Annotated in this window: 96 protein-coding genes and 9 pseudogenes (1 of these 105 only partly in view); 33 read left to right on the top strand and 72 right to left on the bottom strand. The window is 62.5% G+C overall.

Features of this window, described 5'->3' with window-relative positions; all coding sequences use genetic code 11:
* From DCG74_RS15615 to DCG74_RS15605, 3 genes are all read left to right on the top strand, one after another.
* On the top strand, positions 1–654 hold the 3' portion of the coding sequence (locus tag DCG74_RS15615; protein ID WP_172783852.1) for a M20/M25/M40 family metallo-hydrolase. Its footprint begins 540 nt before the window's first position; 654 of the gene's 1,194 nt are visible here — the last part of the coding sequence; the start codon falls outside the window, past its left edge; its stop codon occupies positions 652–654.
* A 149-nt stretch (positions 655–803) separates the two neighbouring features.
* Positions 804–1,889, top strand: a complete 1,086-nt coding sequence (locus DCG74_RS15610; protein WP_172783851.1) for a mandelate racemase/muconate lactonizing enzyme family protein — start codon at positions 804–806, stop codon at positions 1,887–1,889.
* A 243-nt stretch (positions 1,890–2,132) separates the two neighbouring features.
* Complete coding sequence (locus DCG74_RS15605) at positions 2,133–3,281, top strand: amidohydrolase (protein WP_172783850.1); 1,149 nt, start codon at positions 2,133–2,135, stop codon at positions 3,279–3,281.
* Position 3,282: 1 nt separating this feature from the next.
* Here the strand turns inward: DCG74_RS15605 and DCG74_RS15600 are convergent, their stop codons facing one another.
* Positions 3,283–3,498 (bottom strand): hypothetical protein, encoded by a 216-nt coding sequence (locus DCG74_RS15600; protein ID WP_172783849.1) that lies wholly within the window; start codon positions 3,496–3,498, stop codon positions 3,283–3,285.
* Positions 3,499–3,588: 90 nt separating this feature from the next.
* Here DCG74_RS15600 and DCG74_RS15595 point away from each other — a divergent pair, with 90 nt between their 5' ends.
* Entirely contained in the window at positions 3,589–4,311 is a 723-nt protein-coding gene (locus tag DCG74_RS15595) for a DUF72 domain-containing protein (RefSeq protein WP_172783848.1), read from the top strand.
* Between the two features lie 2 nt (positions 4,312–4,313).
* Here the strand turns inward: DCG74_RS15595 and DCG74_RS15590 are convergent, their stop codons facing one another.
* Positions 4,314–5,501 carry a CaiB/BaiF CoA-transferase family protein gene (locus DCG74_RS15590; protein WP_172783847.1) on the bottom strand — a complete coding sequence of 396 codons (1,188 nt, stop codon included), beginning with the start codon at positions 5,499–5,501 and terminating at the stop codon, positions 4,314–4,316.
* A 165-nt stretch (positions 5,502–5,666) separates the two neighbouring features.
* Between DCG74_RS15590 and DCG74_RS15585 the strand changes: the two genes are divergently transcribed.
* Positions 5,667–6,554, top strand: a complete 888-nt coding sequence (locus DCG74_RS15585; protein WP_172783846.1) for a VOC family protein — start codon at positions 5,667–5,669, stop codon at positions 6,552–6,554.
* A gap of 28 nt (positions 6,555–6,582) precedes the next feature.
* On the opposite strand, the gene DCG74_RS15580 is transcribed toward DCG74_RS15585, so the two are convergent.
* Genes DCG74_RS15580 through DCG74_RS15555 form a run of 6 tightly spaced genes read right to left on the bottom strand, consistent with a single transcriptional unit; the run spans position 6,583 to position 12,448 of the window.
* The gene (locus DCG74_RS15580; protein WP_172783845.1) at positions 6,583–7,632 is read right to left on the bottom strand and encodes a LacI family DNA-binding transcriptional regulator; all 1,050 of its coding nucleotides are present in this window, start codon (positions 7,630–7,632) and stop codon (positions 6,583–6,585) included.
* Entirely contained in the window at positions 7,629–8,273 is a 645-nt protein-coding gene (locus DCG74_RS15575) for a ThuA domain-containing protein (protein WP_172783844.1), read from the bottom strand. The genes DCG74_RS15580 and DCG74_RS15575 overlap by 4 nt, the downstream gene beginning before the upstream one ends.
* A gap of 10 nt (positions 8,274–8,283) precedes the next feature.
* Positions 8,284–9,381 (bottom strand): Gfo/Idh/MocA family protein, encoded by a 1,098-nt coding sequence (locus DCG74_RS15570; protein ID WP_172783843.1) that lies wholly within the window; start codon positions 9,379–9,381, stop codon positions 8,284–8,286.
* A 19-nt stretch (positions 9,382–9,400) separates the two neighbouring features.
* Positions 9,401–10,246, bottom strand: coding sequence for a carbohydrate ABC transporter permease (locus DCG74_RS15565; protein ID WP_172783842.1), 846 nt, complete (start codon positions 10,244–10,246; stop codon positions 9,401–9,403).
* Positions 10,239–11,180, bottom strand: a complete 942-nt coding sequence (locus tag DCG74_RS15560) for a carbohydrate ABC transporter permease (RefSeq protein ID WP_172783841.1) — start codon at positions 11,178–11,180, stop codon at positions 10,239–10,241. Before DCG74_RS15560 ends, DCG74_RS15565 begins: the two co-directional genes overlap by 8 nt.
* 2 nt (positions 11,181–11,182) lie before the next feature.
* Complete coding sequence (locus tag DCG74_RS15555) at positions 11,183–12,448, bottom strand: extracellular solute-binding protein (RefSeq protein WP_172783840.1); 1,266 nt, start codon at positions 12,446–12,448, stop codon at positions 11,183–11,185.
* Between the two features lie 164 nt (positions 12,449–12,612).
* Here DCG74_RS15555 and DCG74_RS15550 point away from each other — a divergent pair, with 164 nt between their 5' ends.
* The 3 genes from DCG74_RS15550 to DCG74_RS15540 all read left to right on the top strand — a co-directional run bounded on the left by DCG74_RS15550 (position 12,613) and on the right by DCG74_RS15540 (position 14,491).
* Positions 12,613–13,371 (top strand): SDR family NAD(P)-dependent oxidoreductase, encoded by a 759-nt coding sequence (locus DCG74_RS15550; RefSeq protein WP_172783839.1) that lies wholly within the window; start codon positions 12,613–12,615, stop codon positions 13,369–13,371.
* 495 nt (positions 13,372–13,866) lie between these two features.
* Positions 13,867–14,145, top strand: a complete 279-nt coding sequence (locus DCG74_RS15545) for a hypothetical protein (RefSeq protein ID WP_172783838.1) — start codon at positions 13,867–13,869, stop codon at positions 14,143–14,145.
* A gap of 109 nt (positions 14,146–14,254) precedes the next feature.
* The gene (locus DCG74_RS15540; RefSeq protein WP_172783831.1) at positions 14,255–14,491 is read left to right on the top strand and encodes a hypothetical protein; all 237 of its coding nucleotides are present in this window, start codon (positions 14,255–14,257) and stop codon (positions 14,489–14,491) included.
* Positions 14,492–15,770: 1,279 nt separating this feature from the next.
* On the opposite strand, the gene DCG74_RS15535 is transcribed toward DCG74_RS15540, so the two are convergent.
* Positions 15,771–16,601, bottom strand: a complete 831-nt coding sequence (locus tag DCG74_RS15535; protein ID WP_172783837.1) for a hypothetical protein — start codon at positions 16,599–16,601, stop codon at positions 15,771–15,773.
* 147 nt (positions 16,602–16,748) lie between these two features.
* Here DCG74_RS15535 and DCG74_RS15530 point away from each other — a divergent pair, with 147 nt between their 5' ends.
* Both DCG74_RS15530 and DCG74_RS15525 read left to right on the top strand, forming a co-directional pair.
* Positions 16,749–17,282, top strand: a complete 534-nt coding sequence (locus DCG74_RS15530) for an AbiJ-NTD4 domain-containing protein (protein ID WP_246708737.1) — start codon at positions 16,749–16,751, stop codon at positions 17,280–17,282.
* 13 nt (positions 17,283–17,295) lie between these two features.
* Entirely contained in the window at positions 17,296–17,790 is a 495-nt protein-coding gene (locus tag DCG74_RS15525) for a hypothetical protein (RefSeq protein WP_257187576.1), read from the top strand.
* Between the two features lie 429 nt (positions 17,791–18,219).
* Here DCG74_RS15525 and DCG74_RS15520 read toward each other — a convergent pair whose 3' ends face one another.
* Entirely contained in the window at positions 18,220–19,206 is a 987-nt protein-coding gene (locus DCG74_RS15520) for a GTP pyrophosphokinase family protein (RefSeq protein ID WP_172783836.1), read from the bottom strand.
* Complete coding sequence (locus tag DCG74_RS15515; RefSeq protein ID WP_172783835.1) at positions 19,203–20,267, bottom strand: nucleoid-associated protein; 1,065 nt, start codon at positions 20,265–20,267, stop codon at positions 19,203–19,205. Before DCG74_RS15515 ends, DCG74_RS15520 begins: the two co-directional genes overlap by 4 nt.
* A gap of 288 nt (positions 20,268–20,555) precedes the next feature.
* Here DCG74_RS15515 and DCG74_RS15510 point away from each other — a divergent pair, with 288 nt between their 5' ends.
* Positions 20,556–21,077, top strand: coding sequence for an RNA ligase family protein (locus DCG74_RS15510; RefSeq protein ID WP_306558277.1), 522 nt, complete (start codon positions 20,556–20,558; stop codon positions 21,075–21,077).
* A gap of 104 nt (positions 21,078–21,181) precedes the next feature.
* Here the strand turns inward: DCG74_RS15510 and DCG74_RS15505 are convergent, their stop codons facing one another.
* The 6 genes from DCG74_RS15505 to DCG74_RS15480 form a co-directional block, all read right to left on the bottom strand.
* Positions 21,182–21,574, bottom strand: coding sequence for a BLUF domain-containing protein (locus tag DCG74_RS15505; RefSeq protein WP_172783834.1), 393 nt, complete (start codon positions 21,572–21,574; stop codon positions 21,182–21,184).
* Between the two features lie 8 nt (positions 21,575–21,582).
* Positions 21,583–21,756 (bottom strand): hypothetical protein, encoded by a 174-nt coding sequence (locus tag DCG74_RS15500; protein WP_172783833.1) that lies wholly within the window; start codon positions 21,754–21,756, stop codon positions 21,583–21,585.
* Positions 21,757–22,811: 1,055 nt separating this feature from the next.
* Positions 22,812–23,243: a DUF2934 domain-containing protein gene (locus DCG74_RS15495; protein WP_257187575.1), complete on the bottom strand. Its 432-nt coding sequence runs from the start codon at positions 23,241–23,243 to the stop codon at positions 22,812–22,814.
* Positions 23,234–23,419: a hypothetical protein gene (locus DCG74_RS15490; protein ID WP_172789536.1), complete on the bottom strand. Its 186-nt coding sequence runs from the start codon at positions 23,417–23,419 to the stop codon at positions 23,234–23,236. The genes DCG74_RS15495 and DCG74_RS15490 overlap by 10 nt, the downstream gene beginning before the upstream one ends.
* Positions 23,416–23,577: a DUF2934 domain-containing protein gene (locus tag DCG74_RS15485; protein ID WP_081493716.1), complete on the bottom strand. Its 162-nt coding sequence runs from the start codon at positions 23,575–23,577 to the stop codon at positions 23,416–23,418. The genes DCG74_RS15490 and DCG74_RS15485 overlap by 4 nt, the downstream gene beginning before the upstream one ends.
* Positions 23,578–23,888: 311 nt before the next feature.
* Positions 23,889–25,067, bottom strand: a complete 1,179-nt coding sequence (locus DCG74_RS15480) for an acyl-CoA dehydrogenase family protein (RefSeq protein WP_172789535.1) — start codon at positions 25,065–25,067, stop codon at positions 23,889–23,891.
* Between the two features lie 321 nt (positions 25,068–25,388).
* On the opposite strand from DCG74_RS15480, the gene DCG74_RS15475 reads away from it, so the two are divergent.
* Positions 25,389–25,904, top strand: a complete 516-nt coding sequence (locus DCG74_RS15475; RefSeq protein ID WP_172789534.1) for a MarR family winged helix-turn-helix transcriptional regulator — start codon at positions 25,389–25,391, stop codon at positions 25,902–25,904.
* Between the two features lie 3 nt (positions 25,905–25,907).
* On the opposite strand, the gene DCG74_RS15470 is transcribed toward DCG74_RS15475, so the two are convergent.
* Genes DCG74_RS15470 through DCG74_RS15440 form a run of 7 tightly spaced genes read right to left on the bottom strand, consistent with a single transcriptional unit; the run spans position 25,908 to position 33,287 of the window.
* Positions 25,908–27,533, bottom strand: a complete 1,626-nt coding sequence (locus DCG74_RS15470) for an ATP-dependent acyl-CoA ligase (RefSeq protein ID WP_246709105.1) — start codon at positions 27,531–27,533, stop codon at positions 25,908–25,910.
* A gap of 39 nt (positions 27,534–27,572) precedes the next feature.
* On the bottom strand, positions 27,573–28,730 hold the full coding sequence (locus DCG74_RS15465; RefSeq protein ID WP_172789532.1) for an ABC transporter substrate-binding protein: 1,158 nt from the start codon (positions 28,728–28,730) through the stop codon (positions 27,573–27,575).
* A 55-nt stretch (positions 28,731–28,785) separates the two neighbouring features.
* Positions 28,786–29,568, bottom strand: coding sequence for a cyclase family protein (locus DCG74_RS15460; RefSeq protein ID WP_172789531.1), 783 nt, complete (start codon positions 29,566–29,568; stop codon positions 28,786–28,788).
* Between the two features lie 35 nt (positions 29,569–29,603).
* Positions 29,604–30,845, bottom strand: coding sequence for an SDR family NAD(P)-dependent oxidoreductase (locus tag DCG74_RS15455; RefSeq protein ID WP_172789530.1), 1,242 nt, complete (start codon positions 30,843–30,845; stop codon positions 29,604–29,606).
* Positions 30,842–32,020 (bottom strand): thiolase family protein, encoded by a 1,179-nt coding sequence (locus DCG74_RS15450; RefSeq protein WP_210268580.1) that lies wholly within the window; start codon positions 32,018–32,020, stop codon positions 30,842–30,844. The genes DCG74_RS15455 and DCG74_RS15450 overlap by 4 nt, the downstream gene beginning before the upstream one ends.
* Positions 32,021–32,045: 25 nt before the next feature.
* Entirely contained in the window at positions 32,046–32,474 is a 429-nt protein-coding gene (locus DCG74_RS15445) for an organic hydroperoxide resistance protein (RefSeq protein WP_172789529.1), read from the bottom strand.
* Positions 32,475–32,504: 30 nt separating this feature from the next.
* Positions 32,505–33,287 (bottom strand): aspartate/glutamate racemase family protein, encoded by a 783-nt coding sequence (locus DCG74_RS15440; RefSeq protein WP_172789528.1) that lies wholly within the window; start codon positions 33,285–33,287, stop codon positions 32,505–32,507.
* Positions 33,288–33,822: 535 nt separating this feature from the next.
* On the opposite strand from DCG74_RS15440, the gene DCG74_RS15435 reads away from it, so the two are divergent.
* The 4 genes from DCG74_RS15435 to DCG74_RS15420 are packed head-to-tail and all read left to right on the top strand — an operon-like array spanning position 33,823 to position 38,528.
* Positions 33,823–34,971, top strand: coding sequence for an ABC transporter substrate-binding protein (locus tag DCG74_RS15435; RefSeq protein ID WP_172789527.1), 1,149 nt, complete (start codon positions 33,823–33,825; stop codon positions 34,969–34,971).
* Between the two features lie 37 nt (positions 34,972–35,008).
* Entirely contained in the window at positions 35,009–36,052 is a 1,044-nt protein-coding gene (locus DCG74_RS15430; RefSeq protein WP_172789526.1) for a branched-chain amino acid ABC transporter permease, read from the top strand.
* Positions 36,049–37,818, top strand: coding sequence for an ATP-binding cassette domain-containing protein (locus DCG74_RS15425; RefSeq protein WP_172789525.1), 1,770 nt, complete (start codon positions 36,049–36,051; stop codon positions 37,816–37,818). The genes DCG74_RS15430 and DCG74_RS15425 overlap by 4 nt, the downstream gene beginning before the upstream one ends.
* Entirely contained in the window at positions 37,815–38,528 is a 714-nt protein-coding gene (locus DCG74_RS15420; protein ID WP_172789524.1) for an ABC transporter ATP-binding protein, read from the top strand. Before DCG74_RS15425 ends, DCG74_RS15420 begins: the two co-directional genes overlap by 4 nt.
* Before the next feature lie 318 nt (positions 38,529–38,846).
* On the opposite strand, the gene DCG74_RS15415 is transcribed toward DCG74_RS15420, so the two are convergent.
* The 5 genes from DCG74_RS15415 to DCG74_RS15395 form a co-directional block, all read right to left on the bottom strand.
* On the bottom strand, positions 38,847–39,818 hold the full coding sequence (locus tag DCG74_RS15415; RefSeq protein WP_172789523.1) for an ABC transporter substrate-binding protein: 972 nt from the start codon (positions 39,816–39,818) through the stop codon (positions 38,847–38,849).
* A gap of 224 nt (positions 39,819–40,042) precedes the next feature.
* On the bottom strand, positions 40,043–41,020 hold the full coding sequence (locus DCG74_RS15410) for an ABC transporter substrate-binding protein (RefSeq protein ID WP_172789522.1): 978 nt from the start codon (positions 41,018–41,020) through the stop codon (positions 40,043–40,045).
* 509 nt (positions 41,021–41,529) lie between these two features.
* Complete coding sequence (locus DCG74_RS15405; RefSeq protein ID WP_172789521.1) at positions 41,530–43,077, bottom strand: winged helix-turn-helix domain-containing tetratricopeptide repeat protein; 1,548 nt, start codon at positions 43,075–43,077, stop codon at positions 41,530–41,532.
* 242 nt (positions 43,078–43,319) lie between these two features.
* Positions 43,320–44,660 carry an adenylate/guanylate cyclase domain-containing protein gene (locus tag DCG74_RS15400; protein WP_036046399.1) on the bottom strand — a complete coding sequence of 447 codons (1,341 nt, stop codon included), beginning with the start codon at positions 44,658–44,660 and terminating at the stop codon, positions 43,320–43,322.
* 602 nt (positions 44,661–45,262) lie between these two features.
* Complete coding sequence (locus DCG74_RS15395; protein WP_257187574.1) at positions 45,263–47,059, bottom strand: vanadium-dependent haloperoxidase; 1,797 nt, start codon at positions 47,057–47,059, stop codon at positions 45,263–45,265.
* A gap of 761 nt (positions 47,060–47,820) precedes the next feature.
* On the opposite strand from DCG74_RS15395, the gene DCG74_RS15390 reads away from it, so the two are divergent.
* Positions 47,821–48,240, top strand: a complete 420-nt coding sequence (locus DCG74_RS15390) for a hypothetical protein (protein ID WP_257187573.1) — start codon at positions 47,821–47,823, stop codon at positions 48,238–48,240.
* A 413-nt stretch (positions 48,241–48,653) separates the two neighbouring features.
* Positions 48,654–49,175, top strand: a complete 522-nt coding sequence (locus DCG74_RS15385) for a Cache 3/Cache 2 fusion domain-containing protein (RefSeq protein WP_246709063.1) — start codon at positions 48,654–48,656, stop codon at positions 49,173–49,175.
* Between the two features lie 269 nt (positions 49,176–49,444).
* Here DCG74_RS15385 and DCG74_RS15380 read toward each other — a convergent pair whose 3' ends face one another.
* From DCG74_RS15380 to DCG74_RS15360, 5 genes are all read right to left on the bottom strand, one after another.
* Entirely contained in the window at positions 49,445–50,428 is a 984-nt protein-coding gene (locus DCG74_RS15380; RefSeq protein ID WP_172789287.1) for an ABC transporter substrate-binding protein, read from the bottom strand.
* 322 nt (positions 50,429–50,750) lie between these two features.
* Positions 50,751–51,452 (bottom strand): hypothetical protein, encoded by a 702-nt coding sequence (locus DCG74_RS15375; protein WP_172789286.1) that lies wholly within the window; start codon positions 51,450–51,452, stop codon positions 50,751–50,753.
* Entirely contained in the window at positions 51,449–51,886 is a 438-nt protein-coding gene (locus DCG74_RS15370; protein WP_172789285.1) for a thioesterase family protein, read from the bottom strand. The genes DCG74_RS15375 and DCG74_RS15370 overlap by 4 nt, the downstream gene beginning before the upstream one ends.
* The gene (locus DCG74_RS15365) at positions 51,886–52,794 is read right to left on the bottom strand and encodes a fumarylacetoacetate hydrolase family protein (protein WP_172789284.1); all 909 of its coding nucleotides are present in this window, start codon (positions 52,792–52,794) and stop codon (positions 51,886–51,888) included. The genes DCG74_RS15370 and DCG74_RS15365 overlap by 1 nt, the downstream gene beginning before the upstream one ends.
* Positions 52,795–52,837: 43 nt before the next feature.
* Positions 52,838–53,944, bottom strand: a complete 1,107-nt coding sequence (locus DCG74_RS15360; protein WP_172789283.1) for a cupin domain-containing protein — start codon at positions 53,942–53,944, stop codon at positions 52,838–52,840.
* A gap of 147 nt (positions 53,945–54,091) precedes the next feature.
* Between DCG74_RS15360 and DCG74_RS15355 the strand changes: the two genes are divergently transcribed.
* The 4 genes from DCG74_RS15355 (at position 54,092) to DCG74_RS15340 (ending at position 58,970) form a co-directional block, all read left to right on the top strand.
* Positions 54,092–56,251, top strand: coding sequence for an indolepyruvate ferredoxin oxidoreductase subunit alpha (locus DCG74_RS15355; protein WP_172789282.1), 2,160 nt, complete (start codon positions 54,092–54,094; stop codon positions 56,249–56,251).
* Between the two features lie 24 nt (positions 56,252–56,275).
* Entirely contained in the window at positions 56,276–57,841 is a 1,566-nt protein-coding gene (locus tag DCG74_RS15350; RefSeq protein ID WP_172789281.1) for an indolepyruvate oxidoreductase subunit beta family protein, read from the top strand.
* 155 nt (positions 57,842–57,996) lie between these two features.
* Positions 57,997–58,488, top strand: coding sequence for a MarR family winged helix-turn-helix transcriptional regulator (locus DCG74_RS15345; protein WP_172789280.1), 492 nt, complete (start codon positions 57,997–57,999; stop codon positions 58,486–58,488).
* Positions 58,488–58,970 carry a MarR family winged helix-turn-helix transcriptional regulator gene (locus tag DCG74_RS15340; RefSeq protein ID WP_172789279.1) on the top strand — a complete coding sequence of 161 codons (483 nt, stop codon included), beginning with the start codon at positions 58,488–58,490 and terminating at the stop codon, positions 58,968–58,970. Before DCG74_RS15345 ends, DCG74_RS15340 begins: the two co-directional genes overlap by 1 nt.
* Positions 58,971–59,014: 44 nt before the next feature.
* Here DCG74_RS15340 and DCG74_RS15335 read toward each other — a convergent pair whose 3' ends face one another.
* The 6 genes from DCG74_RS15335 to DCG74_RS15310 all read right to left on the bottom strand — a co-directional run bounded on the left by DCG74_RS15335 (position 59,015) and on the right by DCG74_RS15310 (position 64,886).
* Positions 59,015–59,743, bottom strand: a complete 729-nt coding sequence (locus DCG74_RS15335; protein WP_172789278.1) for an SDR family NAD(P)-dependent oxidoreductase — start codon at positions 59,741–59,743, stop codon at positions 59,015–59,017.
* Between the two features lie 22 nt (positions 59,744–59,765).
* Entirely contained in the window at positions 59,766–61,382 is a 1,617-nt protein-coding gene (locus DCG74_RS15330; RefSeq protein ID WP_172789277.1) for an ATP-dependent acyl-CoA ligase, read from the bottom strand.
* A 7-nt stretch (positions 61,383–61,389) separates the two neighbouring features.
* Positions 61,390–61,866 (bottom strand): aromatic-ring-hydroxylating dioxygenase subunit beta, encoded by a 477-nt coding sequence (locus DCG74_RS15325; RefSeq protein ID WP_172789276.1) that lies wholly within the window; start codon positions 61,864–61,866, stop codon positions 61,390–61,392.
* A complete protein-coding gene (locus DCG74_RS15320) occupies positions 61,863–63,203 on the bottom strand; it encodes a Rieske 2Fe-2S domain-containing protein (RefSeq protein ID WP_172789275.1) in 1,341 nt (446 codons plus the stop codon). Before DCG74_RS15320 ends, DCG74_RS15325 begins: the two co-directional genes overlap by 4 nt.
* 19 nt (positions 63,204–63,222) lie before the next feature.
* Positions 63,223–64,173, bottom strand: coding sequence for a PDR/VanB family oxidoreductase (locus DCG74_RS15315; RefSeq protein WP_172789274.1), 951 nt, complete (start codon positions 64,171–64,173; stop codon positions 63,223–63,225).
* Positions 64,174–64,280: 107 nt separating this feature from the next.
* Positions 64,281–64,886 carry a flavin reductase family protein gene (locus tag DCG74_RS15310; RefSeq protein WP_306558276.1) on the bottom strand — a complete coding sequence of 202 codons (606 nt, stop codon included), beginning with the start codon at positions 64,884–64,886 and terminating at the stop codon, positions 64,281–64,283.
* A 154-nt stretch (positions 64,887–65,040) separates the two neighbouring features.
* Here DCG74_RS15310 and DCG74_RS15305 point away from each other — a divergent pair, with 154 nt between their 5' ends.
* Complete coding sequence (locus tag DCG74_RS15305) at positions 65,041–65,916, top strand: IclR family transcriptional regulator (protein ID WP_172789272.1); 876 nt, start codon at positions 65,041–65,043, stop codon at positions 65,914–65,916.
* 78 nt (positions 65,917–65,994) lie between these two features.
* Here the strand turns inward: DCG74_RS15305 and DCG74_RS15300 are convergent, their stop codons facing one another.
* A complete protein-coding gene (locus DCG74_RS15300; protein ID WP_172789271.1) occupies positions 65,995–67,419 on the bottom strand; it encodes a DHA2 family efflux MFS transporter permease subunit in 1,425 nt (474 codons plus the stop codon).
* 175 nt (positions 67,420–67,594) lie between these two features.
* Between DCG74_RS15300 and DCG74_RS15295 the strand changes: the two genes are divergently transcribed.
* Positions 67,595–67,903: a hypothetical protein gene (locus tag DCG74_RS15295; protein WP_172789270.1), complete on the top strand. Its 309-nt coding sequence runs from the start codon at positions 67,595–67,597 to the stop codon at positions 67,901–67,903.
* Between the two features lie 16 nt (positions 67,904–67,919).
* Positions 67,920–68,831 carry a sigma-70 family RNA polymerase sigma factor gene (locus tag DCG74_RS15290; RefSeq protein WP_373569529.1) on the top strand — a complete coding sequence of 304 codons (912 nt, stop codon included), beginning with the start codon at positions 67,920–67,922 and terminating at the stop codon, positions 68,829–68,831.
* Positions 68,832–68,931: 100 nt separating this feature from the next.
* Here DCG74_RS15290 and DCG74_RS15285 read toward each other — a convergent pair whose 3' ends face one another.
* The 11 genes and pseudogenes from DCG74_RS15285 to DCG74_RS15230 all read right to left on the bottom strand — a co-directional run bounded on the left by DCG74_RS15285 (position 68,932) and on the right by DCG74_RS15230 (position 85,032).
* Positions 68,932–70,107 (bottom strand): Gfo/Idh/MocA family protein, encoded by a 1,176-nt coding sequence (locus tag DCG74_RS15285; RefSeq protein ID WP_172789269.1) that lies wholly within the window; start codon positions 70,105–70,107, stop codon positions 68,932–68,934.
* Between the two features lie 14 nt (positions 70,108–70,121).
* Complete coding sequence (locus DCG74_RS15280) at positions 70,122–71,177, bottom strand: sugar phosphate isomerase/epimerase (protein ID WP_172789268.1); 1,056 nt, start codon at positions 71,175–71,177, stop codon at positions 70,122–70,124.
* Between the two features lie 291 nt (positions 71,178–71,468).
* Positions 71,469–72,798, bottom strand: a pseudogene (locus DCG74_RS38835) (MFS transporter).
* A 75-nt stretch (positions 72,799–72,873) separates the two neighbouring features.
* Positions 72,874–73,680 (bottom strand): enoyl-CoA hydratase/isomerase family protein, encoded by an 807-nt coding sequence (locus DCG74_RS15265; protein WP_172789267.1) that lies wholly within the window; start codon positions 73,678–73,680, stop codon positions 72,874–72,876.
* A 30-nt stretch (positions 73,681–73,710) separates the two neighbouring features.
* Positions 73,711–75,255, bottom strand: coding sequence for an AMP-binding protein (locus tag DCG74_RS15260; protein WP_172789266.1), 1,545 nt, complete (start codon positions 75,253–75,255; stop codon positions 73,711–73,713).
* The gene (locus DCG74_RS15255; RefSeq protein ID WP_172789265.1) at positions 75,248–75,766 is read right to left on the bottom strand and encodes a (2Fe-2S)-binding protein; all 519 of its coding nucleotides are present in this window, start codon (positions 75,764–75,766) and stop codon (positions 75,248–75,250) included. The genes DCG74_RS15260 and DCG74_RS15255 overlap by 8 nt, the downstream gene beginning before the upstream one ends.
* Positions 75,763–76,578 carry a xanthine dehydrogenase family protein subunit M gene (locus DCG74_RS15250; RefSeq protein ID WP_172789264.1) on the bottom strand — a complete coding sequence of 272 codons (816 nt, stop codon included), beginning with the start codon at positions 76,576–76,578 and terminating at the stop codon, positions 75,763–75,765. Before DCG74_RS15250 ends, DCG74_RS15255 begins: the two co-directional genes overlap by 4 nt.
* Positions 76,575–79,577, bottom strand: a complete 3,003-nt coding sequence (locus DCG74_RS15245) for a molybdopterin cofactor-binding domain-containing protein (RefSeq protein ID WP_172789263.1) — start codon at positions 79,575–79,577, stop codon at positions 76,575–76,577. The genes DCG74_RS15250 and DCG74_RS15245 overlap by 4 nt, the downstream gene beginning before the upstream one ends.
* Before the next feature lie 143 nt (positions 79,578–79,720).
* Positions 79,721–80,560, bottom strand: a complete 840-nt coding sequence (locus DCG74_RS15240) for an AraC family transcriptional regulator (protein ID WP_172789262.1) — start codon at positions 80,558–80,560, stop codon at positions 79,721–79,723.
* Between the two features lie 234 nt (positions 80,561–80,794).
* Entirely contained in the window at positions 80,795–83,899 is a 3,105-nt protein-coding gene (locus tag DCG74_RS15235; protein ID WP_172789261.1) for an efflux RND transporter permease subunit, read from the bottom strand.
* The gene (locus DCG74_RS15230; protein ID WP_246709061.1) at positions 83,896–85,032 is read right to left on the bottom strand and encodes an efflux RND transporter periplasmic adaptor subunit; all 1,137 of its coding nucleotides are present in this window, start codon (positions 85,030–85,032) and stop codon (positions 83,896–83,898) included. Before DCG74_RS15230 ends, DCG74_RS15235 begins: the two co-directional genes overlap by 4 nt.
* A 208-nt stretch (positions 85,033–85,240) precedes the next feature.
* Between DCG74_RS15230 and DCG74_RS15225 the strand changes: the two genes are divergently transcribed.
* Positions 85,241–85,969: a response regulator gene (locus DCG74_RS15225; RefSeq protein ID WP_172789260.1), complete on the top strand. Its 729-nt coding sequence runs from the start codon at positions 85,241–85,243 to the stop codon at positions 85,967–85,969.
* On the top strand, positions 85,966–87,216 hold the full coding sequence (locus DCG74_RS15220) for a HAMP domain-containing sensor histidine kinase (RefSeq protein WP_257187572.1): 1,251 nt from the start codon (positions 85,966–85,968) through the stop codon (positions 87,214–87,216). Before DCG74_RS15225 ends, DCG74_RS15220 begins: the two co-directional genes overlap by 4 nt.
* A gap of 31 nt (positions 87,217–87,247) precedes the next feature.
* On the opposite strand, the gene DCG74_RS15215 is transcribed toward DCG74_RS15220, so the two are convergent.
* Complete coding sequence (locus DCG74_RS15215; protein ID WP_257187571.1) at positions 87,248–88,612, bottom strand: patatin-like phospholipase family protein; 1,365 nt, start codon at positions 88,610–88,612, stop codon at positions 87,248–87,250.
* Complete coding sequence (locus DCG74_RS15210; RefSeq protein WP_172789259.1) at positions 88,612–89,511, bottom strand: DUF3313 domain-containing protein; 900 nt, start codon at positions 89,509–89,511, stop codon at positions 88,612–88,614. The genes DCG74_RS15215 and DCG74_RS15210 overlap by 1 nt, the downstream gene beginning before the upstream one ends.
* A gap of 188 nt (positions 89,512–89,699) precedes the next feature.
* On the opposite strand from DCG74_RS15210, the gene DCG74_RS15205 reads away from it, so the two are divergent.
* Positions 89,700–90,422: a response regulator transcription factor gene (locus DCG74_RS15205; RefSeq protein ID WP_172789258.1), complete on the top strand. Its 723-nt coding sequence runs from the start codon at positions 89,700–89,702 to the stop codon at positions 90,420–90,422.
* 57 nt (positions 90,423–90,479) lie between these two features.
* Here DCG74_RS15205 and DCG74_RS15200 read toward each other — a convergent pair whose 3' ends face one another.
* The 5 genes from DCG74_RS15200 to DCG74_RS15180 form a co-directional block, all read right to left on the bottom strand.
* Entirely contained in the window at positions 90,480–90,971 is a 492-nt protein-coding gene (locus DCG74_RS15200; protein ID WP_257187570.1) for a hypothetical protein, read from the bottom strand.
* A 502-nt stretch (positions 90,972–91,473) separates the two neighbouring features.
* A complete protein-coding gene (locus DCG74_RS15195) occupies positions 91,474–91,782 on the bottom strand; it encodes a hypothetical protein (RefSeq protein ID WP_172789257.1) in 309 nt (102 codons plus the stop codon).
* 208 nt (positions 91,783–91,990) lie between these two features.
* Entirely contained in the window at positions 91,991–94,111 is a 2,121-nt protein-coding gene (mdoH, locus tag DCG74_RS15190; RefSeq protein ID WP_172789256.1) for a glucans biosynthesis glucosyltransferase MdoH, read from the bottom strand.
* Positions 94,099–95,604 carry a glucan biosynthesis protein G gene (locus tag DCG74_RS15185; RefSeq protein WP_172789255.1) on the bottom strand — a complete coding sequence of 502 codons (1,506 nt, stop codon included), beginning with the start codon at positions 95,602–95,604 and terminating at the stop codon, positions 94,099–94,101. The genes mdoH and DCG74_RS15185 overlap by 13 nt, the downstream gene beginning before the upstream one ends.
* A 299-nt stretch (positions 95,605–95,903) precedes the next feature.
* A complete protein-coding gene (locus DCG74_RS15180; RefSeq protein ID WP_172789254.1) occupies positions 95,904–98,096 on the bottom strand; it encodes a tetratricopeptide repeat protein in 2,193 nt (730 codons plus the stop codon).
* A 709-nt stretch (positions 98,097–98,805) separates the two neighbouring features.
* Here DCG74_RS15180 and DCG74_RS15175 point away from each other — a divergent pair.
* Complete coding sequence (locus DCG74_RS15175; protein ID WP_172789670.1) at positions 98,806–100,329, top strand: AbiV family abortive infection protein; 1,524 nt, start codon at positions 98,806–98,808, stop codon at positions 100,327–100,329.
* A gap of 93 nt (positions 100,330–100,422) precedes the next feature.
* Here DCG74_RS15175 and DCG74_RS15170 read toward each other — a convergent pair whose 3' ends face one another.
* The gene (locus DCG74_RS15170) at positions 100,423–100,824 is read right to left on the bottom strand and encodes a VOC family protein (protein WP_172789671.1); all 402 of its coding nucleotides are present in this window, start codon (positions 100,822–100,824) and stop codon (positions 100,423–100,425) included.
* 662 nt (positions 100,825–101,486) lie between these two features.
* Here DCG74_RS15170 and DCG74_RS15165 point away from each other — a divergent pair.
* Together DCG74_RS15165 and DCG74_RS15160 are read left to right on the top strand one after the other, a co-directional pair.
* Positions 101,487–101,960 carry a hypothetical protein gene (locus DCG74_RS15165; protein ID WP_246709128.1) on the top strand — a complete coding sequence of 158 codons (474 nt, stop codon included), beginning with the start codon at positions 101,487–101,489 and terminating at the stop codon, positions 101,958–101,960.
* 1,470 nt (positions 101,961–103,430) lie between these two features.
* Positions 103,431–104,334: pseudogene (locus tag DCG74_RS15160) on the top strand (TauD/TfdA dioxygenase family protein).
* Positions 104,335–104,522: 188 nt separating this feature from the next.
* Here DCG74_RS15160 and DCG74_RS15155 read toward each other — a convergent pair.
* The 8 genes and pseudogenes from DCG74_RS15155 to DCG74_RS15120 form a co-directional block, all read right to left on the bottom strand.
* Positions 104,523–104,753, bottom strand: a complete 231-nt coding sequence (locus DCG74_RS15155; RefSeq protein ID WP_172789672.1) for a DUF2274 domain-containing protein — start codon at positions 104,751–104,753, stop codon at positions 104,523–104,525.
* Positions 104,754–104,757: 4 nt separating this feature from the next.
* A pseudogene (locus tag DCG74_RS15150) lies at positions 104,758–105,968 on the bottom strand (TrbI/VirB10 family protein).
* Positions 105,965–106,992: pseudogene (gene trbG, locus DCG74_RS15145) on the bottom strand (P-type conjugative transfer protein TrbG). Before trbG ends, DCG74_RS15150 begins: the two co-directional pseudogenes overlap by 4 nt.
* Positions 106,989–107,671 (bottom strand): annotated as a pseudogene (trbF, locus tag DCG74_RS15140) (conjugal transfer protein TrbF). The pseudogenes trbG and trbF overlap by 4 nt, the downstream one beginning before the upstream one ends.
* 92 nt (positions 107,672–107,763) lie before the next feature.
* Positions 107,764–108,984, bottom strand: a complete 1,221-nt coding sequence (gene trbL / locus DCG74_RS15135) for a P-type conjugative transfer protein TrbL (protein ID WP_172789673.1) — start codon at positions 108,982–108,984, stop codon at positions 107,764–107,766.
* The gene (trbK-alt, locus tag DCG74_RS15130) at positions 108,981–109,331 is read right to left on the bottom strand and encodes a putative entry exclusion protein TrbK-alt (RefSeq protein WP_306558283.1); all 351 of its coding nucleotides are present in this window, start codon (positions 109,329–109,331) and stop codon (positions 108,981–108,983) included. The genes trbL and trbK-alt overlap by 4 nt, the downstream gene beginning before the upstream one ends.
* A 20-nt stretch (positions 109,332–109,351) precedes the next feature.
* Positions 109,352–110,083, bottom strand: a complete 732-nt coding sequence (gene trbJ / locus DCG74_RS15125) for a P-type conjugative transfer protein TrbJ (RefSeq protein ID WP_172789675.1) — start codon at positions 110,081–110,083, stop codon at positions 109,352–109,354.
* Positions 110,080–111,473, bottom strand: a pseudogene (locus tag DCG74_RS15120) (conjugal transfer protein TrbE); the annotation flags it as partial. The pseudogene DCG74_RS15120 and the gene trbJ, both read right to left, overlap by 4 nt.
* Before the next feature lie 55 nt (positions 111,474–111,528).
* Between DCG74_RS15120 and DCG74_RS15115 the strand changes: the two are divergent.
* Positions 111,529–111,681 (top strand): hypothetical protein, encoded by a 153-nt coding sequence (locus tag DCG74_RS15115; protein ID WP_257187616.1) that lies wholly within the window; start codon positions 111,529–111,531, stop codon positions 111,679–111,681.
* Positions 111,682–111,702: 21 nt separating this feature from the next.
* On the opposite strand, the pseudogene DCG74_RS15110 reads toward DCG74_RS15115, so the two are convergent.
* A pseudogene (locus tag DCG74_RS15110) lies at positions 111,703–111,972 on the bottom strand (transposase); the annotation flags it as partial.
* A gap of 394 nt (positions 111,973–112,366) precedes the next feature.
* Between DCG74_RS15110 and DCG74_RS15105 the strand changes: the two are divergent.
* A pseudogene (locus DCG74_RS15105) lies at positions 112,367–113,242 on the top strand (IS3 family transposase); the annotation flags it as partial.
* A 44-nt stretch (positions 113,243–113,286) separates the two neighbouring features.
* Here DCG74_RS15105 and DCG74_RS15100 read toward each other — a convergent pair.
* From DCG74_RS15100 to DCG74_RS15090, 3 genes and pseudogenes are all read right to left on the bottom strand, one after another.
* A pseudogene (locus DCG74_RS15100) lies at positions 113,287–114,150 on the bottom strand (IS481 family transposase); the annotation flags it as partial.
* Positions 114,151–114,312: 162 nt separating this feature from the next.
* Positions 114,313–114,717: a hypothetical protein gene (locus tag DCG74_RS15095; protein WP_172787373.1), complete on the bottom strand. Its 405-nt coding sequence runs from the start codon at positions 114,715–114,717 to the stop codon at positions 114,313–114,315.
* 12 nt (positions 114,718–114,729) lie between these two features.
* Positions 114,730–114,930, bottom strand: a complete 201-nt coding sequence (locus DCG74_RS15090) for a hypothetical protein (RefSeq protein WP_172787372.1) — start codon at positions 114,928–114,930, stop codon at positions 114,730–114,732.
* Between the last annotated feature and the right edge of the window lie 413 nt (positions 114,931–115,343).

Raw genomic sequence — 115,343 nt, 5'->3', positions numbered from 1 at the left:
GTGATCGGGGCCGTCGGCGCCGACCGCTGGACCGTCGAGATTTTTGGCCGCGCTTCGCATGCCGGCGTCGCACCCGAGCGCGGCATCTCCTCGACCATGATCATGGCCCTGGCGCTGGCCGACGTGAAGGCCGGCGGCTGGTTCGGGAAGGTGGTGAAGGGCAAGCAGCAAGGCACCAGCAATGTCGGTCCCGTCACCGGCGGTGAAGGCCGCCCCGCGGGCGATGCCACCAACGTCGTCACCGACTACGTCCATGTGCGCGGCGAGAGCCGCAGCCATGACGGAAAGTTCTTCAAGGAGATCACCAAGGCCTACAAGGCCGCGTTCGAGAAGGCGGCCAAGAAGGTGACGAACGCGCAAGGCAAGTCCGGCAAGGTCAAGTTCAAGGCCGAGACCGACTACTATCCGTTCCGCATGAAGGAGAACCTCCCCGTCGTGAAGCGCGCGATCGAGGCGGTGTCTGCGGTCGGCGGCACCCCGAACGTGCGCGCGGCCAATGGCGGCCTCGACGCCAACTGGATGGTCCGCCACGGCGTTCCGACCGTGACCTTCGGTGCCGGCCAGAACGAGGCGCACACGGTCGACGAATGGATCAATCTCGACGAATACGACCGCGCCTGCGCGCTGGCGGTGCAACTCGCGACGATGCGATGAGTTTGGTTTGTAGGGTGGGTTAGCGTCAGCGTAACCTATCCTCGTATGCATCCACGGCAACAGAAGTGGTGGGTTACGCCAGCGTTTGCGCTTCGCGCAACCGCTAGCTAACCCACCCTACGAAGCAAAAGAAAAAACAGGGAGGCCACATGCCGCGCATCGCAAACATCGAGACCGGGTTCTACCGGATCCCCCTCCCCGTCGCGCTGTCGGACTCCACGCATGGCGACATGACGGCATTCGAGCTCATCACCTGCCGGGTCCGCGATGCCGATGGCGCCGAGGGCGTCGGCTACACCTACACGGTCGGGCGCAATGGCGGGGCTGTGGCCGACATTCTCAAGCGCGAGATCCCGCCGCTGATCGAAGGGCGCGAGGCCGACGGCACCGAAGCGATCTGGCATCATGTCTGGTGGGGGCTGCATTATGGCGGCCGCGGCGGGCCGGCGGTGCTGGCGCTGTCGGCACTCGACATCGCGCTGTGGGATTTGAAGGCGCGGCGCGCCAAGCTGCCGCTGTACCGCCTGCTCGGCGGCTTCGATGCGCACGTGCCGTGCTATGCCGGCGGCATCGACCTCGATCTCTCCGTCGATGCGCTGCTCAAGCAGACCGACGGCAATCTCGCCAAGGGCTTTCGCGCCATCAAGATGAAGGTCGGCCGGCCCGACCTCAAGTCCGATGTCGCGCGCGTCTCGGCGATGCGACAGCATCTCGGCGACGGCTTTCCGCTGATGGCGGACGCCAACATGAAATGGACGGTCGAGGAAGCCATCCGCGCCGCGCGCGCCTTCGTGCCCTATGACCTGACCTGGCTGGAGGAGCCGATCATTCCCGACGACGTCGCCGGCCATTTGCGCATCATGCAGGCCGGCGGCGTGCCGATCGCGGCGGGCGAGAATCTGCGCTCGCTGTGGGAGTTCAAGAACTACATCGCATCCGGCGCGGTGTCCTATCCGGAGCCCGACGTGACCAATTGCGGCGGCGTCAGCGCGTTCATGAAGATCGCGCGGCTGGCGGAGGCGTTCAACCTGCCCGTCACCAGTCATGGCGCGCACGACGTCACCGTGCACCTGCTCGCGGCCTGCCCGAACCGATCCTATCTGGAGGCGCACGGATTCGGGCTCGACAAGTACATCGAGCATGCGCTGGTGCTGAAGGACGGGCTGGCGCTGGCGCCCGACCGGCCGGGGCATGGGATCGGGTTCGATTGGAAGGGGCTGGCGAAGCTGGCGTAACACCCATGCTCGTCATTCCGGGGCGCGACGAAGTCGCGAGCTATGGTGCGCAATTGCGCACCTGAGAATCCATTGGGCCTCGGAGCGAGCTGCACCATGGATTCCGGGTTCGCGCCAAGAGGCGCGCCCCGGAATGACGGAAAAAGCACATTGCTGCACGCGAGGCATTCCAAGGCGCGGGGTGCATGGCGGTGATAATCCATTATGGTGGCGGCAACCGACATCACTCAAGAGACACCTGCCTTGTCCCCCGAATTGCACCAGAAACTGACCGCGTGGCGCCGCCACCTGCATGCGCATCCCGAACTGTCGCTGCAGGAGAAGGAGACCGCCGCCTTCGTGCGGGACAAGCTCACCGAGCTCGGCATTCCCTTCGAGGCCGGCATCGGCGGCAACGGCATCGTCGCGACCCTGACGCGCGGCCACGCGCAAAGGCGGGTCGGCCTGCGCGCCGACATGGATGCGCTGCCGATCACGGAGGACACCGCCCTGCCCTATGCTTCAAAGACATCGGGCGTGATGCATGCATGCGGCCATGACGGCCATACCGCCTCGCTGCTGGGCGCCGCGGCGCTGCTCGCCGCCGACACCGATTGGAGCGGCACGGTCGATTTCGTCTTCCAGCCGGCCGAGGAAGGCTTTGGCGGCTCGCGAGCGATGGTCGCGGCCGGGCTGTTCGACCGTTTTCCGATGGAGCGGATATTCGGCTTCCACAACTGGCCGGGCCTTGCCGCCGGAACCATCGCCGTGCACGACGGCGTCGTCATGGCCTCCGGCGGGCGCATCACCATCACGATCGAGGGCCACGCCGGGCACGCCGGCATGCCGCATCTGACGCGCGATCCCGTGGTGGCGGCCGGGCACCTCATCGTCGCGCTGCAATCGATCACCTCGCGCGGCGTCGATCCGCTCGACACCGCCGTGCTGTCGCTGTGCACCATCGAAGGCGGCACCGCGGCGAACCAGATCGCCGGACGCGTCACCATCCGCGGCACGCTGCGCTACCACCGCGAGGCGGTCAAGGACACCCTCCTCGACGGCATCGAGCGCACCTGCGCCGGGATCGCGACCAGCTTCGGCGTCAAAGTCACGCCCGAGATCGTCTGGGGGGTCGGCGTCGTGATCAACACGCCTGATGAGGCCGACCTTGCGCGCATCGCCGCGGAGAAGGTGCAGGCGCCGGTGCGGCGCGATCTCGCCCCCAGCATGGCCGGCGAGGATTTTGCCCATTATCTGCAGCAGCGGCCCGGCGCCTTCGTCTGGATCGGCAACGGGCCCTTGCGCGACGGCGCGGAGCTGCACGGTCCGCGCTATGATTTCAACGACGCGATCCTCCCCGTGGCCTCGCGCTGGATGGCCGAGGTGGCCAAGGCGGCGCTGGCGTCCAATTAGCTCAGGAGATCTCGCGCGGCAGCTTCCAGTCCGGCCGCGGTGCGAATGTCTCGTCGACGCGCTCGACGTGATAGCCGTCGGGCAAGAGGTGACCGCCCTCCTCGTTGGCGACCGGGACATCGGTGACCAGGCCCTCGATCAAGGCGGCTTCCCACACCTCCTTCTCGGTCGGAAAGGGATTGCCGATCTGCTTGTTGCCTTCGAACAGCGCGTACATCGGTTCCGGTCCTTACGTTGATGCGCACGAGAAACGTATCGGCCGCACGGACGTTCCCTCCGGCAAATAGCAACGGATGGCACGTGAAACATGGCGCGCGTTCTGATCGGAACTTCGGGCTGGCACTACGCCTCCTGGCGCGGCCCGTTCTTCCCCGAGGGCGTGACGCTGAAGCAGCAACTTCGCTACTATGCCGGGCAGTTCGACACCACGGAGCTGAACGGGGTGTTCTACCGCACGCCGACGCCGGAGGCAGTGACGGGATGGCGCGAGCAGACCGGCCGCGATTTCGTGTTCGCCTGGAAGGCGTCGAAATTCATCACGCACTGGAAGCGCCTGTCGGACCGCTCCGTCAACAGCCTCGAGCTGCTCGAGGACCGCATCACGCGGCTTGGCGGCAAGGCCGGCCCGATCCTATTCCAGCTGCCGCCGCAGTTCGAGGCGAATGCGGACCGGCTCGCGTCGTTCTTCAAGCTGCTGTCACGAAAGCGGCGTTACAGTTTCGAATTCCGTCATCCGAGCTGGTATCAGCCGCGCATCCTGCGCATGCTGACTGAGGAAAACATCTCGCTGTGCCTGTCCGACCATCACGATGCGCCGGCGCCGTGGAAGCGCACGGCGGATTTCGTCTATGTGCGCGGACACGGGCCAAGCGGGCGCTATCACGGGCACTATACCAAGGCCACGCTGGCGCAATGGGCCAAGCGCATCAAGTCGTGGAAGCGTCAGGGCTGCGACGTCTACGTCTATTTCGACAACGACCAGAAGAGCGCAGCACCGGCCGATGCCAAGGCGCTGAAGCTGCTGCTGTGATGCTAGATGATGCCGCCTTGTCGAAGCGCCGCGATCTGGTCCGCATCATAGCCGAGCTCGGCGAGGACGCGATCGGTGTGCTCGCCGAGCGTCGGCGGGCGGCTTGCGATCTTGCCGGGCGTTTCCGACAGCCGCACCGCGGCGCGGGCGACCGGCGCCTGCTTCGGCAGGCCGGGATAGTCGACGTCCTGCATGAAGCCGGCGGCGCGGATATGCGGATGATCCAGCGCCTGCTGCGGTGAGAGCACGGGGCCGGTCGGGATCATCGCCTGGCCCAGCGTGTCGACGGCCTGCTGTGTGGTGCGCTCGGCGCACCAGCGCGCCATCCGCTCGCTGATGATGCGGCCGTTGTTGCCGCGGCTGATGTCGTCGGCAAAGCGCGGGTCGTTCAGCCATACCTCCTCCTCGCCCATCAGCCGCGCCCAGCGCTTGAACAGCGGATGGCCGGTGACCTGGCACAGCACCCAGCCGTCCCTCGTGCGGTAGATGTCGGCGGGCGCTGCGGTCTGGCCGAGATTGCCGGTCGGCACGCGGTTGACGTTGATGACGGCCTGCTCGATCAGCGTGGCATTGGTGAAGGACAGCGCGGTTGCGAGCAGCGCGCCCTCGACGATCTGGCCGCGCCCGGATTTGCCGCGCTCGATCAGCGCGGCGAGCGTGCCGAAGGCGCAGTGCAGCGCGGTGCCGAAATCGACCCAGTTCACCGCGGCCCGATACGGCGGATCGCCCGCGCCCGTCATGTACACCGAGCCCGACATCACCTGGCCGACGCCGTCGAAGCCGACCCGGTCGGACCACGGGCCCGGCCCGCCGAACGCGGTGGCCGTGGTCAGGATGATGTCCGGCTTGATCGCCTTCAACGAGTCGTAATCGAGCTTCATCGCGCGCAGGGTCTGCGGCGGCAGGTTGGCGACCACGACATCCGCGGTCGCGATCAGGCGGCGCATCACCTCCTGGCCTTGCGCCTTCATCGGATCGAGCGTGATGCACTTCTTGTTGCGATTGACCTGGAGGAACAGCGCGCCCTCGCCGCCTTCACCCACCGGCGCGACGAAACGATCCTCGCTGCCGTCGCGCTTCTCGATGCGGATGACCTCGGCCCCGAACTCGGCCAGCAAGGTGGCGCAATAGGGCCCGGCGATATAGCGCCCGAAATCGAGCACGCGCACGCCCTCCAAGACTCCTGCCATCGGCTTCTTCCTCAGTGTTTTACTCAGATTACAGGGACTGGGTGCCACGGCAAGGCAGCCGGTGCGCATAACGGCCAGCACGCAAGATGTGATCGGCCGGCCGTTCCGGGGAGCGGAAATTGTGCTCTAGTATGGCGCTTTCAATCCACGACGCAGAGCACACCCATGCCGCAGCAATTCGACCGATCCAAAGAAGATCTCGGCAACGCCATCCATTTCGAGCACGTCAACATCCAGGTCCCGGACCAGCGCCTCGCCACGCTGTTCTACGTCGCCGGGCTCGGGCTCACCCGCGATCCCTACCTGATGGTGTCCGATACCAACATGTGGATCAACGCCGGGCGGAGCCAGTTTCATCTGCCGAGCGGCCGGCCGCAGGTGCTGCGCGGACACGTTGGCCTCGTCATCGAAGGCCGCGAGGCGCTGCTGGCGCGGCTTGCATCGGTCGCGAAGAAACTCGAGGGCACGGCGTTCGCATTCAGGGAGCACAACGACCATGTCGAGGCAGTTTGCCCCTGGGGTAACCGCGTGCGCTGCTACGAGCCCGACGCCGCGCGGTTCGGCCGGATCGCGCTCGGCATTCCCTATGTCGAGTTCGACGTGCCCAAGGGAACGGCGGCCGGCATCTGCGCCTTCTATCCCGAGATCATGGGCATGCCCGCGAGCCTGCGGAACGGCGAGGCCGCTGTTGCCGCCGTGACGACGGGCCGCAACCAGCATCTGCTGTTCCGCGAGACCGACCGGCCGCTGGGCGACTATGACGGTCACCATGTGCAGATGTACATCACCGACTTCTCCGGTCCCTACCGCAAGCTGCTTGCGCGCAAGCTGATCTCCCGCGAGGACAATCAATACCAGTACCGGTTCTGCGACATCGTCGACCTCGACAGCGGCAAGCCGCTGTTCACGGTCGAGCACGAGGTGCGCTCAGCGACCCATCCGATGTTCATGCGGCCGATGGTCAATCGCAATCCGGCGCTCAACAACCGCAATTACGCCTTCGGCCACGACGAGTCGTCCTGGGCGATGGGGCCGGACCAGTACGAGGGATAATCCTCACGAAGCGCTTGCGCGCGTCTGCCTACGGCAGATTGTCCCGCAGGAAGATGTCGATGCGGATACGCTCCTGGTCGGGGCTGATCGGCTCGCCCGAACAATGCGCGAGCAGGACTCGCGCCGCAGACCGCGCCTCATGGCCGGCATCCTGGTTGATGACGGCGTCGAGCGTGCCGCGCACCAGGAACCGCCTGGTGTGCTCGGTCAGCTCATGGGTGATCCAGACCACCTCGCGCGCGCGGCCCGAAGCCTCGAGCGCATCGGCGATGCCGCGGTTTCCGGCGCCGCAGCAATAGATGCCACGGAGGTCGGCATGGCGCGCGAGCAGCGCGGCCGTGAGGTCCCGCGTGCGGTCGCTGTCGTCGCGCCCCTCGATGACGGGGAGTGCGGACAGGTTCGCATACTCACTCGACAGGATCTGATGGAAGCCGAACTGCCGTTCGGTGTGATCGCGCAGCGACAACGATCCCGCAATCACGGCGACGGTGCCCTCGCGCCCGGCAAGGAAGCGCCCCATCAGCGTGGCGGCGGTGCGGCCCGCGGCCGGATTGTCGATCCCGACATAGTGCACCCGGGACGAGCTCGGCGCGTCCGACACCAGGGTCACCACGGCGACCCCGCGCGCGACGAGCTCGTCGATCGCGGCGCGAACCCTGGGATGATCGAGCGCGATGACGGCGACACCCTGATAGGCCGGCGAGAGGTTCTCCAGGGCACCGGCAAGGACATCGGGGTCGAACACGTCGACATGGTGGATGTCGATGAAGCCGCGATGGCCGGCGAGCCAGCCCGCGGTGCGCGCGACCTGCTCGCTGAGATTGGTCATGAAGCTGTTGCTGCCGGTCGGCAGCACGAAAGCAAAGCGGAAGGTCTGCCCGCGGGCGAGCCGCGCCGCGGCAACATCGGCGCGATAGCCGAGCTTTGCCACCGCGGCCTCGACACGCGCGACGGTCTTGGCGCGGACACCCTCGCGCCGGTTGACGACGCGATCGACGGTGGCGAGCGAAACGCCCGCCGCGCGCGCGACGTCCTCGAGCGTGGCTCGAAGCACCGGCTGGGTCGCGCCTTCAGTCATTCGCGCGCGGCCCACAGCATGCCGCGGGTCATCAACGTCCGGATCTCCGGCACGTCGAGCTCGTAGGCGCGGTGGCCCAGCGAGGAGTAGAACACCCTCCCCGCGCCATAACGCTTCTTCCACACCACCGGCATCACCACGCCCTCGATCCAGGGCGCGTGCTCACCGGTGAAAGTCGTCGTTGCCAACACCTCGTTGGCGGGATCGACATGCATGTAATACTGCTCGGAACGATGCTCGAAGCTCTTCAGGCCGTTCATGATGGGATCGTCGGGCTTGGTCACGTCGACCTTGTAATCGATGATGTTGCCGGGATGCGCAACCCATTGCCCGCCACACAGGAACTGGTAGTCCACAGAATCGCGGAAGGCATCGCACATGCCGCCATGATGGCCGGCGAGCCCGACCCCGCTGCGCACCGCAGCGCAAAGATTCAGCGCATCCGCCTTTTCGATCTTGGACATGGTGTAGATCGGGATGATCAACGAGAGATCATGGATTTTGGGATCGCCGAATGCCTCGGTCGTGGTTTCGATCCGCACCTCGAAACCTTCCGCCTTCAGCCAGCCGCGGATCATCGAAGCGCAGAGATCGGGATCGTGTCCCGGCCAGCCACCCCATACAATCATTGCCTTGCGCATGGTCATTCCCTCAATCGATCTGTCCGGTTTCACGTCCGGCCGGCAGCATCGCCGGCCGCTCGACGCGGCTCTCGATCTTGACGCGGCGGCCCTCGTCGGCGGAGGTCTGGAACGCCTCCATCACCTCCAGCACGTGGAAGGCGAGCGCGCCGCTGGCGCGATGCGGCCTGTCGTTCAGGATCGCGCCAGCCATGTCGGCGACGCCGATCGAGCGGAACTCGCCCTCGACGTGACCGTGCGTCAGCGGCATCACCTCCCATTCGCCGCCGGTCTTTGCCACCTGCACCTCGCCGCCGAAGCGATTTGGATCGGGCACCAGCATGCTGCCTTTGTCGCCGTAGATCTCGATCGGCGCATGCCGATGTTTCGGCACGTCGAAGCTCATCGTGATCGACACCACTGCGCCGCTCTCGAATTCCAGCGTCCCGGCGACATGGGTCGCGACCTCGACCGGAATCAGCGCGCCGTTCATCGGCTGGCTGGTGACGAGGCGCTCGTTCCTCGGACGCGCGGTCGAGCCCATCACGCTGGCGACCGGACCGAGCAATTGCACGAGATCGGTGATGTAATACGGCCCCATGTCGAGCATCGATCCGCCGCCGCGCAGGTAGTAGAAGCCGGGCGCCGGATGCCAGCGCTCGTGGCCGGGACAGCCGAAGAAGGCACTGCCCGCGACGGGCGTGCCGATCGCGCCGTCGTCGATCAGCTTGCGCGCGGTCTGATGGCCGCCGCCAAGGAACGTATCGGGCGCGCAGCCGACGCGCAGGTTCTTCTGTGCGGCGAGCTCCATGACCTTGCGCGCTTCCGCGACATTGATGCCGAGCGGCTTCTCCGAATGAACGTGCTTGCCGGCGTTCAGCACCGCCAGGCTGACGTCGGTGTGGGCGAGCGGCACCGTGAGATTGACGACGATTTCGATATCGTCGCGCTTCAACAATTGGTCGACCCGCATTCCCGGCAAGCCGAATGCCGCGCCCTGGCGCTCGGCAACCTCGCTGCGCATGTCGGCGAGCGCCCTGAACTCCATGACCGGAAAGCGCTGGGCCGCCTTGAGGTAGGCGGTGCTGATCACCCCGCAGCCTATGATTCCGACGCCGACTTTTCTCATTATGATCTCCTCAGATGGCTCATCCCTTGACCGCGCCTGCGGTGAGGCCGGCCACGATGTGCTTCTGCGCCAGCAGGAACAGAATGATCGTGGGCAGGATGGTGAGCGTGATGAAGGCCAGGATCAGGTGCCATTCGGACGAGTATTCGCCCTGGTAGACCATGATGCCGAGCGGCCAGGGATACAGCGCATCGGTGTTCAGCATCACCAGCGGCAGCAGATAGGCGTTCCAGCTGTTGACGAAGGTGATGGTGCCGACGGTCGCCAGGATCGGACGCGACAAGGGCAAGGTGACATAGCGGAAGAACTTGATGTAGCTGCAGCCGTCGACCAGCGCGGCCTCGAGCAGCTCGTATGGAATGTCCTTGAAGAAGCGGCGCAGCAGCAGCACGCTCATGGCGAGGCTGAACGCCACCTGCGGCAGCGCGACGCCGAAATAAGTGTCGAGCAGGCCGAGATCCCGCACCTTGATGAACAGAGGCAGCACGGCGGTCGCAGCGGGAAACAGCAGGCCCAGCGTCAGATAGCTGAGCAGCATCGATGAGCCGAAGAACCTGACATGGGCGAAGGTGAACGCGGCCATCGAAGCCGTGATCAGGGTCAGCGTCACCGCCAGCGTCGAGATGACAAGCGAATTGCGCAGGAGCTGCCAGTAGCGCGCCGAGAACAGGATGTCGGCGTAGTTCTGCCACTCCCAATGCCTGGGCAGGCCGAACGGATTGACGCGAAGCTCGCCGAGCGACTTGAAGCCGCCGAGCAGGGTCGCGAGCAGCGGCACCAGGACGAAGATCGCGATCAGGCCGAGGAACAGCGCCTTGAACAGCACGGCGGGATCGAATGCGCTTCTGGCCCCGGCATTACTCATCGCGCATGAACCATCGCTTGTAGGTGAAGGCAAAGGTCACGCAGATCGCGAACAGGATGACGCCGATGGCGCTGCCGTAGCCGACCCGCATGCGCGAGATGCCGTTGTTGTAGAGAAAGCTCACCATCGTGTTCGAGGAGTCGGCCGGTCCTCCGCGCGTCAGCGGCATGACGAGATCGAAAAGCTGCAGCGAGCCGATGATGGCGAAGAACACCGACAGGCGGATCGTGGGATAGAGCAAGGGGATCACGACGTGGCGCAGCGTCTGCGTCCGCGTCGCGCCGTCGATACGGGCGGCCTCGACCAGGCTCTTGTCGAGGCTTTGCAGCGCGGCGATGAACAGCATCATGTGGAAGCCGAAATACTTCCAGACCACCACGATCAGCACCGCCAGCATCGCCGTGTCGGTCGAGGCCAAGAGATGCGGAGGCTCGGCGCCGAAGGCGCGCCAGATCGAAGCGACGAGGCCGTAGTCGCCGTCATAGACGAAGCTGAAGATCAGCCCGGTCGCGATCTCGGCGAGGATATAGGGCATGAAGAACAGCATGCGCAGCGCCACGGCGCCGCGAAAGCGCTCCGCCAGCATGAGGGCCAGCGTGAGCGCAAGCGGCAGCTGGACGGCGAGCGAAACGGCGATGATCAGCCCGTTGTTGCGCAGCGCGAGCCAGAAGGCCCGCGTCTCCAGCACGAAGCGGTAATTGTCGAAGCCGATCCAGTTCGTCGGCCTGCCGAAGCCGTTCCAGTTGAAGGCCGAGTACCAGGCGGCCTCGCCGATCGGCAGCACCACGAACAGCGTGAACAGCAGCAGCGCGGGCGGCAGGAACAGGATCAGGACCGTGAAGCGGCCATCCCAGCCGGGGCCGCGAACCGCGACCTGAGGAGCCGCCTCGCCGGCAACGCCGACCGGCGAGGTGATCGCGATCCGTCGCGCCACGGTCAGTTGCCTTGCTTGTACGCCGCTTGGATGGCTTTCGCAGCGTCCTGCGGGCTCATGCTGCCGCCGGCGATCTCCGCCGTGACGTCGTTAACGACGCGACCGACCGAGGGGCCGAGGCTCTGGTCATAGAAGTTCTGATGATAGTTGGACTTCGCCAGGTTGGCCGCGATCTGCTTCATGAAGGCGCTGTTGAGGCCGGCCTCGCCGCCCTTGACGACGGGAACGATGAAGTTGCCGGCGGCAAGCCGCGCCTGCACGTCCTTGGAGATAAAGAATTTCAGGAAGTCGGTGGCTTCCTTGGGCGCCCCCTTGGTGATCAGCCAGCCGGTGATGCCACCGAGCGTGTCTGACGGCTCACCCTTGCCGCCGGGTACGACCGGAAAATCGAACCAGCCAAGCTTGTCGTCGCCGAGACCGACCTTGTCGGCGGCGAGCGCGCGCTGGGTGTGGTAAAAGGACGAGATGGCCAGGATCATCGCGGCCTTGCCGTCCCCGAAATAGCCGACGGCCTGCGGGTTCTTGAAGCCGAGGAAGCCATTCTGGAACGGCTGGAGATCGACCAGCTGCTTGAACAGCTCGCCGGATTTCTGGAAGGTCTCCCCGGCGAAGCCACCATTCTCACCCTTCAGCGCTGCATCGAAGGCCGGCTTGCCGCCGACGCGCACTGCGAGATGCGTCCAGTAGAAATGCAGCGGCCATTTGTCGGCACCGCCAACCACAATCGGCGTAACACCCGCGGCCTTCAGCGTTTTCACCGCGCCGAGCAGATCGTCCCATGTCTTGATCTTGCTTGCATCGACATTACCCTTGGCCATCAAATCCTTGTTGTAGAGGAAGCCGACCTGCGAGAGCGCGGTCGGCAGGCCAAAGACCTTGCCGTTGCTGGTGAACGCCGCGAGCGCCGCCGGTGCGATCGTGTCGCTGTAGCCGCCGCTCTTCACAGAATCGGTGATGTCTTCCAGAACGCCCGCTTCGACCTGCGCCTTCAGCACTCCGCCGGCCCAGCTATAGATGATGTGCGGCCGGTCCTTCGATTGCAGGATGGTCGGCAGCTTGGCCTTGTAGGCCTCGTTCTCGAGGAACTGCATCTCGACCTTCACACCGGGGTGCGACGCCTCATAGCTGCGCGCGACCTCCTCCCAGATCTTCACCTGGGCCGGGTTGACCTCGATGTGCAGCCATTTGACCGTGGTGTCGGCTGACGCGGAACTGGCCCAAAGCAGGCATGCGACAGCAGCGAGTCCCAGTTTCCCGAGCGATCTCATCACATCCTCCCAACCGACTGTTATTCTTTGACGCAATCCTGCCCTCAATTTTTGAGGTACGCAACACAAAATCTGATCTATGCACCTCACCAGCGGAATGGCTAAGGTTCAAAAAAGAGTCGGTCGCGGCCCGCCGCGCCGGCCGCAACAAAACGAGGTGCCCAATGGCCGCCATCTATTCCGACCTCGCCGGCAAGGTCGTGCTCGTCACCGGTGGCGCAGCCGGAATCGGCGCTGCGATCGTGCGCCGTTTTGCGGACCAGAAATCCACGGTGGTGTTCTTCGACATCAAGATCGACGAGGGACAGCGCCTGGCACGTGAGCTGTCCGACCAGGGACTGGCCGCGCATTTCCAGCACGTCGATCTCACCGACATCGGCGCGCTGCGTGCCGGCGTCGTCGCGGCACGCAAGGCTCATGGCCCGATCAACATCCTGATCAACAACGCCGCGCATGACGAGCGGCACAACACCGAGGAGATGACGCCGGACTATTGGGACGACCGCATCGCGGTGAATCTGAAGCACCAGTTCTTTGCATCGCAGGCCGTGTTGCCGGACATGAAGGCGGCCAATGCCGGCGCGATCATCAATTTCGGCTCGGTGTCGTGGATCGCAGGACAAGGCGGCATGGCCGCCTACACCGCCAGCAAGTCAGGCGTGATCGGGTTGACGCGCTCGCTGGCGCGCGACTATGGCCCCTACAACATCCGCGTCAATGCGATCGCGCCGGGCTGGATCATGACCGAGCGGCAGCTCGAGAAATGGATGACGCCGGCCGGCGAGATCGAGCTGCAGCAGCGACAATGCCTGAAGCGCAGGCTCATGCCGGACGAAGTTGCGAAGTTCACCGTCTTCCTCGCCTCCGACGAGGCCTCCGCCTGCACCGCCCAGCATTACATCGTCGACGGCGGCTGGGTCTGAGATGTCGCGCGAGGCCGGCCGATGCCCTCGCTCAACGTCTTGCCGCTGGCGACATTGACGAAGTGCAGCGAAGCGCAAGCTGGACAGCGGACGGGGACGTGCGTGTCCGCGGCGTCGGAGGTTGTGCCGGGAAGCCAGTGCTGCACGTTCATGCCCGTGCGGGGGCACTTGAAGATGACGTTGCGCTCCATGCCGTAAATATGCGCGCGGCGCGGCGGCCTTGAAATTGCGGGCCAATACTTAGGCAAATGTCCTGAACGGATTCACGCGGGAAGCGGCCAAGATCTCGCGCAGCGCTTGTGGGCAAGTTGCCAATCGAGAGCATCCGCGGCCTTGAGCTGGATCAAGACAGGTTTGTGACACGGACTATAGCCTTGTGTCGGCGTCGGGAACGCTTTTTCGAGGCCCCTTGCCGGAGCGAGCGACGTTCGGAATCCGAGGCATTGCCGGCGCCGCTTTCTCGGCAACGGACGACGCCCGATCAGGAGAACGGACATGCTTGCCGACATTGACACCGACGATCTCACCGAGGTCGTGCGCTATGCCCTGGAGACGACCCGCGCGACGACGGCCTGCCCCTTCCATTGCGACGTGATCGTCCGCATCGGCGATGACGCCGCCGAGAGCCACGCCTTCGAACGTGCCAAGCGAATCGTCAGATGCGACGGCGCGGAATGGGACAAGGAGGCCCTCAGGGCCGAGCTTGGCCGTCAGCTCGGCGCAGCCGCAGACGGGCGCTGCCCGAAGTGCGATCCGACCGCCTCGTGCACCTAGCGCGCCGCGATTGGTTCCTTTGCAGGATTCTGCGTCGACGCAACGCGCCGACGACGTGCCAGCGCAGATCGTCGCCGCCCCGGCGGCTTAACTTGTGTGAAGGCCGCAGATGCAATTGACCCTTAGCCTGAACGACGCGCGTCGTGCACCAGAGGTCGGACGTTCCGTGAAAGTGACAAAGCCGATCGCCTCCATCATCCGGGGCAGATCCAAGACGGATAGCCCGCCGCCGGACGGGGACGACGAACGTCAGCTGCCGCCATCGACCGAGAGGCGTCAGGTCGTCGATGAGTACGCCGAAAACCTGCGGAAGATCATCCGGAGACTGCTTGGAAGGCTGAACTGATCGCGCTTGCGCGCATCCTTGGCCGCTTTGCCCGAACCAGTCGACCGCCTTGCGAACTTGCTGAACGGGGATTCTGGCTGGGGCGGGAGGGATCGAACCTCCGAATGGCGGAATCAAAACCTGCTTGATTATTCAATGATTTCAGCGCGCGTTTGGAAAAAACGGTCGAAAACACGCGTGGTAATACCAATAGCTTAGGAGCCATTTCCAAATAGCGCCACGCCGACGAGTCGCGCGAGACAGCGTTATGTTCGAGATCGATGCACGCGAGACGTCGGGGGTTCGAGTCGCTGGAGCGCTACCTACGTTTCCCCCGACGGCATTTACCTGAGTTTTTGATCTCCGCTTAGTTCTGCCGGTTACCCCAGTTGATTAACCCCAGGGAGCCTGGACCACCTACCTCCCGCCCGTAATCGTCCTCCGCCGTTTTTCGGTGTGGCTTGCTCCCGGGAACAACACGCCTTGCCACGCAGTCAAATAAAATTTGATGGGATAAGTCAAAATCGAGACTTCCATCTTCCTCTACCGGCGAATTGAACGCGATCTGAATAGGTAAGAAGCGATGACAGATCAGCAATTGGCTATTCACGCCATCATCGAAGCCAATGCATAGTGGATGAATACCTTCAGCCTCGCCCCCTCGACAATGAGCGGATGATCCTCGACAAGCTGGTGGAGCTTTTTGAGAGGCCCGATCTGGTGGTCGCCATAGCTCGGCTGCAGCAACGAAGTAGCCCGTAGCAGATGGCAAAACAACTTCCATCAATTCGTTTTGCCACTTGCATCGCGGCGCTCCTGTTGATTGGACTGACATCTGCGCAGGCGAAACAACAATGCAGGGCCGAGGTGCCACCAAATGCGCGGGAGTATTGGTCTTGGCGCATCATCGACGGACGAAGATGCTGGTAGGAAGGTAGGGCCATGCTTTCGAAGTCATTGTTGGAGTGGCCCGCTCTAGCTTCGACCCAGTCGCATTCCGATAGAGAACTTGAAGGCGCGCTTACCGAAAAGTCGAGGAATCCGATGGACGCAGAAGCCTGGGCGCCGGCTGACCGAAAAACTTTCGATGCCCTTTGGCGCGCAAGGGTGGAGCAGCGCTAAGACACGCCCCACTCTATTAACGTCGACGGGCGGCTTCTCCCCTTGTGGGAGAAGCGGGACCCCGAATAGTCGTTTAGAGAAAATGCGATGGCGGCTCACTGTCCGCCGTTCTGTCTCGCTCGCCCGGCCGTCGGAATGGGCTGTGGATGCGCCGATCTGTCACCATGACGACGTGGGATCACAGCATCCGCGTCCCGCTTAGAGGCTCTGGAAATACAGGACCTATGAAGGTGCAGTGCTCACACTCGCAATGCGGGTCGTGGAATGCAGCGGTGACGATGATCCTATTCCACAGCAACATCGCCCAAAAATGCAGGTTATTAACATCCGGGAACACGTGGTCGCTGTAGGCAAACACTCCTGGATAGGGGCCGCGCGTCTTCAGGAGAGATTCGTTTGTTATTGCCAGAAAAGCGTCGGGCGGCTGTTGTCCCGGGAGCGTGATGGTTACTGCGAGCGTCCAGCGTTCAGGCCACACCTCTTGCGTGTCGCTAAAGTGCAAGCCCCGAATAATCTTCCACAGCACATCGTGAAGACGGTCGGCGTCAAATCGCTTGGCGATGACATTGGCCGGGAGGATAACTCCGCCAACCTCACGCATGAACTCCTGCTTCACCTGCATCACCAAAGCGACGCCTTGGCCCTTGTGGAGCTTGTCGAAAGTGTGCCTCCACAATGCATCACCGGCCTCCGAACCGCGCACGAACGGGACGAGGCTTTGGACAAAATACTCTTCGTCTAGTTTCCAAGCGTTGTTGCAGGCCCGGTGCGTCGGGAGGGTGAGCAGGTTGGTGGTCTTGTATTTCCTCCTGAGCGATCTGGCATAGAACTGCTTTGGCGGGACGTGATCGTCGTCGCGCGGGTTGCGGAGTGGCTCTCCGCATAGATAACAGATTGAGATGGCCTTACGGGTTTTCAATTCAATCCGGGCGGCTTGCGATTCGTCCTTGGATTGTACTCTGTTTTCGGATTTGCAGGTCCGCTTTGTCCCGAACTCACGCGGTTGCATAGTGGCACCGCCTGACTGATGGATAATGTCACTGTCTAGGTAGGCACCCTGTGAATAGGTCGGAAAAAGCGCTTCGATCCTCGCCCCGCTACCCTGCATTGTGCCACCGTTCAGCTTCCGATTCGATGGAGGCTGGGCAGATTAGCGATGTTGACTGATATTTTTGCTCGCCGTTACGAACAGCCCCGCATGTGGGAGACGTTTTACGAGGAGCAGCGCCGCCTTCTCGTGCAGGGCTACCAGCTCTTGAACGATATTTGCCCGTACTATGTGGACGGCAAAGAGTACGAGCGTGGCAAGCATTTTTGGACGCAGATACACGACTTGCTGGCGAGAGAGCTTGGCCTGAAGGAATTGTCTCCACAGTACTGGGGCTTCTACAACAAGCAAGATCAATGGCAGAGCGGTCGAAACAGCACGGCGAAGATGTGCGAGACGTGGATGCTGACGCGTTTCGACGGCGAAATATCGGCTGATCGTTTTGTCAAAGAGCGCCTCAGCCTAGTCGAAATCGGCTTTCGTGAGCACGAGAATTTCGTGGCGGGACTGAACGCTAAGCTCGCGGAGAATATCGCAATAGCTGAAGGGTTCGACCGGACAGTAGTCGGCAAAGGCGGCTTGCGGATGCCCGGCAAAACCGCCGACGGGGTACGAGCGGCAAAACGCCAGTTTGAACGCTAAGTTTCAGGGAGCAGTGAACGAGCTAAATGCCCGCTTTCGCCAAGCGAACTGCCAGCTCCACTACCACAACGGCTTTATTCAAATTTCTGAGGACCAAACCGTCGCGCAGGAGATTGAGATTCCTTTTTGGAAGCTGGTGGCGGAGCCGAAGTGGCACAATGTTGACCACGATATGAAGGAGGCTATTGATCTGCGCGATACGGGTGGGCGCGATCCGGCCCTCTATGCCGCGCGCTCCCTGGAAAGCACCATCAAGATCATCTCGGACGAAAAGCGGTTGACCCGAGGCAATGAGAAAGGCGCTGCTCAATACATCGATAACCTGAGGGGCGCAAAACTCATAGAAGTATGGGAGATGGAGGCGCTGAAGCTTTTCTTTGCGAAGGTCCGAAATCCGTTTGGACACGGCCCCGGCTCCGCGCCTATGCCGAGCCTCACTGATCACCAGACCAACTGGGCTATCGAGAACTCCATGATCTGGATCAAAAGTCTTATTCGCAGAATGTGACGAGCACCTATAACGCGGGTCTCGCCGTCCGACTGTCTCGGCTGCGACACCAATCAGACCGTGCCCTCGACATCGTGCGGCGCCCGAAGTCGACGTCGGTGCATGAACTGGAGCGCTACATGCGATGCAATGACTGTTCGCAGGTGCGTGGCTAACTTGGTTTGCGATAGGATCAGAGAATATCTGATGCCCAGCTATCGGCTTGCGGAAGGTCACTTGCTCGTAGAGAGCGGCCCAACGATGGACCTAAAGGTCCATCAATATGTCGTGCAGTACAGCCGCGAAGAAAGAGGTGAGAAATGCCCCTATCCGGGGCTCGCCAAGTTCATGGCAGAACGCGACGTACATTTCGGACATGGATCGACACCACTCCGATAGCCTTGATCTACCACTTGACGACTTTGAGTTGATCGAGGTGGCGCAAGCCGCCTAACTGGTCGGAGCAGCGAGGCCGAGATCTGTGTAGACCGGTTTCAGCTCAGCGAACGTGAGCGGCCATGCATCTTGTGCATCGGCCGGGCGCTTCGACACTGCCCAGTAGACAAGCATGATGCTTGGCTGGCGAAAGAGGAGCTTCGTTGCAGAGCGCTCCCTGATGCGATCGAGCAGGAATGGCTTCTGTTCAAAAAGCGAGCGGATGGCTTCCCCTGGCTTATCGCCAGCGAATGTTGCAAACGCGTCATTGAGAAGCCCTTCGGCTCTCGTCGGATCAGGCTCTCGACCGAGAAGTTCGCGATACATGTCTGACATTTGTTTTGAAAGCTCTCGTGCGGGCGCGACGTTTCTCTCGATAAGCTCCATCAGTTCCCGGAAATAATCGCCAGTGGCCTCGATGAGGGCCATACTCTTGGCTGCGGCCCGGTGCATCTCCGGCGTCTGCGCCACGCTCGGCTTGTAGATGGTGTCGTGCGTCAACTCGCTATGGGCGTGCTGCAATAGCGTTCGCACCTGAACTTCGCAGGGCGTCCCTGGCGCGACGATGAGTTCACCTAGTTTCTTTTCACCTTTCGCGCGCACCACGTAGTGTACGGATTGATACGTGAACGCGTATGGAGCCTGCGCGCGCTCCTCCTCGTAATCGCGGTCCTTAGACGCTTCCCACTCCCCGCATTCTTCTAAGGCACGGCACACAATCGCGATGTCTCTGTCCAGGAGCACAACGAAGCGCACCCCGACTTTGTCCGTGATCTCGTTGAGCGGATCGGCATATTTTTTACCGCGATAGAATGCCTTGGTGAGGATCGAGCCATCCCCCTTCAGTCGCGGTTCAGCCGGGATGCGAACGAAGATATCAGCCGATACCGGTGTGACGAGCGGAGCAATTTGCTCCATCAGCTTTTGAGCAACAAACTTCCCCCACGCCTCGACGCTCGGGCGTTCCTGATACCAGCGGCTAAGGAACTCTTCCTCGGTCATTCTTGTGAGCGGATACGGTCTTTGATGGTAATGCGCGTCCACACGGCGGATTGTCCGGGCTCGGCACCATCCATGACAACCCTCTCCATTTCGATTAGGTCCTTGAAGGCTTCCGGCGGCCCACTTAGTTCGATGCTACCAGAGAACCGTATCCGGCGCTTGCTGAGTTGGCCCTTGAGGTCGCCGATATCCTTCTGCACGGCAGTGAGCGGGAAGTTCTTGCACTGCATATAATTCGTGTAGTCATCTTGGGCATCATTGGGCAGATAAGTCGTTGAGAAGCTGTTAACCTGAATTGTAGGCGTTTGGTCGACCTTCAGATAAGTGTACAGCGAAGTCAGCAAATCGTCCTTCTCTTCTGGCTCAACTGAGAGCTGACGGATGAAGTCGCGGGTGTTTTCGAAGAAGGAGCGGGTCAGATACGCACTATTCTCCGGCATTCTGCATCCGAGGAACGTCCCGTAAAAATACTTTGCAGCCCCCTCGCGGTTTCGCTGCGTCATATGACTATCGTAGACGTGCGCGCGCCAGGCTTCCGGCAAAGTTCGGCGCGCATCCGCCAGGGTGAAGAAGCCGATCTTGTACAGCTTCGACGCAGGCGTCAGGAAAAGGTCGGTCAAGTACTGGATCGCCGTGCCGCGTTCGCGGAAGCCACTTTGCTTCTCAGCTTTGATGATGCCGACATACGGCCGCGACGAGCCGCCAACCGTGCCGGTGAAGACCACCAACTTGCCTCCAGGGAGGTTCTTGGCCTGTTGTGCATTTGCAAGTTTGTCCGCGAACTTGGCGGAGCCCGCAATGAATGCACCATCCGGCTTGCCAACTAATGTGGCGGCCAACCCCACTGCGCTGTCAGGTCCGTGCTCCGCAATTTCCAATTCCATGCTTTGCGAGGCATCGCCCATAGCGTCGACTACCCGTTCCGTGAATGAAGCCATGGCATCGGTCGGCAACGCCACAAGTTGCCCCGCATAGCTAGGTGCTACCAGCGCCCCGTCATGCCGACGCTTGAAGACCTTGTGGAGAACGACCCGCTCCACGACCAAATTCTCAAATGACATATTCCCCCCTCCCGCAAACAGGCGGCGAGCAGAGGATAAACACTACTTAGACGGGTTTGGCGAGCGGCTCGCTGTTCTCATTTTGTTCTACGCGTCCGCTGTGCGCGTTGCAAGGGCTTACCACCGAGATCGTCAGGGTTCCTGAGCGGCTAACCAAAAGCATGGGCATCCCTCGGCCCACGGATCGCAAAAACCCTGTGAATGCCTATCTTGGTCCTATGTTTCGGTCCTTTGAGTTTTGCCTGCCGACCAAGGGTACTACGGTCCCGGACGGCGCCGATTGGCTCCATGAAAATAAAATATGATGGGTATCGCCTCCGCTTGGAGCGCGATGGCGACCGCGTGCGCCTGATCACGCGCGGCGGCTACAATTGGGCGAGTCGTTATCCATGGATCGTAGAAGCCGCGCGTAAGGTCCGCCAGAAGCAATTCGTGCTCGACGGCGAAGCCGTCGTGCTTGGCGTCGATGGCGTCTCCGATTTCAACGCGCTTCACTCCCGCAAACATGATCACGAGGTGCAGTTCTGCGCCTTCGATATTCTCGCCGCAGGCGGCGACGACCTCCGCATGCTTCCCCTGTCAATGCGAAAGACGAACTTGGAGCGCCTGCTGGCACGTCGTCCTGAAGGCGTCTTCGTCAATCCCTTCGAACGTGGCGAGCTTGGGCCTGATCTATTCCACGCTGCCTGCAACATGGGACTTGAGGGACTAGTGTCGAAACGTCGCGACCGGCCCTATGAGGCCGGACGTAGTAAGTACTGGGTTAAAGTGAAGAACCGTAGTCACCCCGCGATGGAGCGCGAGCTGTGAGCAGAGCGGCAGGTCCGATCTGCAACTAACAGCGGACCTCAACGGGTGATTGGACCACTTCGCCTTGGGGCCATATCCGGACTCATGGACCGAGGAGCATTGATTCAGTGACGCTGCGCTACGAACTCGTCCATGTAGCGCAGTAGTTTTCGCCCGTCCTTTTTGAGCAGGGCGTCAGAAAGGACCCCGTCAATATGGCTGGCCCAGCCCAAATAAGCCAATGCCCAACGCCCGTACCTTCTCTTTCCGATTGGATCTGTCGGCAACGTCACAAGGCCCGTATGCCTGGCATCGCTACAAATCGAAGCCTGCATGATATTTAGGTCAGCTTCTGCGCCTTCAAGAAATTGAGCAAAATGGCGACCGGAAAACAACAAAACACCAGTTAGCCTAAGTTCAGGATTTCGAGCTTCCGCGATACTTCGAATGTTGGCGATCTCGGCGTCAGCATCCTGCCCGAGCAAACTGGAACTGACGTAGAGCCACGTTGCAAGCATCGATACTGTCAGTCCTGGATGGTGCGGATTAACTTGGCTCGCCGGGCAAGGTCGTCATAGGTGTTGGCGATCTTACGGAGCGATTCCTTGACCTGCTTATGCTCGCAGTTGTCCGCCTTCGCGCGGAACTCCTCTGCACGCATCTCCCAATATTTTGGTGGATGCATTTTCTCGTTTCCCATGATCGCCTCCGCTTGATCGGCGGTACGTGATCTGGGTTCATGTGTCGCTGACAAACGTCAATTGAGGTAGTTTGCGCGCTTGAATTAAAAACCTCAACTAGGTTCGGACAAACGCGGGCGCTGCGAAAGGTTAGCTAAGGGTCAATGGCGACGTTTGGCCCGGCTCAAGTTGGCCCCGACGCGACCGTTGAGACGCCCCCTGACACACTCGGGCGCGTTAAGCTGTTGGCGTCGCCAAGGCAGCTTTGGGTCAAAATCGGCGGTCTGAATCCGTGCACGCCACGTCCGATCTGCACTCGACAGCCGACGTTTGGATGCGCGTCGGCTATACAGCTTCGGGCCAGAACCGGACCATAGCAGTGTCAAGAGCAGCAACACTGACCTTCCTAGAGTTCGCATTGATTTTGAACTTCTGCGGAACACCACGAACTAGACTAGGTGTTTAGTCCCAGACTTTGATGGTGCATCCTTGTCGCACGATTCGAAGGAAGCGCTATGGGACAGATTTTACACGGCTGCGCCACCACGACGGAGGCAGTCCGTCGAGCAATACAAAATAGTCAAGAGAGCCTGAGAGGTCAGATGCTGTCCAGGATGCCGAAGGCACCGGCAAAGCCGGCGCGCAGCGTCCTGGACTGCATCGAGCACGGCGCTACCATATTGCCCTATAAGGACGTTCCCCTTGACCAAGGGTAGGAGGTCCTACGAGATCCGAGGGGGCTCGCGAGCGCAATTGTGGTTGCAGCGCAGCGCGGGCTTTTAGAACGTGACACCGAATCCCTTCCACTGTGTGCTCCAGATCACAGCGGAATCGCGCGCCATCGCCTACAAGGATCGGGCATGGCCGCAAACAAGGTAACGGCGGTACGCACGAGGCTGGGAAGACGATCAACAGCTGCGGACTTTGCAAAGCCGTCAGGGTGAAGAGCCTGGCGGCTTTTTCGTTTTGCTGGTTCGGTAGGATGGGTAGAGCGAAGCGAAACCCATCAATAATATGTTTCCGAACGCGGGTGCATGATGGGCTTCGCGAGGCCTCCACTCATCCTACGCACTGGCTATGAAGCGCCCCCGCCCTTCTTCTCCTCGCGTTCATCTTCGATCTGACGTTCGGCTTCGAGCCAGAAGTCCAACTCCCGATTGCTGGGACGGCCGGCCTGCTCCCAGAGCTCATATGCGCGTGTGCGCACCTTGCCACGGCGCATCATGCGAAGCAGCTTTCGTTTCAATTCCTCGGCGAAGCTCCTGAAGCGTTGTCCGGTGGTTTCGTCCTTGACGAGCGAGGCCGCTCGCGTTGCGAGTTCGATCTGGTGCTCTAGCTTCTTCTGCTCGTCCACCGCCGAAACTGCCGTGGGTAAGGAACGTTGTCGGAGCCGTGCAGACACTAAATTCGCTTCCCGGATGGTCCGTTCCTTCAGGTGTTGCGCTTTCGGAAATGACCAGCTGCGCAGCATCGCTTGAACCGGCGCAGCCGGCGCCGCTAATGCCACGTCGTATCGGCTTCGACGATCACCACTCTGATTTCGGGGTCTTCGGCCGTATTGCAGGTGCACGGCATGCCCTCGCCGCAGCGGCAGCCGCCGAGCTTCTCGCTCCAGACCCGGAGCGGGTGGTTTTCGCAGACCCATCCGAGACCCTGGCAGAATGGGCAGGTCTTGTTGGTCACAGCGTATCCGGCGTCCGCAGCGTGTTCGACTTGTCCTCGTTGCGCAGCTCCTGCTCCGCCGCGTGCCAAAATTCCTCCTCGCGCCCTTCGGGCTTGCCCGCCTGCTCCCACAATTGGTGCGCGCGTTCTCTGATCTCTTGCTCGGTCGGCTCGGACAATTGCACCTCCTGCTTGGAAGCACGGCCCCACCCTGGGGGGTATGGGGGGCTTGGAGGCGGGGCCGTGCAGGCCAGCGATCGGCGGCGAGGCTGGCCCGCGGAGTCAAGCTTCGACCATGTGCAAGGGTTCCTCCGCGTCTGATCGCGCCGGACGGAACCCGCTCCGCCTCCGCCGGATGGGCATGGGGCCGACGATCAGCGCGGCCGCTCCTCCTCGCCGTGCTGCCGCAGGAGGTCGAGCAGGCGCCTGATCTGAGATCAGGCCAGGCTAGCTCCGCCGGCGGAGCGAGTGACAGATACCCGGGGCCGGCTTAGCGCGGCTTGAGCAGTTCGCGCGCGACGATCAGCTTCTGCACCTCGGTCGCACCTTCATAGATTCGAAGGGCGCGGACCTCGCGATACAGGCTCTCCACGATTTCGCCCTTGCGCACGCCGCGACCGCCGAACATCTGCACGGCGCGATCGACAACCTGCTGGGCGGTCTCGGTGGCGGCCAGCTTTGCCATCGCAGCTTCACGCGTGGTGGGAAGCTTCTGGACGTCGCGACGCCAGGCGGCGCGGTAGGTCAGCAGCGAAGCGGCGTCGGTTTCGGTCGCCATGTCTCCGAGCGCGGCCTGGGTGAGCTGCAGATCCGCCAGCGTCGCCCCGAATATGCGGCGCGTTTGTGCGTGCAGTCGCGCCTCCTCCAGCGCACGTCGGGCAAAGCCCAAGGCGGCTGCAGCAACCGAAGCCCGGAAGATGTCGAGGGTCTGCATCGCGATCTTGAAGCCGCCACCGGGCGCTCCGAGTAGCCGGCTGTTCGGAATGCGGCAATTGTCCAGGCGCAGCGTCGCCAGCGGATGCGGCGCGACGATGTCGATGCGCTCGGCCACGCTGAAGCCGGGGTCGTCCGGAAACACGACGAACGCCGAGATGCCGCGCGCGCCGGGCGCCTCGCCGGTTCGGGCAAACAGCGTGTAGACGTCGGCGATGCCGCCGTTGGAGATCCAGGTCTTCTCGCCGTTCAGAACATAGCTGTCGCCGTCTTCGCGCGCCGCGCAGGTCATGGCCGCCACGTCGGAGCCGGCCCCCTGCTCCGAAAGCGCGAACGCGGCCAGCCACTCGCCCGAACGGACTTTCGGCAGCACGGCGTGTCGCAGCTCCGACGAGCCCGCAAGCGCAATGGCGCCGGATCCCAGGCCCTGCATCGCAAAGGCGAAGTCGGCAAGGCCATCGGCATAGGCCAGCGTCTCACGCGACAGGCAGATCGAGCGGGAATCGATGCTGGTCACGTCGCCGTCCGGCGCCGCGACCGCGCAATCGAGCAGCCCCGCGGCACCGAGCGCCCGCACGAGCTTGCGGCAGGCGCCGTCGATGTCGCGGTGATCGACGGCCTGAACATCACCCTGTGCGACGAAACGATCGAGCGCGTCGCAAATCACACGATGACGCGGCTCGAAGAACGGCCAGTCCAGCCAGTCGCGGGAGATTGTCTGTGCCGGTGAGTTCATCGGTCGCTCCGCAAGGTCGGGGGCCCGCCGGACCCGGCATGCTCTCTGCCGCACCGGCGACCGCCCAAGCCGTCAGCACCATCAATTATTTCAAGTATAAACTATTTCCCTCGCCGAGGCCATTGTCAAGACGTCAGGCGGGGACGATATTCAAACACCTCTTGCTTGCGGCGACACAAGCGATGGAAAGCTGACGGTTCCGTCCACATCAGGACCAGTCCTGATCCTGTCACGCCTTGAATTTAGTTTTGGCACGAACTATTCTACGAGCTGAATGGAATTCCACTCGCTTGCAGCCCGAACGAGGCTTAGGAGATCGATTTGGCACTCGCAAAGGAGTCCTCTCCGGCCTCCAACAGGAAGGCGACCGACGCGGAGGCCGAGTACAGGGCTCAGACAAGGCTCTGGCTTCGGCTGCTGGCCTGCACGTCCATGATCGAGGGCGAGTTGCGGCGCCGGTTTCGCGAGGAATACGACTTCACGATGCCCCGCTTCGACGTCCTCGCCCAGCTCGACCGTGAGCCGAGCGGGTTGGTCCTGGGCGAACTGCCCAAGCGCCTGATGGTGTCGGCCGGCAACCTGACACCGATCGTCGACCGCCTCGTCGAGGATGGATACATCACCCGCACGCCCTCGCATCTGGACCGGCGCGTCCAGATCGTCTGCATGACGGTCGAGGGCCGAAAGACCTTCAGGCGGATGGCGAAGAGTCACGGCGCCTGGCTCGCCGAATTGCTCGCCGATCTTCCAATCGACCGTCTCGACGGCCTCGTCGGCGAACTCGACGACGTGAAGAGTGCCGTGAGGGACGCCCTGCAACGGCGCGAGCGGTCATGAGCCTCAACGCCGAATTCGAATCCCGGCAGCTTCGCGATCCCAGGTCTCCGTCGTTACGCCGGCCTGTTGCAGCGCGCCCTTCTTGATCTTGCCGTTCTCCGTCAGCGGCATCTCGTTCACGATGCGCACATAGCGCGGTACTGCGAAATAGGCGATCTGCCCTTCGCAATGCCTGATGATATCGACAGGCTCCAGCGACTGCCCCGGCTCCAGCAAGATCGCCGCCGCAACCTCGTCTTCGCCCAGTTCGGAGGGCAGCGGATAGACCGCGCACGCCGCAACCGCCGGATGGGAAAGGATGATCTGCTCGACCTCCCAGGATGACACGTTCTCGCCGCGCCGGCGGATCGAGTCCTTCATGCGATCGATGAAGCGGTAATGTCCGTCGGCATCCCTGACGACGCGATCTCCGGAATGAAACCAGAGATTCCGCCAGGCTTCGACCGTCTTCTCCGCCATGCCAAAATATCCGGTGGCGAAGGCGAACGGCTCCCTGGCGCGCAGGACGAGTTCGCCCGCCTGGCCGTCGGGCAGCTCCGAATCGTTGTCGTCGACGATCCGCGCCTCGAAGCCATCGGCCAGATAGCCCATCGTTCCCGGACAGTCGGAGGGAATTGCGCCGGCAAACACGAAATTGGTCTCGGTCGATCCATAGCCGTCGACCAGCGTCACGCCGAACCGCTCGAGGAACGGCCGATGGATCTGCGGTGGCACGCCTCCACCCAAGGCGACGCGAAGGCCGTGAGCATGATCCTCCTCCTTGCGAGGCTGAGCCATGAGCATGGATGCCATGGCGCCGAGCAGGTAACCTACGCTTGCGTTGTGGAGGCGCGCGGCGGCCCAGAAGCCCGACGCGGAGAATTTTTGCTCGAGCACGTAAGTGCAACCGTTCAGCACCGCTTGATAGAATGCATTGAGCGCGTTGGTGTGGAACAGCGGCAAGGTCGTGAACAGCACGTCGCCCTCGCGGATGCCGAGCGCCCGCGCCGAGCAGATGCCCCACCAGAACAGCTGCGCTTGCGGACAGCACACGCCCTTGGCCGGCCCCGTGGTGCCGGATGTGTAGAGGATGGCAACGGTATCTCCCGGCCGCACGGCACCGGGCGGCGCCATGGATGCGAGCGCGGGCAGCGGCATGGATCCCTTCGCCGTCCCCTCCGCGACCTGATCGATGGTCCACACCAGCGGCGGCAGGCCGGCCTCGATGCCTATCGTCTCGATTGCGTCCAGAAATCCGGCCTCGACGACGAGGAGCGCAGGGCGCGAGTTGCGGAAGATGTGTGCGAGCTGGAGGCCGCGCAGCGCCGTGTTGATCGGCACCGTGATGGCGCCGAGCCAGGCGCAGCCGAGATGGACTTGAAGAAACTCGGGCCGGTTCGAGCACATCAAGGCGACCCGGTCTCCCGGCTTGATGCCGGCCTCGATCAGCGTCTGCGCCGATGCAGCCGCAATCGCCGCAGTCTGCGCGTAGGTCCAGCGCGCCCCTCCTGCAACCAGCAGGATGCGGTCGCCGTAGCGGCGCGCTTGTTTGGCGAGGATGGTCGAAAGCACGCGGTCGGACGGGGGAAACAACTCGACCGCACGTGCCCAGGCCGGCGTATCCTGCTCCTGCCCGGCGTCATCCCGCATGCAATGCTCCGTCATCCGGCCCGAATGGCCTGCCCGAGATCAAGGCAGGAGCTTGTACTTACCGTCCTCGATCTGGACGAGGACGCGCGAACGTGCGTCGACACCATGACGATCCGCCGGCGTGAAATTGTAGACGGCTTGCGTGCCTACGACTTCCTTGGTGGCGAACAGGGCCTGGCGCAGCGCGCTACGGAATTCCGGCGAGCCTGGCTTGGCCCCGGTCGCCAGCGCGCGCTTGGCAGCATCGACGAAGACGACCCAGCCATCGAACGAGTAGGAGGAGAACCCGTCCGTCGGCTGCTCGCCGTTCGCCTTCTCGTAGGCGGCCCGGTAGGCCAGGGCGACCTTCTGGATGGGATTGCTCGGCGGCAGCTGCTCGGCCGCGATCACCGGCCCGGTGGGGCAGATGATGCCATTGGCGGCCTTGCCGGCGAGACGCAGGAAGTCGGCGCTGATCATTCCGTTGTTGCCGTAGAGCGGCCCCTTGTAGCCACGCTCGGACAAGGCAATGGCGGGCAGCGCGCCCGGCGTTCCGGTGCCGCCGAGCATGATGGCATCGGGCCTCGCCGCCAAGGCACGCAGCACCTGCGCCGTCACCGACGAATCGGAGCGGGCATAGCGTTCGTTGGCGATGACCTTGATTTCCGCCGCCTTGGCGCTGTGCGACAACGAATCGTACAGGAGATCGCCGAGCGCATCCGAGAATCCGATGAAGGCGACCGTCTTCAGCCCGCGCGCCTTCATGTGGTCGACGATGCCCTGGACCAGCAGCGGCATCGGTTGGGGTGTCTGAACGACCCAAGGGCCGCCTTCGCCGGCCGGAACGGACGCGATCGGGGAGACCGCGATCATCGGCACCTGCATCTCGATCGCGGCGGTGGCCATCGCCAGCGTCTGCGGCGCGCCCGACGTCCCGATCAGGACGTCGACCTTCTCCTGCTCGATGAGCTTGCGCGCATTGCGCGCCGAAGCGGTTGCATCGGAGGCATCGTCGAGCTGGATGAGGCGCACCTTTTCGCCGCCGATCTCGCCGACATAGGCCTCTCCTGCAGCGATCCCCTTTGCATTGGGAATGCCGATCGACGATACCGGCCCGCTGAGGCCGGTGACGAAGCCGACGAGGATATCGGCTTGCGCGCAGCACGGAACCGCCAGAAGGAGCAGCGCTGAACCCAGCAGTGATTTCATCGAAGTCATGGCACCTGTCATTGGTGGTTTGGATGCGTCAATCCCGGCCGGGCGTACGCGCATCTCACGTGGACGAAACCAGCGCGATCACGCGCAGCGGACTGCCCGAGCCGTTCTGGATCTTCAGCGGGGAGGCGACGATGATCGCTCCAGTCGCAGGAAGCTGATCCAGGTTGCACAGGCATTGCAGGCCGTAGCGGCCCGCACCGTGGAGGAAATGATGCGCCGGATAAGGCGGCTCGAAATGCCCGGCCTGTCCTGCATCGGTGCCGATCGTCTCGGTGCCGAAACCGATGATGCCGCGCTCCTCCACCAGCCATTTCATCACGGCTGCATTCGGACCCGGCGTGTGCGCCCCGTCGTCCCGGAGGTTCGAATAATCGCGCCAGCCCTTCTTCGACCAGTCCGTCCGCAGCAGCACCCAGTGCCGGGCCGGAATTCGGCCGTGCTCGGCTTCCCAGGCCTCGACGATCGGCACCGTGAGCACGAAGTCCGGATCCAGAGCCGCCTGCGCGGAGCAATCGATGACGCAGGCGGGCGCGATCATGTCCTTGGCCGGCATGGTATCGACCGCATTGTTGGCGAGGTCCTTGCCGGTGAACCAGTGTATCGGCGCGTCGAAATGCGTGCCGGTATGCTCGCCGAAGGTCACGTTGTTCCAATACCAGGCCGGGCCACGTGCGTCATAGCGCGAGATCTCCTGGATGCGCACCGGCGCCGCCTGGCCGAATTCGGGCGGCAGCACGATCACGGGAAATTCGGGGCTGAGCGTGAAGCTCAGGTCGATGACGCGCACCGCGTCCGAAGCGATCGCGCCCGCGAGATCCAGGAGAGCCTTGCCGTGCATTGTCGCGTCCTCCACCTTGGTCGAAAAGGGCTCACTTACCGGTCGAGCTCGCGCTCGAGCGCTTTCGGATTGGCCGCCAGACGCTGCCGAATCTCCTGGGCGACGTCTCCGACATACATTTCCTCGAGTCCGTTCCTGAGCCCGGCCACGACCGCCTGCGCGATCGCCCGCGGCGCCACCTTCGGCGGCGGCACGGTCTGAAACCACTCCGTGTCGACTGGCCCCGTGAAGACGTTCATCAACTTGATGCCGCCGGGCCGAAGCTCGGCGCGAAGACAATGCGAGAGCGACAGGCAGGCGGCTTGCGAGGCGGAGTAAGCGCCGAAGGCGGGCCAGTTCGCCAACGCGTGGACGGACAGGATGTTGACCCAGGCAACGCTGTTATTGATGCCGTCCGCTCCCCGCATCCGCATCGCGGGTCCGAAGGCCTGTGCGAGATTGATGAAGCCGAGATAAGCCTGATCGATCTCGTCGCGCGCGATGCTCGTGCCCTTGCGGTCCAACAAGCCGCCGGGCCTCACATAGTCGATCGTATTCACGAGGATGTCGACCTTGCCGCCGATATCGGCGGCGAGATCACCGGTTGATTTTTCATCGGCGGCGTCGAGGGGTAAGAGCTCGATGCCCTCCTGCCCGCGCAGCAGCTCTTCGCCGGCAAACGGCCGCCACGGCTCGGCGATGCCCACGAACACGGTCTTGGTCCCCGCGGCCTTCAACGCCAAGGCGACCTCCCGCCCGACGGCACTGCGGCCGCTGGTCACGAGCACGCGCCGAAATTTGGGATCGGCAGTCATTTCGCGCCACTGCCTGTCGTCAGCCATATTGGGCGTCTCCCCTTCGGGTCGGGCAAAGGCCACCGCCTGACCGCTCTTGTCGAGCTGAAACGACATGCGGACGGGAGCACCCTCGATACAATCGGCATGAAGATGCGCCACGACGGTCGGACCACAATCCATCTTGACGAGGCCGACGCGCCAGGGCGCCCGCTCCCGGAAATAGACGTCACTCGGCACGTGCGCCGTGGTGTGCGCCAGCAGCACGCCGCGGGCCGGCGCGTCGACGAACGCAAGCGCGGCGGACAGGCACGACGGGCACGCCTCGCGCGCCGGATAGGTGAAGGCGCCGCAGCCCTCGCAGCGCTGGAGCATAAAGTGCCCTTCGGCGGCAGCGCGCGTAAAGCCGTGCGAGGTCCTGCTGCGGGCGCGCGGCGGCGCGGTCGGCAGGCGCGTCCGCAGCAGCGGGTTCTTGCGTCGAGGCGGTTCAATCGGATCGATCATCGCGAAGGCCCGGCAAAGATCGCGGCACCGGAGGTAAGTCCGCGGTCATAATTGATCATACCGAAGCCGGACGCCAGGCCGAGGCTCGCATCCCTGACCTGAGTCGGACCTGCAATTCCCAGGACCTGCCGCAGCCCTTCGACGAGACCGAGATAGGCGCCGGCTGCGCCGGCCTGCCCGACCGAGAGTTGCCCGCCGGAGGTGTTGTGCGGAAAGTCACCGTCGATGGTGAGATCGTGCTGGCGGACGAACTCGGCCCCCTCGCCCTTCTCGCAAAAGCCGAGATCCTCGAACTGCATCATCGAGATGACGGGATAGTCGTCGTAGGTCTGGACGATGTCGAGATCGTCGGGCTTGACGCCGGCCATCGCATAGAGCTCACCGACGTCCATCGCCCAGCCGCCACGAACCTGCATCGGATCATCGGCAAAGGCATTGTGCCGCTCGATCGTCGACAGCAGTTTTGCCGCGGGTAGTCGCAGCGAAGCGGCGGTGTCCTCCCGCATCACGAGGAATGCCTCGGCGCCGGCACAAGGCATCACGCAGTCGAACAGATGAATGGGATCGGAAATGGGGCGCGCCGCGAGGTACTGCTCGATCGACAGCGCCGACTTCATCAGCGCGTGCGGATTGCGCAAGGCGTTCGTGCGCTGGGCAACCGCGATCCTGCCGACGTCCTCACGGCTAACTCCGAAGGTCCGCATGTAGTTGCGGGCGATGAGAGCGAAGCTCGAATTCGCGCCGCCCGCGCCGTAAGGATAGACCGCATCCTGGTTGAAGCGGGAGAAATTCTCGAGCGTCAAGCGGAAGGAATCGACGTGGTTGGTATCGCCGGCGACGCACGCCACGATGTCGGCATCGCGCGCCTGAACCGCGCGGGCCGCCTTTCGCACCGCCGCGATGGCGCTGGCGCCGCCGAGCGGAATCGTGTCGAGCCATCGCACGCACAGTCCGAAATGCTGCGTCAGGCCGACCCCGCTGTCCGTCCCCAAGGTGAAGCTGGAGACGCATAATCCGTCGATCTCCGAAGCCCTGATGCCCGCTTGCGCAACGAGTGCGCTCAAGGCGCGGCCGATCCACCATTGAGCGCTGTCGATCGAATAGCGCACATAGGGTATCGTGACGGGGGCCGCCATCACGATGCCGTCGTAGGGTGTGCGAAGCGAGAGCGTCAACGATCGTCCGCCTTGTCCATTCGCCTCAGATCACCGTCAGCTTCACGTCGATATTGCCGCGTGTTGCGTTCGAATAGGGGCAGCGTTCGTGCGCGCCGGCAACGACGGCTTCCGCCACCGATCGCTCCACGCCGGGCAGATCGACCTTCAATTCGACGGCCAGCGCGTATCCGACGGGCACTGGTCCCATCGCCACCTTCGCCGTGACCGAGGGCTCCGCAGACGGCACCACCTTCCTGGTGCGCGCCACGAGTTTGACCGCACCGAGGAAACAGGCGGCATAACCCGCCGCAAAAAGCTGCTCCGGATTGGTACCCTCGCCGCCGGGGCCGCCGAGTGATTTCGGCACCGACAGCGACACCGACAGCAGGCCATCCGCGCTCGCGGCCTTGCCGTCGCGGCCGCCGGTCGCCGTGACTTGGGTGTCGTACAGGATCTTCTCGGGCGTCATCATGTTGGTCTTCTCCAAACGCGCTAGCTGGCTCTAACGTCGGTTACGCGAGAGCAGCGCGCGGAAATCGTCGCGGGCAAGCGCGCTGGCGCGCCTGAAGCTCGGACCCCGGCTCGGCTCGGTTCCGTTGAGGCGCCTGAGCTGCACCCACATCTCGGCGCTCTTCAGCGCCACCGCCGCGCAGTTGACCACCGGGGCGTGCCCGACCTTGAGACCGTGCTCCCGCCCGATCAACAGGCCCGGCAGCACGCCGGCAGGTATCACGACGTCGGCACCGCGCTCGACGAGCGGCAACGCGCAGGCGACGAAATCCTCGATCATGCGGGCATGCGCGGCTTGATCGCCGGCGAAGGCATCTGCGAAATCCTCGGGCTTGCAGCCGAGGCCCGTGACGTGAACGACGCGACCGCCGAGGCCGTAACGTTCGGCCTGCTCATAGTGCCAGACCTCGAAAACGGGATCGAGCGTGACGAGGCCGAGCCGCCGACCAAGCTGCGAGGCAGCAAGCAGCGTCGCCTCGCCGGCTCCGATCACGGGAATATCGAGCGTTGCGCGCAGCTCGTACAGACCGGGATCCTGGAAGTGGCCCATGACGAATGCATCGAAGCCCTGCTCTTCCGCTGCGATGCCGTTGTCGATGGCCTGAACGGCGCAGCGCAATTCGGCGAGCCGGCCAAATTCGCGATCCGGCGGTGATATGCCTTCGACATGGACCGTCGTGCCCGATGCCGCGATGCTGTTGAGATACTCCGACAGCCGCGCCATGTAAGGCGCGTTCACGCTCGCATCAACGAAGCTCTGCCAGAAGATGCGCATCGTCTCTTCCTCACCGGACCGCCGGCCCTAATATTTCAATCACAAACTAATTTGCGCGTCAAATGTGTGCGGCGCACCCAAGGAGGCGAGCTGGCACGCCGCAGCCGCCACTGCCGATTTTGTCATTCGCGACGCCCAAGAATCCGCCGCCAACTGCCGGAATTGTATGCATCAGCATTTTTTTGCAGAGAGCCGTCAGGCGCTGTTGACGGGCTCGCCGGATATACTTTAGGCTTTAACTAATTCCTGCCGCTCTGGCGGCGTAACGATGATGTTGCAGGACACCGCTCTTGAGCGACTCGATCGTGTGGGCAGTCTTCCGAGCTGAACGACGGGCGGCAATGTCCTGTGCAGGGCTGCGCGGCGGCGTGCTCCTCCGTCCACAGGCAGTGGCATGACGCCGCCGCCAACCAGGCGAAGTCTTCATATTCGCGCCGACCTCCGGCGCCGCAATAGCGCTTCCGATTGCCGTCAGTCCCGATTGAGGTCCGGCGGCTTCCCGTCATTCGCACGCGTATCAAAGCAGGAGAAGGCAATGCGCAAGACCCTGGCCTTAGTGGCAGTTGCAGTTGGAATCACCGTCGCGCCGGCGGCGCGGGCCGACATCACCATCGGCTTCGTCACCTCGTTGAGCGGCAACGGCTCCTCGATCGGCATCCCCTATGGGCGCGGCATCAATGCCGCCTACGAGTACAAGAAATCGGTCAATGGCGAGACCGTCCGCCTGATCCAGCTCGACGACGGGTCCGATCCCTCGGCGGCGACGCGCAACGCGCGCAAGCTCGTGGAGGAGGAGAAGGTCGACCTGCTGATCGGCACCGCAACGGCGCCCTCGACGATCGCGATGGCGGCCGTCGCAAGCGAACTGAAGGTGCCGATGATCGCGGTCTCACCGATCGTCAAGCTGCCCGACACGCCGGAGCAATGGGTGGTCTCGGTGCCGCAGCCAGCGTCACTGCTCGTCAAGATCATCGCCGATCGCATGAAGCGCGATGGCATGAAGAACATCGGCTATATCGGCTTCTCGGATGCGTGGGGCGACCTCGTCTACAACGGCGCCAAGGCGGCGGAATCGGCCGACGGCATCAAGATCCAGACCAACGAACGCTATGCCCGCACCGACACCTCCGTCACCGCGCAGATCCTCAAGGTCATGGCCGCTCGGCCCGACGCCGTGCTCGACGGCGGCTCCGGCACGCAAGGCGCACTGCCTCTGCTCAGCCTTGCCGAGCGCGGCTTCAAAGGAAATACCTACGGCACGGTGGCACTGGTCAATCCGGATTTCGTCAACGTGGGCGGCAAGGCGGCCGAGGGGATTCAGGTCTCGGCGGGGCCCGTGATCGTCGCCGAACAGCTACCCGATGAGCATTTTGCCAAGAAGATCGCGCTGGATTTCCGCAGCGTCTACCAGAAGACCCACAACATTCCGACCACCGACGGCTTCTCGGCTTACTCCTTCGACGCCTGGCTGATCTTCGCCAACGCGGCCGAGCGCGCGCTCAAGTCGGCAAAGCCGGGGACGATCGAGTTCCGCGCCGCACTCCGGGATGCCATCCTCAGCACCAAGGAGCTGCCGGGGGTGCATGCCGTCTACAATTTCAAGCAAGGCGCCGCGACCGGCGTCGACGAGCGCTCCCTCGTCGTCGTCCGGCTGACCGGCGGCACCTGGAAGTACGTGCCGTAAGAAAACGATCGGCCATCAACGGGGGAACAGCGGCTCAATGACGAGCGATATCGCAGCCATTCTTGCGATCGACGGCATCGCCACCGGCGCCATCTATGCGCTGGTGGCGATCGGCACCGTCCTCATATTCACGGTGACGCGGGTCGTGTTCATCCCCTTCGGCGACATTGCGGCCTTCACTGCGCTGACGCTCGCGGCCCTCGACGCAAAGCGCTTCCCCGGAACGGGCGCGCTGGTCGTGGTGCTGGCCTGCCTTGCGACCCTGATCGAGATGGCTTCGCTGGCGCGCTCCGGCGAGCTCCGCCTCGCTCCGCGCGCGCTTCTCTTCTATCTGGTGCTCCCCCTTGCGGTGGTCGGTTGCGCTTGGCTGGCGACGCGGATGGACCCACCCCTCGCCGTCAGGCTGGTGCTCGCGCTGATGCTGATCACGCCGATCTCTCCGCTTCTCGACCGCATCGTTTTCCGCCCGATCGCGGACGGCACGGTGCTGCTGCTGCTGACGGTCTCGGTGGCGCTGCATTTTGCGCTCGTCGGGCTGGGTCTGCTGTTCTTCGGTCCCGAAGGCGTCCGGACCGAGCCGCTGACCTCGCTCTCGATGGAATTCGCCGGCGTCCTGATCTCGGGCCAGACCATGCTGATCGTGATTGCGGCACTGGTCTTCAGCGGCCTGCTCTATCTTTTTTTCGACTTCACGCTGGTCGGCAAATCGCTTCGCGCCACTGCCGTGAACCGGACCGGCTCGCGGCTGATGGGAATCCGCCCGGCGCGCGCCGGCACGATCGCTTACCTGCTCGGTTCGCTGATGGCCGGCGTATCGGGCATCCTGATCGCTCCCGTCAACACGGTGTTCTACGATTCCGGCTTCCTGATCGGCCTCAAGGCGTTCGTCGGTGCGATCGTCGGCGGCATGACCAGCTATCCGGGGGCTGCGATCGGCGCCGTCGGCGTCGGCATCCTGGAAAGCTTCGCATCGTTCGAGAGCAGCGCGCTGAAGGACGTCATCGTGTTCTCGCTGCTGATCCCGATCCTGATCTGGCGATCGCTCGCATCGCTGCATTCCGAGGAGGAGATCGAGGAATGACGCGCCTTCACGTTCGGATCGCCGCCATCGCGGCCGTGTTGGGCCTCGCTGCGGCTCCCTTCGTCCTCAGCCCGTTCAGCATCACCTTGATGAACTACATCGGCATCTATTCGCTGGTCGCCATCGGGCTCGCGCTGCTGACCGGGGTCGGCGGCATCGTCTCGTTCGGACAGGCGGCGTTCGTCGGCGTCGCGGCCTACGCGACCGCCTGGGTCTCCGCGTTGAACGGCCATTCGCCCTGGCTCGGCCTGTTGTTCGGCGTGGCGCTCACATGCAGCGTCGCAACCGTTCTCGGCCTCGTCACCCTCCGCCTGCAGGGGCACTTCCTCTCGCTCAGCACCGTGGCCTGGGGTCTGGCGATCGGCTTCCTGTTCGGCAATTTGGACGGGCTCGGCCGCTTCAACGGCATCTCCTCGATCCCGCCGATCAGCTTCGGATCGCTCGCTTTGGTTTCCAGTGCGCAGATCTATTTCCTGATCTGGGGCATCGTCGCCGTCGTGCTCTTCCTCGGCTACAATCTCCTGGACTCCCGGCTCGGCCGCGCCATGCGCGCGCTGCGCGGCGGCAATACGCTGGTCGAAAGCCTCGGCATCAACGCCTTCCGCATCAAGCTGGTGACGTTCGTGACCGCGGCGTTCCTGGCCTCGCTCTCGGGATGGCTGTACGCCCATATGAGCCGGTTCATCAGCCCGGGACCATTCGATGCCGGCATGGGCATCGAATATCTGATGATGTCGATGGTCGGAGGTGCAGGCAGCCTTCTCGGCGGCGTCGTCGGCGCCGCCATCGTCACCCTGCTGAAGAACAGCGTGCAGGACTATCTGCCCTTGATCGCCAAGGGTGCGTCCGGGCAGCTCGAGATCGTGGCGTTCTCGGCGCTGTTCATCCTGTTCCTGCAATGGGCGCGCCAAGGCATCGTGCCCTATCTTGCACGCTACCTGCCGAAATTGAAGCGCGAGCGGCCGACGCCCGCACCGCCCCTGCCCCGCCGCTCCCAGCCCAAGCCGGGCGAGCTTCTCCTCAAGGTCGATGGTGCCGAGCGCCGGTTCGGAGGCCTCGTCGCCGTCAACAATGTCAGCTTCGAGGTCCGCGCGGGTGAGATCCTCGCGGTGATCGGCCCGAACGGCGCCGGCAAGAGCACGATGTTCAACTGCCTCACCGGTGCGCTCAGGGTCAACAAGGGCGAGATCGTGTTCGCCGGGCGCGCGATCACGCATGACGCTCAGTCCCGCATCGCCAAGGCCGGGATCGCGCGCACGTTCCAGCACGTCAAGCTGCGGCCGCGCATGAGCCTTTTGGAGAACGTGATGCTCGGCACCTATGGCCGCACCGCCGCCGGCCTGTTCGGCGGAGCCTTCCGCCTCAACCGGCGCGAGGAAGCGAGTGCCCGCCACGAGGCGTTGCTCCAGCTCGAACGCGTCGGTCTCGGCGACAAGCCGTTCGAGCTCGCCGGCAATCTGCCGCTCGGAAACCAACGCATTCTGGAGATCGCGCGGGCGCTCGCCGCGGATCCGACCCTGCTGGTGCTCGACGAGCCGGCCGCGGGCCTGCGCCGCCAGGAGAAGCTCAGGCTGGCCGAACTGCTGCGCTCGCTGCGGGAGGACCACCTGACCATCCTGATCGTGGAGCACGACATGGAGTTCGTGATGTCGCTGGTCGATCGCATCGTCGTGCTGGATTTCGGCTCGAAGCTCTGCGAGGGCGCGCCGGCCGCGATCCGCAGCGATGCGCGGGTGCAGGAAGCATATCTTGGAGGCGTCGCGTGAGCTCGATGTTTTCCCTGTCCGACGTCACGGTCTGCTACGACAATGTCGAAGCGGTCCGCAACGTCTCGCTGTCGGTCGAAGAGGGGCAGATCGTCACCGTGATCGGCCCGAACGGTGCAGGCAAGACCACGCTGCTGATGGCGGCAATCGGACTGCTGTCGTCGAAAGGCCGCATGGTCTTCCAGGGCAGCGAGATCGGCAAGCTCTCGGTCGAGGACCGCGTCGAGCGCAGATTGTGCCTGGTGCCGGAGAAGCGCGAGCTGTTCTCCGACATGTCGGTGGCCGACAATCTCCTGCTGGGCTCCTACAGCCTGCGCGACCGGTCCGGCGTCGAGAAGACGCTCGACGAGGTCTACGACCGCTTCCCGCGGCTGAAGGAGCGGCAGCGCCAGGCGGCCGGCACGCTGTCCGGCGGCGAACGCCAGATGCTCGCGCTCGGACGCGCGCTGATGGCGCGGCCGAAGCTGCTGATGCTGGACGAGCCGAGTCTCGGACTTGCGCCGCTGATCGTGCGCGAGATCTTCCGCACCATCGCCTCGTTGCGCGATCTCGGCGTTTCGATCCTGCTGGTCGAGCAGAATGCCCGCGCCGCGCTGGAGACGGCCGATTACGGCTACGTCCTGGAAACCGGCGAGATCGTGCAGTCCGGGCCCGCCAAGGATCTCATTCACGATCCCCGGCTGATCACCGCCTATCTCGGCGGACATTAGCGCCGCCAGACAAAATCGAAAAACAACCCCATGCACAGTAGCCGCCGACAGCAATATCAACGGCTTGGCGTCGGAGGTGCAGTGTCTTCTGATTTTTCGAAAGGCATTTGACCCGTCGGGCAAAACAATGGCATTATGCCACCCTCGCAGCGCTCCGGCCGCTAAAGCGCGATGAGGGTGTGTACTCATAAGATCTGTCGCTAAGAGTAGGTGCGCCTGATGACGGCTTGTCCCGCAACAGCGGCGCGAAAGCGGACCTTGTCGGACCTCCGAGAAGGGCCATGTGCAGACTCATGCAACACGGCAAACAGCATCGTCTCACTCGATGACCTTGTCAGCGCGCGCCAACAGAGACTCGGGCACCGTAACGCCCATCGCCTTAGCGGTCTTGAGGTTGATCACCAGCTCGAATTTCGTCGGCTGTTCGACCGGCAGATCGGCAGGCATCGTGCCGCGCAAGAGGCTCGCCGCAAATCGAGCAGTAAGGTCTGCCAAGTGATCGGGGGATGGGCCGTAGCCGATAAAGCCACCTTGCTCGGCCCGCAATCCCCACTGATACATGGTTGGAAGGCGCAGTGCTGCAACTCGTTCCATGATCAGCGGACCATTGCCGTCGAGCATCCCGGAATTGAGAACATTCAGCGCCGTGGCCCCCGATGCCTGTGCCTTATCAATAGTCGCTGCAATCTCCTCAGCCCTGGCGACGCGATAGATTGAAAGCTCCACGTTGCGTGCGCGCGCCGCCTCTTGCAAAGCGTGAGCCTTCGCCTCAGTTGTTGTGCTGGGATCGGCGAGAGCCGCGATGCGGCGAATCCCGGGCACGGCTTCGATCAGGATGTCCTGTCGCATGCCGTTAAGCTCAGGGGAAAAAATGCTGATCCCCGTGATATTGCCATTGGGCCGGGCGAACGATTTTACCAAGCCCTCCGCGACCATATCGCCTGTGATCCCAACGATGGGAATGCTCTTGGTCGCCTGCTGTACGGCGGCAACTGCCTCGGGTGCAGCAGCATAGATGACATCGGGCTGGGCTATGACCAGCTCCGCCGCAAGTTGCGAAATCAGATCGATATGAGGTGCAAAGGCGCGGTAATCAATTGTGAGGTTTTGGCCTTCAATGAAACCAGCGCGCCGGAGGTTGTCGAAAAAACGTACGTTAAAGTGAATGTCGCGAGGATGCGGAGACAAGCAACCCAGGCGATAGGTCCGCCCCGGTTTCTGGGCCAGCGCTGCGAGCGGCAGCGCCACCACCGCGCCGCCGACAAGCGTGATGAAACCGCGCCGTCTCATTGGAACCCCCAATGGAAAACGCCTCGTGCATGTCGAAGTCTAGCACTTCAAAAGACGGGACGCCGATGAGAACAATCGACCCGGTCGCTGCGTCCAAATGTCCGCAACGGGTCAAAATGCGAAGAACTCAGGTTGAGCAAATCTGGTCCGCTCTGCCGCGACAAGCGGACCTCCGTGAGACCAGCGCAACTTCGCAGATGGGCCAACACCGGAAGTGACAAGCCTTATTCAATCACCTCGTCCGCGCGCGCGAGAAGGGAAGCTGGGATTTCGATACCGAGCGATTTCGCTGTCTTGAGATTAACGACAAGCAGGTATTTGGTGGGTTGCTCGATAGGAAGCTCGGCCGTTTTGGCGCCCCTCAGAATTCGGTCCACATAGTGAGCCCCAATTCGAGCCAAGGCAGGAAAGTCCGGCCCGTAGGAAATCAATCCGCCCGCTCGCGCAAAGCCGGCGTCGAAGGAGATCGATGGTAAACCGGCTTGTACTGCGAGATCCGCCACACGGTTCGGAGGAAAGACTGGGTCACTAAATATGTCCAAGGCCTCGGCTCCCCGGGTTTTTGCGGCGGCAACGGCGCGAGGCACTTCCCCCACTTCGTGCACATCGATTACGTCGAGCTGAAAGCCGAGCTTGGCGGCCGCGGTTGGCGTCTCCGGAAACACCAGCCGATGCATCTCGTTTGAGGTGTTGAGGAAAACTGCCACGCGTTTGGCCTGTGGCAAAACCTCTCGAAGAATACCAAGAAACTTCCCACCAAAATCGGTCCGATCCATCGTAGCGACGCCCGTAAGGTTTCCGCCAGGACGGGCAAGACTTGACGCAAGTCCCATACCGACCGGATCGGCGACCAGAATTATTACAATTGGTATGTCGGGGGTGGCGTTCTTGGCAGCGCGGGCGGCAAAAGGAGTGAAGGCAACGATTAGATCGGGTCTCGACCGCACGAGGTCGGCCGCGAGCGCCGGAAGCTTGTCGAGGTGATAATCCGGGTCTTTCCGCTCAGTCGCAATGGTCGTGCCCTCGACCCAGCCAATCTTTTGAAGCTCGTCCGAAAACGCCTCAATATAGGGAACCTTGCAAGCAGGGACGCAAAGCATGCCGATCCGCGCCACTCTTCGCACCGATTGAGCTGTGGCTGCCGACCCGAAGAACAGCAGCACAACCAGAAGCGCGGACACTGTAACGGCAAATCGTCTCATGCGATCACCGTATCGCTGCACGGAAGGCGTTCGGTCTGCCAGGTCGAGCGTTAATAGCAGCTTCGAAACATTCCGAGCGATCACAAATGAACGCTATGGCTCACTTTCGGAAGTCTGACGTCGTAGCAGAGATGTCCAGTCTACCTCGGAAGCGTAAATCGTCAGGTGACACGGCAGGTCCGAAAAGTGCCGACTTCGAACTCATGCACCGCAGCAAACTACGCCCTCATTCGATCACCTCGTCGGCGCGGGCGAGCAGCGATGGTCGAAGTCTAGCACTTCAAAAGACGGGACGCCGATGAGAACAATCGGCCCAGTCGCTGCGTCCAAATGTCCGCAACGGGTCAAAATGCGAAGAACTCAGGTTGAGCAAATCTGGTCCGCTCTGCCGCGACAAGCGGACCTCCGTGAGACCCAGCGCAACTTCCCAGATGGGCCATTTCCGGACTCATGCACCGCAGCAACAAGGGTTTCTGTTCGATCACCTCGTCGGCACCTGCGCACCGAGCTTATTCGGGTAACCCAGCTTTGCGAAGACCCTCGGTATACAGCTTCCAGCGTGATTGCCCGCCCCGGGCGATCCACGCAGATATTGTAAAGGCGGGATCGACTTTAAGCACATGCGCCGCCCACTCACGCGCCTCTGCGTCGCGTCCGAGATGGGCGAAAGCGGCGGCGAGACAGCGGTAAGCCGACGAATAGGGGTTCTGACGAAGGGCCTTCTTTCCAGCGACGATTGCCTCGTCAAAGCGCCGAAGCTCAATTAAGGCCACCCCCATCCCAGTAAACGGCCGGTATAGCAGCGGGTCTACCGGGCTCAAGCGGATAGCACGTTCAAAGCTGCGGAGCGCTTCCTCCGGCTGAACTGCAATTGTATAGACCCAAGCTCGGCCATTCCATGCGTGATGTGAATTTGGATTGAGCTTGACCGCCCGCTCTGCCATTTCGATCTCACGTTCACTATCGCTGACCATGAATGCCGAGGTTGCGGCAGCCATTGCTAACGTGTCTGGATCATCATCGTCGACGCTCAATGCATAGCGAGAAAGCCGGATTGCTTCCTCCCGCTCGAAATCAGGATCGTCAGCATAGCCAAAAAGGACGTTGTTCATGTGACAGAGACCTGCCAGAGCAGCGACAACGCCGAACCGAGGATCTAGCTCCAAAGCCCGACGAGCCAGCCTGATCGCCTCGGCCACCCCTTCACGGGTCATTGGGTAGTACTGTTGCGCGGCTCGAAGATAGAGATCATACGCGGTGAGGTTCTTCGGTCGTCGCCGCGCCGCCTCCGCAATTTCTGTTTGAAGTAATTTCGGGTGAATGGCTGAGACGACCGCAACTGTGACTTCGTCCTGAAGAACGAAAATATCAGTCAGGTCGCGCTCGAACCTGTCCACCCAAATGTGCGCGCCTGTCACCGCATCAACCAACTGCCCAGTGATGCGAACTTTGCCTGACGCCTTGCGCACCGACCCCTCAAGGACGTAGCGCACGCCAAGTCTGCGCCCGACTTCCTTAATATCGACGGCTCGACCTTTGAAGGTGAAGCTAGAATTGCGAGCGATCACGAACAACGATTTGAACCGCGAGAGCGCGGTGATGATCTCCTCAACCATTCCGTCCGCAAAATATTCCTGCTCGGGATCGCCGCTCATGTTATCGAACGGCAATACCGCAATGGAGGGCTTGTCGGGGAGCGCAAGAGCGCTCTCGGGTGCATCGCCCGGATCCGGGCCCGCAACTTCTCGCGTCTCCTGCACCTGTCCGACGAAACGGAATCCCTTGCGCGGAAACGTCTTGATGAGGCGCTGCTCCTCGCCGGTATCGCCGATGGCCGCGCGGACAGCATTCAGGCGAGTCGTAAGCGCAGCATCGGACACAATGCGACCTTTCCAAACGGCGTTGATAAGGTCGTCCTTGCTGACGACGCGCTCTCTATTTCGGATCAGGTATTCGAGCAAATCGAACACCTGTGGTGTAATGGAAACGACCTGTGCCCCGCGATGCAGTTCGCGCCGGTCGATGTCAAATGCGAATTCCTCGAAGCGATAGCGCAAGTTGCCAAACCTCTCACGGTGTCCTCCCTTCGCAGGAAGGCATCTTCGCACACCCAAAGAATAAGCCGATGGTATGAAAAATGTAAGCCGATGGTTGAGCGGGTTTTGAGCCGTGGCATCTCATCTGATGCGGCGCAGCCCGACTTCCGGTTTGGGTCAAAGGCTGACCTGGGCAGATCCGCGATGCTATTCCGCTCAGCTCTCGGAAGCGGTGCGTTGACCGCATGGCGGGTGAAGACGTGCTAGGTCGTTACCGCACGGAACAGACGCCATTTGTCGGGCACGCCTTTGAGAATGTGGCGGCCGCGCTCCTCAAACGTCAATCCGGAGCCTGCCACGAGATCGCGAACCGTCTGTGAGACCAGAACTTCACCCGGGGCAGCTAGCGCCGCCACACGTGCACCAATATGCACGGCAATGCCAACAATATCGTGAGCGACGAATTCGCACTCGCCGGTATGCAAACCGCAACGGACCTTCAGATCGAGTGGGCGCACCGCGTCGCCGATTGCGCTGGCGCAACGCACAGCGCGCGCAGGGCCATCGAACGTGGCAAGGAAACCGTCGCCGGCGGTATTGACTTCGCGGCCGCGATACTGGCCGAGCACGCCCCGAGCTTTGGCATAGAACGCATCCAGCAGCACGCGCCAGGCGCCGTCGCCGAGAGCGGCCGCGCGCTCCGTCGATCCCGCAATGTCGACAAACAGCACAGTTGCAAGCACCCTGTCCGGCTCCGCTGCTTGCCGATGCCCGGTGACGAACTCTTCGACCTCATTGATAATTGCATCCTGATCGCCAACCCAGACCATATGGTCCTGACCGCTGAGCTCAATCAGTTTGGCGCAAGGAATCTGCTGCGCCATGTAGCGCGCATGCTTCACGTCAATGACGCGCTCATCGGTGCGATGCAAAATCAAGGTCGGCACACGCGTCACGGGCAGGATGTCCCTGACATCGATCTCCCGGTTCATGCGCATGATCGCCGATGCCGCGCCTGGGCTTGCCGAGGCCCTGAAGTAGGCGGCGGTTTGCTCAAGTGCCTGCTTATTGCCAGCGAGGCTAGGCGCCCACATCAGCAAACTCATCGCATCTGCCGAACCCCAATGGTGCTCAATGTCATCGAGGAAAGCGCTCCACTGCGCATCGGTCCACGCGAATGCGTAGTCAGGGGCCCACGAGCGTCGCGCATAAGTGCCACAAAGCACCAGAGCTGACGTGCGTTCGGGATACGTAGCTGCATAGAGCAGCGACATCGGACCGCCCTCGGACACGCCAAACAAGGTGGCCCGCTGAGAACCAACCTGGTCCAGCACCGCCTGCACGTCGTGCATCCGCTGTTCAAGCGTGAAGATCTGGGAACCGCGATCGGACATTCCGGTGCCGCGCTTGTCGAACGTGATGACCCGCGCAAACGTTGCAAGCTTGCGGAAAAAGGAAGCGCGTGCCGGCGATTGCCAGAGCGCTTCGACATTGGAGACAAAACCTGGGACGAACAGCAGGTCGCGCGGACCGTCGCCCATCACCTGATAGGCAATATGGACGTCGTCACTTTTGACATAGTGAGTGGCCGGGATGTCAGCCATGGTGGCCTACTGCGTGACAAACCGCGCGGCGCGAGTGTCGCACCTCATTCCGCGTCAGGCTAGCGAAATTCGGTGGAGAATTTGGCTGCCGCCCACCCGTAAGTACCGGCGCGACTGGGGGAACCCAGGGTGACGCCAGGTGCGGCCGCGATGTGCGTTTCGGGTCAAACGCGACCGGTCCGGCCGATCTTGCTCACCCTTTGATGTCGGCTTCGTCCCGAAAGCTACCGAGTTGGTGCGGCGATGCAATGTGACACGATGGGCCAATTCCGGAAGTGGACTGTGCCTACTCGATCACCGCGTCGGCACAGTCGAGAAAGGATGCCGGAATCTCGATGCCGAGCAATTTCGCTGTCTTTAAGATTGTTGGTAAGCAAGCATTTGGTGGGCTGCTCCGGTCATTGAAAGTTTGCGGTTCACGGGTCAGGTCAACCACGCATCATAAGACGATCAGAACGAGAGTCGCCCCCGGCTTGGGTACTCGTTGATTGAGCAGGCGCCGCGCTCAGCCCCCACCGATAGGCTGTCGGGCATAAACGCTTCCACTACTCTGCACAGGACCGGGGCGGCGCCCCACGGCAGGGGGCGTCGCCCGACTGCTGTCAGATCGTCGCGCGGCTGCCGTCGAAGCGCGTGAAGGAAAAGCCCTCGAAAGGTTCGCGGAGGGTCATGCGCTCGTCCCGCAGCATGCCGATAGCCACTTCTTCGCCGATCGCCATTGAGGCGGAGGCGTCGGAACGCCAGTGGATGCCCGCCCAATTCCGTCCGAAACCGTAGTTCGCCGCGAGCTTGTTCAACTCTCCACCCACCGTGAGCGGCGGCCCGTTATAGGGCACCAGTTTCGTCGGGTCGGCCGGATCGGGCTGCACCGGGTTGGCGATGACGCGGCTCTCGTCGAAAAATGCCTTCAATAGGGTAGCTGCGACGGCACCAACGCTCGTGGCACCGCCGGGATAGCTGGAATGGAAGGGCGCGGCCTCCGGATAGGTTTGTGACAAAAGATAGGTGCCGTATCTGCCTTTGCTGCGATCGAGGGCTTCCGATCTCAGGAAGTTATCGTGCAACGGGTAGTCGCTCACGCCATTGGCGAGGCGATGGTGGGCCAGACCGCCATAGGCTTCCGGTCGTACGGCCCGGTGCACGAAATACTTCTGCCAGTAGGACACGCGGGCGGAGTTATTGATCCCCATAGCGACTAGTGCCTGCAGATAGGGCAACCCGAAGGTGGCAGCTCCAGGGTTTTGGGTTTTCGATTTTCGATACGGGTTCGATGGGTAGGACGCGGGCTCGGCCGGTGGATACATCCCGGAGTAGCGTTGGTCCGCCCCACCGCCGGGTGTTGCAAGGAGCAGTGCTGCCGCCCACCCAAATGCAGGACCACTGTGGACATACTCGGCGAGATCTCTTCCTGTCGCTACGTATCGTGGTGTCGTGTCGAACTGCAGCCTGCGTTTCGGTGGAGTGCCATTCTGGATCGCCAGCCACTCCTCATATTCGGTCAGGAATTCGTTGGCGGGCGACGGGGTGCGAATTTGAGCACTGACCCACTGTGCGGCGTTGGGCACGTCCCGGAGCAGGAATTGCGAGATCAGCGGGCCGTCCAAAACACCCAGAGGCGTGACGGAGCGACCCTTCGGGTCAGTCGGGTCGAAGTAAAGCGCATTGGCACGGAACAGCGTCCCGGGTGTGACCCGACCACCAGACTTCGGCCCGCGGAAATCTGCAAGCTTGTTGATTTCCTCGGTCGCTGCAAGCACGTCGCGGTTGGAGGTGTCGTCGCGCAACTCGGTAAGCGGAACATCACGAAGCAGGGATTGCCAGTATACCTCGACCGCCTCGCCGCCGCGCTCCGCACTTGCAAGGGCCGGCGCCGGCGGTAGCGCAATCTGAGTAGGGTTCATGCCGCTCAGGCTGACGGCCAGCGTGCCTACCGGATTGACCAGTTTGCGCGTGCCGCCGAGCGGGATTTTCTCGAAATCAGCGGGATCGCCCGACTGGCAAGCAATATAGAAAGCCTGCCAAGCAGCTTGTTCCACTTCGCCGCGTTTGTCGTGCGGCAGGCCCCGCGTATCGGAACCGATCTTGTTGGTGTAGCGCGCCTCATCGCCATTCGCCGGGTGGGGCGGGATGGGAATTTTCTCGGTATTGCTCGCGCAGGCCGCGCGGACTTCGAAGGCGGGGCGCTTGCACGCCGCGTCGAGCGGTCGCGCCTCCATGCCCACGCCCACGGTCTGCGCCGCGGCCGGGGCTACTCCGGACATACCCGGCGGAGACGCAAGCACGGCGGCGCCAACTGCGATGCCGGCCCCGCCGAGGAGCGAGCGGCGAGTGACCGCCGTGGTCGGCAGGGTCGGCGATGCCAGGTCATATACAGTCGAAATAGTGGGGTGGTCAGCCATGGAGATCTCCTTCCTCGCAGGCACGCTCTGGGGCCCGCGTTTCAGATTCAAAGCATCCGGGCGCGCCTTGCGCACACCCGCGTTGGAATGCGAATGCTGAAGGACCGGCGAAAAAGGAAGTCGGTTTTTCGAGTGCAATGCTGCCGATGGCACGACTGCTGTCCGTTCAGTCCCGCGAGGAATTCGGCATTCCCGCCTGCGACGACAGCTATTTAAAGAGTACACGATCTCGTGCGTCCGGAAAAGACGCCTGAATCTTTGGACGACTTCCGCTTAGGATCTTGGCTGTGTGAAAACGCGAAGAGGCTCAATCGCGATAGAAGAAATTATTCGTCGAAGGCCGCTTTAGACGCTCAAGGCGCAAGCGGATTAAACTTGGAGGTCGGACTTGAAAATATCATTCTTCGCTGCGTTTCGATTCTTGAGTTTTTACACGGCCAGGATCAAAAGCCGACCGTTGGAGAGCCCAGCAACTTGTTCTGCAACGGGGCCACTTCCAGACATCGCCGATGGGTTAGGATCAGCCGCCACCCGGAGAACGACAAGTGGCCCGAATAGCATCCTTGGTATGCATCCTAGCGACTCTCATAATCATTGTGGTCGCCACTCCACGACGGGCTCTGGCAACACCAGAAGCGTCTGCATGCGGGTACCTCGCTGGTCTCATCGATAAGGCACCGCCAGGGCCGTTGTTCTTGCCCAGCTATCCGACCGTGAACTCGGGGCCTCTGCATGGCGCCGCATACCTTTATGACAATGCGGTGGCCGCCATCGCATTGGTCGGTTGCGGTGAGCAAGACAAAGCACGTCGCATCGGCGCGGCGATTCTCTGGGCCATCGACAACGACCGGACCTGGCATGATGGACGGCTCCGGAACGCCTACGGTGAAGACCGAGATGGTGTGTGGACCGAAGGGACAAGCCAAATGGCTCTCTTGCTGAAATTGCTCGGCAGGGCTGCGGAGGCAAAATCGTTGGTCGCTGTCATCGAATCCCAGAAGTCGCCGGACGGTGGGTTCTATGCCACAAGTGTCCGAGCGCTACCGACCGGGTTCATGCTGGATACCGATCCGGCCAAGCCACGACTCTATTTCCGATTGCCACATCTTGGCGCTGCTTCGTGGGCTGCTCTTGCAGAACGGGGGTTCAATCCCTTTACGGCGACACAAGGACTGCCGTAGTTGAACCGCAGTGGCGCCCGTCCAGCTCCGAATTGGATCAAAAGCTCCGTTTTGACCAGCGGTCGGGAGCGTCCGGTTTTCCCCGTCTCCGGACAACTCACCGCTACGCCCTAATGGAAGCAATGGGCCAATGGTTGCCCTTCGGGTTAGAAGCGCTGACTCATTTCCAACCACCTTTACCTCCGGCGCGCGACTTTTTGCCTCATCGCCTGAACTTTGGGATCCGTGCGCTGAACAAAGAGGGATATCCGACGGGAGTTGAGATTCCCGCAAGGTTCACATCGGTAGCGGATACGCTTGTATGAGTCGCCATGCGGCTCGCAATGCGAACTGACGACGCACTTTGTGCGCCAGAGCCACAGATCCGAGTCATCCAGAGGTATCGCTGCCTTTCCAGGAAAGGAGGAGACCTCATGCAACTCAAGCAAACCGCAATCCGCATGTTTGCCGCCGCGTGTCTCACCTGGACCACGTCAGTTTTGGCTCAGCCAACCGAACCTCAGGACCCGAGAATCAAGGCGGCCATGGACCTCTTGGTGTCGATCGCGGCCCAGCTTGGTCCGCCAAGGGTCGAAGGTACTGAACCTGTTGCAGGCAAGGAGGTACCTGTCATTTATTTTGGTTCGGCAAAGATGAACAATAGTTTCGACCTGGTCGACGAGGTCGTGAGGAAAGCGCAGGGCACGGCCACAATTTTCGTCAGAAGCGGTGACGAGTATGTTCGGGTCGCGACTAACGTGAAGAAAGATGATGGCTCCCGAGCGATCGGAACCATTTTGGATCCCAAGGGCAAGGCGATCGAGTCCATCAGGAAGGGCGAAGCTTTCTATGGCGAGGTCGACATCCTCGGCAAGCCCTACGTCACAGGCTACAAGCCTATCCGGGATGCCTCGCAAAACGTGGTCGGCATCTACTACGTCGGCTATCTGAAATAGATCGCCTCTGCGGTCTGTCGTGCCGCCAATGTGCTTCAACGTCCATGCCAACCGCGCTCGGCGCGGGGTGAGGGCACGAAACGATTGGATCGGTGACTACAAGTCTGTGTTCGCGCTTCCCGGGACTTGCGGAAGTCTGCCTTGGGTCAGAAGCTGGCGTCGCACCTAAAGCGGCCCCGCGTCCGCTCTACTGGCGATCCGCGACATCACACCGGGATCGGCGTGGTTCTGCTAAGCCAACAACGGCCTATCGCACTTGCAGCGTAAAGTTAGTCGATCAGTTCGTCGGCGCTGGCGAGCAACGTAGGAGGCACGGTCACACCGAGTGCCTTGGCGGTTTTTAGGTTGATGAGCAGCTCAAATCTGGTCGGTTGCTCTACGGGCAATTCGGCGGGCTTTTCACCCTTCAAAATTCGATCAACGTAAACCGCCGCACGGCGAGCCATCGCACGCTGGTCAACTCCATAGGAGATAAGACCACCTGCTTCAAGAAGCTCTCTTACGTAGCCGCAGTTCGGCAGATTGCGTGCCAGCGCTAGATTTGCGATCACTCTCCTAGCCTGAAAGATCAGGCTTTCTCCGTTCGCGACGACCCCTTGCATGCCAACCTTTACCATCGCGTCAAATGCGGGTTCGAAATCGCTGAGTGAGCGCACCTCGAAACCTTGGGTATGAACGCCGAGCTTGATTCCGGCTTCGATCGCCTCCTGAACATAGAGGCTCGATATTTTAACATTTGGGTTGATCAGCAATCCAACGCGCGTAACCGTCGGGACAATTTCCTTGAGATACTGCAACCGCTTCGCACTTAGCTGGACGGAAAAGTTCGACAATCCGGTAACATTCCCGCCGGGGCGCGCAAAGTTTTCGATCAGGCCGGCTCCGATAGGGTCAAAGCCAAAAACAAACACTATTGGAATGGTCCTTGTCGCCCTCTTCAGGTACGGCGCAGCTGCCCCAGCTCCAATCAATACATCACACTTTAAAGATACGAGTTCGGCTGCCATCCTGGCGAAAGCCTCGGGCACTTCATCAGGAAAGCGATGTTCCAGCGTTATGTTCTGTCCGTCTACATAGCCCTGCTTTCTAAAACCCTCAGTCAGGGACTGATAGTACGGAGTTTCTTCTTCGATGTTCGCGGCATGCCAGAGGACGCCAACTTTGGGGATGCGCCCCTGCCGTTGCGCGCGCGCTATGCGCGGCCACATCGCAGCCGTGGCGCTGAGTAATGTGATGAATTCGCGTCGTCTCATGAGCTGCTCCAGCCAGAGACCGCTCGCAAGTATATGGTATCCGTTGGGCCTTGTCTGTATCGCGCTGCAGCGTCGGAAACGTCCGCTTCGGGTCATGAACGTCAAAACTCAAGGTGAGCATAATAGGTCTGCTTCCGGGTGCTTAGCGACCTGTTGAGCCTGACAGCCGAGCCATGATTCAAGGCCCCCAAAGGAAGGGGCCGAATCATGCGCTACGAACTCACGGACTACGAGTGGTTTGCCACTAAGCCGATGCTGCCGTGCAGACGATCGACACGTCTATTGTCCGCGTGCATTAGCCGCACGTTATGAGCCGCACCCGCTAGCGCCTGATCGTCCGCGTCAGCATCGGGAAATGCTTGTTGCCGCCTGCAAATGGCGGGAACTGGACGAAGTCGGCGCGCATGCGCGCGATGACGTCCGAGCTCAGGGCGCGTGCGAGGGCGGCCGGGCTGTCGAACACCAGCTTGTTGCGCTGCATGTGCTCCACCCGCCGCGACGGCAACCGGTCGACCCAATCGATCCGCGTATAGATCTCGATCTGACGGACATCCGGGAAGGTCCGCATGATCGCCGGGTGATGCGCGAGATAGTGCAAATGCCAGGCGTTCAGGTCTTCGGCGGGTCCTGGATAGTGAACGAGATAGCTGCACGGCATGCCGGCGCCTTCCGGATGCGCGGCGACATCGACGGGAAAGGCGCGCGTGAGCATCACCTGGTGCGTGACCTCCAGTCCGGTGAGGCTCGGCAATCCGTCGCCCGCCACGAGCCTGGCGAGGTTGCCCTCGCCGTTCATCGCCGCCTCGCATGCGAACAGATCGTCAAACCGTAACTGAAGCGCCAGCACGGGACCTGCGCCGTCGGCCTTGTAGGGATGATCGACCGACTGCTCCAGCGGCGTGAACAGCAAGGCCTCGGTCACCGCCGGGATCGACCCGACCAATTCGGCTGCGACGGCCATGTCCTCCGGATGGAGCCGCCGCTCGCCGGCCGGATCGGAGAATGTCACGAAGAGCGAAATCATGACGGTACCGCCTGCGTTCCCTCGTCCGCGTGAAGATGTCGCTCGAGCGCGCCGCGAATGTCATCGGGCCAGGGAATGGCATGATGATTTTCCAGCGACGTCGCAGCAAGAATCTGGCGGGCGCGCCAGCGCGTGCCGTCTGCACCGGAGATCACGTGCGCCAAGTGAAGCGAGGCCCTTCCGACCTTGCCGATGCGCAGCTTGAAGGTCAGGAGATCGCCGAACATCGACGGCCGGGAAAAATCGCAGTCCAGATGCACCGTCGGTGTGCCGATCTTCCGGCTTCCGATCAATTCGGGCCAGGGAAATCCGATGTCGCCCCAGAAATCCTCGACCACCCCGTTCAACATGTTCAGATAGGAGGGAAAGTAAGCGATTCCGGAGGGGTCGCAGTCTGCGAACCGCAGCCTGCGCTCGAAGGAGAACTCGCTCATCAGATCGCAACGACCGGATGCCGGATGACACCGACGCCGTCGACCCCGGCTTCCACCACGTCGCCCGGCCACAGCCATTCCTGCGGGCTCATGCCCGCGCCCACACCTTCCGGCGTCCCGGTCGCGATGATGTCGCCGGGCTCCAGCGTCATGCCCGACGAAATGTCCGAGATCAAAACCGGGATGTCGAAGATCATGTATTTGGTGCTGGAATCCTGCTTCGTGACTCCGTTCTTCGTCAGCCACAACCGCAGATCATGCGGATCGGGAATCTCGTCCGCAGTCACGATGCAGGGGCCGAACGGCGCATAGGTGTCCATGCCTTTGGAGAAGATCCACTGACCGGCCCGGCGGTTGTCGCGCGCGGAGATGTCGATCATCACCGAATAGCCGAACACGTGGTCCATCGCCTTCTCGGGCGCGATCCGCGTCGCGGTCTTGCCGATGATGACGGCAAGCTCGACCTCCCAGTCGAGCTGCTGCGTCATCTTCGCATTGTGCTGGATCGCCGCGCCCGGGCCGATCACGGAGGTCGGCGGCTTGGAGAAGACGACCGGCTGTTTCGGCAAATCCTTGTCGGTATCCAGGCTCTTGGCGGATTCGGCGACATGGGCGCGATAGTTCAGCCCGATGCCGAAGATGTTCTTGCGCGGCCGCGGGATCGGGGCCTGCAGCTTCACGTCTTCGAGCGGAACCGCGGCGCCGGCCGGCAGGCGTCCATTGGCGCTTTCCAGGCCACTCTTAAGCGCCGGCAGCAAGGTCGCGTTATTGTCGATGAAGGAGATCATGTCGTTCGGCCATTCCAGGCCGAATGATGCGCCGAGGCGCTCGACATCGACGACCAATCCGCTCGCGAGAACACCAAGGCGGGCGCCGGCGGCGCCGAGAGTATAGGTTACGAGACGCATGGAAGCTTGATCCGTCTGTTGAAATCCCGGGCGAATGAGGCGGTCAGGCGTCCACCGGCTGATGGCCCGCATTGTCGCCATAGGCCTCCTCGCGATAGAAACCGAGCCCTTCGATGACCGGCAGGTCGTTGAAGCAGAACAGGCAGGCGTCCTCGCTCTTCGAGATATTGCCATGTTCGTGCCAGGCCCAGGACGGAACGCAGAAGATATCGCGCTCCCGCCATTCGAAGCGTTTGCCGCCGATGACGGAATAGCCCTGCCCCTTCGCGACCTGGTAGATGAAGCTTCCGGTATGCCGATGCGATTTCGTCGTCTCGCCCGGCCGCAGCAACTGCATGCTGGCGCCGATCGTCTGCATCACGTGGCCACCGGTGACCGGATTGACGTAGTTCATGAGAATGCCGTCGTAAGGCGATCCGTCGGTTGCCGCGGCATATTTGTTCAAGGCCTCGTAGGTCGGCTCCCACTCATATTTGAACATCGGCGAATAGCCCTTCGACCAGGGCGCGTTCACCGGGCGAAGGCCCGGGTTGCCCCAGGTCCTGGTCATGTCGTCGACGGGATAGCCGGATTCCTCCTGCTGGACCTTCGGATGCACCACGAAGAAATTGGCCTCGAGCGCGTTGACGAGAGGAATGTCGAGCCCGTCCTGCCAGATGCACACCGAGCCGCCGGCGTCGACGCCGTGCTCATGCCAGGTGCCGTTCGGCGTGAGCACGAAGTCGCGGGCCCCCAGAGTCATCTTGTGACCGTCGACGATGGTGTAGGCTCCCGAACCTTCCATGATGAAGCGCAACGCCGAGGCCGAGTGCGCATGCGCCGTGGCGACCTCGCCGGGATGCATGACCTGCAGGCCCGAGTAGAGCCAGCCGACGGCAGCCGACACCTCGCGACGACCGGGATTGTTGAGATAAATGACGCGGCGACCGGCCTTCTCCGGCGACACCAGCTCGACAGACCGCAGCACATGCTCGCGCAGATCCTCGTAGCGCCAGAGCACGGGAACGGACGCCGATTGCGGCTGCCACGGCTCGATCTTGTTGGCGACGGTCCATAAGGCGCCAGCTTCGTATCGCTCGAGGTCCTTGTAATAGGCCTTCAGCTCCGGGGTGTCCTCGACGTTGGCGCGGCCGATCACGTTTTCCCGCATCTCATCCTCCAGGTGCTGTGTCGTGGTATCGTGCGATCGATGCCCTGTCGTCGGTCACGACCGCTTCCTTATCACGACGGCGGCATGCCCGGGCGTTGACTTACTTTACATGTAAAAGTATGGTAATGCATATTTCTGGAGGACGCAATGGCTGAACGGTCTTTCGCGCGCGAGGTCGAGGATCTTCGGCTCGGCGCCGGCGACACCTTTCGCGGCGAAGGCATCCTCGCGATCACCAAGGCGCTGCTGGAATCAGGCGTCGCCTATGTCGGCGGTTATCAGGGCTCGCCGATCTCGCACCTGATGGACGTGCTGGCCGACGCCAAGGACGTGCTCGACGATCTCGGTGTCGTGTTCCAGAGCTCGGCGAACGAGGCGGCGGCCGCCGCCATGCTCTCGGCCTCGGTGATGTATCCGCTGCGCGGCGCCGTGGCCTGGAAGTCGACGGTCGGCACCAATGTCGCGTCCGATGCACTCGCCAATCTCGCCTCGGGCGGCGTCACCGGCGGCACCATGATCATCGTCGGCGAGGATTATGGCGAAGGCTCCTCCATCATGCAGGAGCGGACCCACGCCTTCGCCATGAAATCGCAGATGTGGCTGCTCGACCCGCGTCCCGACCATGAATGCATCGTCAACCTGATCGAAAAGGGTTTCGAGCTGTCGGAAGCCTCGAACACACCCGTGATGCTCGAGGTCCGCGTCCGCGCCTGCCACATGCATGGCAGCTTTGCCTGCAAGGACAACGCCAGGCCGGCGCACACCATCAAGGACGCGCTCAACAATCCCAAGCGCGACGTCAATCGCATCGTGTTGCCGCCGGCGGCCTACGAGCACGAGCAGGAGAAGATCAAGACACGCATGCCGGCCGCGATCGGCTTCATCCGGGACAACAAGCTGAACGAACGGATGGGACCGGCACGGGGCAAGGTCGGCATCGTCATGCAGGGCGGCATGTACAACAACGTCATCCGCGCGCTGCAGTATCTCGGTCTGTCGGATGCCTACGGCAACACGCAAGTCCCGCTCTACGTCATGAACGTCACCTATCCGGTGATCGAGGCCGAGGTGGCGGACTTCTGCATCGACAAGGACGCGGTCCTGATCGTCGAGGAGGGTCAGCCGGAATATCTGGAGCAGGCGATCAACACCGTTCTGCGGCGCAAGGACATCCAGGCGCGCGTCCACGGCAAGGATGTGCTGCCAATGGGCGGCGACTACACCGCGCAGGTCCTGCTCGGCGGCATCAGGGACTTCCTCGAGAAGACGGAGCCGCGCCTGCTCGGCAACCGGCCGCCGGCGCCGGACGCCGCTCCCGTGCTGAGTCATCCGGCGGTCGAGAAGCTCAAGCAGGTCGTGCCGCCGCGCCCGCCCGGGCTGTGCACGGGCTGCCCGGAACGACCGATCTTCGCGGCCATGAAGCTGGTCGAGGAGGAGCTCGGCCAGCACCATGTCTCGGCCGACATCGGTTGCCATCTGTTCTCCATCCTGCCGCCCTTCAACATCGGCGCAACCACGATGGGCTTCGGCCTCGGTCCAGCCTCGACCTCGGCCTTCAACGTCAAGGCCGACAAACGCTCGATCGCGGTGATGGGTGACGGCGGCTTCTGGCACAACGGGCTGACCAGCGGCATCGGCAACGCCGTTTTCAACAAGCATGACGGCGTGTTCGTCATCGTGGACAATTTCTACACCTCGGCGACCGGCGGACAGGACATCCTGTCCTCGCGCGCTCTCAACAAACGCCGAAAGACCAACAATTCGATCGTGCAGGCCGTGAAGGGCATCGGCGGTCAATGGGTCCGGCAGATCGACCGCACCTATGACGTCGCCAGGATGCGCGACACGTTGAAAGAAGCGCTGACGACCAAGGAGGAAGGTCCCAAGGTCATCGTCGCCTCTTCCGAATGCATGCTGAACAAGCAGCGCCGCGTGAAGCCGCAAGTGAGCAAGGCGATCAAGGACGGGGAGCGGGTCGTCAAGGAACGCTTCGGCGTCGACGAGGACGTCTGCACCGGCGACCACGCCTGCATTCGCCTGTCCGGCTGCCCGTCGCTCTCGGTGAAGCAGCTCGACGATCCCCTGCGCGACGATCCGGTCGCCGCGATCGACAATTCCTGCGTCGGCTGCGGCAATTGCGGCGAGGTCGCCGAGGCTGCCGTGCTGTGCCCCTCGTTCTATCGCGCCGACGTCATTCACAATCCGACGCGCTGGGACACGCTCAAGTCGAGGATCGCCATGGCGGTGATCGGCTGGCTGCAGCGACGGCGCGATCGCCGGCGGCCGACATTCGGGGCCTTGGCATGAGGGTCCTGGCATGAGGGTCCTGGCATGAGGGACGAGACGGTTCGGCTGGCGCTTCCCGCGGCCGGCGAAGCGACCGAACGCCCGATCTCGATCGCGATCCTGGCCATGGGCGGTCAGGGCGGCGGCGTGCTGACCGACTGGATCGTCCAGCTTGCGGAGAACCATGGCTGGGTCGCGCAGTCGACTTCGGTGCCCGGCGTCGCGCAGCGCACCGGCGCGACCATCTACTACATCGAAACGATGCCGCCGCTCGATGGGCGCAAGCCGATCCTCTCGCTGATGCCGACGCCCGGCGATGTCGACGTCGTGATGGCCGCCGAATTCATGGAGGCGGGGCGCTCGATCCTGCGCGGCCTGGTGACGCCGGACCGCACCACGCTGATCGCGTCCAACCACCGGTCATTTGCCATCGGCGAGAAGATCGCGCCGGGCAACGGCGTTGCCGATCCCGGCGCCGTCACCGGCGCGATCGGCGTCGCCGCCAAGACCGAGATCATCTTCGACATGAACGCGCTGGCGATTGCGCACGGGAGCGTGATTTCGGCCGCGATGTTCGGCGCGCTCGCGGCCACCGGCGTGCTGCCGTTCGACCGCGACAGCTATCTGTCGGTGATCCGCGCCGGCGGGAAAGGCGCCAAGGCCAGCGTCGAGACTTTCGAAGCCGCTTTCGATCGCACCCGATCTGGCGCGCCGGAGGCCGCCCTGGTCCCGCGAGCCGAGGAGAGCGAGAAGAGCCGCGCGCCTGCGACGCTGGATGCAGAGCTGGCCAAGCTGCTCGAACGAGCGAAACAGGAGCTGCCGGACTCGGCGCTGTCGCTGGCGCAGGCCGGCCTGAAAAAGGTGGTGGATTTCCAGGACATCGCCTACGGCGCCGAATATCTCGACGTTCTCGGTGCGCTGCACGCGGCCGATCGTGGTGCCGGCGGCATCGACAGAAGCTTTGCCTTCACCCAAACGGCCGCAAAATACCTCGCCAATGCCATGACCTATGACGACGTCATCCGCGTTGCCGACCTGAAGACGCGCACCAGTCGCCGCGCGCGGATCGAGGGCGAGCTGGAGCTGGTGCAAGGCCAGGTGCTCCAAACCACCGAGTTCATGCACCCTCGCCTCGAGGAGATCATGGGAATGCTGCCGGTGTCCTTTGGACGTTGGCTCGACACCAAGCCGCGCCTGATGGGCTGGCTCGATCGCCGCATCAACAGGGGACGACGGGTGCGGACCTATTCGCTGCCCTGGTTTCTCGTGCTCTATGCCGTCGGCGGGCTTCGCGGCATGCGCCGCCGCTCACGGCGCCATGCGATCGAGACGGCGCATCGCGACGAATGGCTCAAGGCCGCCACCGAGGCTATCAGGACCAACTACCAGCTCGGCGTCGAGATCCTGCAATGCCGCCGGCTGGTGAAGGGCTATTCCGATACCCACAGCCGCGGCCTGTCGAAGTTCGACCGGACGCTGGCCACGATCAAGCTGGTTGCACAGCGCGAGGACGCCGCCGATTGGGCCCGGCGCCTGCGCGAAGCGGCGCTCAAGGACGGCCCCGGCAAGGAGCTCGACGGCGTCATCCAGACCATCAAGAGCTTCGCCTGATGAGACCGGCGTCGGCGAAGGATTGCGGTTCAACCGACGCTGGTCAGAACCGGGCTGCTTGACTGCGCTGACCGGTGCGCTAATCGGGGCCCGATCACCTCCGAAAAGAGCTTTGGAATATCTCCGTCAGACCAACCCGCCCTCCTGGTCATGCGATGCCGGCAGCACTCAAAGAGAATATCGTTCCCCTCGGACAGATCGAGACCCGGCTCTGGCTGCAGCTGTTGTCGCTGCACGGAGACATCTTCGCGTCGTTGAATTCCCTCCTCGGCGCCGAGTTCGGCTTGTCGCTGGCGAAATTCGACGTCCTGGCCCAGCTCGACCGCGACAGGAACGGCCTTGCGCTCGGACAATTGTCGCAGAACCTGAAGGTATCAGGCGGCAACGTCTCGGGCCTAGTGCAGCGCCTCCTCGCTGACGACCTGATCAGCAGGGAAATGTCGAGTGAGGACCGCAGGTCGTTCATCGTGCGCCTCACACCGAAAGGCGAAGCTTTGTTCAGGAAGGCCGCCGACGTGCACAAGAAGCATCTCGGCCAAAAATTCGAGAACATCTCGGCCAAGGAACTCGACGCGGCGCTGTCGGTGCTACGCTCGCTTTCGGCCAAGATCCGAACCCCCAGCAAGAAGCAAAGTCGAAAAAGCTAATGGCAAGAGAATCCAGGAGCAGGTGGAGATCCGGCCCGCCAAGGTCGAGAGATCAACTCTACGCCTACATTCCCTATCTGTTCAATCGGCTGGCCAATCGCTGGAACCTGGATCAGAACCGCGATCTCACCGAGCATGGCATCAACAACGTCGTCTTTCGTACGCTGTCGGTGCTGTTCATCTACAAGACGCTCACGGTCAACGAGATCGCCGTGCTCGCCGTGACCGAGCAATCGACGGCGAGCCGCATGGTCGAATCCATGGTGTCCGCCGGTCTCGTCAAGCGCGAGATCGCGGAGGAGGACCAGCGCCGCCGGGTCGTGGCGTTGACCACTGAGGGCGAAGCGTTGCTGCGCAAGATCTGGCCGATCATGGCAAAGAACTACGAGCGCCTGACCGCCGGGATCGATCCCGACGAGATCGAGACTTGCGCGCGCGTGCTGGCCAAGATGATGGAAAACGTCAAGCAGAACCAGATCTGACGCGGGTCATCCGATGCGCAGTTGGTGCGCGTCATTGATACGCGTCATGGGCCGAGGCCAACGAGGCTGGTGCCGCCGCAGACATAGAGCACCTGCCCGGTGACGAAGTCCGAGCGTTCGTCGAGAAAGAATTCGATGGCGTGCGCGACGTCCTCGCGTGCGCCGAGCCGGCCGACCGGGACGTTACGCGCCATTGTTTCCTGCCGCTCGGAATCCTTGGGGATGATGCCCCAGAAATTGTCGGTCAGGATCGGGCCCGGCGCGACGACGTTCACGGTAATGCCGCTGGACGCAAGCTCCAGCGCCCATGTCCGGGCCATGCCGTGCACGCCGGCCTTGGTGGCGGAATAGGCCGAGCGCGTCACGGCGCCCATCGCCGCGCGCGAGCTGACGAATACGATGCGGCCGAAACGGCGCGATTTCATCCCCTCCAGCGCGGCCTGGGTCAGGAGCATGGGTGCGCCGAGATGCAGCTGCGCCAGCGCCAGGACGTCTTCGGGCCTTGCGTCGGGCAACAGGTTCGGCAGGATGATTCCGGCATTGTGCACGAGGCGATCGATCGCATGATTGGAGGCGATCTCCCGGGCAACGTCCCGCGTCTGCTCGAGGCTGGTCAGGTCCGCGCAAAAAGCCGTGAGCAGATCGTGTGTCCAGTCCGGCCTGTGCAGCCCAACCGAGACCACGCGCTGGCCCTTGTCGACGAGACTCTTCGCCAGCGCTTCGCCGATTCCGGAATTGCCGCCGGTGATGAGGGTGGTGCGGACCTGGCTCATGCTCGGTTATCCCTGCGTTTCGTCAGACCTGCCGCCGCTTCAGATCGCGCAGATCGAAGAAGGCGCCGTCCTGCATCAGCCTGGCGACGGAATCCTTCAAGCCGCCGCGCTGGATCTTCTCGGTCGCGGTCAGCGGCAGGGTATCGACGAAGCAGATCCAGCCGGGCGCCTTGTAATAGGCCATCTGCTCCAGGCTCCAGCGGACGATCTGCTCGGCGAGCGCGCGGTCGGCGCCGGCCTGCTCGGCGATGATGACGGCCGCCACTTCGTCGCCGCGCACCGGGTCCGGCGTCGCGGCGACGGCGGCCTGCCGAACCTGCGGATGCCGATTGAGCACGGATTCGACCTCGACCGCGGCGATGTTCTCGCCGGAGCGGCGGATGACGTTCTTCTTGCGGTCGACGAAGTGCAAATCGCCGTCCGCATCGCGCGACACGATATCGCCGGTATGCAGCCAGCCTCCGGCCCAGGCCTCCGCCGTCGCCTCGGGGTTCTTGAGGTATTCCCGGAAGAAGCCGTAGCGCGGATCCGCGCCGGCCCGCCGCACCAGCAGCTCCCCCGGCGTCCCGGCCGGCACGTCATCCCCGCCGTCATCGACGATGCGAATGTCGATCTCCGGAGCCGGGCGGCCGAAGCAGCTGGTGCCGACCTTACGCGGCTCGACATTGGCGGCGATCACGCCGCCGCTGCCGGTCTCGGTCATCGCCCAGGCCTCGAGCAGAGGGAAACCGAAGCGCGCCTCGAACGGCGCGTGAAGCAGCTTGTCGACACCCGCGCCGAAGCCGAAGCGAACCGCGTGCTGCCGATCCTCTTGCGAGGGCGCGGCGCTCATCAGCATCGACGGCATGACGCCGAGATAATGCAGGCACGTGGCCCGGCTCTGCCGCACCGAGCTCCACCAGCTGCGCGGGTGAAAACGATCGAGCATGGTCAGGCAGCCGCCGACCGAAACCATCGCCATCAGCGAGACCGCCATCGCGTTCATGTGGAACAGCGGCAGCGGCGTGATCATGCGCTCGACATCCGGCTTGAGGCCAATCAGCCCGCCGGCGTCGCGATACCAGTTTCCGCTGTGCAGGAAGTATTCGTTGGTGAGAACGCAGCCCTTCGGCTGGCCCGTCGTGCCCGACGTGTAGAGCAGCGCGCATTCCGTTGCGCCGTCCGCCGGCCGCAGCGGCCGCGTACCGTCATAGGGCGCGGGAACGTCGCCGTCATCGGTCACGACAGGAATCGGCCGGCCCGCCTGGCGCGCCGCCGTCTCCACCTCAGTACGGCGTTCGGCCAGCACGAAGGCGGCGTTCATCTCGGAATGCGCGATGATGTATTCGAGCTCGCTCATCCGCAGATCGGGGTTGATCGGCACCACGGAGACGCCGAGCGCGTTCAGCGCGAACCACAGCTCGACGAACACCGGCCGGTTCTGGAGCAGGAGCCCCACCCTGTGGCCTTCGCCATAACCGCTTTCGGCGAACGCCTGGCGGCGGGCCTCGATCCGATCGAGCATCGCGCGGTAGGAGATCTCGCCGGCCGGGATGCCGTAGATGCCTGATGTCTCAGGCAGCACGTTGAGGAAGCCGGCCTCGCCGCGGCGGAGCGCGGTCTGGCGAAAGCGGGCATGGACTGTCGCTGCAGCGATCAAGGCGCACTCACATGAAGAGCTGGATGTTGCCGAACGGCGCGTCGAAATTGACGAGATCGAGGCGCTTGAGCTTGATCTTCAGGCCGTCGCCGACCTGAACCAGGTCGTGCGATGCCCATCCCGAATAACGCTCCAGCAAGTCGCCGCGGGTCTCGGTGTAGATATAGGACGTTCGTGCCTTGAACACGCCCGCCGCGACGTCGCAGGCGACGATCCTGGGGGCCTGGAGCAGATGGTGGCATCGGCTCTTCGGCTTCTGGCTGAAGGTGCGCTCGCCGGCGAGGCGCTCGACCCGGACCTTGAGCAGCAACAGGTCCTCGTACATCAGCGACGGCTGCAGCACCGGATCCTGTTGCTGCCATTCGAGCGGCATCCAATAGCGCCCTTCCGAGTGAAACAGATCGAGCCAGCTCTGCCACTGCATCGTGTCGAGAAGCTCGGCCTCCCGATAGATGAAATCGATGATGGCCTTGTCGTCGATCATTGCGCCGCCTCGGTGTGCTCGTCCATGCCCATCGTCATGAATTTGGCCCAGGCATGGAATTGGTTGCGCATCTGCCGCTCGGACGTGCCGTTGATGACGGCGGTGACGTCCGGCTGTTCGTCTGCTGCGTAGAGACGGCGCAGATTGATCCACTGATTGCCGTTGGACTTGAGGCCTTCCTGCGCCCGCTCGTACATTTCCAGGTCGTCATGCCCGACGATGGAGGTCGGCGCGTTGATGAAGCGATTGTACATCAGCGCGCGCTCGTAGAGCTTGTCGGGTGCGCCGACCAGGCGGTAGACCCAGCTCTCGACCAGCGTCCTGTCGACCGCGATCGGAATGAAGTTGCGCAGGATCTGCACGGCGCCCTTGACCATGATGTTCGGGAAATAGACGGTGTTGTGCCTGACCTCGCCGAGGATTTCGTGCGCCCGCGTCTCGCCATAGGCGGCGACCATCTGATCGAGATAGCCGTCGACGTCGGAATAATTGGAGTGGATCGAATTGGCGACGCCGGTGTGGCCGTGGCCGTTGGGCCAGATCCTGATGCCGCTCTGCTCGTAGAATTCGTACGGGCTCATGAACGGCCCGTAGAGCTGAACCGCCATGGGCGTCTCGGTCGAATCGCCCTGCTCGCGCTTCCAGACCTTGACGGCGGTGCCGGCCGAGCTCTCGTGCGCGACCATGGGATGGCAGGTGTCGGTCTGGTTCTCGACCAGCATCTTCCAATTGCAGGTGTGCATGTAGCGGATCGGCGCCGCCATCACCGCGAGCTTGCCCTCCGGCGAGCGGTCGACCATGTTGTCGATCGTCGAGAGGCTTTCGCCGAAATAATCCTCGAAGGACAGGCCGCGCTCACTCAGCCGCGCGAAGATGAAGTCGCGATAGATCGCGACGTTCCTCACGCGCGACAAGCCTTCATTGGCCTGGGTGTCGCCGAAGCCGGTCGCCTCATAGCCCTTCTTTAAGGGAATCGCGAGCAGCGATCCGTCGGTCTTGAACGACCATGCATGGTAGGGACAGCGAAAGAACTTGCCGGTGTTGCCGCAGGGCTCCGAGGCGATCTTGACGCCCTTGTGCGGGCAGCGGTTGTAGAAGACATGGATCGAGCCGTCGGTGTGGCGGCTCGCCAGCACCGGTTGCCGGCCGATCGTGGCAGTGATGAAGTCGCCGGGCTTGCCCAGCTGGCTGGCATGGCCGACATAGATCCAGCTGTTGGGAAACAGATGCTCCATCTCGAGATCGAAGATCTCGGGGTCGACGTAGACGTCGCGGTGCACCTCGGCCTCGCGTACCAGCGCCGCGATCGAGCGCCTGTCACTTGCGTGCTTGCCCATGGTGTCCTAAGTCCTTGTCCTAGAGATCCAGCACCAGTCGATCCGATTTCGCGCGCGAGACGCAGATCTGCATCACCGTGTTCGACGCCTTCTCGTCGTCGCTGAGAATGACGTCGCGATGATCAGGGACACCGGAGATCACGCCGCACTGGCAGATGCCGCAATCGCCGCGCCGGCAGTCGGAGAGAACCTCGTGGCCGGCAGCTTCCAGCGCCTCGATGATACTCTGGTCGGCCGCGACGGCGATGACCTCTCCCGTCGACTTGAGCTCGACTTCGAAGGCACGGTTCGGCGCGCTCGAGGTCTCGGCCTTGAAGAGCTCGTAGTGGATGCGATCGGCGGCGATGCCGCCGGCGTGAGCGGCGGCCTTCACCGCATCAATCATGCCTGCGGGACCGCAGACATAGACGTGGGAGCTCGCAGGCGAGGCGTGTAGCGCCGCGGCGATGTCGAGACACGAGGCGTCGCTGTCGTAATGGATCGAGAGAGCGCGCGCGCAGACGGCCTCGAGCTGCGGCAGGAACGCCAACGCGCCCGGTGCCCGCCCGGCATAATGGAGACGGTAGGTCGCTCCCCGGTCCTCGAGCTCGGCCGCCATCGACAGGATCGGCGTGATGCCGATGCCGCCGGCGAACAGAAGCGCGGGCGATGCGTCCTCGTGCAGCGGGAAATTGTTGACCGGCACCGAGGCGGTCACGACGTCGCCGACCTTGAGCGCATGCATGAAAGCCGAGCCGCCGCTCGACATCCGCTCACGCAGAACCCCGAGCGCGAGCTGGCCTTCCAGCAGGCCCGGCAGGGCCATCAGGGAGTAAGGCCGGTCTCCCCCGCTCGGCAGCGAAACACGAATATGCGCCCCTGCCCGCCATCGCGGTGCCGCGCCGCCCTCCACGTCGAACACGAGGCTTCGTATCGTCGGCGTTTCTGCCGAGACCGACTGCACCCTGAGCCTCAGCTGACGCGTGTCCATTCGCGGGGTCTGCATAATGTATGAATTTGCATATTTTTAGACATATAACAATTCGATGTCAATCGGCTCTCGGACGGGACGTTTGCAGCTCTGAACGCCGGCGGCCGCTATTCGATCGGCGCCGGACGCGCCAGCTGGAAGAGGTCGCGAGGCCTCGCATACCAGCCGGAGCCGTGCATGCGGGCGATGAGGTCGAGGCCGATCGTGTCGATATGCCCTCGCTGTTCATCGATCACGAACTGCTCGGCGACGTGCGCACAGACGATCTCGCCGATCACCGCGATTTGCCGCGGCCCGGTTTCCTGAACAACGAGGGAGCGGCATTCGAACGCGACGGGGCAGCCCTTGAGGAGCGGAGGCGAGACCATTTGGGAAGGTAGCGTCTCCAGCCCCGCAAGCTCGATCTCGTCGATCTCGGCCGGAGCATCGACGGCGGTCGCGTTCATCGCTTCAGCCATCCGGTGCGGCACCAGGTGCACGACGAACTCGCCCGTCTCGACGATATTCTGCGCCGTGTCCTTCAAGCCTCGTTTCGGATGGCGCAGCAGACCGAGCACGACCGTCGGCGGCTCGTGGCCCAGCACGGTGAAGAAGCTGAACGGCGCGGCATTGGCGGCCCCGTTCCGGGATCGCGTGGTGACCCACGCGATCGGTCGCGGCGTCACCGTCGCGGTCAGGATCTTGTAGCGGATATCCGCCGGAAGCTGTCCCATATCGAAGAGCATCGAACCCTCAGTTGCGCACGCGAGCGGCTTGTATTTGCGATCCGTCTGGTTTTTATTTGATCATATGCATATGATCTTATCAAATATGCCGTATTGCATCGGAGCGCCCCCGACTTAACGATTTGATTTACAAGGACATTCAGTGAAGAAATCGCGCCGCCCCCGTCCGCCGGATCCGGCGAAAGCCTCCGCACGCGGGGCCAAATCCAGCAAGACCACCACGCCAGAACACCGCCGGCGCGGCATCCAGTCGATCGAGATCGGCTTCAGAATTCTCGATTACCTCCGGACCGAACTGCGGCCGGTGCCGCTGAAGATGATCGCGGCCAACACCGGAATGTCGGCCGCGAACGTCCACTATTATCTCGTGAGCTTCCAGGCGGTGGGCATCGTCCGCCAGGAGACCGACACCGGCTGCTACGCCCTCGGGCCCTATGCGTTGAAGCTCGGCATGGCGGCGATCGAGCAGTTCGACGTCTTTGCCGTCGCACGGCCGGCCATGACCGAACTCGCGACGACCATCGGCCACACGGTGTTTCTCGGCGTTTGGGGTAATCGCGGTCCCACCATCATCTATCGCGTCGAGGGCGGGGCCAGCCGCCCCATCATCGAGCTGCGGGTCGGAAGCGTCCTCAGCCTGCTGCGGTCCGCGTTGGGACGCAACTTTCTCGCACATCTGCCGCGCTCGCTGACGGGTGAGATGCTCGATCAAGAGCTCAAGGAGGAACGCTCGCGCAAGCCGCGGATGGATGATGCGCCAACCACCAAGATCGAGGTGGAAGAGATGATGGCCGCGATCCGGCGCGACGGCATCAGCCGCTGTCGTGATGCGCTGCTGCCGAACTTCACCTCCCTATCCGCACCGATCTTCGATCAGGCCGGGCTCATGATCGCCGCCATCACGATGATGGGGCCGATCGGCATTCTCGACGACGACCTGAAAGGCCCGACCGCAACCGCGCTGATCCTCCATGCGCGCGCCATCTCCGCGACCGCCGGCTGGCAGCCCGAGACGTGACGGCTCCACGACCGGGCACGACGCAACAGCGCGGCCGCATCTCGGCACACGGACTTGCATCGATCAGCTGATCGGGGATCAACGTCCCGGCGCTCTCGATACCATTTGCGGCGCCGCCGCGGTGGATACCGGTTTCCTGGCCGGCAGCAATAGGCCAATCCATGCGCCGACCAGCGACAACAGCGCCGCCAATGTCATCGCTGCCTCGAAACCGTCGGCGAAATGAGCCGCGCTGTCCATTGCGCCATTCGCCGAGAAAGTGGCAACCAGCGCCGCAATCCCGAACATGCCGCCGAGAAATCGGCCCATGTTGAAGATGCCCGAAGCCTTCGCCATTTCAGCCAATGAAACCGAGCTCAGGATGGCGTTCTGCGCCGCGGGCATCGCCATGGACACCCCAACGCCGGCGATCACCAGCGGAGCAATCAGCGCGCCGTAGGCGACATCGGGCGACGCGATGAAGGCGATCCAACCAAGCCCGATCGCCTGCATGATCAGTCCCGTCACGACGAGCGGCCGCTCGCCAAACTTGCCGACCACGGCGCCCGCGATCGGAGCGGTCACAAACAACGTCGCCGTCCATGGCAGCAGGCGCACGCCGCCCCCGAAGGCGCCGAAATGCAGGGTCACTTGCAGGAACTGCGGCAGCAGGAATACGACGCCATACATCGCAGCATAGAACAGGAAGCTCAGCGAGAGCGCCGCCGAGAACGACCGCGACACGAACAGCCGGAGCGGCACCATCGGCGCAGCGACGCGCGCTTCCCAGATCAGGAATGCGATCGCGAAGACGAGACCAACGATCATCGAACCTACGACTTCCGCGCTGGTCCAGCCAACATTGTTGCCGCGCATGAGGCTCCAGACCCAGGCCAAAGCGGCAACGGCGACCAGTGTCAGCCCGGTGACGTCGAGTGTTGCCGCAGGTCCAAAGCTCTCGCGCAAACGCGCCCGCACCAATGTGGCCGCGAACGCGCCGATCGGCAGGTTGATCCAGAAGATGGAGCGCCAGCCAAGCTGCTCTGTGAGAAGGCCGCCGATCGCGGGCCCGATGATCAATGCAAAGCCGGTAATCCCTGAAAAGATGCCGAGCGCCTTGGCGCGCTCCTCCCGCCCGAACGTTCCACTCAGGATCGCCATCGCAAGCGGCATCACCAGCGCCGCTCCAGCCCCCTGCGCGGCACGCGCCGCGATCAACCAACCGATCGTCGGCGCCAGCGCGCAAGCGGCCGAGGCGAGTGTGAACAGCGCGATGCCGCCAGCAAACATCCTGCGCCGCCCGAACCGGTCGCCGAGCGCGGCTCCGGACAGCAGCAGCACGGCGAAAGCGAGATTATAGGCGTTAACAGTCCATTGCAGTGTCTCGACCGAGCTCGAGAACTCGATGCGGATACCTGCGAACGCCGTCGTAAGTACCATCGCATCCAGCGCCATCATGAACGAGGCAAGCGAGGTCAGGGCGAGTACCCAGGTCTTCTCCGCGGGGGTGGGAGCGTCTTGCATCTCATCAATCTCCATCTTGGGGCCGGAACGGCGCCGTCGCGGAGAGGACGAAGCAGGAGAGCCCAAGGATGCTGGCTGAAAAAAACTTGTGCGGGCCGCATCCTTTGGACCCAGCCAGACGTCCTAGTGATCGAGAAGCCGCAAGTTCGTGCTGCGGTGAGATGAGGAGACAACGATGAAACGAAACGTGATCCGCTACAGGACCAAGGCCGACATGGCCGACAAGAATGCCGAGCTGGTCGAGGCGGTGTTTGCCGAGCTGAAGGCGGCGCACCCGGAGGGGGTGCGTTACTTGACGCTGCGGCTCGAGGACAACACCTTCATCCACATCGTCGAAACCACGGCCGAGGACGGCTCGTCAGCGCTGCCGAAGCTTGCGGCCTTTCAGGCCTTTCAGAGCGGTTTGCGCGACCGCTGCGCCGAGCCGCCGGTGCGCAACGGTGCTATTGTCGTCGGCAATTATCGCGTGCTGGCGGAGCCATAGGGCTCGTGGTGGAGGCATGATGAACTCGGCTCAGGAAGGCGCGGCCCACGACATTCCGGCGCTCCTGGTGGCTATCCGGCCGCGGCTGCACCGCTATTGCGCGCGCATGGTCGGATCCGCCATCGACGGAGAAGACGTACTGCAGGACGCGCTGATCAAGGCCGTGGAGGCGGCCTCTACGGCCGGCCCGATCCGCAATCCGGAGGGCTGGCTGTTCCGGATTGCTCACAATACGGCGCTCGATTTCCTGCGCCGGCGCAACCGGCAAGAGGCACTGCATTCGCTTCAGGAGGTGGACATGATCGTTGACGAGATCGACACGGTCGCAAGCCGCCAAATCGCAGCGACCAGCCTGCGCACTTTCATGCGCCTGCCGGTTGGCCAACGCGCAAGCGTGATCCTGATGGACGTGCTCGGCTGCTCGCTTCAGGAGATCTGCGATGTCATGGACTTGAGCCTGCCCGCAGTAAAGGCTGCGCTGCATCGCGGGCGCACGCAGTTGCGCGAGCTTGCAGAGGAACCCGACGATGCGCCGCCTCCGCGTCTGTCGGCAGCCGACCGCACGCGGCTGGCCAATTATGTCGACCATTTCAATGCACGGGATTTCGATGGGATACGCGCCATGATCGCCGAGGACGTCAAGCTCGATCTGGTCAACAGGACCCGACTGACCGGCAAGGCCGAGGTGTCCCGGTACTTCGGCAACTACGCAACAATCAATGACTGGCACCTCGTACCGGGCCTCGTCGAAGGCCATCCGGCCGTCCTGGTGCTCGATCCCGCGGCGATCCCCGGTTCAAAGCCCAAATACTTCATCCTGCTCGGCTGGGCGTCGGGCAAAGTCGCCAGGATACGGGACTTCAGGCATGCCTCGTACGTTGCCGAAGACGCTGACATCCTGGTCGACCAAGACAAGATCGGGCGTTAGGAGCCCGACCAGCGTTTCGATGCACTGGGTTCAGTCACGGAGCGGGCCATTGAAGTTGCCATCGGTGCCGCGCCCCAAGGCACGCCCCAAGGCACTGCAGCTACGTCATTCGAACCCAAGCGCCCTTGCTTGTTGCGGACTTCACAGCAGCATCGATGAACTGCACCCCTGCCAGACCATCCTCGACGGTTGGGTAGATCACCTCAGGATCCGGCTTTTGGCCGGCCTGTGCCGCGCGGATGGCGCGCGCTGCTTCGGCATAGATCGTCGCGAAACCTTCGAGGTAGCCTTCAGGGTGACCCGAGGGGATGCGGCTGACGCGGGCGGCGTCGGCCAATGTGCCGGTCCCACCGCGCGTCAGGAGCTGCTTCGGCCGGCCGTACGGCGTGAACCAAAGATGGTTCGGATTCTCCTGCGCCCATTCGAGACCGCCTTTGCTGCCGTAGACGCGCAGCGTGAGCCCGTTCTCGTTGCCGACGGCAACCTGGCTCGCCCACAGCATGCCCTTCGCGCCGCCTTTCCACCTGAGCAGAATCTGCACATCGTCATCGAGCCGCCGCCCCTCGACGAAGGTCGACAATTGCGCGAGCAATTCGTCGAGCGCGAGCCCGGTGACGAAGCAGGCCAGATTGTAGGCATGGGTGCCGATGTCGCCGATGCATCCGCCGGCTCCGGACCGGGCCGGGTCCGTGCGCCATGCCGCCTGCTTCTGGCCGGTGGTTTCCAATGGCTCGGTCAGCCAATCCTGCAGATACTCGACCTTGACGAGACGGATCTCGCCGAGTTCGCCATTTGCGATCATCGCGCGCGCTTGCCGGACCATGGGATAGCCGGTGTAATTGTGCGTTACGACGAAGATCCTGCCCGTCTTCCTGACCAGCGCCACCAGTTCCTCGGCCTCGGCAAGTGTCGTCGTCAGCGGCTTGTCGCAGATGACGTGAATGCCGGCTTCAAGGAAAGCTTTCGCGACCGGGCTGTGCATGTGATTGGGCGTTACGATCGAGACCGCCTCGATGCCATCCGCTCTCGCCGCTTCTGCCCGCGCCATCTCCTCGAACGAGCCATAGGCACGGTCGTCAGCGATGCCGAGCTCCTTTGCGGAGGCTTTGGCTCGAACCGGATCCGACGCGAGCGCGCCGGCGACCAGCTCGAACTGGTCGTCGATGCGCGCGGCGATGCGGTGGACGGCACCGATGAAGGCACCCTGGCCACCGCCGACCATGCCGAGGCGGATACGACGATGGCCGCCGGTTTCATTGCTTGCTTCGATAGCCATGTTGCACCCTCTCTTCAGGAGATGCCGAGCATCTTGCGGTTGGCAGCCGCGTCGGTGCCGCTGCCTGCGAAATCGTCGAAGGCCTTCTCCGTCACCCGGATGATGTGGTTTCGGATGAACTCGGCGCCCTCGGCCGCGCCTTGCTCGGGATGTTTCAGGGCACACTCCCACTCGAGCACCGCCCAGCTGTCGTAGTCGTATTGCGTGAGCTTGGAGAAGATGGCGCCGAAATCGACCTGGCCATCGCCAAGCGAGCGGAAGCGGCCGGCACGGTCGACCCAGCTCTGGAATCCGCCATAGACGCCCTGGCGGCCGGTCGGATTGAACTCGGCGTCCTTGACGTGAAACGCCTTGATGCGCTGGTGGTAGATGTCGATGTAGTCGAGATAGTCGAGCTGCTGCAGCACGAAGTGCGAGGGATCGTAGAGCAGGTTCGCGCGCGGATGGTTGTTCACCCGCTCCAGGAACATTTCGTAGGAAACACCGTCGTGGAGGTCCTCGCCCGGGTGGATCTCATAGGCGAGATCGACGCCGTGCTCGTCGGCATGGTCGAGGATGGGCCGCCAGCGCCTGGCGAGTTCGTCGAAGGCGGTCTCGATTAAGCCGGCGGGGCGCTGCGGCCACGGATAGACATAGGGCCAGGCAAGTGCGCCGGAGAAAGTCGCGTGGGCCGTCAGCCCGAGCCGCCTCGAGGCCAGAATGGCGCGCTTGACCTGATCGACGGCCCATTCGGTACGGGCCTTGGCATTGCCACGCACCTCCGGCGCGGCGAAGCCGTCGAATGCCGCGTCATAGGCCGGGTGAACGGCGACGAGCTGGCCTTGCAGATGGGTCGAAAGCTCGGTGATGGCAAGGCCGTGGCGAGCCGCAATGCCCTTCACCTCGTCGGCATAGGTCTGAGACTCCGAGGCCTTGTTCAGGTCGAACAGCCGCCCATCCCAACTCGGAATCTGAATCCCCTTGTAGCCCAGGGATGCCGCCCATCCGCACATCGCATCGAGCGAGTTGAACGGCGCCGCGTCGGCAGCGAACTGAGCCAGGAATATCGCAGGCCCTTTGATCATCTTCATCGAATGCCTCCTTCTGCCTTGGACGTTTTGGGGATCGCTTTTCCGCATCATGGGTGCGAGGATGCCGGCCATCGAGAAAGAGAGCAATACCGGACTACGCGATGGGATGAAGCTCTATATCGCGACGGGACCGATGATCCTACGCTCCAACAGATGGCGAGCGCCCGCGCGCACCGGCAGGCTGCGCGTTTGCCAAACTGGCCGGAGCCATTGCGGCTGCGACTGAGCCAGCCCATCTCGCCCCGCAGTTCGATGAATCGACGCGGCCACAAGGTGGCCGCGTCGATTTGGTCAGCGAAAGTCGCCTTTGGTCTCGGGGATCACGATCGCCCCGATCAGATAGATCGCGAAGACGCCGACCGCAAACCAGGCCAGCGACATCGGGATCTGCGCCGGGCTGCCGCTCACCAGCGAGACGAAGGTCGGCATCATGCCGCCCAGCGCGAAGCCGATGTTCCAGGACAGGCCCGTGCCGCTCGCGCGCAGCGCGGTCGGGAAACGCTCGTTCAGGAAGATCAGCACCGGCGCATAGCCGGCATTGCCGATGAAGGCGATGGCGAGCGCAAGAAGCGTGATCTCAGTCGTGTCCTTGGTCGCCGCGAGGTTGAGATAGCACAGCGGCAGCAGCACGGCCGCCAGCGTGCCGATCAGCAGAAAGGTCTTCTTGCGGCCGATCCAGTCGCTCAGCGCGCCGATCAGCACGGCCGAGAAGAACGCCGAGACGCTCGCGCCCATCAGGATCAGCGACGAGGTCTGGTTCGGCACCGCGTTGATTACCTTCAGGAAGCTCGGCAGGTAGCCTGAGGTCAGGTAGTAGCCGGCGCCGCCGCCGAAGGTGATGAGCAGATTGACCAGCAGGACGCCGCGATACTCGCCCGAAAACACGTCCTTGACCGGCGCTTTCGACACCTTCGCCTGCTTGTTGCCCTGCTGGGACTTGAGCTCCTTGAAGTACGGCGATTCCTCGAGGTTCCTGAAGATGAACCAGCCGAGCAGCGAGCTCAGCAGCCCCGAGAAGAACATGAAGCGCCAGCCGCACGGCGAAGGCATCGCCGGGAAAGACCGAGGACGTGATCAGGAAGACGAAGGATGCGAGCAACGCGCCGATGCCGGCGCCACCGCCGCCTACCAGGCCTGACATCGCGCCACGCCATTGCGCCGGCACCGATTCCGTCCCGATCGTGTGGGTCGAGGCCACGACGCCGCCGACGAACACACCCTGTACCAGACGCAGGATCAGGAAGATGATCGGCGCGATAATTCCGGCCTGCGCGATGGTCGGCAGCAGGCCGAACGCCGCGGTACTGAGGCCGACGCCGACAATGGCGATCAGCATCGCCTGCTTGCGTCCATGCACGTCGGCATAGTGCCCGAACACTGCCGAGCCGAGCGGCCGCATCAGGAGCGTGACGGCGAACGAGCCGTACACTGCGGCGAGCGACAGCGCCGCATTGCTCGACGGAAAGAACAGCGCGCCGACGACCGGCGCCACGTAGAGCAGAATGAACAAATCAAACAGATCGAGCGCCCATCCGAGCACCGATGCGATGATCGCGTTGACCATCTGCTTGTTATCGGCCGATGCTTGCGCACCCGCGGCCGGCATATCCATCTCAGCCATTTTGTCCTACCTCCCCGCTTGAGTAATGCCGCGGTCCGCACCATTGCGAACCACGGCAGTTCGTTGCATCGCGTATCAGCGGCCGACGAATTTCGGCGGACGCTTGGCGTTGAAGGCCTCGACGCCCTCCTTGAAGTCCTCCGACTGGCGCAGGCGGCTGTAGCAATGGCCTTCGAGCTCGATGGCGATCGCCAGCGTCGAATCCTCGGTGTCGTTGAGCAGCTTCTTGGCCGTGCGCTGCGCCAGCGGCGAGAAGGTGCGGAGCTCGTCCACCAGTCTGTCGGTCGCCTTCTCGAGCTCGGCATCCGGCACGCATTCGGTGGCGATGCCCCACTCATAGGCCTGCTTGGCCGAGATACGCTTGGAGCGCATCACGATGTCCTTGGTGCGGGTGATGCCGACCATCTTCTGCAGGCGGGCCGAACCGCCCGAGCCCGGGATCTGGCCGAGCTTCTGCTCCGGCAGCGCGTATTGCGTGGTCTCGGATGCGATGCGGAAGTCGCAGGCGAGCGACAGCTCGAAACCGACGCCGAAGCAATAGCCGCGATTGGCCACGACCACGGGTTTTGCGCAACGCGCCGGCGCCGCGATGTTCCAGGCGAGCTTGGAGACGTGCTCCGGGCTCGCCGCCATGAAGCCGCCGATGTTGCCGCCGCTGGAGAAGTGCTCGCCCTCGCCGCGCACGACGATGACGCGCACGCGCGGATCCTCGTCAAGCGTCTCGAAGGTCAGGCGCAGCTGGTCGCGCTGCGGCATCGCCACGACGTTGTAGGGTGGACGTCCCAGGATGATGTCGGCGCGCTCATGCGCCTCGTCGATCTCGACCTTGAACCCGTCGAGCTTTGCGAGCCGGGGATCGGCGAATGTGTAGGGTGACGGCATCTGTGCTTCCTTCTGTTGAATGGATGATGATCAGGCCGCGTCCGACGGCGGCAGGCGCTCGGCCTCGTATTCTCCGGCGACGAGCAGTCGCCGCAGCAGCTTTCCGACCGGCGATTTCGGGATCGCGTCGACGAAGACGTAGCGGCGCGGCCGCTTGAAATTGGCAAGGCCCGAAGTGCGGCAGAACTGCTCCAGCTCGACTTCAGACACCGCGCGGTTGCGCTTGACGAAGGCGGCGACGACCTTGCCCCATTTCTCGTCCGCGACGCCGACGACCGCGACCTCGTCCACGGCTGGATGCAGCGACAGGCAACTCTCGATCTCGACCGGCGAGACGTTTTCGCCGCCGGTGATGATCATGTCGTCGACCCGGCCGGTGACGAACAGATCGCCGTCGGCATCGACGAAGCCGGTATCGCCGGTGAAATACCAGCCTTCGCGCAACGACTTGGCGTCCGCTTCGGGACGGCGCCAATAGCCTTCGAAGGCCTCGTCGCCTTTGAGCGTGGCGATGATCTCGCCCTCCTCGCCGACGGCGGCAAGCTCCGCCACCGACTTCGCGCCGATGCGCACGACCTTGACGTGCTGGTTGAGCCCCGCCTTGCCGGCCGAGCCGGGCTTTGCGGCCGCGTTCTGGTCGATCGTAAAGGTGTAGATCTCGGAGCTGCCGTAGTGATTGACGAACAGGCTTGGCTTGAACGCCTCGTTCAGCTTCTTCAGCAGGCCATCGGTCATCGACGCGCCGGCGAAGCCGAGCTTGCGCACGCTGGAGACGTTGGTCCCGGCAAAGGCCTCGTGATGGACGAGATCGTGATAAAGCGTCGGCACCAGATAAAGATTGGTGATCGCTTCCTTCTCGATCAGCGCCAGCGCCTGGCGACTGTCATAGCGCGGCAGGCAGATGAACGTGCCGCCGATCAACGACATCGCCAGCAGCGAGCGGACGCCCATGGTGTGATAGAGCGGCATCACCCCGAGCGTGCGCTCACCTCGGCCGTAGAGATTTTGCGCGACATGGGCGATCGCGGCGGCGCGTTCGGCGCGATGCCGCCGCGGCACGCCCTTGGGACGCGACGTCGTGCCCGAGGTATAGAGCATGATCGACCAGGCATCGGCTCCGACGCGCGGCTCGGCATCGGGGACGCGGTCCCTGATCAGATCGGCGAAGCTGGTTGCATCGCCCGGGCCGGGATCGACGGACACGCGCAGCAGCTTGCCTGCCAGCGCCGAGCCCTGCACGGCCTCGGCGGAGATGTCCTGATGGAAGACCGCGCAGGCCTCGGCATTCTCGATGCAATAGTCGAGCTCGTCGGCCTTGGCGCGCCAGTTGATCGGCGTGATCACGAGGCCTGCGAACTGGCAGGCCCAGTGCAGCGTCGCCGCTTCCCAGCGGTTCTGCAGCAACGTGACGACGTGATCGGCGGGCTTGAGGCGAAGGCGGTCGAACGAGGCGACGAGGGCAGAAATTCTGTCGTACCATTGCCGGTAGGTCAGGCGGAGTTCGCCGTCGACCAGGGCAATGGCGTGAGGATCGCGCGCGGCGCTGGCAATGAAGCTGCTGGCGAGATCAAGCATCGGACGTCTCTTTGTTGGATGAAGCAAGCTCGGCGGCGGCATCCAGCGCCGCCTGGATGATCGGCGTGTAGCCGGTGCAGCGGCAGATATGGCCGCTAAGGAGATCGCGGATCTCCGCCTCGGTCGGCGCCGGGTTCTTCGCGAGATAATGATCGAGCGACATCAGAATGCCGGCGGTGCAGAAGCCGCACTGGAGCGCGTGGTTGCGACGGAACGCCTGCTGCAGCACGCCGAGCCTGTCGGCCGACGGTGCGAGGCCTTCGACGGTCTTGAGCTCGCAGCCATCGATCTGCGCGGCGAGCGTCAGACAGGACCGTGTCAGCATGCCGTCGACGACGACAGTGCAGGCACCGCAGACGCCGTGCTCGCAGCCGACATGGGTACCGGTCGCGCCCAGCTGGTGACGCAGGAAATCGGACAGCAGCATGCGCGGCTCGGCCTCGCCCTCGACCGGCTTGCCGTTGAGCGTGAAGCGGACGGGATGGCGGCGATCTGCCTCGAGGCGCGTCATTGCAGCACCTCGCCGATCAGGTCGCGGCCGATCATGCGCACGAGGTCACGGCGATAGCGCGCCGTGGCGTGGACGTCGTCGCGTGCGCCAAGCTCCCAGGCAAAGGCGTTGAGGGCATCGTCGAGCGCGCCTCCCTCCAGCCGCGGCCAGTCGCGCGCGGTCGGAACATCCGCGACGCCGCCAACGGCGAGGCGCACGCCCGTCGGCGTCTTCATCGCAGCGCAGGCAACAATGGCGAAGTCGCCGTGCCGGCGCGCGACCTCGCGGAAGGCGACGCGCAATCCCTTCACCGCCGGCAGCGAGATGCCCTCGATCAGCTCGTCATCGGCGCGCGCAGTCAGCATCATGCCGGCAAAGAAATCTTTGGCCGCGACGCGACGGCGTCGTTTAGCGTTGCGCAACAGCACCTCGCCATCAAGTGCGACCAGCGCGAGCGGCATCTCGGCACTGGGATCGGCATGCGCGAGCGAACCGCAGATGGTGCCGCGGCTGCGGGTCTGCATATGCCCGACCCAGGGCAGCGCCAGCGCCACGAGCGGCAGTGCCTCGGCGAGACCCGGCCAGGCCAGGAGATCGGCCTGCCGCACGCCGGCGCCGATGACGATGCTACCGCCCTTCCGCTCGATCTGGCGCAGCTCCCTGATCCGCATGATGTCGATCAGCAGCTTCGGCTTGGCGAGGCGCATGTTGAGCATCGCCATCAGCGACTGGCCGCCGGCAAGGACGCGGGCATCGCCGCCCTGCTGCGCGAGGCCTTCGAGGACGTCACCGATGCTCTCGGCGCGGAGATAGTCGAATGCGGGCGGCTTCATCGGCGCCCCCCGAACAAGCCGGCGACCTTTGCCAGCAGCGCGAACAGCGAGAAGCCTCCACCCGAAGCACCACCGCCGCCGGCCTTGCGGGCCAGCGCGGTGAAAAACTGGCCGATGATCACGCGTGTCGCGCCATCAAGCAGACGGCCGCCGATGCTGGCGACCTTGCCGCCGATAGCGGCGTCATAGCTGTAGGTCAGGCTTGTTCCGCCAGTGCCGTCGGGCGCAAGCGTGATGCGCCCCTCCGCGCTGCCGAAACCGAGCGCGCCGGTGGCGCCGCCGCGCAAGGTGACCGCACGTGGCGGGTCGAGATCGAACAGATCCACATCGGCGCGATAGCGGCCGGTGACGGGGCCGATGCCGAGCGTGACGTCCGCGCGGAAATGCGTGTCGGTGACCTTGTCGACGCGCTGGCAGCCGGGAATGACCGATTGCAGCGTGGCGGGATCGAGCAGCATCGCCCAGACCTGCTCCGGCGCGCCCTTCACCGTGGCCTGTCCTTCGCCGCGCAACCGCCTGTCGCCGTCACGAACGGGGGCCGAGGTGGCGCCGCCTGCCGGAGGCGGCGGCTCGACGCCGCGCACCAGTTCGGCGAGCCGCGCCGGCACCAGCGGCAAGGTGATGTCGGCAATGCCAAGTGCATCCGCGACCGCATTGGCGAGGCACACCGGCGTCGACATGCAATTGCCTTCACCGACGCCCTTGGCGCCGAGCGGCGTGAACGGCGACGGCGTCTCCATGTGGAAGATCTCGGGCTCCGGCACCTCGGTTGTGGTCGGCAGCAGATAGTCGGCGAACGTTCCCGTCAGGAAGCTGCCGTCCTCGGCGTAGGCATATTCCTCGAGGAGAGCGGCGCCGAGCGCCTGGGTGAAGCCGCCGCGGATCTGGCCGTTGACCATGCCGGGATGCAAAATGGTGCCGCAGTCGTGCATGGTGACGTAGCGGTCGATCCGCGTCTCCAGCGTGACGGAATCGATCTCGACGCCGCAGAAGTCGAAGATGAAGCCGTGGCAGAGCGAGGAGTTGATGCGATCCTCATCGTCGGGCGGCGTCAGCTCCGGCGGCGTCCAGAACACGGTCTCGCGGATGGTCTGACCGGCATCATCAGGGAGCGAGCCCGGTGACCAATGGCTGAGCGCAGCGACGCGCGAGAACGCGATCCGGTTCTCGGGATTATGCTTTGAGGCCACAAAACCCTTTGCGAAGACGATGTCCGCGGCCTCGACGTTGAGCTGGCTCGCAGCAATGCGCGCGAGCCGGCCAGCGACGCGCTCGGCCGCAAGTTTTGCTGTGCCCGCCACGGCCGCGGCGAAGCGGCTGGCGTAGTTGCCGGACGCGATCGACCAGGCATCCTTGGCCGTGTCGATCTCGGTGTTGACGCGGATGTCCCCGGGCTGGAGGCCAAAGACGTCGGCGACGACCTGCGACAGCACGGTGCGATGGCCCTGCCCCTGCGGCACGGAGGCGACATGGACGGTGACGCTGCCAACGGGATCAAGGCCAACGGTAGCCGTCGCCTGCGCGCCGTTCTTGGGACCTGCCTTGCGGCGCTCGGCCGCCGTCAGCACGGTCGTGATGTAACCCATGTTGGAGACGCTGGGCTCGACCACCGCTGTGAAGCCGATGCCGTAGAGACGCCCTTGCGCCCGCGCCGCGTCGCGCCGCGCTTTCAGCTCCGCGAGCCGGCCCTGCTCGACCGCGCGCGCGACAGCTTCCTGATAATTGCCGGAGTCGAGTAACGCGCCAGTTGCCGTAGGATAGGGAAATGCGCCAGCGCCGATCAGATTGCGCTTGATCACATCGAGCGGATCGAGGCCGAGGCTAATCGCAATCGTCTGAACCAATCGCTCCAGCGCGAAATAGACCTGCGGGCCGCCAAAGCCGCGGTTGAGGCCGGTCGGCGTCTTGTTGGTGACGACGACGCGGTTGCGGACCTTGACGTGACGAATGTCGTAGGCACCGGTCAGATTGCCGTGCATGCGATAGAGCGTCGCCGGCTCGGGCGCGCGCAAATGCGCGCCGCAATCCTCGACCTGGTCCCAATCCAGCGCGAGGATCTTTCCATCCGCCGCGACCGCCGCCGACAGCGTCGTCGCGCGGTTGGTCGCCGACACCGATGCGGTGAGATGCTCGAGCCGGTCCTCGATCCACTTCACCGGCCGCCCCGTGATGCGCGCGGCGGCGGCGATCAGCACGATGTAGGGAAACACGCCTTGCTTGACGCCGAAGCTGCCGCCGGAATCCGGCGGCGTGCGCAACCGCAGGCGGTTGCCCGGCACTTTCAGCGCCCGCGCGATCACGGTGTGAATGCTGAACGGACCCTGGAAATTGGCGAGCACCTCATAGGCGTCCTCGCCGGCATCATGCGAGGCGACGACGCCATAGGTCTCGACCGGCGTGCAGGAATTACGGGGATAGCGGATGTCGATCGAGAAGCGATGCAGAGCCTCCGCAAAGGCACTTTCCGGATCGCCATAGCGGAAGGAACGATCGCTGGCGAGATTGCCGGGAAAGCCGTCATGCAGCACGGGAGCATCAGGCGCCAGCGCACCCAGCGGATCGACGACGGCGCCGCGCGGTCGATATTCGACGTTGATGATCTCGGCCGCATCCTCGGCATGCGCGCGATCCGTCGCGACGACCACGGCAACCGGCTCGCCGACATAACGCACGCGGTCCATGGCGATCGGCCAGCATTCGACCGGCGCCTTCACGCCGACGACGAGGCTTGTCGTGACCGCCTTGACATCGCTGCCGGTCAGAACCGCCGCAACGCCCGGCAGGCGTTTTGCAGCTTCAGCATCGATCGAGAGAATATCGGCATGCGCATGCGGCGAGCGCAGGATGGTCGCGTGCAGCGTGCCGGGCGCAACACCGAGATCGTCGATGAAGCGACCACGGCCGGAGAGCAACGCGGCGTCCTCGACGCGCTCGATCGAGCGCCCGACCCACGGCTCATCGCCTCGTTCCGGATCTGCGGATCTGACCGCCTGCAACATGTCCCGGCATACCTCCCGACGCGTTCTTTGACGCGGCGGTGACACTTGTCAGGACAGGGGCTGCGCGGGCCATACCGCCCGCTCTCACGACTTACCAAATCGTCTCATTCGAGCGCGTGCAGCGCAATATCAGCCCGCGAGACTCAACCAGCGAGACGCGAGACGTTGCGAAACTCGCGCGGGCTGACGCCGGCATGGTCGCGGAAGAAGCGCGTGAAATGCGCCGGCTCCGGAAAGCCAAAGCGCTCGCTGAGCTCGCCGAGCGGTGTGTCCTCGCGCATGACAGCGTCGAGCGCGCGTTCCATGCGGACCACGTTGAGATAGATTTTTGGCGAGACGCCGAGCGAGGTCTCGAACAGGCGGAAGAACTGCGCGCGCGAGAGCCCTGCGTCCTTCGCGAACTGATCGACGCCGCCATAGGAATCATGCACGCGCATCGCATCCATCGCGCGGCGGATGCGCCAGTCGCAGCTCACCGCGCTCATGCCGCGGATCGAGGTCGGAAAGCTGCGCCAGGGCGTGAAGCGCTCGATCACCGCGATCATCAGGTCCGACAGCGTCTGCTCGTGGGTCCGCACCGCATCCGGATTGGCCATCATTTCGGCCGCCAGGTGCAGCGTGAGCTGGCGGATGCGCGGCGACACCTCGCCCGAGGGCCGCTCGAAGAAGCCCGGCGCGCCGCTCGCGGCCCAGCCGGGACGGAACTCCTTCAGCCATTCCGGCTCGATATAGAGCGCCATGATCAGGGTGCGCGGACGGTTGACGTCATGCACATAGGCATGCGGCTTCCAGCCGTCGACCAGTACGGCGGCGGTGTCCGTCAGCGGCGTGACCTGGTCGCCGACCATGAACTGCGTATCGGCCCCCTCGACCTTGAGCAGGACGTGGCAATGATGATGAGCGTGGCGGACCAGCGATCGATCCATGTCGAGCAGCGCGACCCTGCCGAAAGCACCATGAGCGATGCGCAGGGCCGTCGACATCAGTTCCTCCCTCCCGGCGTTGCACCGCAAAATGGCTGCCTTGTCGAGTGCGGCACTATAAGCAGCACCCACTTCATATTCCAAGCGCGCAAACGGATGCAAGCCGTTCACGCCCATAGCTCTGCAAGCAGTCCGCCGGGCTTGGATCGCCGCAACGCGGTGGCGAGATCGGCATCCTCGCCTTGACGCGGATGCGCTTGATCGCTTGATGCACGAAGCCGGCACGCCGCGACGTCACGGCGCGCTTCGAGCGACCTCACCGGTTCGCGCAACGTCTGCCTGAAAGACTTTTCCCAACCAACGCTGGAGATCGTCCATCACCGTGTAAAAAGCGGGCACGTACATCAGACTGAGAAGGGTCGAGCTGAACAATCCCCCGATCACGGCGATTGCCATAGGCGCCCTCCTCTCGGCATCCGCTCCCATGCCCAAAGCTATGGGCAGCATGCCGGCGCTCATCGCTATCGTGGTCATGACGATCGGCCGAGCTCGTTTCCGGGCCGCGTCCAACAAAGCCTGCGTGCGATCAAGGCCGCCATCGCGTCTGGCGACGATCGCGTACTCGACGAGAAGAATCGAGTTCTTCGCCGCAATTCCCATGAGCATGAGCAGCCCGATCATGACCGGCAGGGAGATCGACATCTGCGTCATCAGCAACGAGCCGAGAGCCCCTCCGACCGACAGCGGTAGCGCGGTGAGAATGGTTACCGGCTGAACGAACCCGTTGAAGAGCAGCGCGAGGACGACGAAGAGCAGAACGATGGCCGACCCGACCGCGAGCTTGAAGCCGTCGAACAGCTCCTGCATGCGTTCGGAATCGCCCGCAGGCTTGTAAAACACCCCTGCCGGCAGCCGCTTGATCGAAGGCATCCGGGCGACCAGGTCTTCCGCCTCGCCGACCGTCAAGCCACTTAATTCCGCTTCGACCGTCTCGCTTCTGGTGCGATCGGTCCGCTCGATCTGGAGCGGACCTGAGCCGAAGCTGATGTCGGCGACAGACGACAGAGGCACCGGCTTCTCGAAAGTCGGCACCTGCAGCATCGACAGGCCAGCCATGTCGGAGCGAGCAGCGTCGTTCAGCAAAATGCGAACCGGAATCTGCCGTGCGCCCAGGCTGAACTTCGACAGGTTCTGGTCGATATCGCCTACGGTGGCGATATTGACAGTCTTGGCGATCGCAGTCGTGGAAACTCCGAGGAGAGCGGCCTTGTCCGCCTTAGGCGTTATCTGGAGCTCAGGCTTGGCGAAACTGCTTGTGACTCTCGCGCGTTGGAATCCAGGAGTTGCGCGCATATCCTGGGCCAATCGGCGTGCCGCATCGGCAAGTGCTGCGGCATCATCGCTCAACAAGGATATCTGGATTTTCGCGCCGGAGGACCCGTCCTCGCCGAGGCGGATCCGGACGCCCGGAATGATCGACAGTTGACGGCCGATCGAGGCTTCGAACGCCTGTTGGGAGAGGGTTCGCTCGGCTCTCGGAACGAGGTTGATCGTAACGGTCGATCTTCTGACCTCTCCCACCGAGGTCGACAGGTCTCCCGGGCCGGAAAGCGTCGAGGTCTCAGTTCCGACGGCGGCATAGACGGAAGCGACTTCTGGTCTCGCCCTCAGCAGGAACGCGACCCTTTGCGTGGCAGCGTCCGTTTCCTGCAACGTCGCACCCGGCGCCAACTCTACGCTGAGGATCGTGCGGCTTCGATCGGCCGCTGGCATGAAGTCGGTCGGAAGGGACGGAATGAGAGATAATGACGCGACGAAGACTATGACACCGGCGACGATGGTGATCCATCGATAGCGCAGCGTCCAGGTCAACACCAAGGCATAGTACCGCACCCACGCCGGCTCGGGATGCTCTTTTCCGGTCGTCTTCAGGAGAAAGGCCGCCATCAATGGCGTAAGCAGGCGAGCGACCACGAGAGAGAAGAAGACAGAACTGCAAACGGCGATCGAGAAAGCCTTGAAGAACTGCCCTGGAATGCCCGGCATCAGGCCGACCGGCGCGAAAACCACGATGATGGCGAACGTCGTCGCGACCACGGCCAGGCCAATCTCGTCGGCCGCATCGATGGCGGCCTCGTAAACGGTCTTTCCGGACTGCCGAATATGCCGGACGATGTTCTCGATTTCCACGATGGCGTCGTCGACAAGAATGCCGACGACCAGGGCAATCTCCAGAAGAGTGATGTTGTTCAGCGATTGGTTCAGCGCATACATCACCGCGAAGGTCGGCATCAACGACAACGGTAGCGCAGCACTCGAGATCAAGGTCGCCCGAATATCCCGCAGGAAGATCCATACGACCAGGACTGCGAGCAACGCTCCCAACAGGAGCGCCTCGATGGCGGCGTCGTATCCCTCGATGACCGCATCGGTCGAGGACGTCACTTCCAGGATCCGAACGCCAGCGTGCCCAGCGCCGAATTCGGCCATCCGCTTCCTGACGGCTCGGGTCACTGCAAACTCTCCGGTCCCGACGGCGCGGTAGACGCTGAAGCCCACGACTTCCCGATCATTGAACCGGGACCTCTGTCGCGGTTCGGCCCATGAGCGCTCGACGGTTGCGATTTCGGACAGCTTGACGCTGCGGCCATCGCTGAAGGCGAGCCGCATCTCCTTCAGGGCCGCGACGTCCGGAACGCTTCCCACGGTACGAATGACTTGCTCGGATCCCCCGAGCGTCGCACGACCGCCGGGCTGAGTGATGTTGCGGTTTCTCACAAGGTCGGAAACTTCCGCGGCGGTCAGTCCCAGAGCGAGCAATCGGTCGGGATCGAGCTTAACGGTGATTTCCGCATCGACACCGCCGGATCTGAGGATCTTGGAGACGCCGGGGACTGCGAGCGCGGATTTGGCGATGTCGTTGTCTATGAACCAGCTCAACGCGTCCGGAGCCATCATCGGAGCGTCGACGATGAACGTGAGGATCGCCTGTCCCGTCGCCTCGACGCGCCGGACCGTGGGATCGAGCGTTGCTTGCGGGAGCTTCGAACGGATCGATACGACGGCATCCCGGACGTCGTTCGTCGCCCGATCGATATCGGTGCCGATCGCGAACTCGACCATGGTCATGGACAGTCCCTCGTTCACGATCGAACGAGTGCGATTGACGGTACCAAGTCCTGCGACGCCATCCTCGACGAATCGGGTGATTTGCGCCTCGATTTCGGTCGGCGCAGCTCCAGGCCAGGCAACGCTGACGGTCACCGTCGGAATGTCCATGTCGGGCATATTGTTGAGCCGGAGCTTCGAACAGCCGACGGCTCCTGCAAGGGTGAGCAGCACGAACAGAATGATGGTCGCGACAGGATTGCGGATCGCCCAACCGGAGATGCCGTTCATCGCAGCGCGCCGCCTTTGACCGAGGCAGTCTTCACGTTCACGAAATCGCCGTCACTGAGGAGACCTGCACCATGGGTCACAATGCGATCTCCAGCCTCCAGTCCGCGCAGGACCTCCACGTCATCCAATTCCTTGGCGCCTATACCGATCTCGACCAACGACACCAGACTGTCGCGCCCGATCTTGAAGACGTGCGCCTTCGCTTCGCGCCAGACCAGCGCCTTCAGGGGAACGGTCAACGCGAGTTTTCTTTCGGCCGAAATCTCGACCCGAGCGAACATCCCCGGCTTGAGTTTCGTTCCCTTTGGCAGCGCGACATGAACCGTACCCAAGCGCGTCTTCGGATCGACCACCGGCGAAACGAGGCGGACCGATCCATGCTCGGATTGCCCGCCGGGGCCGAGCACCATCACATGCTGCCCCGCGGCAGCAGCGAGCAGGTCGGTTTCGACCACGCGGGCATCGACCTCGATGCGATCGTCCTGGATCAATCGGAACATCTCGACCCCGGCTTGGACCACCTGGCCGATCGCCACCGATCTCGAGGCGATCGTTCCCGCGGCGGGAGCGATGATGACCGTCTGACGTTGCCGTGCTTCTGCTTCGTCGAGTTGAGCACGAGCCGCTTCCAGCTTGGCCTCGGTCGTCTTGACGAGCGTCTCGCGCTGCTCGATGGCTTGCGCGCTCATCACGCCCGAGGACACCGAATGCGCGCGGGCAGCATCCGATCTGGCAATGGCAAGGCTCGCTTCCAGTTCGTCGATCGCGGCTTTCTGCTTGGATATCGCCGCAGCCGTCAGATCCTGGCTGAGGCGCGCCAGTACCTGCCCCTTCGCAACGAGGTCGCCTTCGTCCACGGCGACCTCGATCACCGCCAGCCCACCCGCTTCAGAGCTGACCGGGATTTCACGCCACGCGACGACGTTGCCTGTCGCCGTGATCGTTCTGGTGACCTCCGATCTCTCGACCGATGCGGCCAAGACGGTCATCGCGAATGAGAGACTTTCCGCATGGACGGTAGAATGGAAGACCAGAGACGTCATGAGCGCCATCGACCTCAGGCCGCGATGGATTCTTTTCATATCAGCACCCTTCTCCGCGCCCCGTCGATTCCCGAACGCCTCGCCAGCCATCACCTTCCTCGAACGGCCGACGACTGCTCGGGTAGGACGTGGGGTTTGCTCGCGTAGTACAATTTGTGTCGGATCGTCTCGGGCGGGTGCCCATTTGTGTCGAAATGTTGCTAGATGGGTGCCTTGGCGCCTTTCGTTACGAGTTCCGGCTTTTTTCGAGCCTGCTTACCGGTAAAACCGTGCTTCCGAGCCACCGTGAAGGGCATCCATGCACGAACACACTCCTCAGATCCTGGTCGTCGACGACGATCCCGAGATTCGTAAGCTGCTTGCCCGCTACATCGAAAGCCAGTCGCTTCGCGTCGTCCTGGCATCGAGCTGCAACGAGATGCGCGAGCGCCTTGCGGCCGAACAGGTCGATCTCGTGGTTCTGGATGTGATGCTTCCGGACGGCTCCGGGCTCGACGCCTGCCGCGATTTGCGAGCGAAGCGAAACATGATCCCCGTTATCCTTCTGACGGCGCTCAAGGAGGATGTCGATCGCATCGTAGGTCTGGAAATGGGAGCCGACGATTATCTCGGCAAGCCGTTCAATCCGAGAGAACTGGTCGCCAGAATTCGCGCCGTCTTGCGGCGCCGCTCAGAAAGAAGTCTTCGATCTCAAGAAACGAGGAAGTACCGATTCGACGGCCTTACGGCCGATCCTCAGTTGCGCAGCGTAACCGATGCGCAGGGCAATGCCCTGGAACTGACCGGCGCGGAATTCGACCTGCTGCAGGTCTTCCTCGACAGACCGGGGCGTGTGCTTTCGCGGGACCAGCTCCTCGACCTTACGCGCGGCCGGGAGGGAGAGGTCTTCGATCGCTCCATCGATGTCCTCGTCAGCCGGTTGAGGCGCAAACTGGACACTTCCGGAATGCCGCCCCTCTTCAAGACAGTTCGCAACGGCGGTTATCAACTCGTCGCGAAGGTCGGGGTGCAGGACTTTCCGGCGTGAACACCCTGCGCGCCAAACTCGCCGTCCTTCTCACCGTCGTGATCATCTCGGTGGTCTGCATTCTGACCGGGATTCTCGTCTACCTGTTTGATCCGCCCAACGAACGGGAGGCAATCAGTCCACTCGTCGACCAAGTAGAGTTATTGACCCGAGTTGGGCAGGTCGCTCCCAAATTGGTCATCGTTCAACAGGCCGCAGCGGGCGGTGAAGTCGAAACCAATCTCACCACGTGGCTGCGCGCCGCTCTGACGGCCCGCGGGATCCCCCGCGACGTCATCGTGTCCCGCAAGGACGACCTTCCTCTCCTGTCCATTCCGGTCGATCAAGGATGGGTCGTCACGCAAATCCCTGACCTGCCTCCCGCGGGCGGCATCTTCCATCTCCTTTTGATTTGGCTTGCGCTGACCACGCTGGGCACGATGGCGGTCGCTCTCTTTTTCGCGAACCGGATGGTCAAACCCCTCGTACTTCTCGAACGCGCGATCGAGACCGTAGGCCCGGACGGTGTTCTTCCCGAACTGGCCGTGACAGGACCGGCGGAGGTACGGGTCGCAGCCAGAGCGCTGAATTCTCTGTCTTCCCGGCTGAAGGCGGCAATGGAAAGCCGAATGCGGCTCGTCGCGGCAGCGGGCCATGACTTACGGACACCGATCACCCGTATGCGCCTGCGCGCCGAGTTCGTCGCGGATGAAGAAGACCGCCAAATGTGGCTCAAGGATATGGACGAGCTGGAAAGGATCGCGGACAGCGCAATACTTCTCGTGAGAGAGGACTCCGGCAAATCGGCGCCCGAGCCGATCCGGCTGGACATTCTCGTTTCCGACCTCGTGGACGAGCTTCGAACGCTATCTTACGACATCACCCTGACCAGTTCTGCGGCGGCGACCGCGCTCGCGAATCGAACGGGTCTGAGCCGCGCCTTCAGGAATTTGCTCATAAATGCATCCACGCATGGTAAGCGGGCCCGGGTTGCCGTCCAAAGCAGCGCGAACGACGCCGTCGTTGTGATCGACGACGACGGTCCGGGGATTCCGCCCGATCTCATCGGGCAGGTTTTCGAGCCGTTCTTCCGCGTCGACCGGGCGCGCACGAAGCAGTTCGATGGTGCCGGACTCGGTTTGACGATCGCGAAAGAGATCGTTCAGCGCGCCGGAGGCAGCATCAAAATCCAGAATGGATCATTCCGGGGGCTGATTCAGACCGTGACGCTGCCGGTTGCGCAATCGCTTCCGGCGGAGCCACACTGACGGGTCCCCTTTCACAGCGACGGGACACACTTTACCGGAGCTCCGCACTCTGGCCGGCGGGGGGCGACGCCGAACTGGAGACGCGACTCAGCGGCTTCGGGTTGTTCGCGATCCCCGGGGGTGCCTTCATCCACTGGTAGCCCTCGAAACCCGAACGATAGCCTTCGGTGTACAACGCTTGCATATATCCCTGCTCAAACGACGTCTCCCTCGTCGCTCGAAAGGTCGACGGAATTGCCGCAAGGTTGAAGTCGGTACCGTCGATCTCGGCCTTCGCATAGATGCGATAGAGGTCGCCGATGCTTTGATTCTTGATCAAGGTGGAGATCGACCTCAGCGAAATAGAGAAAATGCCCGGTTCTACGGCTTCCCATTCCGGGTTGATCTTTCCGTTTCGGATGATGAAGAGGCGTGCAGCGGCTCTCTTGGCTGGAACGTCGGTGCAAATGATCGTCGAAGGTCGCGGCACGAAAACCTGCTGAGTCACGCCCCCATCGACGTGCAGTTCCTCGTAGGTCCGATCTGCAACACTGACCTTGATGCGGACGGGAGGAAAGGCACCCGGCACAGAAGCGGAAGCCAGCAGGATCTTCCGGAAGAGGGGCAGGGCTTGGGGATGATTGCTCATGGCTATGCGTCCCACATCCCATAGAACCGGACGCTGCGCGTCCAAATTCGTCGTTCCGATGAGCAATACGCGGCCCTTGCGCCGCTCCATCGCGATATCGCGGAGGAATTGATCATCGACATACTTTGCTATCAGACTCTCGAGCGGAGAGCTGTCGACCAGGCCCGATCCGAGCAATGGCGCTACGACGCCGGGATCGTAGATATCGCTGCGCTCGTACCTCGTGAACACCTCTTTCAATGCCGCATCTCTGGTCCGCCCCAGGTAGACGAACGGCGCAGTCAACGCGCCGGCACTGACCCCGGTGACCAGATCGAACTCAGGTCTCGTGCCCGCATCACCCCACCCGACCAAGAGACCTGCGCCGAAGGCACCGTTGTCGCCTCCGCCAGATATTGCGAGAATGTTAAGCTCATCCGGTTGTTGGCCGAGACGACCATGAGCGGCATTCGGCTTCCTCCGGATTTGTTTGATCGTAGACAGGGCGGCAAGCGCCTCAGGCGGAGCATCCCCCCATACCCGGACGTTCGGCATCCCGGCGAGTTCGGCCTCGTCGATCAGTCGTTTCGGAACCACATCGCGCGGGAACATGGAGGCGCATCCGCAAAGAAGGCCGGTCATCAGAAACAGCGCGGCCACGCGCATCGCCGATCTGGACGCATACATGACGGGGCCGTACTCGATGGCGCGGATGACCATCATCATGGCGCCCTTCGGGGTCGAGCCGCAAAGGCTGTGTCTGCCGATGCGGCCGTCCTTGATCGCCACTACTTTCGTGTCTCCACTGGACCATCATCGGTCCATTCAGGAGGAAGGCCCAGTTTGCCGCCGACGAGACCGGCGATCCCAGGAGCGCGGCCGTAGCTTTCGCACGCCGCATACTTGGGAGCGAGACCAATATTCGAACCGACCTTTTCCAAGGACGGGATCTCGATACTAAAGCCTTCGAAGGGACTTTCACCCTTATTGAGCATCTTGGCGAAATCGTCGCCGAAGTCCCGAGCGAGATCGTAAGCGTCACTGGCTTTCGATGCTCTCGGCGTGCTGAAAAAGGCGTTCGCCCCTCTTCCCCAGATCATGGCGGCTTGCTGTCGCCCCGTGGCGTCGACGGCCTCGGCTTCGATGGACAAGTCTCCGAGCCCAACCGGAATGCGGGGCACCGGAATCGGAACGGCCGTATCCACGAAGCTTGAACCGAGCTTCGCCGCGGCCGAGACGCCCGCGGCGACTTCATCAGTCGGCGTCGCACGCGTAATGGCCGCACGCACGGTCAAATCCGCCCGTTGATCGGACGGCACCACCCTGAATCTGTCGCTCAAATTGATGCACAAGGCGCGGCTTACCGTGTTGGCGACAAGGATACGCTGTTCATGGGTTAGGGCAGGCGCAACGTGGGCAGGGAATGCCGTCGGTGCGATATTGATCGTCTTCGCCGCCGTTACCTGCTCTTTCTTCACCTGAAGACGGGACTTGGTGATCTTTCCGTCCGACTGCTTCAATCCCTCGTAAGAGGAGAGCCCGTTGCCCTGGACCAGGGCGGGGGTCGCGCAACCCGGCAACAGTGCAAGGACGAGCAGGGCCGAAGCGCAATATCCGAGCGGCCACCGGCGTTGATACGGAAACGACGGATATGAACCAGGATGATTAAGACCGGCGGCGGAGCGCATTCAGACCCCCTTATTGTGAACCCTGCGCTCTTGATAAACGGGCTACATGGCTCGGAATCTGGCTGCGGATGACCTAATGTTGCTGGCCGACCGCCATTTGTGTCGAAAGATGTCCAGCCCGAATTGAGGACAGCCTTCGTTACAATTATTACCCTTCAGCCTGTTCCAACCGGACTAAACCGGCGCCCATGCACATTCCCCAAATCCTTGTCGTCGATGACGACTTAGAGATCCGCAAGCTCCTTGCTCGCTACATCAAGGAGCAGGGCTTCCGGGTTCAACTCGCGTCCCGCTGCGTGGAAGTACGTGAACGGATCGCCACGAATCAGATCGATCTGATCGTGCTGGACGTGATGCTGCCGGACGGGTCCGGACTCGATCTTTGTCGCGATCTCCGGTCCACGCGGTCGCGGATTCCGATCATCCTGCTCACTGCTCTGAAGGAAGACGTGGATCGGATCATCGGTCTGGAGATCGGCGCCGACGACTATCTCGGCAAACCGTTCAACCCGCGTGAGCTGATCGCCCGGATTCGTGCTGTGCTCCGACGCGGCGACGATGACCGCCCCTCTCACGGCCGGAAGGGTCGCTACCTCTTCGAAGGGTTCGTCGCCGATCCGTCCGCCCGGTCGGTGGTCGCTCCGCAAGGCGGCTCGATCGATTTGACCGGAGCGGAGTTTGATCTTCTCTTGACGTTTCTCGACCGTCCCGGTCGCGTTCTGTCTCGCGACCAACTGCTCGATCTGACCCGCGGGCGCGATGGAGACGTCCTAGACCGCTCCATTGATGTGCTGATCAGTCGACTGCGGCGCAAACTTGCAGAGGGCGGCGCAAATCACATCTTCAAGACGGTGCGCAACGGCGGCTATCAGCTCGCCGCCACGGTCAGCTATCTGGACGAGCACTCCTAAGCCTGTTGCCGCTCAGTCGGCTGTCGTCTGAATGCGAATGTCGGCGCTTTGTTCGCTTCATCGCGCATCACGCGTAAGATCGATGGAGACTTCGGACACCCAGGCCCCCGGCGACTCCATGACGAAGGATTGGCGGCTTCCTTTCGTACGAACGACGAGCAACGCTGTGATCTTGTCGCCCTCGATGCGGGCATCGATCACGCCATTCTGATTTTGCCCATAGACCTTGCCCCCGACGCGGTACTGGCTTTCGAACCAGTTTCCTGAAAGCTCCGAGCCGCTTTGTTCGATTGTAGCGCCCAGGTCCATCTTGTACGCGTCGCTCGCGCAGCGCACATTCATCTTGACGGATTGACCTTCGTTCTTGGGAACGTAGTCGACCTTACAGCGGACCCGCTCCCGGGGCCCGTCCTTAGGCTTCATCCAACCACTGCCCGACCATGCCCCGGCGACGCTATTGAAGCTCGCCTGCGCTAATGCAGGCGATGCGACGGCGACGGCCATCAGCACCGAGAAACCGAGGCTCCGTGACATCTTCAACCGGCACATTGGCAGCCTTCTCATTGCGCTTACCATTGCGAAAATCATCTGCGCTCCTTCTAGACCATTGATCGTCGCTCCAGGCTTCGTCCATTGGTCAGCTGCACACCGCGCACCGCAGCGCGAACATCAGGCCCTTCGACGCGGCAGACCCCGCTTTCCGCTCTTGCAAAGCTGAACCACCCGACGAACGTGCGATCTTGATGAAATCGAGCGCCGCCCTTCTCCGGACCCGCGCTCGTTATCCGGGCACCTGGATCCAAATTGGGCCGTGTGTGACTGAACGTTTCTGCGCGTCGGCATGTTGAGTCAAAAGATGTCAGAACGGCCGAGTTGTCGAACCGGGTGCATCAGGCGACAGCTGCCTGGCATAGACTCTTGCTCGCCAATCCAGCAGGACCCCCGTCCTCCTGGCCGCGCGGATGCCACGGCGTGCGCGCAGGCTTGCGTCGAAGCGGCCTCGGCATCCGAGCCAGCCCCGCAGCATGCTCGCAGTCGCTTCGTTTGCTCGTCATGGGCTGGGCTTGGGTGAAGGCGTCGGTGAAGGGCTGGCCTCCGGCTTCACGACGGCGCCGTCACCATGAGGCACGCACGTTCCAACATTGCTCAACAAGCGCTTGGCTTGCGCCTCCCGGGCTTTGGAATAGTCGCGACGCCGCTCGATGTTCACTGCCGCCCACTTGTCCCAAGCCTCGAAAGCGTCAGCATAGTGCTTGCGCATCTGCTCTTCCGCCGAAAGGCAATCGGCGAACTTGTCAAACACCAGGTCTGTGTTGACCGGCGTCACGCCGCCGACCAGAACCACCAGCATCCATTTCATCGCGGTTCACCGTACTTCCCGGATGCAAACAGCGAACCAAGCTCGCCGGTTCCGTGGGGCGGAGCATCAACATCACCTCGAAGGCGTCCGCAATAGTCCAGCGCGGTCGCGGAAAGGCGGGCGGCGCTGCAGGGCAGCCCCATCGAAGCAAGGGCTCCATGCCCAATGCTCGCCGCTCGCCGATGGGCGCGCCCGGCAGGCCGAAACCTCATGGCTTCTGCAACACGGTCGAGAGCGCCGAACCGTCGTTCAAGATCGAGAAGATCTCCCGCGAGGACAGATGCTCTGCGGCCTCCTCGAAAGTCTCGCTGGCATCGATCTTGGCACGTCCGACCGCCAGGTTGGCGTCGACCGTGTCGGGCCTGGTGGGGCGAGGCGGCGGCAGCTGAGCGAGGTGGAAGGCCAGGAGCGCGGGGTCTTGGCGCAGCTCCAGCAACGCGGGGTTGCCCCCTGCGTCCGCCGACGCGCTCACTTCGTTCGCTCGCCGCAGCACGGGAGGCGGCTCTCGCTCTTCGGGAGTGACAAACAATCTTCCGGAGACGGGCATGGCGGTCAGCGCGCCTATGGGAACGGCGAACAGCAATCCAACGATGACCGGCGACATCCAAAGCAGCAGGGGCAGCGAAACGGCGTAGGCGCTTGCGGCCATCGCGACGCCGCACATGGTTGGAATGCCGTACTTCCGATAGAGTTCGCGGCGCTCCACCGTGCCGTCGTCGCGCCTTTGCGTCTGCCAGCCGGCATCGCGGCCGGCCAGAATCTCGACCACCGCGATCGACTGAAAGATCATCATCACCGGCGCCATCAGCGCGGATACGATGATCTCTGCGAGAACTCCGGCCGAGGCTCGCAACGCGCCGCCGAACTGGCGTCTCGCCGAGCCCCGCATCCAAACGAGGACGAGGCTGAGCAGCTTCGGCAACAGCAGCAGACCCATCGTGGCGACGAACACCCAGATGGCGAGCACGGGATCCTGGGCGGGCCACGTCGGAAACAACGAGAAACCCTTCGGAAAATACTCCGGCCGCACGAAGCGGGCCTGCAACGAGATCAGCATGCCCAGCAAGAGGAACAGCAGCCAGAGCGGTGCCGTCAGATATGCCCCTATCCCCACCATGAAGTGCAGGCGCGACACCCAGTGGAGACCCCGCGCCGGCACGACAGCCAGATGCTGAAGATTGCCCTGGCACCAGCGTCGGTCGCGCGCTGCGAAATCGAGCAGCGAGGGCGGCACCTCTTCGTAGCTTCCGCCGAGCGTCGGCAGCATGTAGATGCCCCACCCCGCGCGCCGCATCAGCGCAGCTTCGACGAAATCGTGGCTGAGGATGTGCCCGCCGAATGGCTTGCGCCCGCGCAGCTGCGGCAGCGCGGCCGATTCCGCGAACGCCTTCACGCGGATGATCGCGTTGTGGCCCCAGTAATTGCCTTCGGAGCCGTGCCACCAGGCGACGCCGGCGGCGATCAACGGTCCGTACAGGCGGCCCGCGAATTGCTGGACCCGGCTGAACAGGCTTCGCGCGTTGACGACCATGGGGAGCGTCTGAACGAGCCCGGCGCTCGGATTGCTTTCCATGGCGTGGACCAGTCGGACGATGGTCTGCCCGCTCATGAGACTGTCGGCATCGAGCACGATCATGAAATCGTACGCGCCGCCGAACCGCGTGATCCACTCGGAGATGTTCCCGGCTTTGCGCGCCGTATTCTCGCCTCGGTGTCGATAGTACAGCCGTGGCGTCCCCACCGCCTGTCGCAGCGCGAGGAGCGCTTTTTCTTCGGCGACCCAGATGTCCGGATCGGTGCTGTCGCTCAGAACGTACCAGTCGAACAGCTTTCCTTGCGAGGTCGTCTCCAGGGATTCGATGATCGCACGGAGCCGCGCCGTCAATCGGTGCGGGTCTTCGTTGTAGGTGGGAAGCAGCATGGCGGTGCGGCTTGCGATCGCAGGCAGCTCCGCGTCCGGCGCGAAGGCGCCCGGACGATGGACGAGCAGCACGAAGAAGCCGGCCAGCGCGGAGGCGAACGAGAAGGCGACCCAGGCGAGCAGGACCAGGAAGAGCGCCAGCACCATGGCTTCAAGGACGGTGACGCCGCCGACCTGCAGCACGCGATACATCTCATATCCGCCGGCCGCCGTGAGCGCCGCCGTCGAGACGACGATGAGGCCGCGCCGCCAAGCCATCGCGGGGGCAACCGGCGCAGGAATGCGGTGGGCGACCTGGTTTTTTCCGAGGTCGCCGGGAGCCATCGGAAGGGGGGACTCGCCCGGCAGCAGGCGCTGGGTCGCGATATCGCCGGCCATCGGCCGCGGTGCCGTGCTCAGGGCGCCCATCGGTAGACCCAGATTTCCGACAAGGGCCTGTCGCCTTGGGCCAGGAACGCCCGCAGCTCGATCGGCTCGCTTTTCACCTGGCACTGGAAGCTGAGCCGCCACCCACCTGTGTGGGGATTGGGCTGCGTGACGATGTTCTTCACTTCGGACTTCTCCGCCGTCACCACGCCTTTGACATCGGCAGGATCGATGCCCTTGAGGTTGTCGCCGAGCAGATCGAGCACGAACAGGCGCGCGTCCTCACCCCTCGCCCCGATCCCGCTTCGCGTGAATCTGGCGAGCGAATGCGGCTTCGGGCTATCCGGCCCCCAATGCAGCCGATAGGTGTAGTTGTGTTCGCCCTTGGCCTGCAGCGGGTTTTTCGGTCGCCAGAATGCGGCGATGTTGTCGTGGACCTCCTCCTTGGTCGGGATCTCGAACAGCACGACCCCGCCCTCGCCCCAATCCCCGATCGGCTCCATCCAGAGACTTGGGCGTTTTTCGAAGCTGGATTCGATGTCCTGGTAGGCGAAGAAGTTTCTCTCCCGCTGCATCAGCCCGAAGCCACGCGGATTGAGATCCTGGAAGGTGCTGATCTGGAGATCGCGGGGATTGCTGAGCGGCCGCCACAGGCTCTCGCCCTTCCCATTGAAGATCCCAAGGCCATCGGAATCGTGGACTGAGGGGCGGAAATCGTCGATGTCGTTGCGGTCGTTCGGACCATAGAAGAACATGCTGGTCATGGGCGCGAGACCGGCCCGCGGCATCTCGACGCGCGGGTAGACCGACATTTCGACGTCGAAGACCGTCGTCTCACCGGGCCGCACCGTGAACCGATAGCTCGCGGCGCAGCTCTTGCTGTCGAGCAGGGCATGAATCACCAACGAGGTCGCACCCGGCGCCGGCCGCTCGAGCCAGAACGTCTTGAAGAGCGGAAATTCCTCGCCCTTGGCTTCGCCCGTATCGATCGAGAGCCCCCTGGCAGAAAGGCCGTAGGTCTGCCCCTTGGCCACCGCGCGGAAGTAGCTCGCCCCCAGGAAGACGCAGACCTCGTCGTAATAGTCGGGACGGTTCATCGGCGCGTGGATGCGGAAGCCTGCGAACCCGAGATCGATGTCCTCGAACGCCGGGACCTTCTCGCCAAAGGAGAAGTCCGCCTTGCGGTACTTGAGCTCGGACGCCTTTCCGTCCGCGACCTCGAAGATGTTGACCCTGTTCTTGTAAAAGAAGCCGCGGTGGAAGAACTGCGCCTCGAACGGAAGATTCTTGCCGCGCCAGAGCGCGCGCTCGGGCAAAAAGCGGATCGAACGATACTGATCGTAGTCCAGGTCCTTCAATCCACTCGGCAGCTTCTCGTCCGGCGCCTCGTACGGCTTGCTCGCCAACCTCCGCGCCAGGTCCCTCACGGTGGACGGCCCGAACATGTCATCCGAAGGGGCGGCCAGACTGCGTCGGGAAGCAAGCAGCAGCGCCGGCAGCGCTGCCGACCCTTGAACAAGCTGGCGTCGGTTCACGTACTCTCCTACTCGCTTGCAATTGCCGCGGCCAAGCAACGGCCGACGCGCCCACGAGTTCCAGTCGGCCCAGTTCCACCCTCGCACGCCGCGTGAGGTCGCCGGCTGATTGCGACACGGTTTCGCATCCTCGCGACGACTTTCGCCCGAGCTTTGCTTCGTCACTCCACCCTCTGAAAGCCAGGAGGGCACAGGGAAGGCCCCTCAGATGAGCCGGGATGGGCCGGTTTATACGACATTTCCGAATTTCGGCTCAATACCGGGAATTTCGGCCCGCGCGACAGCCGAAGCCTTGCGTCTCATTTCCCGGCAACGAAGTAAAAATCCTGCCGGCCCGACACCGATCCGTAGCTGAACGGCTTTTGTGCACGATTGGTCGCCTCCATGACGTCGTCACGCACGACGTCGAACAACCGGCGCACCTCGAGACCGGGCTTGCGCATATTGTCGACGAACGCCGTGGCGAACGGGCTGTTCCTGCCCACTCCGTCGAGCGCCATCTCTCCGTCCTTGGCAGCATACACCACCAGCGTGCCCGCCTCGGGCTCGATCGCCGCAAGGCCGCGCGACACCGAACGCGACGCCAGCGTCATGGTGCGCTTCATCTGGTTGGCGAAGGGATTGTCGCGGCAGGCATCGAGGACGATGAGGCGCAGCCGCTTGGCGCGTTCCGCCGCGTTCAACACCTGGTCCAGCGCCACGGCTTCGAAGCTGACGTCGCGGTCGGAGGCGATCTTCGCGTCGATCGGGATCAGATAGTTGACGCCGCCGACCTCCATGCCGTGACCGGCGTAATATACCATCGCCCAGTCGGCGATTTCCGCCTGCCTTGCAAAGTCGCGCAGCGCCGCGGTCAACGCATCCTTGCGCAGATCGGTCAGCAGCGTGACGGAATCGAATCCGGTGAGCTTGAGCGTTTCGGCGACGAGCGCCGCATCGCGCGCCGGATTGGCGAGCGCTGCGACATTCTCATAAGCGGAGTTTCCGACCACGAGCGCGATGCGCCTGTCATTTCTGCTTGATGGTCCCGGCAGCGCGATGACCGACGTGGTGGTGGCGGGAACGGTCTTGATGGACGTATCGTCCAGCGCGGCGAGGCGTTCGCGTGCCTTGTCCATCGACCATTTCGCGCTGTCGTACTTCTGCGGGGCAGCCAGAGCTGCGTTGAAGTCGGCGCGGGCCCTTGCGACCTCGCCCAGCTTCTCGAACACCATTCCGCGGTTTACCAGCGCGCTCTGATGTTGCGGATCATTGCGCAGCGACTCGTTGAAATCGGCGAGGGCTTGATCGTACCTGCCCTGAAGGAGATAGATGTCGCCGCGGTTGTTGTAGGCCAGCGTCGTTCTCGGCAAAAGCCGGATCGCCTCGCTGAAATCGGCCACGGCACGCTCGGACTGGCCGGTGTGCTGATAGGACAGTCCGCGATTGTTGAACGCATAACCGTAGGTCGGGTCAATGCGAATGACCTCGGAGTATTCGGCGATCGCCCGGGTGTGGTCGCCCTTGCCGGCATAGAGCCGCCCTCGATTGAAGTAGGCGAACTTGAACCTCGGATTGATGCGGATCGCTGCATTGTAATCCGAAAGCGCGCGCTCGGAATCACCTGCAGCGGCATAGGCCATGCCGCGGTCGTTCAAGGCGTTCAGATTGTTTGCATCGAGCCGGATCGAGGCGGTCAGGTCGGCGATGGCCCGATCCACCTCGTTCCGGCGAAGCAGGGCGGCGCCGCGATGCTGCCAGGCAAGCGCGTATTTCGGATCGATGCGGATGGCCTCGCTGAAATCGGAGATTGCGCGATCGTAATCGCCCTTGTCGCCATATTCGGCACCGCGATTGTCGAACGCCAAGGCGTCGCGCCCGCCGCTCTTTGCGATCAGCCGCGAACACGCGGCGATGCGGTCTTCATCGCCGCGCTGCGCGCAGATTGTCCGGTCGTCTGCGGCCGCAACATCAGCGGCTGCCAGAAAAGTGAAAAAAAAGAAACTGAAAACCAGTGCAATCCGATTCCGCATGGTCGCCACCCTGCTTCCGAACCGGCAGTATAGACAGGGGAAGGCGGCCACGCCTGTGATGGTGATCACAGAACCGGTCGCTTGCTTCCCGAGTGCGGCCGCCACCACGCGCTTTTCATCGCAGACACGCCTTCGCAGCCTCGCGGCTGATTTCGCCCGAGCTTTGCCAGATGTTTCGTCCCTCTGAAAGCCAAGAGGGCACAGGGAAGGCCGGGTGCCGACATCGCACCCGCGGTCTGCTGCGCAAAATGCACACGCAGAAAACCGCACAGCAGCATACAGGTGGTGCCGATCACTCGGCCTTCCCTGCGCGATGGTCGGACGGCTTATGCCGCGCTCTCCCGGGAGCCGAGTTCCCTCTGGCCTCCCTCGCGCCTTGCGGAATTCACCGGCACCCGCGCCGGTTGACGCGACTGCCGCATCCGCAAGAGCTTGACCGTAGCAACGACGGCCAGGACCACACGGTTTTGCCGTACGCACGGCCCGCCATTTCGCCGCAGTATTCCCCGCTCCGTCGACGAAGCCGGAAACTTACAGACGAGACGAACCTAGCAGCGCCGTTCGTCCGCGCGCGGCCGCGGGCTCACCGGGGACTACCCTCCCTGCCCGCTACCATCGCGCCCGACGCTGCCGCGTCCACCGCAAGCCCGGCTCGCGATCAAGACGACGACGCGATCGCCCCTCAGGATGAGCCGGGATGGGCGGGGGTATACGGGATTTCAGAATTTCGGTAAAGAGGAATATTTTTGCGGGGCGGGGTTGACGGGTGGCGGGTGTTTTGCCCGACGGATGGTTTAAGGGGCGCTGGCAGAACAGGCTAAATTGCTAAGGGGAAGAGCATCATCAAGCAGGCTAGAGCCGTATCGTCACAAGGCGCGATGCTTTCCCAACAACATGCTTTATCGGAACATGCCCCAGCTTCCCGTCGGGTTGCACAACTGACTTCAGAAGCGACAGACCATACGGAAAGCGGTTTAAAATGCGCCCCTAGTATTTGTTTGCGCCTTGGTGGCGGATTACGTTGGACCGCTGGATAGACCCTGCGACGCTACACAAGCTATCAGCATTTGCCTTTATGCGTCGTGCGGGGAAAAGGTACTTGATCGGCACGTGCTCAGATCGACGACCCAGCTAAGGATTGGGCTTGCCTCTCATTAGAGGCTGCTCCGAATGAGAAGGGCTGCCGCGAATGACGAAATTTTCACGCGATGAACCTTTGTTGAAAGCAATGGATGCTTGCGTTGGCCACGCCAGCGACCTTCTCGACTCCGCACGTGTAGTGATGCTGGCCGGGCATCCCAATATTGCCTATCACCTTGCCGCCTTGGCCCTCGAAGAAATTGGGCGTCGAGCTTTGTTGGGAGTTCAAGCCGTGTCGAAGATGGCAACTGTTCCACCTGCGTGGCCTAAAAAACACGAGCAGGATCACGTCAAAAAGCTATTCTGGTGCTTCTTTGGTGGCGGCTTTTTCTCCGGAGAGATAACGGCGAAACGCCTCGATGAAATGTCTGGCGTTGCTCAACGCATACACGACACCCGGCTTCTGGGACTACACGTCGATAGCGATGGAGAAAGTCTAGTCCTTCCCAGCCGAGCGGTTGCAGAAGAGGAGGCAGAGCGACTCATTTCGCTTGCCGAAGCAGGCATCGAACTGGCTAAAGCTGAGAAGCCACGAGAGGAGATCCCGCAAGAGGAAATTGATCTTCAAGCATGGTTCCTGGCCGCGACCGATGATCCCGAGAAGCGCAACCAGATATTCTCCAAAGCTTCCATGAAAAAGCTGGCAGAATTGAAGGACTCGAGCACATGGGCCCGATGGCTCAAAGATCAGTTTGACAAGGCCCTGGAAGACGGCCGGCTTGCGGCTGAGAGAGAATTAGAGCGCAGCAGAAATGCTCCGGAAGAAAAAACCAAGGACAAGTGGCGCCTCCGCGTGCGGATCACTTGCGCATCGCATTCCATAAGGCCGAAAGTCCTGTCTAATTTCAACAAAAAGTCCAGCTGGATAAAACTTTCAGCTGTTAGCGGCAAGAAAGATCAGATCTTCATCGACTTCATTCTCGGCGATAATGTGCCGGTGCAGGCGCTGTGGTATTTTGGATGGGGGGTCGCCCGGAGCTTCGTAGTCGCCCTGAACATTGGCACCATGGGGTTTTGGTGGTGGCGAATGCCGGAGCAAATCGACCGATACTACGAAACGATCCGCGATCTTGAAAACCATCAAGACTTAAGACTCCAAAGGCAACCCAGCCTCAAAATAGATTGGGGCGAGAACCGCGCGTTGGCCGATGACGATCTCGCTCGTTCCGCCCTAGCTTTCGCAGCACTTACTAAAATAAGGCAGTCTGGCTCGCAAAATTCCCTAGACTTTTACATAGGAGGCCTGACGTTTCTCTCTTTGAACGACGTGCATTGGCAATGCGAAGTTGAGTCATTCGGGAATTTTTTCCGAAGTCTGCGCGCGATGATGGCCGAGCACAACGACTGGCAACCGGGCACCCCATTTGAGCCAGCAATTTTGAAGTTTCTGGACAGCCTCTTTCCGCAAATGGATGAGAGAGACCGCTATGCTGAACTCTGCCGTGCCTTCGATCGCGATCAGCTTACCGGGCTCGTCGTGACACTGAAGGAAGTATCGTTCATCAAGCTGTTTTGTGACGCATACTTCCTATCAAAGCACAACCCTTCAGTTGTACTCCAAGAAGCTCCTTAGCTCGTACGATGGGTAGAGCGAAGCGAAACCCATCAAGGCTCTAGCCGCGGATGAGGTATGACGGGTTTCGCAAGCCTTTACCCGTTCTACGACCTACGTCCGTCCGATCAGCTGAGCGATCTCCCAGACATGACCTGAAGGATCGGCGAAGGATGCGGTTCGCCGTCCCCATGGACGATCGATCGGGCCATTGAGCAGATCGACACCAATCCCCCGAAGGGCGAAGCACACCGCATCGACATCCGTGACCCTGATCGTCAACATCGCGCGGGGCCCCGCGGCGGACGGCCCAACCGGCAACGGCGTAACAAGCGCAGGCGCTTGAGAGGCGTCGAGAAGATTGATCAAGAGGCCGCCGAATTTCAGCACCGACGAGACGTCATCCTCCCAGATGGTCTCGGCTGCAAAGACCTTGGCGTAGAACGCCTTCGAAGCGGCAATGTCATCAACGAACAGCGTGATGACTTCAACTTCGCTTGGCAGACCTTCGACCATGTCGCCACACTCCCCCCGTAACGGCGCGTGCTTGCAGACGGCACAAGCGGCGCGCCGTCCAAATAGACCCGGCGCCATGCAATCAGGCTGAGGTCTACCGAACTATCAAATGGGAGCTTGGGGAGATGATTGGTAGCGGGGGAGCGCTACCGCCTACCCCCACACCGACCAAACCTACGATATCTTATCCAACCGCCCGCGTAAGACTTTTGCGGAGAGCTCCCACCGCGGGCGTCGACGCCTCAACTGCGTCGTCACTCCGGCTCAGACCGGATGATCCGCGAATGATGGCTGAATGGGCCTGCCGCCGAATACCCGATGTCGTGGTGTCGCCTTCACACGACGCGGACGAAGTTCCGCCAACGGTGCGAGGACACCCCCAAGCCGGCTGTGCGAGGATCTCCGCCTGCACGTTGCGTGGCATTCATAAATGACGACGACGCTTTGAAAGGCCTGTAATGTACGCCAAAACGATCGAGCGGGCCCGTTTTCCCGCGACTAAGGCGCGCCCTCGTGCGCGAAACGTCTCAAAAAATGAGCCATTGACCTCGCCTGGATGCCAAGACGATCGAGCAGAAATACCGCAGATGAAGGACCTTCTACGCTGATTATCATCATGGCCACCGTGCTAACGTAGCCCTGCTACTTGCTTGGGGCCAACATTGTCATCGCAGGAACTTTCTCCCCAGTCGACTGCTGCAGCCGATCGGGATCTAATCTTCCTAGTGATCGAGCGTCATCGCGAGCTGTTGGCACATTACGATGCGGCCCTGTCCGTATCGGCGAAGCTCGATTCGGGACCCGAGTTTGATGCCGCCGACGAAATCAGCTGTCAAAGGAACCATGCTCTCGCGGAGCAAGGGAACGTGCTCATCCGTTCAACACCAACCACGATCGCAGGCGTGATTGCTCTGACGCGTTACGTCGGCAGCCTACAAGAATGGGACCTTCCGACGATGATGCGTGGTATCGGACTTTCTTGGAAGGGCTGGCAGACGCGATCGATGGAATCGCCATGGCGCAGCGGCTTGGGCAAGATGGCGATTAAAATGGCGCTCGCTTTCATCTTCCGCGGCATACTTTTCTGGGTGGCAATCGCTGCGCTTCTCTATTTCGTGTGGAAGTTGCCTTTCTGAAGTCTGACGATTGGGGACTCACCCGAGCCAGTATCGAGGCAATGAGGAGGGGCCGCTCTTGAACCACGGTACTCGCCGGATCCCTGGAAGATGGATGCGATTTCAGTTTCGTGGCCTTGCCCGAAGCTGATCCGTCTTAGAATCGTCGACTACGAGGCCTTTGCCAGCGCTGCGCGGCAGGCGCGCCTGCTCCACTGCTGCAGAAGGGGCATCGCTTGAGAAAGATCAAGAGAACTGCGCCCAAGTGAGACAGCAATGTGCCAAGGGGGCCCCGTGCCCATAGCCTAACGAATAGCTGCACGGTGGATGCTTCCGGGCATTATGGAACAAACGACCGCAGGAGCCGCTGTGGACCAGCCCTACCGCCGATGCCACGACGTTCCGCACCATGGCGGCGGCTCGGTCTATTGTCCAGTAGACAAAAACGCCGGGCAAGCCGCCGGCGAAGTGAACTTAGCAACCCGCAATCGCGCATTGCCCAATCGGACCGCTCTGGCGATCTTTACTGGCGCAGAGGCTTGCGAGACGCCATCCTGGTCTCCCAGCAAGCCACAAGCCGAACATATGGTGCGGACATGGAATTTACATTGCGGTCCACGCCCATGGGCCGATTGAATTCTTCGAGGATCTCAATCGCCCGCTTCAGATCGTGACGCGTGACCAATCCCCATGAGACGTGACGTGCGACGCCGTGGGCGGTCAGCGATGCTCCCGCGGATATTATCGCGATCACCATGATCGGAGGCAAGCGCAAGATGAGCCACCGCCCGTGCCTGATCGCATTGGTTTCTCCACCGGTCTAGCGGCGAGCAAACTGACACAGGACCAAGAAAAACACAGCTTTTATCCTACTTCAGGACCGAGACGATAATGTGCATAACTGCCGCCAAGAGCGCCGCTCGAAAGAGAGCGATCTTACATCTGCAACTCTCCCGGGGCTCCAGCGGCATTACGGGAGATTACCTCGGGTCGTCAATTAACTCGCGAATTCGCCAATGGAACAGTCAGCTTGAGCTTACTAAAGTATGTGGAGAGTTGTCGGTACTCCGACAGAGCCCAAATCCCGTGTCAGGTCGAGTACAGCGGGTAGTAACCGAACTCTCGAAAAGCCCATTCGGCGTTATGGCTTGCCCACCGCCGCCTGGTATGGCCATTGCCTAAAACGATCTATCAAGAAACAGAGCCACAAAGCAGCAAATGGTCACGCTTTCCACCCGCATTTCATCCTTGAGGAACGGTCAGCTGATTCACATCGCGGACATACCCGCTATGACCATCGGAGACATGTAGACCAGCAAATACTCTCGAACAGGTTGATATGGCACGATGACGGTCGATGACTCGCGGCAAATACCACGATTCGTTCAGTGCCTATTATCGAGGACATGTTGGTCTTTCTGGCACAATGCTTGCTGAAGATCATTCGCTCCAAGAGGGTGCGGGAGACCTGCCAGGGCCTGGAAAAGCGAGATCAGCGCAATGACTTTGATCGGTGGCGTCATTCCGAGCGCGGATATTGTGAAACGTGCAGCGCGCATCGGTGCCGAAGTAAAAATATCAAGCTATCAGGCGATCTGCCGGATCACGCGATAGCTGTGATCAACAGCTTATTGCTAGAGCACAAGGTGATCTTCTTCCGCAATCAAGGACATCTCAATGACGCCGAGCAGGAGCGCTTTTCCGCTCGTCTGGGAAAGCTAGTGCCACATCCGATACTCGGCGCTACCAAGGGGGCGTCGCTCCTCGAACTGGACTCCACTCGCGTGGCGGTCGCGCCGACGTTTGGCATGCGGATGGGACCTTTGCGGACGCCTATCCCAAGATCTTGGTCCTGCGGGCCGTGGTAATGCCACCGTTCGGAGGCGACACCGTGTGGTCTAACACAGCTGCCGCTTATCTTGGTTTGCCGTCGCCCCTACAGCGGCTCGCCGAGGGCCTATGGGCCGTTCACAGCAACGTTTTCGATTACGCTGGGATCGCGCGTCTCCGCGAGGTCGACAAGAAGCACTTTGACGAGGTGTTCACCAAAGCGGTTTTTGAGACGGAGCATCCCGTCGTACGCGTCCACGCCGAAACAGGCGAGCGGACGCTAGTGCTCGGCGCCGTGGTGAAGCAGTTTGTTGATATCCCCAAATACGACGGACAAAAGCTGTTCGACCTATTTCAGTCTCACATCACCGCGCCCGAAAACACTGTGCGCTGGAACTGGTTAGAGGGAGATATTGCGATTTGGGATAACCGCGCAACGCAGCATTACGCGGTCAACGATTACGGGGACCAGCATCGCGTCGTACGTCGGGCCACGATCGAGGGTGAGGTGCCTGTCAGCGTCGATGGCCGGAGCAGTGTAACGCGCCTGAAGGTGACCGAATGACTGCACGACGACGCGCAGCGCCCTCGCGTCTGAAATCGAGAAAACCTGGCAATCGGACTTCTTTAAGGCAAACGCGAAAACACACTTTCCAACGCGATATCTCAGCTCTTAACGCCAACGCGGCAGCGGCTAGCTTGATGCACGCAAACTATTTAGCGTCGACCGACGGCTTCAAGGAAACTTGAGCATCACTGTCCTTCGCCAGCGGCTTCACGTTTCAGCTTAGAAAATCCTCGATCAGTGGCCATAAAGCGCGCCAACATAGGGGCGATGAGTTTAGTCGGATCGACCACTTGACTACCCTGACGCCTAAGGGCTTCTGCATATGCAATGAGATCACGATGCACCGCCGCAGGCAGCTCCGCACTTACTTTGACCGGCTTGTCGTCTGGAAGCTCTCCTATTTTTAGTTTTGGCATTTTGTTACCCTCTATAGGGTGTAAGTATGAGGTCATGATTGACATGAACACGAACCGGGACGCCAGGTCGCACGGCTATAGTGGGCTGGACGCTGAGACTGCGGCGAACCACCTGCTGCCGGTCTGGTTTAGTGAGTCCGACGCGCCGTGTCGCAATGCCTGGATGATTGCACTGTCGTTGCTATTGGTGTCCGAGCCGGCGTCCAATTTGGTCCCGATCGCCAGAAACGTCGATAGTGCCGCAGCCTTGAACAACTCGCCCCAATGATTGTCGACCTGATCTTCGAGACCTGCGTATCCGGCAGTGTCAGCGCCAGGCTGCCGCTCAAGAACGATCGACCGTCCATTCGGCATGATCAGCCGTGTCCAGACGAGCAGGACGCGGGACTGGCCGAAAGTGACCTGGCTATCGTATGCCCCGATCAGGCGCGCGCCCTGCGGTACTAACAAGAACCGACCGGTGGGCGTATCGTATACGTTTTCCGTCACCTGCGCGGTGATTTGGCCTGGAATATCTGATCTAATCCCTGTGATCAGCGCTCCCGGAATCACCGTCCCGGTCTGCATGATATATGGTGCGGCGGGCCTGGCGACGCGGTCAGGGCTGACCGTACGACGGTCCACGGAGGCGTTCACGAAGGCAAGCTTTCGATCCTGACCGCTTTGTGCAGATGCGTCATCCCCGGTCACCGTTGGATTCGATGGCACGACGCGATCGCTTCCAACAAGCGGCGCGGTGGGCGGACGTACTTCACGTCCGTTCGTCGAAGCGAATAGATGACTGATGCGGGCTGCCTCGGTCTCTTGATCCCGGCGCTGCTGGTCCGGATCAGCGCCAATCGCCGGCGACTGGCCTTGAGCGGCAAGGATCGGTCGACCGAGGTCTCCGGGGAGCGGCGGGCCAAGCTGCGGGATTGGCTGGCGCGGAACGCCAGCATAATCCTTCGGCAGGGACGTAATACCCTCGGCAACATTGTGGTGGTCTGTGCTATAGAGCTCCTCCGCCGCCTGATTACGGGAGCGATTATGCTGCAGCGACCACAGCACAGCCCCACCGATGACAAGCAGGGCGACAGCGCTCCCGCCGGCCAAGAGCTTCCGCGACAACCGCGTCACGCGCGGATGCTCTGCTCTCAATCGGAAGCTTTCTGACCGCTCCACTTGTGTCTCCGGTGGAACTGTTTTCTCGTGATCGTTTCCATTGCGGGTGTTCATGACGACGGCCTCCCGTCGGTCCTGACGATCCTGACCTTTTGCTGGTGCTCACCGCCGAGCCGGAGTTCGGCGGCTGCAAAGAGCCGATCGACGATCAATATGTTGCCGTAAGCGCGATAGTTGACGAGTTCAGTCTTGCCGTCTGGACCGATGACGAAGAGCGGAGGCATCTCGCCCTGCACGATGCCTTGCGGGAATTCGACATAGACCTTGCGGCCATCGTCATAGGCGCGGCCGCCAGGGAGGACTGTCCCCTTCGATGGCATAGCGGAAGATACGCTGCGCCGGATCCGGAAGAACGGGTTTCAGAGCAACTGAACGCGACTGCTCTCGCACTGCTTCCGGATAGTACCAGGCAAGAGATGGCATGTATGGCCACTCGCGGGAGCGGAGCTCGATCAGGTAGGTGCGCCGGTCAGTATTGACCACCAGGTTGGTTTCGATCGAAGCTCGGGTCGGCTTGACCAGGATATGGACGCGCCGTGTGTCGCCGCTCCCGCTCTCGGTATCGCCTACCACCCAGCGTACGGTATCTCCGGCCGCGATCGGCCCTGATCCCGTCAACTGTTCTCCCTCCTCTAGCGCGATATCCGTGATCTGCCCCGGTGCGGCGTAAATCTGATAGAGCGCGCCGGGACTGTAGGCGTAGATTTGCGCCGCGTTGAAATACCCCCGTTTGCGCGGTTCAACACGGGCCGCGCTGTTTGCCATCTCCACCCGGCTCACCGGCTCTACGTCTTCCATCCCTCCTGACTTACCGCCGAAAGCTGGCTTCCAGAGGGGTGGAACGTGAAGCGGTCTCGGTTTGTCGTCGAGAGCCACCGGTGGTGCCGGCAGCGGAGACTTCAGCGTCATAGCTGATCTCCGGCGGAATGTAGGTCGTGCATCCACCAAGCATCGACGAACAAAGCAGGAGAGCGTGCAAACTTGCTCGCTTCGCGAACAGGAACTTGGGCCGAGTCGAATTGAGCCCGCTTGGCGCACCTGGATGCTTCGAATGGACGTCAGACGGCGTCTTGGTCACTGACTCAACTCCTTTGACCAGTTGATGGCGCGGACGTAGACGCCAAGGGGATTCTTGCGCAGGCGTTCGGCATCGCGCGGCGACTCGATTGCGATCGTGAGAATTGCTGTCCAGCGTTCGGTCGAACTCAGCGAACCGTTGTCGTAACTGCGTTCAGTCCATGCGACCCGAAAGCTCTCCGAAGACGCGCGAATGACGCTCGAGACGTCTACGGAGATTTGAGCCTTGCCCAGCTTGGCAAAGGGGTCATTGTTGCGTGCGTAATCGTTGAGCGCAGCCGCGCCACGATCCGTCGTAAAATCATAGGCCCGGAGCCAATTCTGGCGCAGAACGATACCGTCGGCCGACAAGCCTCTGACGTCCTCGATGAAGCGTGCCAGATGGTAGGCGATCTGAGCGTCAGTAGGTTGATAGTCGATGTTGGCCGGCGAACCTTTTGGGCTTGGCCGAGATGATCGACTTCTACTACCCAAGGCGTGATCGATCCCTGGCTCGATTGCCAGACAAGGCTGCCAGCGAGACCGGCTGAAAGCATCAGGCAGCCGAACGCCATTAGGCGCCAGTTCTTGGCCTGCACGCGGGCAGATCCAATGCGTTCGTCCCAAACCTGCGCTGCCTTTTGGTAAGGCGTAATCGGCTCGGGCATGCGCCCGTAGTGAACTGATGGTCGTTTGAACATCGCTGGTTGCCCCTGATATCGAGTGATTGGTTTCAAGTCTTGCGATAGAAGGTTTGAGGCGCTGCTGTGCGGCGGAGGTGCAGTGGTGCGTCTCAGCGTTCTCCTTCCGACAAATCGACGGAGGAGCCGCTGCCACCATGATCGCCGGAGCGGACGGCGTGGCCAGCGGCGGAGGCACCATGTCGAATGGTCTGAGCACGCTTCATGCGGCGAGCCCAATCAGGCTGCCCTTCGGCCGGAGCGCTCGCGCTCCGGTCGCCCGCTTGGCTACCTCCGAAGGCAGCGGCTGCTCGACGCAATGGACTCGTCGCAGCCGAAGCGCCAGCCTCCGCGACGCCGGCAAGGCCGCCGCTTCGATAGGCGGCTGTTGCTCCGGTTATGACAGCGCCGCCACCTCGCGCGGCGCCTGCAACCGCACCGCCAGCGAGACCGGCACCGCCAGCGACAAGTCCCGCGCCAGCCGCAACAATGCCGCTAGCAGCAAGGCCTGTTCCAATCGCGGCGCCGGCGCCGAGTTGAGGTCCGCCCGACACCAGGCCATTTGCGATACCCGGACCGAAGATGCCAAGGCCCAGCAAGGAGAGTGCCGCAAGCACCAGAGTCATTGCGTCTTCGATGGTTGGCTGATTGCCACCAAAGCCAGCGGTGAACTGCGAGAACAGGGTCGATCCAATGCCGACGATGACGGCCAGGACCTTGATCCCTGAAGATATGACGTTACCCAAAACCCGTTCTGCGGCAAAGGCGGTCTTGCCGAACAGCCCAAATGGAATGAGCACGAAGCCGGCCAGCGTCGTGAGCTTGAACTCGATCAGGGTGACGAAGAGCTGGATTGCCAGAATGAAGAAGGCGAGCAGGACCACGACCCAGGCGAACAGGAGAACGACGATCTGGACGAAATTCTCGAAGAAACTGATGTAGCCCATCAGGTTGGAGATCGAATCGAGCAGCGGCCGGCCGGCGTCGAGTCCAACTTGAGCGATCTTTCCAGGTCTCAGGAAATCGGATGCTGACAGGCTTGCACCCGATGCTTTCAGCCCAAGACCCGCAAAGCTTTCGAAGACGATGCGCGCCAGGCTGTTCCAATTGCTGATCAGGTAGGCAAAGACGCCGACAAAGAGCGTCTTCTTGACGAGGCGTGCGATGATGTCTTCGTCCGGCCCCCAGCTCCAGAACAACGCGGCAAGCGTGATGTCGATCGCGGCAAGCGTAGTTGCGAGATATCCGACGTCGCCGCCCAGCAGCCCAAAGCCATTATCGATGTAGCGCGTGAATGTCTCAAGGAACTGGTCGATGATGCCTGTACTGGTCATGGCTTGCTCGATTCAGGTAGCGCCACCGACGGATATCCCTGCGGCATCCGACTCTGGTCTTTTGGCGCGGGTGTTAGGCCAGCGGCCGGGTCGGATCCCAAAGGCGGAGCAGCGCTGTCTTTCCGGCCGAAGAAACGGCGCCGGTTCTCAGCCCAAACCTTTTGGCAATGCTGATAGCCTCCGACATCGTCTGACGTGACGGTGCGGCAGCGGGCGAGATCGGAAACCTCAACATCCGTGGTCTGCTCTGCCTTTGGCGGCGCAGACGCATCTTCTCCACTACGAAGTTGGATCGTGCAGGCAGTCACGACCAACACCCCGATTGTCGTAAGTAGCGACAACGCCATAAATGTCCGGATGTCAGTCATCAGTGGAACATCTGCACGTTGGATAATTGATAGCCCTGCCCTGGGTTGAGAAACCGCCGGAGCTGTTCGCGGCCCTGGTCCTGGGCCGCCGCGCGTTGCGCTGCTTCAAGGCTCTGTGTCCTGCCCTGTGCCGTCACGCCAGCCGTCAGGTCCGCCAGCTGCTGCGCATTCAGTGCGAGAAGCTGATTGCCGGCCTGTGTTGCCTGCAGGGCGCCGCTAGCGCTCTGACTCGACGTCACAAGTGCAGACGTCTGGATTTGATGGGTATCGAGGTTGCCAACGATGCCATCCTGGACACGAAGGGCGTCCTGCGTTGCGGCATATGAATTCTGCCAGCGCGATTGAGCATTGGCGGTCAGCAACTGATCCGACTGGCTGCTGGCGGCTGGCGCGTAGCTCGTCGAGAAGGCATGATCGATCTGCTGGACGTCATAGGCAATACGCTGCGCCTGGGCCAGCAATTGCTGAGTACGCTGGATCGAGGATTGCAGTTGCTGCAGCGACGAATACGGCAGGTTCGCCAGGTTCTTCGCCTGGTTGATCAGCATCTGCGCCTCGTTCTGCAACGAGGTGATCTGATTGTTGATCTGCTGGAGTTCCCGCGCAGCCGTCAAGACATTCTGGACGTAGTTGTTGGGATCAAAGACGATCCACTGGGCTCGCGCGGGCACTGTGATGCCCAGGATCAGCGCGACCGTGCCAGCGGCCGTCAACAGGCCAAGACGCCTCATAGTGATTTCTCCGGATTGACGAGATTGGGGAGCAGGTCGAGGGTCCAGACCAAACCGCGGGTACGAAACCGTCAGGTCCATGTTCCGCCAGGAGCTGCGTGATGGCAGCCTGGTCGTTCTTGGCAGAGGCCGCAGTGAATGCGAGCGCAATCTCACCAAGGCCCAGTTCGAACATCCGGTTGCCGCGACGGGACTGGCAGTAGTAGTCGCGCTTGGGCGTTGCCCGGCTCAGGAGCTCAATCTGCCGGTCGTTGAGACCGAAGCGTCTGTAGATGGCTGTGATCTGGGGTTCGATCGCCCTCTCGTTCGGCAGCAACAGCCGCGTTGGACAGCTTTCGATGATCGCAGGCGCGATTGCACAGCCATCGATGTCCGAGAGCGACTGGGTCGCGAAGATGACGGAAGCGTTTTTCTTCCGAAGGGTCTTCAGCCACTCCCGGAGCTGTCCGGAAAAATCATCGTCGTCGAGGGCAAGCCACCCCTCATCGACACGCCGGCCGTCCAGATGGCAGGCCTCGCCAAGGCGCTCAAATTCGGCATCGAGCAGGCGCCCGGAAGGACCGCCGAGGCAATATGGTTGCAAGGCGCGTTTCAGAGAGTTCGATTGGAGCAGGACTGACAGGCCCGTCAGGGTACGCTCCACCCTCGGCACCGAAGCGAGAGATGTTAGCGCCGACCACAGATGAGCCTTGACCTCGGGGGTGATCTCGACCTTTTCCCGGGCGAGGATCGCGCCGATCCATTCGGTCGCCCATCCGCGCTCGGCGGGATCGTCAATCCACGCCAACGGCTGGAAGGCGACTGGCTTTTCGTCCCCATCAGACAGTCCACCGCCGAGATCGTGCCAATCGCCGCCCATGGCAATTGCGGCCGCCCGGATCGAACCGCCGAAATCGAACGCAAAGACCTGCGAGTTCTGGTAACGACGGAACTGTAGCGCCATCAGAGCTAGCAGGACCGACTTGCCGGCACCTGTTGGCCCTACCACCAGCGTGTGGCCGACGTCGCCGACGTGGAGGGAGAATCGAAATGGGGTCGATCCCTCGGTCTTCCCAAACAGGAGCGGCGGACCCTTGAAGTGTAGATCCCTCACCTCGCCGGCCCAGACGGCCGACATCGGAATCACGTGGGCGAGGTTGAGGGTCGACACCGGTGGCTGCCGCACGTTGGCGTACACATGGCCCGGCAAGCCACCGAGCCAGGCTTCGACGGCATTCACCGTCTCGATCATGCAGGTGAAATCGCGACCCTGAATAACCTTCTCGACCAGGCGGAGCTTTTCGTCGGCCGCATTGGGATCCAGGTCCCAGACAGTGATGGTCGCTGTGACAAAGGCTTGTCCGATCTGGTCGGACCCCAGTTCCTGCAACGCCGCGTCGGCATTCGGCGCGGTAGCTCCCGGTGAGCGCCTTCGCAATCGTCTCGGCACTGGAGTGGCAACTGTAGTGGCGCAAGCACGCCAACGCCTCGGGATCGCGCTCGCCGGCAAGGATCGCGCGTATGATACGCAGGCCGGTCGCGCCGGTGATGTCGGCGACGACGTGGTGGAGCTGAAGATTCATCGCCGTCAAGGCCTTCTGCATATGCTGGATGTGTGAGGCCGCGTACTCCAGCAGACGCTCGCGCTGACGCACGTAGGCTCGCAGTTCGGCAATCTGCCCTTTGGGCTGAAAGCTGGCCCGCAGCAACCCGAATGAATGGAGCCGCTGCAGCCATTGCGCATCGCTGACATCGGTCTTACGCCCCGGCACGTGCTTGGCATCGCGCGCATTGACAAGAAAGACGGTAAATCCCCGGGCATCGAGAAGCTCGAAAATCGGAATCCAGTAGACGCTGGTCGATTCCATGACGACGGTCTCGACGCCGCATTCCGTAAACCAGTCTACCAGCCGATGCAGATCGGCCGTGAAGGTACCGAAACTGTGGACTGGCTCCGGTGCGCGATCTGCCCTGACGGCGCCATATGCATGGTGGCGCCAACGTCGATGGCAGCCGCGTTCGGGTGCACCATCGGCATCTTACCGCCGTCCTTCGACTTCGATCTTTTGGGATTCATCTGTAGCTCCTTCTGACTCCGGCGGAAGGGCTGGGCTGCGCAATTCATTCAAATTCCTAAACGGGATCGCCGCAATGGCGTCACCACTCTCAAGTGCGCAACAGCCCATGGACCAGGTTTTTTGACGGGCTCACGTGCCACCAAAATCGTATCGGCCGCTCCCTTCCGGCCGCAGTCTAGCGGTTAGCCGTTTCTATCCCACAGGGGGCGCGCAGCGCCGCGCTCAGTTTTTTAGAAGGCGCCCTCAGCAAAGCGGGCCTGCTGAGCGCAAAGCGATGATCGAGCGTGAGCACAATCTGCCGATCACCAGGCAGGCGGAAGTTTTGAAGATCAGCCGTGGCAGTGTCTATTATCTACCACGTCCCGTGCCGCCCGCCGACCTCGCAATCATGCAACGGCTCGACCGGCTGCATCTGGAGTTTCCTTTCGCCGGTTCGCGAATGTTGCGAGACCTGCTGGCTGCCGAGGGCAGCAAGATCGGCCGCCGGCATGTCAAAACGCTGATGCGGCGGATGGGGATAGAGGCGCTCTACCGCCGGCCGCGCACCACCAAGCCCGAGCCTGGACATAAGATCTATCCATATCTGCTGCGCGGCATGGAGATCACGCGTCCGAACCAGGTCTGGGCGATGGACATCACCTACATCCCGATGGCGCGGGGCTTCGTGTACCTGGCTGTTGTCCTCGACTGGGCGACCCGTCGGGTGCTGTCGTGGCGCGTCTCGATCACGATGGAAGCCGCATTCTGCGTCGAGACGCTGGAGGATGCTCTCGCTCGCTACGGCAAGCCGGACATCTTCAACACCGACCAGGGCTCGCAGTTCACCGGCGCGGCGTTCACTGGCGTGCTCGCCAGTCACGGCATCGCCATCAGCATGGAGGGCCGGGGCGCCTGGCGCGACAACGTGTTCGTCGAGCGGCTGTGGCGCAGCGTCAAATATGAGGAGGTCTATCTGCGGGCCTACGACACCGTGTCCGACGCCCGCGCCTCGATCGGCCGATACCTCGACTTTTACAATGGCCGGCGTCCTCACTCGAGCCTTGACGGCGGCACCCCGGATCAAGCTTACTTCAACCCCCTGCCGTTCCGCGCGGCAGCTTAATTTTGGCGGAAGCTCCACTAATCGACGCGGAATTGCTGTTCAGACAACCGGGACCACCTCAGAGCATAGTTGTAGGCGTTGATGAAGTCGGCAAGGTGAGCTTCGAGCTGATCGTGTCGATCGTAGTAATAGCGTTGGACGGTCGCTTCCTTGATCGTGCGGTTCATTCGTTCGACCTGGCCATTGGTCCAGGGATGCTTGATCTTAGTCAGCCGATGCTCGATCCCGTTCTCCCGGCAGCGCATGTCGAACATATGCGTGGCGTATCTTGCTGTCGGGCCGTCCGCATAGCGCGGTGGGAAGGTGAACTGGATCCCATTGTCGGTGAGAACCGTGTGGATCTTGTAGGGGACGGCCGCAATAAGGGCTTCGAGGAAGGCCGCGGCCGAGGTCCTTCCGGTCTTCCTGGCCAGTTGCACGAACACGAACTTGCTGGTGCGATCGATTGCGACGTAGAGGTAGAGCTTGCCTTTGGCGGTCCGGAGCTCGGCGATGTCGATGTGGAAGTAGCCGATCGGATAAGCCTTGAACTTCTTCTTCGAGGGCTTGCCACCCCCGACTTCCGGCAATCGGCTGACGCCGTGACGCTGGAGGCAGCGATGCAGGGATGACCGCGTCAGATGCGGGATGGTCGGCTGCAGCGCATAGAGGCAATCGTCGAGTGGCAGCAGCGTATGCTGCCGGAAAGCAACGATGATCGCCTCCTCCTCGATGGAAAGGACAGTCGACTTGGCTTCCTTGGGGCCAGTCGAACGATCGGTGACAGTCTCGCGCTGCTTCCACTTCGCGACAGCCTTCTGGTTGATCCCGTAGCGCTTGGCGAGACCTCTCAGGCTCTCTTGACTATTTTGTATTGCTCGACGGACTGCCTCCGTCGTGGTGGCGCAGCCGTGTAAAATCTGTCCCATAGCGCTTCCTTCGAATCGTGCGACAAGGATGCACCATCAAAGCCTGGGACTAAACACCATCGCAATCTTCGGCGGCTTGGAGCTGCTGCTCTGCCTCATCGCTTCTATGAACTACGCCTGAATCCGGCATCCTCCTTCGAAGGAGGCCCTGCGTCCGCAGGATTAGGAAGCGTTCGCCCGCGCCCGTTCTCGACCTTCACGACGCCGCTCGCGACGTTCGCGTCGTCGCCTAGCGCGCTCCGGCGGCTGCGGACGCGGTGGTATCGGCGCATCCCTGTTCTCGGCTGGCACGGTCTCTGTTGGTGGCTCGACGGCGGTGCGCGCCTCCATGAGCTCTAGCACTGTCCGTCCCTTGACGGTGATCTTCCAGCCGCCGTTTTCGCGCTCGACGAGACGTTGCGAAAAGATGTCGAGGTCCGGTACACGCGCAGCCAGCCGCTTTGTGCGATCGGCCCAGTCCCGGCCGCTGGTCGCCAGGATCGCCATGTCGCGCTTGAGATCGGCCATCGCGGCAAATCCATCCGGATAGCTCACCAGGATCTTAAGCACCGTGACCTGGAAATTCACCCCCGCCTCCGGTCATCGCCACATCGTCGGCGCCTGCGAGAGAGCGTGGCGCCCGATCTGCTTGAGGCGATCCGGAGAGATGTCCCCTTTGGTCGCGGCTTCCAGGATTTTGGAGGCCACATGGGTACGGGCACCCGTCACGCTCCGGGAAACGCTTTCGCAAACCTCATCTAGGACGGCGCGCAATAGCGCGGTGGTCGCGGGATCGAACATGAGAAGCCCCATAAAAAAAATTACCATACCGCAATAGAGGCGGCGTCAAATTTAAGCGTGTTAAAAATCGCTGGAACTCTACACCCCTGCTTGGATTGGCAATATCGGCGCAAGTGGCGGCGACTGCCTCCGCGCGCCGGACTCCGGTCCACTGCCCTTGCTACCAATTTCTCTGAGCTCCGTGTCGGGCCACCTCCCGCCTCACTCTTTGCTACGCCGGCAGGCCACTTCCTGCTCCGGGCCTTCCCACGGCGCGCTCTAGCATCGGGGGTAAGTAGGTCCGAGGTGTCCTTTTCAGGCGCTGCACTACCCTCCTGTTCGATCCGGTTGCCGTCGCAGTTTCAAATCCTGCTGGCAATCATCATGATGGGCAGCACCAGCAAAGAACCAGTTTCAGCAGCTCACGCCATTAT

The sequence above is a fragment of the Bradyrhizobium sp. WBAH42 genome (assembly GCF_024585265.1).
GTDB lineage: Bacteria > Pseudomonadota > Alphaproteobacteria > Rhizobiales > Xanthobacteraceae > Bradyrhizobium.
The sequence above is the reverse complement of the archived record's forward strand: the minus strand, read 5'-3'. Positions and strand labels throughout refer to the sequence as shown.

Coding starts and splice junctions, on each gene's coding strand:
- DCG74_RS15240 (WP_172789262.1), bottom strand. CDS start 80,560: ATGTCGACGGCCCTGCGCATCGCTCATGGTGCTTTCGGCAGGGTCGCG.
- DCG74_RS15440 (WP_172789528.1), bottom strand. CDS start 33,287: ATGCGCATCTTCTGGCAGAGCTTCGTTGATGCGAGCGTGAACGCGCCT.
- trbK-alt (WP_306558283.1), bottom strand. CDS start 109,331: ATGGCGTTGTCGCTACTTACGACAATCGGGGTGTTGGTCGTGACTGCC.
- DCG74_RS15435 (WP_172789527.1), top strand. CDS start 33,823: ATGCGCAAGACCCTGGCCTTAGTGGCAGTTGCAGTTGGAATCACCGTC.
- DCG74_RS15255 (WP_172789265.1), bottom strand. CDS start 75,766: ATGACGCGCCTCGAGGCAGATCGCCGCCATCCCGTCCGCTTCACGCTC.
- DCG74_RS15520 (WP_172783836.1), bottom strand. CDS start 19,206: ATGACCGAGGAAGAGTTCCTTAGCCGCTGGTATCAGGAACGCCCGAGC.
- DCG74_RS15265 (WP_172789267.1), bottom strand. CDS start 73,680: ATGCCGTCACCCTACACATTCGCCGATCCCCGGCTCGCAAAGCTCGAC.
- DCG74_RS15455 (WP_172789530.1), bottom strand. CDS start 30,845: ATGATCGATCCGATTGAACCGCCTCGACGCAAGAACCCGCTGCTGCGG.
- DCG74_RS15600 (WP_172783849.1), bottom strand. CDS start 3,498: ATGTACGCGCTGTTCGAAGGCAACAAGCAGATCGGCAATCCCTTTCCG.
- DCG74_RS15575 (WP_172783844.1), bottom strand. CDS start 8,273: ATGCGCAAGGCAATGATTGTATGGGGTGGCTGGCCGGGACACGATCCC.
- DCG74_RS15350 (WP_172789281.1), top strand. CDS start 56,276: ATGAGGGACGAGACGGTTCGGCTGGCGCTTCCCGCGGCCGGCGAAGCG.
- DCG74_RS15295 (WP_172789270.1), top strand. CDS start 67,595: ATGAAACGAAACGTGATCCGCTACAGGACCAAGGCCGACATGGCCGAC.
- DCG74_RS15410 (WP_172789522.1), bottom strand. CDS start 41,020: ATGAGACGATTTGCCGTTACAGTGTCCGCGCTTCTGGTTGTGCTGCTG.
- DCG74_RS15285 (WP_172789269.1), bottom strand. CDS start 70,107: ATGGCTATCGAAGCAAGCAATGAAACCGGCGGCCATCGTCGTATCCGC.
- DCG74_RS15320 (WP_172789275.1), bottom strand. CDS start 63,203: ATGGGCAAGCACGCAAGTGACAGGCGCTCGATCGCGGCGCTGGTACGC.
- DCG74_RS15385 (WP_246709063.1), top strand. CDS start 48,654: ATGCAACTCAAGCAAACCGCAATCCGCATGTTTGCCGCCGCGTGTCTC.
- DCG74_RS15395 (WP_257187574.1), bottom strand. CDS start 47,059: ATGGCTGACCACCCCACTATTTCGACTGTATATGACCTGGCATCGCCG.
- DCG74_RS15445 (WP_172789529.1), bottom strand. CDS start 32,474: ATGATGACGCCCGAGAAGATCCTGTACGACACCCAAGTCACGGCGACC.
- DCG74_RS15510 (WP_306558277.1), top strand. CDS start 20,556: ATGAAAATAAAATATGATGGGTATCGCCTCCGCTTGGAGCGCGATGGC.
- DCG74_RS15225 (WP_172789260.1), top strand. CDS start 85,241: ATGCACGAACACACTCCTCAGATCCTGGTCGTCGACGACGATCCCGAG.
- mdoH (WP_172789256.1), bottom strand. CDS start 94,111: ATGGGCGCCCTGAGCACGGCACCGCGGCCGATGGCCGGCGATATCGCG.
- DCG74_RS15590 (WP_172783847.1), bottom strand. CDS start 5,501: ATGGCAGGAGTCTTGGAGGGCGTGCGCGTGCTCGATTTCGGGCGCTAT.
- DCG74_RS15415 (WP_172789523.1), bottom strand. CDS start 39,818: ATGAGACGGCGCGGTTTCATCACGCTTGTCGGCGGCGCGGTGGTGGCG.
- DCG74_RS15565 (WP_172783842.1), bottom strand. CDS start 10,246: ATGAGTAATGCCGGGGCCAGAAGCGCATTCGATCCCGCCGTGCTGTTC.
- DCG74_RS15465 (WP_172789532.1), bottom strand. CDS start 28,730: ATGACTTCGATGAAATCACTGCTGGGTTCAGCGCTGCTCCTTCTGGCG.
- DCG74_RS15585 (WP_172783846.1), top strand. CDS start 5,667: ATGCCGCAGCAATTCGACCGATCCAAAGAAGATCTCGGCAACGCCATC.
- DCG74_RS15505 (WP_172783834.1), bottom strand. CDS start 21,574: ATGCTTGCAACGTGGCTCTACGTCAGTTCCAGTTTGCTCGGGCAGGAT.
- DCG74_RS15200 (WP_257187570.1), bottom strand. CDS start 90,971: ATGTGCCGGTTGAAGATGTCACGGAGCCTCGGTTTCTCGGTGCTGATG.
- DCG74_RS15400 (WP_036046399.1), bottom strand. CDS start 44,660: ATGGCTGACATCCCGGCCACTCACTATGTCAAAAGTGACGACGTCCAT.
- DCG74_RS15425 (WP_172789525.1), top strand. CDS start 36,049: ATGACGCGCCTTCACGTTCGGATCGCCGCCATCGCGGCCGTGTTGGGC.
- DCG74_RS15175 (WP_172789670.1), top strand. CDS start 98,806: ATGACGAAATTTTCACGCGATGAACCTTTGTTGAAAGCAATGGATGCT.
- DCG74_RS15595 (WP_172783848.1), top strand. CDS start 3,589: ATGGCGCGCGTTCTGATCGGAACTTCGGGCTGGCACTACGCCTCCTGG.
- DCG74_RS15340 (WP_172789279.1), top strand. CDS start 58,488: ATGGCAAGAGAATCCAGGAGCAGGTGGAGATCCGGCCCGCCAAGGTCG.
- DCG74_RS15580 (WP_172783845.1), bottom strand. CDS start 7,632: ATGACTGAAGGCGCGACCCAGCCGGTGCTTCGAGCCACGCTCGAGGAC.
- DCG74_RS15380 (WP_172789287.1), bottom strand. CDS start 50,428: ATGAGACGACGCGAATTCATCACATTACTCAGCGCCACGGCTGCGATG.
- trbL (WP_172789673.1), bottom strand. CDS start 108,984: ATGACCAGTACAGGCATCATCGACCAGTTCCTTGAGACATTCACGCGC.
- DCG74_RS15155 (WP_172789672.1), bottom strand. CDS start 104,753: ATGCCAAAACTAAAAATAGGAGAGCTTCCAGACGACAAGCCGGTCAAA.
- DCG74_RS15515 (WP_172783835.1), bottom strand. CDS start 20,267: ATGTCATTTGAGAATTTGGTCGTGGAGCGGGTCGTTCTCCACAAGGTC.
- DCG74_RS15550 (WP_172783839.1), top strand. CDS start 12,613: ATGGCCGCCATCTATTCCGACCTCGCCGGCAAGGTCGTGCTCGTCACC.
- DCG74_RS15370 (WP_172789285.1), bottom strand. CDS start 51,886: ATGAGCGAGTTCTCCTTCGAGCGCAGGCTGCGGTTCGCAGACTGCGAC.
- DCG74_RS15610 (WP_172783851.1), top strand. CDS start 804: ATGCCGCGCATCGCAAACATCGAGACCGGGTTCTACCGGATCCCCCTC.
- DCG74_RS15365 (WP_172789284.1), bottom strand. CDS start 52,794: ATGCGTCTCGTAACCTATACTCTCGGCGCCGCCGGCGCCCGCCTTGGT.
- DCG74_RS15170 (WP_172789671.1), bottom strand. CDS start 100,824: ATGGTCGAAGGTCTGCCAAGCGAAGTTGAAGTCATCACGCTGTTCGTT.
- DCG74_RS15535 (WP_172783837.1), bottom strand. CDS start 16,601: ATGCAACCGCGTGAGTTCGGGACAAAGCGGACCTGCAAATCCGAAAAC.
- DCG74_RS15570 (WP_172783843.1), bottom strand. CDS start 9,381: ATGAGAAAAGTCGGCGTCGGAATCATAGGCTGCGGGGTGATCAGCACC.
- DCG74_RS15345 (WP_172789280.1), top strand. CDS start 57,997: ATGCCGGCAGCACTCAAAGAGAATATCGTTCCCCTCGGACAGATCGAG.
- DCG74_RS15315 (WP_172789274.1), bottom strand. CDS start 64,173: ATGGACACGCGTCAGCTGAGGCTCAGGGTGCAGTCGGTCTCGGCAGAA.
- DCG74_RS15325 (WP_172789276.1), bottom strand. CDS start 61,866: ATGATCGACGACAAGGCCATCATCGATTTCATCTATCGGGAGGCCGAG.
- DCG74_RS15235 (WP_172789261.1), bottom strand. CDS start 83,899: ATGAACGGCATCTCCGGTTGGGCGATCCGCAATCCTGTCGCGACCATC.
- DCG74_RS15430 (WP_172789526.1), top strand. CDS start 35,009: ATGACGAGCGATATCGCAGCCATTCTTGCGATCGACGGCATCGCCACC.
- DCG74_RS15500 (WP_172783833.1), bottom strand. CDS start 21,756: ATGGGAAACGAGAAAATGCATCCACCAAAATATTGGGAGATGCGTGCA.
- DCG74_RS15530 (WP_246708737.1), top strand. CDS start 16,749: ATGTTGACTGATATTTTTGCTCGCCGTTACGAACAGCCCCGCATGTGG.
- DCG74_RS15280 (WP_172789268.1), bottom strand. CDS start 71,177: ATGAAGATGATCAAAGGGCCTGCGATATTCCTGGCTCAGTTCGCTGCC.
- DCG74_RS15290 (WP_373569529.1), top strand. CDS start 67,920: ATGATGAACTCGGCTCAGGAAGGCGCGGCCCACGACATTCCGGCGCTC.
- DCG74_RS15245 (WP_172789263.1), bottom strand. CDS start 79,577: ATGTTGCAGGCGGTCAGATCCGCAGATCCGGAACGAGGCGATGAGCCG.
- DCG74_RS15250 (WP_172789264.1), bottom strand. CDS start 76,578: ATGAAGCCGCCCGCATTCGACTATCTCCGCGCCGAGAGCATCGGTGAC.
- DCG74_RS15300 (WP_172789271.1), bottom strand. CDS start 67,419: ATGCAAGACGCTCCCACCCCCGCGGAGAAGACCTGGGTACTCGCCCTG.
- DCG74_RS15230 (WP_246709061.1), bottom strand. CDS start 85,032: ATGGCTGGCGAGGCGTTCGGGAATCGACGGGGCGCGGAGAAGGGTGCT.
- DCG74_RS15310 (WP_306558276.1), bottom strand. CDS start 64,886: ATGGGACAGCTTCCGGCGGATATCCGCTACAAGATCCTGACCGCGACG.
- trbJ (WP_172789675.1), bottom strand. CDS start 110,083: ATGAGGCGTCTTGGCCTGTTGACGGCCGCTGGCACGGTCGCGCTGATC.
- DCG74_RS15360 (WP_172789283.1), bottom strand. CDS start 53,944: ATGCGGGAAAACGTGATCGGCCGCGCCAACGTCGAGGACACCCCGGAG.
- DCG74_RS15335 (WP_172789278.1), bottom strand. CDS start 59,743: ATGAGCCAGGTCCGCACCACCCTCATCACCGGCGGCAATTCCGGAATC.
- DCG74_RS15470 (WP_246709105.1), bottom strand. CDS start 27,533: ATGCGGGATGACGCCGGGCAGGAGCAGGATACGCCGGCCTGGGCACGT.
- DCG74_RS15090 (WP_172787372.1), bottom strand. CDS start 114,930: ATGTTCGATCCCGCGACCACCGCGCTATTGCGCGCCGTCCTAGATGAG.
- DCG74_RS15195 (WP_172789257.1), bottom strand. CDS start 91,782: ATGAAATGGATGCTGGTGGTTCTGGTCGGCGGCGTGACGCCGGTCAAC.
- DCG74_RS15205 (WP_172789258.1), top strand. CDS start 89,700: ATGCACATTCCCCAAATCCTTGTCGTCGATGACGACTTAGAGATCCGC.
- DCG74_RS15555 (WP_172783840.1), bottom strand. CDS start 12,448: ATGAGATCGCTCGGGAAACTGGGACTCGCTGCTGTCGCATGCCTGCTT.
- DCG74_RS15355 (WP_172789282.1), top strand. CDS start 54,092: ATGGCTGAACGGTCTTTCGCGCGCGAGGTCGAGGATCTTCGGCTCGGC.
- DCG74_RS15480 (WP_172789535.1), bottom strand. CDS start 25,067: ATGAACTCACCGGCACAGACAATCTCCCGCGACTGGCTGGACTGGCCG.
- DCG74_RS15375 (WP_172789286.1), bottom strand. CDS start 51,452: ATGATTTCGCTCTTCGTGACATTCTCCGATCCGGCCGGCGAGCGGCGG.
- DCG74_RS15540 (WP_172783831.1), top strand. CDS start 14,255: ATGCAATTGACCCTTAGCCTGAACGACGCGCGTCGTGCACCAGAGGTC.
- DCG74_RS15545 (WP_172783838.1), top strand. CDS start 13,867: ATGCTTGCCGACATTGACACCGACGATCTCACCGAGGTCGTGCGCTAT.
- DCG74_RS15460 (WP_172789531.1), bottom strand. CDS start 29,568: ATGCACGGCAAGGCTCTCCTGGATCTCGCGGGCGCGATCGCTTCGGAC.
- DCG74_RS15260 (WP_172789266.1), bottom strand. CDS start 75,255: ATGCTTGATCTCGCCAGCAGCTTCATTGCCAGCGCCGCGCGCGATCCT.
- DCG74_RS15210 (WP_172789259.1), bottom strand. CDS start 89,511: ATGCGCTCCGCCGCCGGTCTTAATCATCCTGGTTCATATCCGTCGTTT.